118 protein-coding genes, 1 tRNA gene, 1 other RNA gene and 6 pseudogenes (1 of these 126 cut by a window edge) are annotated in these 111922 nt (G+C 68.5%); 102 read left to right on the forward strand and 24 right to left on the reverse strand.

Going from position 1 to position 111922, the window contains the following annotated elements:
• Both N0A24_04925 and N0A24_04930 read left to right on the forward strand, forming a co-directional pair.
• Nucleotides 1-1095: TIGR02710 family CRISPR-associated CARF protein (locus tag N0A24_04925; protein ID MCS7172737.1), on the forward strand; the 1095-nt coding region annotated here is incomplete at its 5' end.
• Nucleotides 1096-1533: 438 nt separating this feature from the next.
• A complete protein-coding gene (locus tag N0A24_04930; protein MCS7172738.1) occupies nucleotides 1534-2061 on the forward strand; it encodes an RDD family protein in 528 nt (175 codons plus the stop codon).
• 264 nt (nucleotides 2062-2325) lie between these two features.
• Here the strand turns inward: N0A24_04930 and N0A24_04935 are convergent, their stop codons facing one another.
• From N0A24_04935 to N0A24_04970, 8 genes are read right to left on the reverse strand one after another with little or no spacing between them, the layout of a single operon-like run.
• Complete coding sequence (locus tag N0A24_04935; GenBank protein MCS7172739.1) at nucleotides 2326-3039, reverse strand: ROK family protein; 714 nt, start codon at nucleotides 3037-3039, stop codon at nucleotides 2326-2328.
• A 3-nt stretch (nucleotides 3040-3042) separates the two neighbouring features.
• Nucleotides 3043-4554 (reverse strand): DUF4127 family protein, encoded by a 1512-nt coding sequence (locus N0A24_04940; protein MCS7172740.1) that lies wholly within the window; start codon nucleotides 4552-4554, stop codon nucleotides 3043-3045.
• Nucleotides 4551-5918: an FAD-dependent oxidoreductase gene (locus tag N0A24_04945; protein ID MCS7172741.1), complete on the reverse strand. Its 1368-nt coding sequence runs from the start codon at nucleotides 5916-5918 to the stop codon at nucleotides 4551-4553. Before N0A24_04945 ends, N0A24_04940 begins: the two co-directional genes overlap by 4 nt.
• Nucleotides 5915-6745 carry a carbohydrate ABC transporter permease gene (locus N0A24_04950; protein ID MCS7172742.1) on the reverse strand — a complete coding sequence of 277 codons (831 nt, stop codon included), beginning with the start codon at nucleotides 6743-6745 and terminating at the stop codon, nucleotides 5915-5917. The genes N0A24_04945 and N0A24_04950 overlap by 4 nt, the downstream gene beginning before the upstream one ends.
• Nucleotides 6739-7662: a sugar ABC transporter permease gene (locus N0A24_04955; GenBank protein MCS7172743.1), complete on the reverse strand. Its 924-nt coding sequence runs from the start codon at nucleotides 7660-7662 to the stop codon at nucleotides 6739-6741. Before N0A24_04955 ends, N0A24_04950 begins: the two co-directional genes overlap by 7 nt.
• Complete coding sequence (locus N0A24_04960) at nucleotides 7649-8890, reverse strand: sugar ABC transporter substrate-binding protein (GenBank protein MCS7172744.1); 1242 nt, start codon at nucleotides 8888-8890, stop codon at nucleotides 7649-7651. The genes N0A24_04955 and N0A24_04960 overlap by 14 nt, the downstream gene beginning before the upstream one ends.
• Nucleotides 8883-9596 carry an N-acetylmannosamine-6-phosphate 2-epimerase gene (locus N0A24_04965; GenBank protein MCS7172745.1) on the reverse strand — a complete coding sequence of 238 codons (714 nt, stop codon included), beginning with the start codon at nucleotides 9594-9596 and terminating at the stop codon, nucleotides 8883-8885. Before N0A24_04965 ends, N0A24_04960 begins: the two co-directional genes overlap by 8 nt.
• Before the next feature lie 16 nt (nucleotides 9597-9612).
• Complete coding sequence (locus N0A24_04970) at nucleotides 9613-10335, reverse strand: dihydrofolate reductase family protein (GenBank protein MCS7172746.1); 723 nt, start codon at nucleotides 10333-10335, stop codon at nucleotides 9613-9615.
• A 125-nt stretch (nucleotides 10336-10460) separates the two neighbouring features.
• On the opposite strand from N0A24_04970, the gene mgtE (N0A24_04975) reads away from it, so the two are divergent.
• The 12 genes and pseudogenes from mgtE (N0A24_04975) (at nucleotide 10461) to N0A24_05030 (ending at nucleotide 24325) form a co-directional block, all read left to right on the forward strand.
• Nucleotides 10461-11801, forward strand: a complete 1341-nt coding sequence (mgtE, locus tag N0A24_04975; protein ID MCS7172747.1) for a magnesium transporter — start codon at nucleotides 10461-10463, stop codon at nucleotides 11799-11801.
• Nucleotides 11798-13129 carry a magnesium transporter gene (mgtE, locus tag N0A24_04980; protein MCS7172748.1) on the forward strand — a complete coding sequence of 444 codons (1332 nt, stop codon included), beginning with the start codon at nucleotides 11798-11800 and terminating at the stop codon, nucleotides 13127-13129. Before mgtE (N0A24_04975) ends, mgtE (N0A24_04980) begins: the two co-directional genes overlap by 4 nt.
• The gene (recO, locus tag N0A24_04985; GenBank protein MCS7172749.1) at nucleotides 13130-13918 is read left to right on the forward strand and encodes a DNA repair protein RecO; all 789 of its coding nucleotides are present in this window, start codon (nucleotides 13130-13132) and stop codon (nucleotides 13916-13918) included.
• Between the two features lie 10 nt (nucleotides 13919-13928).
• A complete protein-coding gene (locus N0A24_04990; protein ID MCS7172750.1) occupies nucleotides 13929-14174 on the forward strand; it encodes a hypothetical protein in 246 nt (81 codons plus the stop codon).
• A gap of 88 nt (nucleotides 14175-14262) precedes the next feature.
• Complete coding sequence (gene glyQ / locus N0A24_04995; protein ID MCS7172751.1) at nucleotides 14263-15153, forward strand: glycine--tRNA ligase subunit alpha; 891 nt, start codon at nucleotides 14263-14265, stop codon at nucleotides 15151-15153.
• The gene (gene glyS / locus N0A24_05000; GenBank protein MCS7172752.1) at nucleotides 15146-17218 is read left to right on the forward strand and encodes a glycine--tRNA ligase subunit beta; all 2073 of its coding nucleotides are present in this window, start codon (nucleotides 15146-15148) and stop codon (nucleotides 17216-17218) included. Before glyQ ends, glyS begins: the two co-directional genes overlap by 8 nt.
• Nucleotides 17218-18285 carry a deoxyguanosinetriphosphate triphosphohydrolase gene (locus N0A24_05005; protein MCS7172753.1) on the forward strand — a complete coding sequence of 356 codons (1068 nt, stop codon included), beginning with the start codon at nucleotides 17218-17220 and terminating at the stop codon, nucleotides 18283-18285. The genes glyS and N0A24_05005 overlap by 1 nt, the downstream gene beginning before the upstream one ends.
• A gap of 227 nt (nucleotides 18286-18512) precedes the next feature.
• A pseudogene (dnaG, locus tag N0A24_05010) lies at nucleotides 18513-19742 on the forward strand (DNA primase).
• Between the two features lie 522 nt (nucleotides 19743-20264).
• Entirely contained in the window at nucleotides 20265-21377 is a 1113-nt protein-coding gene (gene rpoD, locus N0A24_05015; GenBank protein ID MCS7172754.1) for an RNA polymerase sigma factor RpoD, read from the forward strand.
• Nucleotides 21377-22630, forward strand: a complete 1254-nt coding sequence (locus N0A24_05020; GenBank protein MCS7172755.1) for an adenosylhomocysteinase — start codon at nucleotides 21377-21379, stop codon at nucleotides 22628-22630. The genes rpoD and N0A24_05020 overlap by 1 nt, the downstream gene beginning before the upstream one ends.
• A 25-nt stretch (nucleotides 22631-22655) precedes the next feature.
• A pseudogene (locus N0A24_05025) lies at nucleotides 22656-23536 on the forward strand (LLM class F420-dependent oxidoreductase).
• 45 nt (nucleotides 23537-23581) lie between these two features.
• A complete protein-coding gene (locus tag N0A24_05030) occupies nucleotides 23582-24325 on the forward strand; it encodes a ComF family protein (GenBank protein MCS7172756.1) in 744 nt (247 codons plus the stop codon).
• 19 nt (nucleotides 24326-24344) lie between these two features.
• Here N0A24_05030 and N0A24_05035 read toward each other — a convergent pair whose 3' ends face one another.
• A complete protein-coding gene (locus tag N0A24_05035; GenBank protein MCS7172757.1) occupies nucleotides 24345-25046 on the reverse strand; it encodes a nucleotidyltransferase family protein in 702 nt (233 codons plus the stop codon).
• 174 nt (nucleotides 25047-25220) lie between these two features.
• On the opposite strand from N0A24_05035, the gene hisS reads away from it, so the two are divergent.
• From hisS to N0A24_05050, 3 genes are read left to right on the forward strand one after another with little or no spacing between them, the layout of a single operon-like run.
• Nucleotides 25221-26486 carry a histidine--tRNA ligase gene (gene hisS / locus N0A24_05040; protein MCS7172758.1) on the forward strand — a complete coding sequence of 422 codons (1266 nt, stop codon included), beginning with the start codon at nucleotides 25221-25223 and terminating at the stop codon, nucleotides 26484-26486.
• Entirely contained in the window at nucleotides 26483-28255 is a 1773-nt protein-coding gene (gene aspS, locus N0A24_05045) for an aspartate--tRNA ligase (protein MCS7172759.1), read from the forward strand. The genes hisS and aspS overlap by 4 nt, the downstream gene beginning before the upstream one ends.
• Nucleotides 28256-28297: 42 nt before the next feature.
• The gene (locus N0A24_05050) at nucleotides 28298-29647 is read left to right on the forward strand and encodes a replication-associated recombination protein A (GenBank protein ID MCS7172760.1); all 1350 of its coding nucleotides are present in this window, start codon (nucleotides 28298-28300) and stop codon (nucleotides 29645-29647) included.
• 93 nt (nucleotides 29648-29740) lie between these two features.
• Here N0A24_05050 and N0A24_05055 read toward each other — a convergent pair whose 3' ends face one another.
• On the reverse strand, nucleotides 29741-30535 hold the full coding sequence (locus N0A24_05055; protein MCS7172761.1) for a DUF1932 domain-containing protein: 795 nt from the start codon (nucleotides 30533-30535) through the stop codon (nucleotides 29741-29743).
• Between the two features lie 252 nt (nucleotides 30536-30787).
• Between N0A24_05055 and N0A24_05060 the strand changes: the two genes are divergently transcribed.
• The 46 genes and pseudogenes from N0A24_05060 to N0A24_05285 all read left to right on the forward strand — a co-directional run bounded on the left by N0A24_05060 (nucleotide 30788) and on the right by N0A24_05285 (nucleotide 62056).
• Nucleotides 30788-31054, forward strand: a complete 267-nt coding sequence (locus N0A24_05060; protein ID MCS7172762.1) for a ribosomal L7Ae/L30e/S12e/Gadd45 family protein — start codon at nucleotides 30788-30790, stop codon at nucleotides 31052-31054.
• Nucleotides 31055-31311: 257 nt separating this feature from the next.
• Nucleotides 31312-31686, forward strand: a complete 375-nt coding sequence (gene rpsL / locus N0A24_05065) for a 30S ribosomal protein S12 (GenBank protein ID MCS7172763.1) — start codon at nucleotides 31312-31314, stop codon at nucleotides 31684-31686.
• 10 nt (nucleotides 31687-31696) lie between these two features.
• Nucleotides 31697-32167, forward strand: coding sequence for a 30S ribosomal protein S7 (rpsG, locus tag N0A24_05070; GenBank protein ID MCS7172764.1), 471 nt, complete (start codon nucleotides 31697-31699; stop codon nucleotides 32165-32167).
• Between the two features lie 10 nt (nucleotides 32168-32177).
• Nucleotides 32178-34262 (forward strand): elongation factor G, encoded by a 2085-nt coding sequence (gene fusA / locus N0A24_05075; GenBank protein ID MCS7172765.1) that lies wholly within the window; start codon nucleotides 32178-32180, stop codon nucleotides 34260-34262.
• 11 nt (nucleotides 34263-34273) lie between these two features.
• Nucleotides 34274-34579, forward strand: coding sequence for a 30S ribosomal protein S10 (rpsJ, locus tag N0A24_05080; protein ID MCS7172766.1), 306 nt, complete (start codon nucleotides 34274-34276; stop codon nucleotides 34577-34579).
• Nucleotides 34580-34600: 21 nt separating this feature from the next.
• Nucleotides 34601-35233: a 50S ribosomal protein L3 gene (rplC, locus tag N0A24_05085; GenBank protein ID MCS7172767.1), complete on the forward strand. Its 633-nt coding sequence runs from the start codon at nucleotides 34601-34603 to the stop codon at nucleotides 35231-35233.
• A gap of 4 nt (nucleotides 35234-35237) precedes the next feature.
• A complete protein-coding gene (gene rplD, locus N0A24_05090; protein ID MCS7172768.1) occupies nucleotides 35238-35861 on the forward strand; it encodes a 50S ribosomal protein L4 in 624 nt (207 codons plus the stop codon).
• Nucleotides 35858-36145 carry a 50S ribosomal protein L23 gene (gene rplW, locus N0A24_05095; protein MCS7172769.1) on the forward strand — a complete coding sequence of 96 codons (288 nt, stop codon included), beginning with the start codon at nucleotides 35858-35860 and terminating at the stop codon, nucleotides 36143-36145. Before rplD ends, rplW begins: the two co-directional genes overlap by 4 nt.
• A gap of 30 nt (nucleotides 36146-36175) precedes the next feature.
• Complete coding sequence (gene rplB / locus N0A24_05100; GenBank protein ID MCS7172770.1) at nucleotides 36176-37003, forward strand: 50S ribosomal protein L2; 828 nt, start codon at nucleotides 36176-36178, stop codon at nucleotides 37001-37003.
• Between the two features lie 10 nt (nucleotides 37004-37013).
• A complete protein-coding gene (gene rpsS / locus N0A24_05105; GenBank protein MCS7172771.1) occupies nucleotides 37014-37316 on the forward strand; it encodes a 30S ribosomal protein S19 in 303 nt (100 codons plus the stop codon).
• Between the two features lie 3 nt (nucleotides 37317-37319).
• On the forward strand, nucleotides 37320-37664 hold the full coding sequence (rplV, locus tag N0A24_05110; GenBank protein MCS7172772.1) for a 50S ribosomal protein L22: 345 nt from the start codon (nucleotides 37320-37322) through the stop codon (nucleotides 37662-37664).
• A gap of 13 nt (nucleotides 37665-37677) precedes the next feature.
• Complete coding sequence (gene rpsC, locus N0A24_05115) at nucleotides 37678-38346, forward strand: 30S ribosomal protein S3 (GenBank protein ID MCS7172773.1); 669 nt, start codon at nucleotides 37678-37680, stop codon at nucleotides 38344-38346.
• 16 nt (nucleotides 38347-38362) lie between these two features.
• Complete coding sequence (gene rplP / locus N0A24_05120; protein MCS7172774.1) at nucleotides 38363-38794, forward strand: 50S ribosomal protein L16; 432 nt, start codon at nucleotides 38363-38365, stop codon at nucleotides 38792-38794.
• On the forward strand, nucleotides 38791-38985 hold the full coding sequence (gene rpmC, locus N0A24_05125) for a 50S ribosomal protein L29 (GenBank protein ID MCS7172775.1): 195 nt from the start codon (nucleotides 38791-38793) through the stop codon (nucleotides 38983-38985). Before rplP ends, rpmC begins: the two co-directional genes overlap by 4 nt.
• A gap of 13 nt (nucleotides 38986-38998) precedes the next feature.
• Nucleotides 38999-39331, forward strand: a complete 333-nt coding sequence (gene rpsQ / locus N0A24_05130) for a 30S ribosomal protein S17 (protein MCS7172776.1) — start codon at nucleotides 38999-39001, stop codon at nucleotides 39329-39331.
• Between the two features lie 3 nt (nucleotides 39332-39334).
• Entirely contained in the window at nucleotides 39335-39703 is a 369-nt protein-coding gene (gene rplN / locus N0A24_05135) for a 50S ribosomal protein L14 (GenBank protein MCS7172777.1), read from the forward strand.
• Nucleotides 39704-39734: 31 nt separating this feature from the next.
• Nucleotides 39735-40052, forward strand: coding sequence for a 50S ribosomal protein L24 (rplX, locus tag N0A24_05140; GenBank protein ID MCS7172778.1), 318 nt, complete (start codon nucleotides 39735-39737; stop codon nucleotides 40050-40052).
• A gap of 7 nt (nucleotides 40053-40059) precedes the next feature.
• The gene (rplE, locus tag N0A24_05145; GenBank protein MCS7172779.1) at nucleotides 40060-40626 is read left to right on the forward strand and encodes a 50S ribosomal protein L5; all 567 of its coding nucleotides are present in this window, start codon (nucleotides 40060-40062) and stop codon (nucleotides 40624-40626) included.
• Between the two features lie 9 nt (nucleotides 40627-40635).
• Nucleotides 40636-40821, forward strand: coding sequence for a type Z 30S ribosomal protein S14 (locus N0A24_05150; GenBank protein MCS7172780.1), 186 nt, complete (start codon nucleotides 40636-40638; stop codon nucleotides 40819-40821).
• 9 nt (nucleotides 40822-40830) lie between these two features.
• Complete coding sequence (gene rpsH / locus N0A24_05155; GenBank protein ID MCS7172781.1) at nucleotides 40831-41232, forward strand: 30S ribosomal protein S8; 402 nt, start codon at nucleotides 40831-40833, stop codon at nucleotides 41230-41232.
• Nucleotides 41233-41241: 9 nt separating this feature from the next.
• Nucleotides 41242-41793, forward strand: coding sequence for a 50S ribosomal protein L6 (gene rplF / locus N0A24_05160; protein ID MCS7172782.1), 552 nt, complete (start codon nucleotides 41242-41244; stop codon nucleotides 41791-41793).
• 9 nt (nucleotides 41794-41802) lie between these two features.
• A complete protein-coding gene (gene rplR, locus N0A24_05165) occupies nucleotides 41803-42171 on the forward strand; it encodes a 50S ribosomal protein L18 (GenBank protein MCS7172783.1) in 369 nt (122 codons plus the stop codon).
• 9 nt (nucleotides 42172-42180) lie between these two features.
• The gene (gene rpsE / locus N0A24_05170; GenBank protein ID MCS7172784.1) at nucleotides 42181-42705 is read left to right on the forward strand and encodes a 30S ribosomal protein S5; all 525 of its coding nucleotides are present in this window, start codon (nucleotides 42181-42183) and stop codon (nucleotides 42703-42705) included.
• 2 nt (nucleotides 42706-42707) lie between these two features.
• On the forward strand, nucleotides 42708-42920 hold the full coding sequence (gene rpmD / locus N0A24_05175) for a 50S ribosomal protein L30 (GenBank protein ID MCS7172785.1): 213 nt from the start codon (nucleotides 42708-42710) through the stop codon (nucleotides 42918-42920).
• Nucleotides 42901-43374 carry a 50S ribosomal protein L15 gene (rplO, locus tag N0A24_05180; GenBank protein ID MCS7172786.1) on the forward strand — a complete coding sequence of 158 codons (474 nt, stop codon included), beginning with the start codon at nucleotides 42901-42903 and terminating at the stop codon, nucleotides 43372-43374. The genes rpmD and rplO overlap by 20 nt, the downstream gene beginning before the upstream one ends.
• Nucleotides 43371-44654: a preprotein translocase subunit SecY gene (gene secY, locus N0A24_05185; GenBank protein ID MCS7172787.1), complete on the forward strand. Its 1284-nt coding sequence runs from the start codon at nucleotides 43371-43373 to the stop codon at nucleotides 44652-44654. The genes rplO and secY overlap by 4 nt, the downstream gene beginning before the upstream one ends.
• The gene (locus N0A24_05190) at nucleotides 44651-45313 is read left to right on the forward strand and encodes an adenylate kinase (GenBank protein MCS7172788.1); all 663 of its coding nucleotides are present in this window, start codon (nucleotides 44651-44653) and stop codon (nucleotides 45311-45313) included. Before secY ends, N0A24_05190 begins: the two co-directional genes overlap by 4 nt.
• Entirely contained in the window at nucleotides 45310-46098 is a 789-nt protein-coding gene (map, locus tag N0A24_05195) for a type I methionyl aminopeptidase (GenBank protein ID MCS7172789.1), read from the forward strand. Before N0A24_05190 ends, map begins: the two co-directional genes overlap by 4 nt.
• Before the next feature lie 24 nt (nucleotides 46099-46122).
• A complete protein-coding gene (gene infA / locus N0A24_05200) occupies nucleotides 46123-46344 on the forward strand; it encodes a translation initiation factor IF-1 (protein ID MCS7172790.1) in 222 nt (73 codons plus the stop codon).
• A 36-nt stretch (nucleotides 46345-46380) separates the two neighbouring features.
• Entirely contained in the window at nucleotides 46381-46494 is a 114-nt protein-coding gene (gene rpmJ, locus N0A24_05205; GenBank protein ID MCS7172791.1) for a 50S ribosomal protein L36, read from the forward strand.
• A 12-nt stretch (nucleotides 46495-46506) separates the two neighbouring features.
• Nucleotides 46507-46890, forward strand: coding sequence for a 30S ribosomal protein S13 (gene rpsM, locus N0A24_05210; GenBank protein ID MCS7172792.1), 384 nt, complete (start codon nucleotides 46507-46509; stop codon nucleotides 46888-46890).
• A gap of 13 nt (nucleotides 46891-46903) precedes the next feature.
• Nucleotides 46904-47290 (forward strand): 30S ribosomal protein S11, encoded by a 387-nt coding sequence (gene rpsK / locus N0A24_05215; protein MCS7172793.1) that lies wholly within the window; start codon nucleotides 46904-46906, stop codon nucleotides 47288-47290.
• 24 nt (nucleotides 47291-47314) lie between these two features.
• Nucleotides 47315-47941 carry a 30S ribosomal protein S4 gene (rpsD, locus tag N0A24_05220; protein ID MCS7172794.1) on the forward strand — a complete coding sequence of 209 codons (627 nt, stop codon included), beginning with the start codon at nucleotides 47315-47317 and terminating at the stop codon, nucleotides 47939-47941.
• A gap of 28 nt (nucleotides 47942-47969) precedes the next feature.
• A complete protein-coding gene (locus tag N0A24_05225; GenBank protein MCS7172795.1) occupies nucleotides 47970-48920 on the forward strand; it encodes a DNA-directed RNA polymerase subunit alpha in 951 nt (316 codons plus the stop codon).
• A 21-nt stretch (nucleotides 48921-48941) separates the two neighbouring features.
• Nucleotides 48942-49286 carry a 50S ribosomal protein L17 gene (gene rplQ, locus N0A24_05230; GenBank protein MCS7172796.1) on the forward strand — a complete coding sequence of 115 codons (345 nt, stop codon included), beginning with the start codon at nucleotides 48942-48944 and terminating at the stop codon, nucleotides 49284-49286.
• Between the two features lie 6 nt (nucleotides 49287-49292).
• Entirely contained in the window at nucleotides 49293-50153 is an 861-nt protein-coding gene (locus N0A24_05235) for an energy-coupling factor transporter ATPase (protein MCS7172797.1), read from the forward strand.
• Nucleotides 50150-51016, forward strand: coding sequence for an energy-coupling factor transporter ATPase (locus N0A24_05240; GenBank protein MCS7172798.1), 867 nt, complete (start codon nucleotides 50150-50152; stop codon nucleotides 51014-51016). The genes N0A24_05235 and N0A24_05240 overlap by 4 nt, the downstream gene beginning before the upstream one ends.
• A gap of 2 nt (nucleotides 51017-51018) precedes the next feature.
• Nucleotides 51019-51831, forward strand: coding sequence for an energy-coupling factor transporter transmembrane protein EcfT (locus tag N0A24_05245; protein MCS7172799.1), 813 nt, complete (start codon nucleotides 51019-51021; stop codon nucleotides 51829-51831).
• A gap of 113 nt (nucleotides 51832-51944) precedes the next feature.
• Complete coding sequence (locus tag N0A24_05250) at nucleotides 51945-52955, forward strand: hypothetical protein (GenBank protein ID MCS7172800.1); 1011 nt, start codon at nucleotides 51945-51947, stop codon at nucleotides 52953-52955.
• Nucleotides 52918-54606: an ATP-binding protein gene (locus N0A24_05255; protein MCS7172801.1), complete on the forward strand. Its 1689-nt coding sequence runs from the start codon at nucleotides 52918-52920 to the stop codon at nucleotides 54604-54606. Before N0A24_05250 ends, N0A24_05255 begins: the two co-directional genes overlap by 38 nt.
• 2 nt (nucleotides 54607-54608) lie before the next feature.
• Entirely contained in the window at nucleotides 54609-55781 is a 1173-nt protein-coding gene (locus tag N0A24_05260) for an exonuclease SbcCD subunit D (GenBank protein MCS7172802.1), read from the forward strand.
• Nucleotides 55769-56449, forward strand: a pseudogene (locus N0A24_05265) (SMC family ATPase). Before N0A24_05260 ends, N0A24_05265 begins: the two are co-directional and overlap by 13 nt.
• A gap of 1983 nt (nucleotides 56450-58432) precedes the next feature.
• Nucleotides 58433-58834: a hypothetical protein gene (locus N0A24_05270; GenBank protein ID MCS7172803.1), complete on the forward strand. Its 402-nt coding sequence runs from the start codon at nucleotides 58433-58435 to the stop codon at nucleotides 58832-58834.
• 58 nt (nucleotides 58835-58892) lie between these two features.
• On the forward strand, nucleotides 58893-60026 hold the full coding sequence (locus tag N0A24_05275) for a DGQHR domain-containing protein (protein ID MCS7172804.1): 1134 nt from the start codon (nucleotides 58893-58895) through the stop codon (nucleotides 60024-60026).
• 76 nt (nucleotides 60027-60102) lie between these two features.
• A complete protein-coding gene (locus N0A24_05280) occupies nucleotides 60103-61536 on the forward strand; it encodes an aminomethyl transferase family protein (GenBank protein ID MCS7172805.1) in 1434 nt (477 codons plus the stop codon).
• 73 nt (nucleotides 61537-61609) lie between these two features.
• Nucleotides 61610-62056, forward strand: a complete 447-nt coding sequence (locus N0A24_05285; GenBank protein ID MCS7172806.1) for a hypothetical protein — start codon at nucleotides 61610-61612, stop codon at nucleotides 62054-62056.
• A 194-nt stretch (nucleotides 62057-62250) separates the two neighbouring features.
• Here the strand turns inward: N0A24_05285 and N0A24_05290 are convergent, their stop codons facing one another.
• The 4 genes from N0A24_05290 to N0A24_05305 form a co-directional block, all read right to left on the reverse strand.
• A complete protein-coding gene (locus N0A24_05290; protein MCS7172807.1) occupies nucleotides 62251-63342 on the reverse strand; it encodes an alcohol dehydrogenase catalytic domain-containing protein in 1092 nt (363 codons plus the stop codon).
• A gap of 308 nt (nucleotides 63343-63650) precedes the next feature.
• Nucleotides 63651-63727: transfer RNA gene (locus N0A24_05295), tRNA-Ile, on the reverse strand.
• Between the two features lie 13 nt (nucleotides 63728-63740).
• Nucleotides 63741-65552 carry a cell wall metabolism sensor histidine kinase WalK gene (locus N0A24_05300; protein MCS7172808.1) on the reverse strand — a complete coding sequence of 604 codons (1812 nt, stop codon included), beginning with the start codon at nucleotides 65550-65552 and terminating at the stop codon, nucleotides 63741-63743.
• Nucleotides 65549-66277: a response regulator transcription factor gene (locus N0A24_05305; protein ID MCS7172809.1), complete on the reverse strand. Its 729-nt coding sequence runs from the start codon at nucleotides 66275-66277 to the stop codon at nucleotides 65549-65551. The genes N0A24_05300 and N0A24_05305 overlap by 4 nt, the downstream gene beginning before the upstream one ends.
• Before the next feature lie 153 nt (nucleotides 66278-66430).
• On the opposite strand from N0A24_05305, the gene N0A24_05310 reads away from it, so the two are divergent.
• Genes N0A24_05310 through smpB form a run of 5 tightly spaced genes read left to right on the forward strand, consistent with a single transcriptional unit; the run spans nucleotide 66431 to nucleotide 69346 of the window.
• A complete protein-coding gene (locus tag N0A24_05310) occupies nucleotides 66431-66751 on the forward strand; it encodes a hypothetical protein (protein ID MCS7172810.1) in 321 nt (106 codons plus the stop codon).
• Nucleotides 66752-66760: 9 nt separating this feature from the next.
• Nucleotides 66761-67996, forward strand: coding sequence for a molybdopterin molybdotransferase MoeA (locus N0A24_05315; GenBank protein MCS7172811.1), 1236 nt, complete (start codon nucleotides 66761-66763; stop codon nucleotides 67994-67996).
• Between the two features lie 9 nt (nucleotides 67997-68005).
• A complete protein-coding gene (gene moaC / locus N0A24_05320) occupies nucleotides 68006-68500 on the forward strand; it encodes a cyclic pyranopterin monophosphate synthase MoaC (GenBank protein ID MCS7172812.1) in 495 nt (164 codons plus the stop codon).
• Between the two features lie 2 nt (nucleotides 68501-68502).
• Entirely contained in the window at nucleotides 68503-68898 is a 396-nt protein-coding gene (locus tag N0A24_05325) for a PaaI family thioesterase (protein ID MCS7172813.1), read from the forward strand.
• Entirely contained in the window at nucleotides 68891-69346 is a 456-nt protein-coding gene (smpB, locus tag N0A24_05330; protein MCS7172814.1) for an SsrA-binding protein SmpB, read from the forward strand. Before N0A24_05325 ends, smpB begins: the two co-directional genes overlap by 8 nt.
• Before the next feature lie 3 nt (nucleotides 69347-69349).
• Here the strand turns inward: smpB and ppc are convergent, their stop codons facing one another.
• Nucleotides 69350-72121 (reverse strand): phosphoenolpyruvate carboxylase, encoded by a 2772-nt coding sequence (gene ppc, locus N0A24_05335; GenBank protein ID MCS7172815.1) that lies wholly within the window; start codon nucleotides 72119-72121, stop codon nucleotides 69350-69352.
• A 91-nt stretch (nucleotides 72122-72212) separates the two neighbouring features.
• Here ppc and ssrA point away from each other — a divergent pair.
• The 4 genes from ssrA to N0A24_05355 all read left to right on the forward strand — a co-directional run bounded on the left by ssrA (nucleotide 72213) and on the right by N0A24_05355 (nucleotide 75366).
• Nucleotides 72213-72565: a transfer-messenger RNA gene (gene ssrA, locus N0A24_05340) on the forward strand.
• A gap of 28 nt (nucleotides 72566-72593) precedes the next feature.
• Nucleotides 72594-73346, forward strand: a complete 753-nt coding sequence (locus N0A24_05345; protein ID MCS7172816.1) for a (Fe-S)-binding protein — start codon at nucleotides 72594-72596, stop codon at nucleotides 73344-73346.
• The gene (locus N0A24_05350) at nucleotides 73343-74758 is read left to right on the forward strand and encodes a LutB/LldF family L-lactate oxidation iron-sulfur protein (protein MCS7172817.1); all 1416 of its coding nucleotides are present in this window, start codon (nucleotides 73343-73345) and stop codon (nucleotides 74756-74758) included. Before N0A24_05345 ends, N0A24_05350 begins: the two co-directional genes overlap by 4 nt.
• Complete coding sequence (locus N0A24_05355; GenBank protein MCS7172818.1) at nucleotides 74722-75366, forward strand: LUD domain-containing protein; 645 nt, start codon at nucleotides 74722-74724, stop codon at nucleotides 75364-75366. The genes N0A24_05350 and N0A24_05355 overlap by 37 nt, the downstream gene beginning before the upstream one ends.
• On the opposite strand, the gene amrB is transcribed toward N0A24_05355, so the two are convergent.
• Nucleotides 75358-76554, reverse strand: a complete 1197-nt coding sequence (gene amrB, locus N0A24_05360; GenBank protein ID MCS7172819.1) for an AmmeMemoRadiSam system protein B — start codon at nucleotides 76552-76554, stop codon at nucleotides 75358-75360. The two genes, N0A24_05355 and amrB, sit on opposite strands and share 9 nt — an antisense overlap.
• Before the next feature lie 104 nt (nucleotides 76555-76658).
• Here amrB and thiS point away from each other — a divergent pair, with 104 nt between their 5' ends.
• The 9 genes and pseudogenes from thiS (at nucleotide 76659) to N0A24_05405 (ending at nucleotide 85458) form a co-directional block, all read left to right on the forward strand.
• Nucleotides 76659-77651, forward strand: coding sequence for a sulfur carrier protein ThiS (thiS, locus tag N0A24_05365; GenBank protein ID MCS7172820.1), 993 nt, complete (start codon nucleotides 76659-76661; stop codon nucleotides 77649-77651).
• Between the two features lie 59 nt (nucleotides 77652-77710).
• A complete protein-coding gene (locus N0A24_05370; GenBank protein MCS7172821.1) occupies nucleotides 77711-78274 on the forward strand; it encodes a thiamine phosphate synthase in 564 nt (187 codons plus the stop codon).
• A gap of 84 nt (nucleotides 78275-78358) precedes the next feature.
• Nucleotides 78359-79135: an enoyl-CoA hydratase-related protein gene (locus N0A24_05375; GenBank protein ID MCS7172822.1), complete on the forward strand. Its 777-nt coding sequence runs from the start codon at nucleotides 78359-78361 to the stop codon at nucleotides 79133-79135.
• A 5-nt stretch (nucleotides 79136-79140) separates the two neighbouring features.
• Complete coding sequence (locus N0A24_05380; GenBank protein ID MCS7172823.1) at nucleotides 79141-80754, forward strand: 3-hydroxyacyl-CoA dehydrogenase; 1614 nt, start codon at nucleotides 79141-79143, stop codon at nucleotides 80752-80754.
• An 18-nt stretch (nucleotides 80755-80772) separates the two neighbouring features.
• On the forward strand, nucleotides 80773-81963 hold the full coding sequence (locus N0A24_05385) for an acyl-CoA dehydrogenase family protein (GenBank protein ID MCS7172824.1): 1191 nt from the start codon (nucleotides 80773-80775) through the stop codon (nucleotides 81961-81963).
• Between the two features lie 4 nt (nucleotides 81964-81967).
• Nucleotides 81968-82975: an MBL fold metallo-hydrolase gene (locus N0A24_05390; protein MCS7172825.1), complete on the forward strand. Its 1008-nt coding sequence runs from the start codon at nucleotides 81968-81970 to the stop codon at nucleotides 82973-82975.
• The gene (npdG, locus tag N0A24_05395) at nucleotides 82951-83604 is read left to right on the forward strand and encodes an NADPH-dependent F420 reductase (protein ID MCS7172826.1); all 654 of its coding nucleotides are present in this window, start codon (nucleotides 82951-82953) and stop codon (nucleotides 83602-83604) included. Before N0A24_05390 ends, npdG begins: the two co-directional genes overlap by 25 nt.
• Nucleotides 83605-83693: 89 nt before the next feature.
• Nucleotides 83694-85286, forward strand: a complete 1593-nt coding sequence (locus N0A24_05400; GenBank protein MCS7172827.1) for a benzoate-CoA ligase family protein — start codon at nucleotides 83694-83696, stop codon at nucleotides 85284-85286.
• Between the two features lie 37 nt (nucleotides 85287-85323).
• Nucleotides 85324-85458: pseudogene (locus N0A24_05405) on the forward strand (response regulator).
• Here the strand turns inward: N0A24_05405 and N0A24_05410 are convergent.
• Nucleotides 85403-86134 (reverse strand): annotated as a pseudogene (locus tag N0A24_05410) (DUF364 domain-containing protein). The pseudogenes N0A24_05405 and N0A24_05410 sit on opposite strands and share 56 nt — an antisense overlap.
• 121 nt (nucleotides 86135-86255) lie before the next feature.
• On the opposite strand from N0A24_05410, the gene N0A24_05415 reads away from it, so the two are divergent.
• From N0A24_05415 to N0A24_05505, 19 genes and pseudogenes are all read left to right on the forward strand, one after another.
• Nucleotides 86256-87698 (forward strand): CoA-binding protein, encoded by a 1443-nt coding sequence (locus N0A24_05415; GenBank protein ID MCS7172828.1) that lies wholly within the window; start codon nucleotides 86256-86258, stop codon nucleotides 87696-87698.
• A gap of 15 nt (nucleotides 87699-87713) precedes the next feature.
• Nucleotides 87714-88427: an acetate--CoA ligase family protein gene (locus N0A24_05420; GenBank protein ID MCS7172829.1), complete on the forward strand. Its 714-nt coding sequence runs from the start codon at nucleotides 87714-87716 to the stop codon at nucleotides 88425-88427.
• Nucleotides 88428-88549: 122 nt separating this feature from the next.
• A complete protein-coding gene (locus N0A24_05425; GenBank protein ID MCS7172830.1) occupies nucleotides 88550-89044 on the forward strand; it encodes a (2Fe-2S)-binding protein in 495 nt (164 codons plus the stop codon).
• 14 nt (nucleotides 89045-89058) lie between these two features.
• Complete coding sequence (locus N0A24_05430; protein MCS7172831.1) at nucleotides 89059-91467, forward strand: molybdopterin-dependent oxidoreductase; 2409 nt, start codon at nucleotides 89059-89061, stop codon at nucleotides 91465-91467.
• A 9-nt stretch (nucleotides 91468-91476) separates the two neighbouring features.
• Nucleotides 91477-92478 (forward strand): FAD binding domain-containing protein, encoded by a 1002-nt coding sequence (locus N0A24_05435; protein MCS7172832.1) that lies wholly within the window; start codon nucleotides 91477-91479, stop codon nucleotides 92476-92478.
• Nucleotides 92479-92492: 14 nt separating this feature from the next.
• The gene (locus N0A24_05440; GenBank protein MCS7172833.1) at nucleotides 92493-94058 is read left to right on the forward strand and encodes an acyl--CoA ligase; all 1566 of its coding nucleotides are present in this window, start codon (nucleotides 92493-92495) and stop codon (nucleotides 94056-94058) included.
• A 14-nt stretch (nucleotides 94059-94072) separates the two neighbouring features.
• Entirely contained in the window at nucleotides 94073-94882 is an 810-nt protein-coding gene (locus N0A24_05445) for an enoyl-CoA hydratase family protein (protein ID MCS7172834.1), read from the forward strand.
• Complete coding sequence (locus tag N0A24_05450) at nucleotides 94882-96072, forward strand: acyl-CoA dehydrogenase family protein (protein MCS7172835.1); 1191 nt, start codon at nucleotides 94882-94884, stop codon at nucleotides 96070-96072. The genes N0A24_05445 and N0A24_05450 overlap by 1 nt, the downstream gene beginning before the upstream one ends.
• A complete protein-coding gene (locus N0A24_05455) occupies nucleotides 96069-96833 on the forward strand; it encodes an enoyl-CoA hydratase/isomerase family protein (GenBank protein ID MCS7172836.1) in 765 nt (254 codons plus the stop codon). Before N0A24_05450 ends, N0A24_05455 begins: the two co-directional genes overlap by 4 nt.
• 73 nt (nucleotides 96834-96906) lie before the next feature.
• Nucleotides 96907-97257 (forward strand): annotated as a pseudogene (locus tag N0A24_05460) (PAS domain-containing protein).
• Nucleotides 97258-97323: 66 nt separating this feature from the next.
• Entirely contained in the window at nucleotides 97324-97569 is a 246-nt protein-coding gene (locus tag N0A24_05465; protein ID MCS7172837.1) for a LuxR C-terminal-related transcriptional regulator, read from the forward strand.
• Nucleotides 97570-97646: 77 nt separating this feature from the next.
• A complete protein-coding gene (locus N0A24_05470) occupies nucleotides 97647-98807 on the forward strand; it encodes a 2-hydroxyacyl-CoA dehydratase (protein ID MCS7172838.1) in 1161 nt (386 codons plus the stop codon).
• An 11-nt stretch (nucleotides 98808-98818) separates the two neighbouring features.
• Entirely contained in the window at nucleotides 98819-100105 is a 1287-nt protein-coding gene (locus N0A24_05475) for a 2-hydroxyacyl-CoA dehydratase family protein (GenBank protein ID MCS7172839.1), read from the forward strand.
• 7 nt (nucleotides 100106-100112) lie between these two features.
• Nucleotides 100113-100970, forward strand: coding sequence for an acyl-CoA dehydratase activase (locus N0A24_05480; GenBank protein ID MCS7172840.1), 858 nt, complete (start codon nucleotides 100113-100115; stop codon nucleotides 100968-100970).
• Nucleotides 100951-101754: an acyl-CoA dehydratase activase gene (locus tag N0A24_05485; protein ID MCS7172841.1), complete on the forward strand. Its 804-nt coding sequence runs from the start codon at nucleotides 100951-100953 to the stop codon at nucleotides 101752-101754. Before N0A24_05480 ends, N0A24_05485 begins: the two co-directional genes overlap by 20 nt.
• Before the next feature lie 15 nt (nucleotides 101755-101769).
• Complete coding sequence (locus N0A24_05490; GenBank protein ID MCS7172842.1) at nucleotides 101770-102645, forward strand: amidohydrolase family protein; 876 nt, start codon at nucleotides 101770-101772, stop codon at nucleotides 102643-102645.
• A 12-nt stretch (nucleotides 102646-102657) separates the two neighbouring features.
• A complete protein-coding gene (locus tag N0A24_05495) occupies nucleotides 102658-103413 on the forward strand; it encodes an SDR family oxidoreductase (protein ID MCS7172843.1) in 756 nt (251 codons plus the stop codon).
• 2 nt (nucleotides 103414-103415) lie between these two features.
• Nucleotides 103416-103955, forward strand: a complete 540-nt coding sequence (locus tag N0A24_05500) for a hemerythrin domain-containing protein (GenBank protein ID MCS7172844.1) — start codon at nucleotides 103416-103418, stop codon at nucleotides 103953-103955.
• A 2-nt stretch (nucleotides 103956-103957) separates the two neighbouring features.
• Nucleotides 103958-104593: a TetR/AcrR family transcriptional regulator gene (locus N0A24_05505; protein MCS7172845.1), complete on the forward strand. Its 636-nt coding sequence runs from the start codon at nucleotides 103958-103960 to the stop codon at nucleotides 104591-104593.
• A gap of 8 nt (nucleotides 104594-104601) precedes the next feature.
• Here N0A24_05505 and N0A24_05510 read toward each other — a convergent pair whose 3' ends face one another.
• The 7 genes from N0A24_05510 to hisC all read right to left on the reverse strand — a co-directional run bounded on the left by N0A24_05510 (nucleotide 104602) and on the right by hisC (nucleotide 111099).
• Nucleotides 104602-105399, reverse strand: a complete 798-nt coding sequence (locus N0A24_05510) for a creatininase family protein (GenBank protein ID MCS7172846.1) — start codon at nucleotides 105397-105399, stop codon at nucleotides 104602-104604.
• The gene (locus N0A24_05515) at nucleotides 105396-106091 is read right to left on the reverse strand and encodes an ABC transporter ATP-binding protein (protein ID MCS7172847.1); all 696 of its coding nucleotides are present in this window, start codon (nucleotides 106089-106091) and stop codon (nucleotides 105396-105398) included. Before N0A24_05515 ends, N0A24_05510 begins: the two co-directional genes overlap by 4 nt.
• Nucleotides 106084-106833, reverse strand: coding sequence for an ABC transporter ATP-binding protein (locus N0A24_05520; GenBank protein ID MCS7172848.1), 750 nt, complete (start codon nucleotides 106831-106833; stop codon nucleotides 106084-106086). Before N0A24_05520 ends, N0A24_05515 begins: the two co-directional genes overlap by 8 nt.
• Nucleotides 106826-107791 carry a branched-chain amino acid ABC transporter permease gene (locus N0A24_05525; protein ID MCS7172849.1) on the reverse strand — a complete coding sequence of 322 codons (966 nt, stop codon included), beginning with the start codon at nucleotides 107789-107791 and terminating at the stop codon, nucleotides 106826-106828. The genes N0A24_05520 and N0A24_05525 overlap by 8 nt, the downstream gene beginning before the upstream one ends.
• A complete protein-coding gene (locus N0A24_05530; protein MCS7172850.1) occupies nucleotides 107785-108663 on the reverse strand; it encodes a branched-chain amino acid ABC transporter permease in 879 nt (292 codons plus the stop codon). Before N0A24_05530 ends, N0A24_05525 begins: the two co-directional genes overlap by 7 nt.
• 10 nt (nucleotides 108664-108673) lie before the next feature.
• A complete protein-coding gene (locus N0A24_05535) occupies nucleotides 108674-109906 on the reverse strand; it encodes an ABC transporter substrate-binding protein (GenBank protein ID MCS7172851.1) in 1233 nt (410 codons plus the stop codon).
• Nucleotides 109907-109989: 83 nt separating this feature from the next.
• Nucleotides 109990-111099 carry a histidinol-phosphate transaminase gene (hisC, locus tag N0A24_05540; protein MCS7172852.1) on the reverse strand — a complete coding sequence of 370 codons (1110 nt, stop codon included), beginning with the start codon at nucleotides 111097-111099 and terminating at the stop codon, nucleotides 109990-109992.
• 132 nt (nucleotides 111100-111231) lie between these two features.
• Here hisC and N0A24_05545 point away from each other — a divergent pair, with 132 nt between their 5' ends.
• Together N0A24_05545 and N0A24_05550 are read left to right on the forward strand one after the other, a co-directional pair.
• Nucleotides 111232-111672 carry a RidA family protein gene (locus N0A24_05545; protein MCS7172853.1) on the forward strand — a complete coding sequence of 147 codons (441 nt, stop codon included), beginning with the start codon at nucleotides 111232-111234 and terminating at the stop codon, nucleotides 111670-111672.
• A gap of 39 nt (nucleotides 111673-111711) precedes the next feature.
• Nucleotides 111712-111922, forward strand: partial view of a tryptophan 2,3-dioxygenase family protein gene (locus N0A24_05550; protein ID MCS7172854.1) — the 5' portion only. It continues 602 nt past the right edge of the window; the window shows 211 of its 813 coding nt (coding positions 1-211); it begins with the start codon at nucleotides 111712-111714; the stop codon falls past the right edge of the window.

The raw sequence follows: 111922 nt of genomic DNA on the forward strand, positions 1-111922 counted from the left end.
GCGGAAGCTGTGGACGTCCAGCAACTTGTCCTGCACTACGCTGAGACCCTCCGACGCGTGCTCTTCAAGGGCCGCGGGTTCCGCCCCGAGGAGGTCTACGTGGACTACACGCGCGGCACCAAGGCCATGTCGGCCGCCGTGGACTACGTGGCCTTCGACATGGAACTCGCAGGTGTCAGCTACATCCTCGGACAACTCGACGAGCAGGGGCGGGCGATCAGCGGCACCGAGCGGATCTTGAGCTTCCAACCGCTGGAGCTCCTCTTCCGCCGGTCCTGGAGGTCCCTGGTGGAGCTGTTCAACACCGGGCACTTCGCCACCGTCCTCCAGCACGTTTCTCGCGTCCGGGAGCGGACCGTCCGGGACGAGCACCGGAGGCGGCTCGACTTCCTCACCGAGCTGAGCCAGGCCTGCCAGGCATGGGAGCTCCTCGACTACCGGAGGGCGTGCGAGCACTTCCGGGCCTGCCTCAAGGAGTACCGGGACCTCACGGAGAGCCTGGCACCGTCCGGTGAGGTGCCGCGCGCCAGCGAGGTCGTCCACAGACTCTGGAAAAGCCGTTGCACCGGTCCCGCGTGCGGGTGCGGGCTCCCGCTGGACGCGCTGACCTCCATCGACCTGCTAGCCCACGCAGAGCGTCGTGCAGCCGGCCAGCTCTACGACGTGGCCGTGCTCCTCCTGTACCGTCTGCTGGAGTACCTCGCGCAGCACAGGCTCCACAATCGAGGCCTCCGTGCTGACCGAGTCGACCTGGACCGGTTACCCGATGCCGTCCGAGGCCAGTGGGTGAAGCGGACAGATCCGGACGGGTCACTCAAGCTCGGAATGGTGGAGGCGTTCCAGTTGCTGGCCGACCTCGGCGACCCGCTGGGTACCCGATTCATGGACCTCTACGGGGCGACCGACTCCAAGCTACGGGCCTACCTGCAGAGCCGCAACCTGTCGCCCCTGGCCCACGGCTTCCAGCCGGTCGGTCCGGAAGTGTACGAAAAGCTCCGAGCACTGGTCACCGAGCAATTCCTGGCAGAGTCCGTCCCCCAGTGGGAACACCATCTGGGTCAGTTCCGCCTCCCGCTTCTCGACCCACACCCATAGTCCCGTCAAGAACCCGTGGAGAGGGGTGGAACACCTGGAAAGCCCGATCGAACTCAGCGTGACTTTGCTGGCGGATCTCGCGGAGTGCGTGTGCGACTACTAGGCAACCCGACCGCCCCACTCCGGGCCACCTCCGAAGCGGTACCGGGTCCAGCTGAACGCGTGTGCCCTGGTGGCGCAGGCCGTCGGTTTGCGGCCGGTCTCGGGTCTGTCCACGGTGGGCGCGACACCTCCTCTCCACACGGTAGTGCGTGCCCAGCCTCCCTGTCTCGGCTGTCGCCCGGCCCCCGGAGGTGACGCCGGACGGTCCGACGGACACTCGCCAGACCTCGACCGGCCTTCTTCGTGGCGGCCAGCCCGAAACGTCCTCGAACTCCGGGGTACAGCCCGGACGGTGCCCCGGCTGTGCGCCGGCCTTAGAATCGGGATGTGGACTCTGTGGTCCGCCTCCTGGTAGTGCTGCTGGTGGTGGAGCTGGCCGTGCTGGCCTGGGTCCTGACCGGTGCCCGTGCCCGGCTGGAGGCCCGGCGCAAGGCCTACCAAGACTGGTGGGTAGAGCTGCAGGCAGACCCCGTTCGGCGCAGGCTCTACGAGGCGCACCGACGGGCCTTCTGGCGTGCCGGCCTGGCGAGCCTGGTGGACGTATTCCTCTGTCTTGCCGGTACCGCCGCTCTTGTACTCTTGCTGGGACCGGCAGTCGGGTTTGACATCCGTGACGGAGTCTCCGACCCCGAGTCGTTCCTGATCGTGGTTGTGTGGCTGACCTGCTACTTGGTTATCGTGTTCGGCGGCTTCCGCGTATACGGTACCACCCCGGGTCTCCACCTACTCGGGATCGCCGTCATTTCACCGCAGACCGGCCGGCCTGCGGACCGCCGGCAGCTCCGGCCGCCGACCAGGTGGGACTACGCGCGGGACCGGGTGCCCGAGTTCTTCTTCGTCCCGAAGGACGAGCTCCGCCTCTGAGACCAGCAGATCGCGATCACATGGCTCATGCCCTGGCATCACCGTGAGGTAGTAATGAAGTTAGTAATGAAGTAGTGTATAGAAGACCTGATCCCTCCCCTTTCTTTTTCTTGCAGATCCGCAGCACCCAGCAGACCCGCGTCCGGACCCAAGGCAGAGGGGCGCAGACGGGGGCGGAAGGGGGTGTGAAGGTGGACCGTCAGGGCCTCCAGGCACTGCCGGTAGAAAGGATTGAGGCTTAGGCCACCCCCCAATACCACCACCTCAGGATCCACGAGGGCCTAGAGGTCTCCGAGGGAGTGCACGAGGGCTTTTGCGGCCCGGTCCACAAGCCGGATAGCCACCGGATCCCCCCGTGAGGCCAGGTCCAGAACGGAGCAAGTGTTCACGGAGGCCCCGAACACCTGGCGAGCCGCTTCTGTGAGGGCCATCCCCGAGGCCACGGTCTCCAGACACCCCCCTCCGGCCACACCCACACACCTCGCTTTCGGGACCGCAGACCGTGTGCCCCAGGTGGCCCGCGAGGCCCCTCTCCCCGGTGCGCAGCCGGCCCCCGAGCACCAGGCCTGCGCCGATTCCGGTGGAGACGGTCACGAAAGCCATGGAATCCAGACCTCGCCCCGCGCCGTACCGGTACTCTCCCCAGGCCGCGGCCTGGGCGTCGTTCAAGACCTTCACCGGGAGGCCCGTGTGGAGCCGGAACACCGCCCGCAGGTCCAGGCCCGCCCAGTCCGGCAGGATGCGGGGGTTCGCGTGGATCACCCGCCCCCGGTGGATGACCCCGCCGCTCGCCACTCCAAGCCCCAAAGCTCCCCGCCTCCAGTCCTCGAGGAGGCTTAGGGCGGTGCGGATCACCGCCTGAGGCCCTTCCCGGACGGGTGTGGGGGCCTCCCGCCGTTCCACCACCACGCCTTCCACCACCCGGGCCGCCGCGATCTTCGTGCCGCCGATATCCACGGCCAGAACCACCGAGGGCACGGCTCACCCTCCGGGCGTGATCCGGACCCGCACCCGGACCCCGTGCAGCCGGGGCCAGAAGAGCTCCGGGGGCTCCACGGCCAGCACCAGGGAGCCGAGCCGCGGAGCGAAGTGCTCCCGCCATAGGGCCTCGATGCGGGGCATCAGGCGCTCGCGCACCGCCTCCTGTGCCCGGGACCACAGGGGGCCGAGGTCGTAGGGATCGGGATCCCGCAGGATCCCCCGAACCTCCTGCCGGACCTGGGCCTGGTACAGCCAGTCCTCCGCGAGGCGCACCAGGAGCGCTTCCAGCCGATACTCGGGCTGGGTTTCGAAAAGGCTCGCCACGCCAAGCCCGAGCCCGCTGCCCAGGGTGTTGCCCGCGGTGTTCCACCCCGCGTAGGCCGCAAAGCGCGTGGGATCCACCCGCTCCAGGAGTAGCCGCACGAACCGGTCATCCGCACCGTTCGCGTAGGCCACGTCCAGGACCGACACCGGCAAGTTGGCGCGCATGGCTTGCCCGATGTGCTCCACGAACGCCTCCACGTCCCGCTCTGGGGTATCCACGTACTCCCTATCCGGTTGGTGTGCGGCCTCTCCCTGAGCCCGGCCCGGCGCGTTCAGGGCTACCACGAGGTCTGCCTCCTCCGGACGGGATTGCCGGAGTCCCACGGCTTCCAGGTGATGGCGCACCAGTCGCCCCAGGGGTTCGTCCTCGTACCGGGTGGGGATCCCCTCGAGATCCGCCACCGGAGAAATCACCCAGACCCGAGGGCTCCGTCCAGCGTGGTCCAGGAGAAGCCGTGCGAGAAGCGTGCAGGGAACCTCGTCCGCACCCGGGTAGATGTGAACCCGGTCCATCAGTCCGAGGGCTCGAACACGCGCCGAGAGGAACCGACGGTCCATCACGGAGAGACCCTCGGGCGCGGTGTCGTCCAGGGTAAGGTGCAGCCTGCCGATAACCCCTTGGACCACCAGCTCCAGGGCCGTACAGTGCACCGCCCGGCTGCGCTCCCGGATAAACAGGAAGTCTGTGAGGACCTCTGGAGGGATCGCACGCTTTGCCTCTTCCAGGCGCTCCGCCCCCCCCGCCTCTCCCCGCTCGGCCCGGTCGGCCCACACGCTGTACGCCCGCAGCGATGGGCCATACCGCGCGTAGTACGGCCTTTCCTCGAAGGGATCGTCGCCTGCGGCCACACGGGGGACGGTGCCGTGCGCGTAGATTCGCAGGCCTTGAGCCCGCAGAATCTCCAGGGTTCGCAGCCTCCGCATCGCCTCCTCCACCGAAGCATCCCCGCGCCGGGCAGGGACGAGGCCCCCCAGGGCGAGGGTCTCGAGGCTCACCACGGCCGCGAGGGCGTGGGGAGCCTGGTCCACGAGCCATCCGTGGAGAGCGGTCAGGTCTCCGGGCTCGTTGCGCCGGGGGAGGCACGCTTCCGGCGGCGTGCGGAGGTCCAACCCCGCCACGCGCCCAAGCTGCAGGGGGAGGTCTAGGGTATGGGGGCGGGTATCGGGCGGAACGAAGAGCACCGTCACAGGTACGCCCCCTGCTGCCGGAGGAGCTCCCGAAGCCCCTGGCCGTCCACCTCCCGTACGCCCACGCCCCGCAGGGCAGCCAGAGCCGCGGCCACGCCCGCAGCCTGGCCCATAGAGTGGGCGTTCTGCTGGATGCGGATGGAGGCCTGCGCTTCGAAGGTGGCCGAAATGCACCGCCCCGCCACCAGTACGTTCTCCAGGCCCCGGGGGATCAGGCACCGGTATGGGATCTCGTGGTAGGCCTCGGGCCGGAAGTACGGAGCCTCTCCGCGATCCTCGTACCGGAGCCGCTCCCCCCGCACGGAGTGGATGTCCACGGGGTAGTGGTTGCGGCAGATGGCATCCGGGAAGGTGCGGCAATGGAGGATGTCCTCCAGGGTGAGCACGTAGTCGCCCACGATCCTCCTGGTCTCCCGCACGCCCACCATAGGCGCCACCATCACCAGGTAACCGTGCTCGCAGCCGGGGAGGAAGCGACGGCAGAACGCGAGGAGGCGCTCGATGGCCCGACGCCCGTCCACCTGGGCGGCCGAGAGCTGCCAAGGATCCGTGCCGTCGTGGAGGTCCGGCCGGATACGGGGGCAGTTGAAGGAGAGCTCTCCGGGCCGGCCCGGCACGGTGAAGGCCTGAAAGTAGTCGCCGTCCCGCTCCAGCAGCACCCCCTCCTCCACGGCCCGGCGGAAGAGGGGCTCTAGCGGTGAGCCTCGGTCCCACACCATCCACAGGTGCAGGAAATGGGGGCCCAGCTGCGGCATGCCGATTCCCACAAGGAAGTCGTGCAGACGAACGAGGTCCACGTTGCCCAGGTGCCACCGCAGGGTCAGGGCCTGGTGCGTTCCGGTCTCATCCCCACTCCTGTACGGAGCGCCCGCCCGCACCGCGAGGTCCGCATCCCCCGTGGCGTCCACGAACACCCGGGCCCGCAGCCGCCAGAGTCCCCCTTTGTTGTGCACCACGACCCCGCGCACCCACCCCGCTTCCACCTCCGGGTACACGAAGTGGGTGTGGTAGAGGACCTCCCCACCGGCCTTCAGCAGCAGCTCCTCCAGCACGAACTTCAGTCCCTCCGGGTTGAACCAGTTGTCGTTGCCGTCGGGGCTCACATCCGCGTCCCCCCGGGCCCGCAGCCGGGCCTTCAGCTCCTCCGTGAGGCCTCGGTTGAGGTTCCTGCCCCCCGCGGTGTTGCGCATCATGGGGGTGACGAGCCCCCCCGTGGCGGTCCCACCCAGAAACCCCAGGGCCTCTACCACCAGGGTGCGGGCCTGCATGCGCGCGGCCGCAATCCCCGCCACGGCCCCCGCGGTCCCTCCGCCTACCACGATCACGTCCCACGAGCGGCCCACCTCCCGGATGGAGTGCATCATCCCCGGATCGCCCCCTCCAATCCCCGCATGAAGAACCGCTGCGCGAAGCAGAACACCACCAGGATGGGCAACATGGCCAGCACCGCACCCGCGGCGATGAGCCGGGTGTTGTGGGCAAAGAGGCCCTGCAGGTACAGCAGCCCCACCGCGAGCGGATACCGATCCGGATCCTGCAGGACCACGAGGGGCCAGATGAAGGAGTTCCAGTGGGCCACGAACGAGAGGACGCCCAGGGCCGCGAGGGCGGGCCCGCTGAGGGGGACCACGATCCGCGCCCAGATCCGGAACTCCGAAGCCCCGTCCACCCGGGCTGCATCCAAAAGCTCCTGAGGGATGGCGAGGTAAGCCTGGCGCAGAAGGAAGATGCCCACCACGGAGGCCAGAGAGGGCAGGACCACGCCTGTGTAGGTGTTCACAAGCCGCAGGTGGGTCAGGGTGAGGAAGTTCACCACGAACCCCGCCTCGTTCGGCAGGAGCAAGGTGCTCAGCAGGGCCAGGAGAAGGAAGTTACGGCCCGGGAAGTCCATGCGGGCGAGCGGGTACGCGGCCAGACTGCACACGAGCAGGGTTCCGGAAACCCCGTACGCGGTGAGGACCACGGAGTTCAGGAAGTAGCGGCCCACGGGCAGGGTCCGGACCACCTCCGTGAAGTTCCGGAGGCCCGCATTCTCCGGAAAAAAGCGGGGAGGGAAGACAAAGACGCTCCCCGCGGTGCTCAGGGCCGTGCTGAGGGTCCACAGGAAGGGAAACAGGGTAAAGAGGGCGATCCCGCAGAGCAGGGTGTACAGGAGCGCATGGCCCAGGGTGGAACGCAGTTTCCTCACCACGGCCGCAGCCCTCCCTCCCGGAAGACCCAGACGTGCAGCGCGGAAAACAACAGACCGATGACGGCCACCAAGAGCCCCGCGGCGGCCGCGAGCCCCCACCGGAACTCCTGGAAGGCCTTTTGGTATACGTACAGGAGGGCGGTGGCGGTCTGTCCGAAGGGCCCTCCTCCCGTCATCACGTACACCTCCTCGAAGACCTTGAGGGCGGCCAGGGTGGAGAGGAGGGTACATAGGAGGAGGGTAGGCCGCAACAGGGGGAGGGTGACGAAGAGGAACACCTGCAGCCGGCCCGCGCCGTCCACCCGGGCCGCCTCCTCGAGCTCCCGCGGGACCGCTTGCAGGCCCGCCAGGTACAACACCATGTAGTACCCAATCCCCTTCCAGAAGGTCACGAGCATCACCGCGTACAGGGCAAGGGTGGGATGGTTGAGCCATTCGAAGGGCCGCGGGAGAAGACCCAGCCGGAGCCCCACCCAGTTCACCACCCCGTGCTGCGCGTACATCCAGTTCCACATCAACCCGGCCACCGCGAAGGAGGTGATCACGGGGACGTAGTAGGCGGCCCGGAACAGCAGGATGCCCACAAGCCTCCGGTTCACCAGCAGGGCCAGCAGGAGAGCCGCCAGTTGGATGGCGGGCACCACCAGGAGGTAGCGGAGGGAGTTGCGGAGGGCCACCCCGAAGGCTGGATCCTCCACCAGAAAGCGGAAGTTCTCCAGCCCCACCCAGCGGGGCGGGCGGAGGACGTTGTAGTCCGCAAAGGCGAGGAGGGTGCCGAAGGCCAGGGGCGCGAAGGTGAAGGCGGAAAGCAGCACCAGGGCGGGTGCTAAGAACAGGTACGCCACCAGGGCAGCGCGCAGCCGCGGCCTCAGGAGGGGACGGGAGGGGGCGAGGGGAAGCGCCCTAGAGCCGCGCATTCCAGTAGCGTACCGCATCCTCCAGGGCCTGCTGGGGCGTCTTCCGCCCAAAGAAGGCGGCCTCGATGTTGTCCCGGAACGCCTTCATGAGCTCCCCCTGGTGCGGCACCACCACGGTGAGATCCCGGGCGAGGGGCAGCTGGCGCGCGTCGAGGATCCGCGCGCGGTCTTCGGGGGTGGGGTTCGGGGGGATCTGGGTGAAGAAGGGATCCCGGGCCGCGGCCCGGGCGGTGGGGAAGATGGTGACGATGCGGCAGAACGCCAGTTGGTTCCGGTCGTCCGTCACGTACAGGGCGAACCGCACCGCCTCCCGCGGGTGCCGGGTGGTACGGGGAACGCTGAGCCCCATGAGGGGTGCGTGGATCACCTGCCCCCGGTCCAGGGGGTACGGGCCCACCCGCGTGCGATGGTACACTGCAAGGTTGTCGTGCCGGACCCGGAGGAGGAACTGCGGGCCCGTGATGAGCATGCCGAGCTGCCCCGCGGTGTACCGCTCCGTGGCTCCCAGATACCCGCGGCGGAGGGTGTCCTCCGGAAAGTAGTCCTGCTGGAACAACTGCACCCATTTCTGGAGCTCCCGCACATGGTGAGGGGAGTGGAAGACCGCCCGCCCCTTCTCTAGTACGGGAAGTCCCGCCTCCTGGAACCGCTGCAGCAGGTTGGTGCCGTTCACGTTGGGCATGAAGCCATAGAGCCCCGTGCGATCCTTGATCCTTCTGGCGTACGCGATGAGCTCGTCCGTGGTGCGCGGCGGCCGGTCCGGGTCCAACCCCGCCCGCCTCCAGACCTCCACGTTGTAGGCCACCACGGGAGGCGCCACGTACCACGGGAGGCCGTAGATCTGCCCCCGGATCCGGAAGGATCGGAGCATCCCATCGAAGTACCGGGTGCGGTCCTCGGGCCGCAGGAGGCCGTCCAGGGCCCGTAGTCCCTCCTGCTGTGCCAGTTCCGCGGCCATGGGGACGTTGAGGTTCACCACGTCCGGGGGAGTTCCCGCCGCGAGGCTTGCCAGGAGCTTCTGCCCCACGGCGTCCACGGGCTGGTCCACCCACCGCACCCGCACACCGGGGTTCTGGCGTTCGTAGGTGCGGATGAGCTCCGTGATGTAGTCCGTGAAGAAGGGCCTGAGGGAGATGGTCCAGAACTCCAGGGTGATGTCCGAAGTTCCCGCGCGCACCCAGGGCGTCAGGAGGAAAAGGATCAGGGCAATTCCCACACCCCTACGCATGGTTCCCTCCCCGGAGCGCTTCCACGAACCGGCGGGTGATGCGCTGGGGACGGGTGATGGCGCTCCCCACCACCACCGCGAACGCTCCCAGTTCCAGACACCGCCGCGCCTGCGCGGGCTCCCAGATCCGGCCCTCCGCCACCACCGGGATCCCGAACCGCCCCGTTACCGCCTCCACCAGACGCTTGAGCAGTTCAAAGTCCGGAGCATAGGGGTCAAGGGGTCCAGCGGCGTCCGTATATCCCGCGAGGGTGGTGGCTATGACGTCGAATCCCAATCGGGCTGCTTGGATCCCTTCCTCCAGGTTGCTCACGTCCGCCCACAGGGGCGCCTTCCACCGCTCCCGGATCTCCTCCACGAGGCGCGGGAGAGGGATACCGCCGGGCCGGGGTCTAGAGGTGGCATCGAGGGCAAGGACGTGAGCCCCCGCCTCGATGGCCTCCCCGGCCTCCCGGAGGGTAGGGGTGATGATGACGGGGGAATCCGGGTAGGTGCGCTTGATGAGCCCGATCACCGCAAGCGGCACCGCCTCCCGCACGGCCCGGATATCGGGCCCAGAGTTCGCCCGGATCCCGACCGCACCCCCCTCATATGCCGCCACCGCCATCCGGGCCATGAGGTCAGGACCGAACAGGAGCTCCCCGGGAAGGGCCTGGCAGGAGACCACGAGTCCACCTCGCAGGCGCTCGATCGCCTCGTGCCCCATGGCAAGACGGAGTTCGTTACCGCCCGGGCGGTTCCTCTTTCCCCAGCAAGGCGTACCGGAGCAAAAGATCCCCCTCGTGCTCGCGGGCCTCCACTAGGCGCAGCCGCCGGGGGGGATCCAGTACCCCCTCCACGAGCCGACGCTCTCCAGAGCCCACCATCCACGGCGCCACGGTCAGGAAGAGCTCGTCCACGAGGTCCAGGGCCAAAAGCCGGCCAGCCAGCACCGGTCCGCCCTCGCACACCGCCCACCGGATTCCCCGCGCGTGCAGGAGTTGAAGCATCCGCCCCAGGTCCACCTCTCTCCGCCCGCACCGCATCACCTCCGCCACCTGGGCGATTCCGTTCAGGACTTCTGCCTCCGCGTCCTCCGGAATCACCACCAGAGGTCGCCGGTCCGGATCCGAGAACACCCGGTGGGTGGGATCCAGGGCGGCCCGGGCGGTGACGATCACAAGGCGCGGGAGTGGCGCAAGGCCTCGGGCGGTGCGGCGGGCCTGCGCCTCCAGAGGGAGCCGGGGAGGGCCGTACGCTTCCTCCCGCACGGTGCCCGCGCCCACCAGGATGGCATCACACGCCTCCCGCAGCCGGCGGAAGGCCAGGCGGTCTGCGGTCCCCCCCATCCCTCCCGTCCTTCCCTGCAGCGTGGCCCCTCCATCCGCGCTCATCACCAGGTGCAGGGCCACATGGGGTCGATCTGGGCGGTCCGGAAACCGCAGGTCCGCGTACAGGTTCTCCATCGGCTCCTCCCAGTAATCGGGGATCAACCGGCGCATTCGCTCCCTTTCCAACCGGACTCGATGCCACTAGTCTAGTGGGGAGGCGGGTTGGCGCGCCATGGACCGATCATCGCGGTGGGGATCCCATGTCCTCCCTGTTGGAGCGTACGCGGGAGTACCTGGCGGCCCGGCAGCCGGAGGCGCTGCGGGCTCTGACGGCCGAGCTGCACCCCGCTGACCTCGCGGACCTCCTCCTCCAGCTCGAGAGCTCGGAACGCCTGACCCTGCTCTTCCTCCTGGATCTGGACCGCGCGGCCCAGGTCCTGGAGGAGCTGCCGGACGAGGTACGCCTGCGACTTCTGGAGCACCTGGGCGACGAGGAGGCGAGCCGCCTGATCCTCCAGATGGACACGGACGAGGCCGCGGACGTGCTGGGGGAACTCTCCCGGGACCGCCTCCGGCGGCTCCTGGCCCGCATGGGAGGGGAGGCGGCGGCGGTTCAGGAGCTGCTACGGTACCCCGAGGACACCGCGGGCGGCCTCATGACCACGGAGTACGTGGCCGTACGCGACCACCTGCGGGTGCAGGATGCCATCGGGGAGCTGCGCCGGGTGGGGCAAGAGGTGGAGCTCCCTTACTACGTGTACGTGGTGGATCCGGAGGGCCGGCTGCGGGGCGTGGTGAGCCTGCGGGATCTCGTGGTGGCTTCCCCGGATGCCCTCGTACGGGAGATCATGCGCAAGGATCCCGTCACCGTCCGGCCCGAAGCGGATCGGGAAGAAGCGGCACGGCTGCTGGAGAAATACGACCTCCTGGCTCTGCCCGTTTGCGACGCGCAGGGGCGGCTGTTGGGCATCATCACCGCGGATGACCTCCTGCGGGTGACCGCGGAGGAGGGAACCGAGGACGTGCTACGGCTGGCGGGGGCTCCGGCTCCGCTTGTGGGATTGGCGGGAGGGCTTCCCTGGAAGTGGGTGGCGAGACGGGCGGGGTTTTTGGTCTTCAACCTGCTCCTGAACGTGGTGGCCGCGGTGCTCATCAGCCGGTTCGAGTCCATCCTGGAGCGCGCGGTCGCCCTCGCCTTCTTCTTCCCCATGATCGCGGCCACCGCGGGCAACGTGGGCACCCAGTCCCTGGCGGTGGCGGTGCGGGGCATGGCCACGGGATCCCTCGCGGAGAACCGGTGGGAGGGAGCAGTCCGGGAGGTGCGCACGGGTGCGGTGGTGGGGGGAGTGTGTGGACTTCTGGCCTTCCTGTTTGTGGCGCTGTGGCAGGGGAGTCTGGTGCTCGGGCTCGTGGTGGGGAGCGCCATGAGCCTGAGCCTCACCCTCGCGGCGGCAGTCGGCATTCTGGTGCCCTTTGGCTTCGCCGCCCTCCGGGTGGATCCCGCGGTGGCAAGCGGTCCGCTCATCACCACCCTCACGGACAACCTCTCCCTGGGCCTGTACCTGCTTCTAGCTACCCTGGTCCTGGGGAGGATACCGTGAACCCCCGGGTAGGTCGGCTGCGGGAGCTGCTGAGGGACCCGGTCCGCCTGCGGGAGGTCGCCCGTGAGATGCACCCCGCGGACGTGGCGGAGGCCCTGCAACACCTCCCGGACCCAGAGGCGCAGCAGGTGCTGGAAGCCCTAGGTTCCCGCGGCGCGGAGGCCATGGAGTACCTCCCGCCCGACCGCCAGCAGGCCCTCCTCCGGGGAATCCCTCTGGAGGTCCAGGCGGAGCTGCTGGAGGGGATGAGCACGGACGACGCCGCGGACCTCCTGGGGCGCCTGAGTCCGGAGGAGGCGCGCTCCCTCCTGGACCGCATGGCACCCGCGGAAGCCGAGGACGTCCGGAAACTCCTGCACTACGGGCCACAGACCGCGGGCGGCCGCATGACCCCGGAGTTCGTGGCGGTGCGCCAGGACTGGACGGTGGAAGAGGCCCTGGAGCACCTGCGGCGGATGGCTCCCCGCGCGGAGACCGTGTACTACGTGTACGTGGTGGATCCGGAGGGCCGGCTGCGGGGCGTGGTGAGCCTGCGGGATCTCATCGTGGCCCATCCCGGAACCCGCATCGCCGCCGTGATGACCACCCGGGTGATCTCCGTGCAGGCGGAGGACGATCAGGAGACCGTAGCCCGTACCTTCAAGAAGTACGGGCTCCTGGCCCTTCCCGTGGTGGACCGGGAGGGGAGGCTGGTGGGCGTGGTGACCGTGGACGACATCCTGGACGTGGTGGAGGAGGAGGCCACGGAGGACGCGTACCGGCTTACGGGGCTTGTGGAGGTGGTGGAGGCGGAACGTTCCCCGTGGCGGCGGGCTCTGCGGCGGCTTCCGTGGCTGGTGGCCCTGATGGCCCTGGAGTCCGTGGCGGCCCAGGTGGTAGGGCAGTTCGAGCACATCCTACAGGCCTTAGTGGCACTTGCCTTTTTCATCCCCATGTTGAACGACCAGGCGGGGAACATGGGGATTCAGTGCGCCGCCTTCGCGATACGGGCCCTCGCCACGGGCGAGGTGGATCGCCGGACGTATCGAACCTTCCTCGCGCGGGAGGTGGTGGTGGGCCTCATCTCGGCACTATGGAGCGCGGGGGTGGCCGCGGCCATCGGTTGGGTGTGGTGGCGGGATCCTCGCCTGAGCCTCGTTCTGGCCCTCACGATCTTCGTGGTGATGAACGTGGCGGCGCTTTTGGGCTCCGTGATCCCGCTGGGGCTTACCCTGCTGCGTCGGGATCCCGCGGTGGCCTCCGGGCCCTTCATCACCTCCTTGATGGACCTCTTGACCGTCACCGTGTACTTCACCGTGGCGGTGCGGCTGCTGCGACTGGGGGGCTAGGTGCCGGTCTACAAGGTGGAAGGGATCGTGCTGGGCCGCCGCAATCTGGGGGAGGCGGACCGGGTCCTCACCCTCCTCACCCGGGAGTATGGGAAGCTGGCGGTGAAGGCCAAGGCGGTGCGACGGCCCAGCAGCCGCCTGGCAGGAAGGCTGGAACCCTTCACCCACGCGCGGTTCCTTCTCGCCCGCGGCCGCACCCTGGATGTGGTGGCCCAGGTGGAGGTGATCACCAGCTTCGCGTCCCTGCGGGCCGACCTCCTCCGCACCGCCTGGGCCGCGGTGTGCGCGGAGCTCACGGACCGGATGCTCCAGGGGCTGGACCCGCACCCCGAGGTGTTTGAGACGCTCCTGCAGGCCCAGGAGGCCCTGGCGGGCGGAGATCCGGAGATGGCGACGTTGTGGTATGCCCTGCGCCTGGTGCGCCACCTGGGCTACGGGCCCGTGCTCGATCGGTGCGCCCGCTGCGGGCGGTCGGTGCAGGGGAATGGAGCATGGCAGATCCTCGCCGGCGGTCTCCTGTGTGCGACCTGTGCCCTCCAGGATCCCCAGGCGCCCGGGATCCGGGGGGAGACCGTGGGAGCCCTGCGGTTTCTGAGCCGGGCCCGCCCTCGCGAGCTCGCCCGATTGCGGCTTTCCGCTTCTGCCCGGGCGGAGGCTGTGGATGCCCTGGTGACGTACGCGGAAGCTCACTTCGAGGGACGCCTGCGCAGCCTGGGAGTTCTGCGGACCCTGCAGGTCCCCTCCGTAGCGCCGCGTGGAGAGGATATACTCGAGACGAGGACTCCGTGAGGTGCGACCCATGGAGATCGATCTGGATCGGGCGAAGCAGGTCCTGGTGAAGCTGTCCGAGGCCCTGCAGGAGGTACGGGAGGTGGTGCGGGTGGACCAGAGTGGACTGGTCCGGCTGCGGTCGGACGGCCGGACCATCGAGCTCCCGCTCGTCTGGGCCGCCGCGGGGCTTTTGGGGCTGCTGGTGGCCTCCGTGGTCTCGGGGATGCAGGGCCGGGAGCGGGTTCGAGAGGAGGAGCCCCTCGGCATCGGCTAGAGGCGGGGTGGCGCCACCTCGGCGCCACAGCACAGGAGGCCTCCGTCCCGGATCGGGCGGAGGTCCTCCGCGTTTTGGAGGGATGCGGATGCGGTTTCAGGAACTCATCCTTGCCCTGGATCGGTACTGGGCGGACTACGGCTGCGTGATCGCCCAGCCCTACGACGTGGAGGTAGGGGCGGGGACCATGCACCCAGCTACCTTCCTCCGGGCCCTCGGCCCGGAACCTTGGAAGGTGGCGTATGTGCAGTTCAGCCGCCGCCCAGGGGACGCGCGGTACGGCGAGAACCCCAACCGCCTGGGTGCGTACTACCAGTACCAGGTCATCCTCAAACCTTCCCCCGAGGACGTTCAGGAGGTGTACCTGCGCAGCCTGGAGGCGCTCGGGATCGATCTCCGCACGCACGACGTGCGGTTCGTGGAGGATGACTGGGAATCCCCGACCCTGGGTGCCTGGGGCCTGGGGTGGGAGGTGTGGCTCAATGGGATGGAGATCACCCAGTTCACGTACTTCCAGCAGTGCGGGGGAATGGACTGCCGTCCCGTGTGCGCGGAGATCACGTACGGACTGGAGCGGCTGTGCATGTACCTGCAGCGGAAGAGCAGTGTGTTCGAGCTGGAGTGGGCCCCAGGGATCACCTACGGAGAGCTGCGGCACCGGGAGGAGGTGGAGTGGAGCCGGTATGGGTTCGAGCGAGCGGACGTCCAGCGGCTGCGGGCGTGGTTCGATGCCTACGAGCAGGAAGCGGGTGCGGCCCTGGAGGCGGGCCTCGTCCTCCCGGCCTACGACTACGTGCTGAAGTGCTCCCATGTCTTCAACCTCCTGGATGCCCGGGGAGCGATAGGGGTCCAGGAGCGGGCATCCCTCATGGCCCGGTGCCGTCGCCTGGCTCGGCAGGTGGCGGAGCGCTACCTCGCCCAGCGGGAGGCCATGGGGTGGCCCCTCCTGAGAGAGAGCGCGGAGGTGCGGGGTGCCTAGGCTTCTCCTGGAGATCGGTGTGGAGGAGATGCCCGCCCGCTTCGTGCTTCCGGCCCTGGAACAGCTGGAGGTGGGACTCCGGGCGTTGCTGTCCGAGGAGGGGCTTCGGGCCGGCGAGATCCGGACCTTCGGAACCCCCCGGAGGCTGGTGCTCACCGCCCAGGAGGTGCCGGATCGGCAGGCCGACGCGGTACGCGAGGTACGGGGCCCAGCGGTGAAGGTGGCCTACGATGCGGAGGGAAAGCCCACGCGGGCGGCGCTGGGCTTCGCGCGATCGCAGGGTGTGGCCGTGGACAGCCTGGAGCGGAGGAGCACGGAAGCGGGGGAGTACGTGTTCGCGCGGGTACGGATCCCGGGCCGGCCCACTCGGGAGGTCCTGCGGGAGCGGTTGCCCCGTCTCATCACGGATCTCTCGTTCCCCAAGACCATGCGGTGGGGAACGCAGGAGTTGCGGTACGGCCGGCCCATCCGGTGGATCGTGGCCATGCTGGACCACGAGGTGATCCCGTTCGAGGTGGCGGGAGTACGGAGCGGCAGCACCACCCGCGGGCACCGGATCCTCAATCCCGGACCGCACGCCCTCCCGCATGCCGCGGAATACGAGCGGGTGATGGAGGAAGCCCGGGTGGTGGTGGATCACCGGCGACGGGCAACGCAGATCCTGGAGGACGTGCGGCGCCTCGCCGCGGAGGTGGGCGGTCAGGCCCTCGTACCCACCTCACTCCTCGAGGAGGTCACCTTCCTTGTGGAGCATCCCACGCCCTTCCGGGGAGCCTTCGACCCGGACTTTCTTGGCCTTCCCCGGGAGATCCTTGTCACCGTGATGCAGCATCACCAGCGCTACTTCCCCGTGGAGCGGGAAGGGCAGCTGCTGCCCTACTTCCTCGCGGTGCGGGACGGGGACGAGGTGGGGTTGGAGCAGGTGCGGGAAGGGAACGAGTGGGTCCTGCGGGCGCGCCTGGAGGATGCCCGCTTCTTCTACGAGGAGGATCGGAAGGTTCCCCTCGCCGCTCGGTTGGAGCAGCTTCGGGAGATGGTGTTCGTGGAACGGCTGGGCACCGTGTGGGACAAGGTGGAGCGGCTGCGGGGCCTCGCGGGGTGGCTGGCGGAACACCTCCGCCTGTCGGAGGAGGAGCGGACGCACCTCCTACGCGCCGCGGAGCTGTGCAAGGCGGATTTGGCCACCCATGTGGTAGGGGAGTTCCCGGAGCTTGCGGGCACCGTAGGGGGGCTGTACGCACGGCTGGATGGCGAGCCGGAGGCTGTGGCGGAGGCCATCGCGGAGCACCTGCGGCCGCGCACCGCGGAGGACACCCCTCCCCGCAGCTGGCTGGGGGCCCTGCTGGGGATCGCGGATCGTGCGGACACGCTCGCGGGTTGCCTCGGGATCGGGCTTGCGCCGACGGGCTCCGCGGATCCGTACGGACTGCGTCGGGCCGCGGGCAGTCTGTTTGAGATCCTCTCCCTCCACCGGGTGCGGATCCCGCTGCTTGCCTTGGTCCGTCGGGCCCTGGGAGGGTACCCGGACCTGGAGGACCGCCTGGAGGAGATCTGGGCCTTCGTACTGGGGCGGCTGCGGGCGTGGCTGCTGGAGCGGGGATACCCGCACGACACGGTGGAGGCGGTGCTGGACGCTTCCTGGTCCGACGTGGCGGATCTGGTGGATCGGGTGGAGGCCCTCGTCCGGTTTCGGGCTACTCCCGCCTTCGCGGCCCTGTACGAGGCCTTCGATCGGGCCCACCGCATCCTCGACCCCGCGCTCCTCTCCGGAGAAGAACCGGTGGCCGAAGACCAGGCGGAACAGGATTTGCTGGAGGCCATCCGGGCGGTACGCCCCCGGGTGGAAACGTGCGTCTCCTCCTCGCGGTACGAGGCGGCCCTCGTGGAGCTGTCCAGACTGCGGGACCCTGTGGCGCGGTTCTTCGATGCCGTCTTCGTCAACGACCCGGATCCACAGGTCCGCCGCCGCCGCCACACCCTGCTGGGGGAGGTGGTGCGGCTGGTGCGGGAGATCGCGGACCTCTCGCGGCTCGCGGTGGCTCCCGGGGAACGGAAGGCGGAGTGATGGATTCCCTGCACCGTATCCGGGAGCGGATGGAGGCAGAGGAGGCGGAGCGGCTCTCGCCCTACGCCACGTTGAGCCGGAATTCGCGGGGAAGACGCGTCCCGGAACCCGAGGATGACCTGCGCACCTGCTTTCAGCGGGATCGGGACCGGGTGATCCACAGCAAGGCGTTCCGCAGGCTTAAGCACAAAACCCAGGTGTTCCTCGCACCCGAGGGAGACCACTACCGGACCCGGCTCACCCACACCCTGGAGGTGGCCCAGATCGCCCGCACCATCGCCCGGGCCCTGCGGCTCAACGAGGACCTCACGGAGGCCATCGTCCTGGCCCACGACCTCGGGCATCCCCCCTTCGGACACGCGGGAGAAGCCGCCCTGGACGAGGCGATGCGGCCGTGGGGGGGATTCCGACACTCCGAGCAGAGCCTGCGGGTTGTGGACCTGCTGGAACAGCGCCGCCGGTCCGACGGCACCGTGGAGTGGGGGCTCAACCTCACGTGGGAGGTGCGGGACGGAATCCTGGGGCACAGCAAGGGAGCCTCAGACATGCAGTTCGAAGCCGGACTCCCCACCACCCTGGAAGGGCAGGTGGTCCGGGTGGCGGATCGGATCGCCTACGTGCACCACGACGTGGACGACGCGGTCCGGGCTGGTCTCCTGCGGGAGGAGGAGATCCCCGCGGAGGTCCGGGAGGTGCTGGGCCCCACCCGGGGCCGGTGGGTGGACGTCTTGGTACGGGACGTGGTCACGAGCAGCGAGGACCAGCCCCGGATCGTCATGAGTGAACCCGTACGCCAGGCGTTGGACCTCCTCAAGGACTTCCTGTTCGAGCGGGTCTATCTCAACCCCGTGGCGAAGGCGGAGGAACCGCGGGCCCAGCGCCTGCTGCGGATGCTCTTCGAGCACTTCCTGGAACATCCGGAGCAGATCTCCCCAGAGTACCAGCGGCTGGTTGCCCTCGGGGAGCCCCTCCCCCGGGTGGTGTGCGACTTCCTCGCGGGGATGACGGATCGTTACGCGGTACGGATCGCGGAGTCCCTCTTCCTCCCCAGGAGCTGGCCCCGCTAGCGGGAAATCTTTCCGGTCCGGGAGAGGAGGAGTTTCAGGATCGTTCGCGAAAGAACGGACATTAGAGGGGCAGAGGGGGAGCGCGAGCGGGACCCGAGGCGGGCGCTGCGGGTCCCGCCGTTTTTGTCCGGCCGGGGATGGATTCCGAATCGCTTGAGGCCTCAGGGAGGCGGATACCCAGGGATTCTGAACGTTCCGGGAAGGCGAAGGAGGGTGGGCAGTCGGGGATGGTGACGGAGGAGGTCCGGGAGCAGATCCGCTCGCGCATCGACCTGGTGGAGCTCGCCTCCGCGTACGTCTCCTTGCGGAGGAGCGGACGGCGGTACGTGGGCCTGTGCCCGTTCCACACGGAGAAGACCCCCTCCTTTACCGTGGACCGGGAGCGGGGACTGTTTTACTGCTTCGGGTGCGGAGCCGGAGGAGACGTCTTCGACTTCTTCATGCGGGTGGAGGGCGTCTCGTTCCCAGAGGCCCTGCGGGAGCTGGCCCGGCGGGCGGGCGTCCCCCTGGAGGAGCGCCTGCCCGTCCGGGGGGAGGTGGAGGCCCTTCTCCGCGCTCTCGACGCCGCGGCGCGGTTCTACCGGGAAACCTTGCTCCACCCCTCCTCCGGACGGGTGGCCCGGGAGTACCTCGGGCAGCGGGAGATCACGCCACAGGCCGCGGACCGCTTCCGGCTGGGCTACGCTCCCGAGGCCTGGGACCTCCTCCTCCAGCACCTCCGGCGAAGCGGGCATGCGGCGGAGGTACTGGAAAAGGCAGGTCTCGTAGCACCCCGCGGCGGCGGCGGGCACTACGACGTCTTCCGGCACCGGCTCATGTTCCCCATCCTGGACCTTCAGGACCGGCCCGTGGCCTTCGGCGGCCGCGCCCTCCGGGAGGAGGACCAGCCGAAGTATCTCAATTCCCGGGAGAGTCCGGTTTTTCACAAAGGGCGGACCCTGTACGCCCTAAACTTCGCGCGGGAGGCCATCCGGCAGGCCGGCTACGCGGTGGTGGTGGAGGGATACCTGGACGCCGTCACCTGCCATCAGCATGGCATCCAGCACACGGTGGCCTCCCTGGGTACGGCCCTGACCCCGGACCAGGTGGCCTTGCTGCGCCGGTTCACCGCATCGGTGGTGCTGGTCTACGACTCCGACGAGGCGGGGCAGCGGGCCGCGGTTCGGGCCTTGCCCCTCTTCGAGGAAGCGGGCCTGAGCGTGCGGGCTGTCACCCTCCCGGAGGGGATGGATCCGGACCTCTTCCTGCGCCGCCACGGCCGGGATGCCTTCCTGCGGGTGGTGGAAGGGGCCCGACCCGTGTTCCACTTCCGGCTGGACTACCTCCTGCGCACACATTCCCCCCAGACGGTGGAAGGGAAAATCCGGATCGTTGACGAACTGATCCCCCTGCTAGCGAGCTACCGGCACGAACTGGCCCGCGACGAGTATCTGACGCAGCTCGTCAAGCGACTCGGCGTTCCGGAGGAAGTGGTTCGCCACCGCGCCGGTGCCCTGCGGCCCGGGAAGGGAGGGCGCAGGGGGGATGGTGTGTTCGACCCCGCCCGAATCGCGTTGGAGCGGGCCAGCGAACGGCCGGTGGTGGAGCGGTACCTGCTCATGCTGATGTTGGACGATGCGGTAGCCCGGGAACGCCTTCTCCGAGAGCTGAGGGAGGAGGACTTCGCGGGCGAGGTGCACCGGGAGATCTTCCGGGCCCTCGCCCAGGCTGTGGGGGACGTCCATGCGGCCCGGAAGGCCCTGGGGGAGGAAGCCCGGGCGGCCCTCGACCGTTTGATTTTCGGTGAGCGGCCGCCCATTCCCGACCTGGAGGGGGGGCTCCTGCGCCTCCGGGAGGTTCAACGGAAGGAACGGATCGCCGCACTCGTTCGTGAGCTAGAGGAGGCGCAGCGATCCGGGGACCTGGGAGCGGTACGTCGGATCCAGGAGGAACTCCAGCGTCTTCGACAAGACCAGCCTGGGAAGGGGATCTGAGGGACGATGCCTGCGAAGGCGAACAAGAAGAAGGCGGGCGTGCCGGAAATCCGGCCGCTTTCGGACGATCTCTTCCCCGAGCTCCGGGACCTCATCGAGCTCGGTCGGAAGAAGGGGCATCTCCTGTACGAGGAGATCGTGCGGGCCATCCCCGCGGTGGAGACGGACGCGGAGGAGAGCGAGCGGGTCTTCAACCTCCTCCAGGAGATGGACATCGTCGTCAAGGACCGGGAGGACGAGGAGGAAGAGGACCAGGAAAAGGCGGTGGAGGTGGAGACCCTGGAAGGGATCTCCGTGGACGACCCTGTCCGCATGTACCTGAAGGAGATCGGCCGGGTGCCGTTGCTGACCGCGCAGGAGGAGGTGGAGCTTGCCAAGCGCATGGAGAAGGGCGATGAGGAGGCGAAGCGTAAGCTCATCGAGGCCAACCTGCGCTTGGTGGTGGCCATTGCGAAGAAGTACGTGGGTCGGGGCATGCTCTTTCTGGACCTCATCCAGGAGGGGAATCTGGGTCTGATCCGGGCCGTGGAGAAGTTCGACTGGCGCAAGGGCTATAAGTTCAGTACCTACGCCACCTGGTGGATCCGGCAGGCCATCACCCGGGCCCTGGCGGATCAGGCTCGAACCATCCGCATCCCCGTGCACATGGTGGAGACCATCAACAAGCTGGTGCGCGTGAGCCGGCAGCTCCTACAGCAGAAAGGGCGCGAGCCCACCCCGGAGGAGATCGCGGAGGAGATGGGCCTCACGCCGGAGCGGGTACGGGAGATCATGAAGATCGCCCAGGAGCCCATCTCCCTGGAGACCCCCATCGGGGAGGAGGAGGACTCGCATCTCGGAGACTTCATCGAGGACCAGGAGGCCCTGGCGCCCGCGGAGGCCGCCAGCTACACCCTTCTTAAGGAGCAGCTGGAGAGCGTGCTGGAGACCCTGACCCCGCGGGAGCGGAAGGTCTTGAAGCTGCGGTTCGGGCTGGACGACGGCCGGCCCCGCACCCTGGAGGAGGTGGGCCGGGAGTTCGGGGTTACCCGGGAGCGCATTCGCCAGATCGAGGCCAAGGCGCTGCGCAAGCTGCGCCATCCCTCCCGCAGCAAGCGGCTCCGGGACTTCATCGAATAGTGCGGTTCGAGGTCAAAGATCCCACTCTCGCGTCCCATGGGCGCGACCGCATCGCGTGGGCGGAGCGGGAGATGCCCGTGGTGCGGCTTATCCGGGACCGGTTCGCCCGGGAGAAACCCCTCGCGGGGCATCGCATCGCCGCATGTCTGCACGTCACCAGCGAAACCGCGGTCCTGGTGCAGACCCTGGTGGCGGGGGGAGCGGAGGTGGCCCTGTGTGCCAGCAACCCCCTCTCCACCCAGGATGAGGTGGCCGCGGCCCTGGCGGAGGAAGGGGTGCCGGTCTTCGCCATCCGCGGGGAGGACCGCGAGACTTACTACCGCCACATCCAGCAGGCCCTGGAGCTCCAGCCGCACCTCACCCTGGACGACGGTGCGGATCTCGTGACCACCCTCCATACCCGGCGCACGGACCTCCTGGAAGGCGTGGTGGGCGGAACCGAAGAGACCACCACGGGCGTCCTCCGGCTCCGGGCCATGGCCCGGGAGGGGGCCCTGCGGTATCCCATCGTGGCGGTGAACGACGCGAAGACCAAGCACTGGTTCGACAACCGGTATGGAACCGGCCAGTCAGCCCTGGACGGGATCCTGCGGGCCACGAACCTCCTGCTGGCGGGCCGGAGGGTGGTGGTGTGTGGGTACGGGGCCTGTGGCCGAGGGGTAGCGGCTCGGGCACGAGGGCTGGGCGCGCACGTCATCGTCACGGAGGTGGACCCGCTCCCGGCCCTGGAGGCGGTGATGGATGGGTTTGTGGTGATGCCCTCCCTGGAGGCCGCCCGGGTTGGGGAGGTGTTCGTGACGGTGACCGGGAACCGCGGGGTCCTGCGGCGGGAGCACTTCGATCGGATGCGGGACGGGGCGGTGCTGGCGAACGCGGGCCACTTCGATGTGGAGATCGACCTCAGGGCTCTGGAAGCTATGAGCGTGGGGCGGCGACGGGTGCGGGAGCACGTGGACGAGTACATCCTTCCGGACGGCCGACGGCTGTACGTGCTGGCGGAGGGGCGGCTCGTGAACCTCGCGGCCGCGGAGGGACATCCCGCCGCGGTCATGGACATGTCGTTCGCGAACCAGGCCCTGTGCGTGGAGTGGCTCGTGCACGCAGGGCGTGGGCTCGCGCCCCAGGTGTACCCGGTGCCGGAGGCCATCGACCGGCAGGTGGCGGCCCTGAAGCTTCAGAGCATGGGCGTTCGGATCGACGAGCTCACCCCGGAGCAGCGGGCGTATCTGGAGTCCTGGCGGGAGGGGACATAGATCGGTATCCGCGAGGAGGTGGGGCGTGCGCATCGGCGTGGTGTTCCCCCAGACGGAGATCGGGAACGATCCGGGCGCGATCCGGGAGTTCGCGCAGGCGGTGGAGGAGATGGGCTACCACCACCTGCTGGCCTACGAACACGTGGTGGGTGCCCCTCCGGACCGGCTCCGGGAGCTGGGAATCCTCAGACCTCCCTACACCCACGAATCGCCCTTCCACGAACCCTTCGTGCTCTTCGGCTACCTGAGGCGGTAACCTCGAGGCTGGAGCTCACCACGGGCATCCTCATCCTTCCCCAGCGGCAGACGGTGTTGGTCGCCAAACAGGCGGCGGAGGTGGACGTGCTGAGCCGTGGCCGCCTGCGCCTGGGCGTGGGATTGGGCTGGAACCCCGTGGAGTACGAGGCCCTGGGAGAGAATTTCCGGAACCGCGGACGGCGGGTGGAGGAGCAGATCACCCTGTTGCGCTTGCTGTGGACGCGGGAACTGGTGGACTTCGAGGGCCGCTACCACAGGATCCGCCGTGCGGGCATCCTTCCCCTGCCCGTACAGCGTCCCATTCCCGTCTGGATGGGCGGGAGCGCAGATCGGGCCCTGCGCCGCTTGAGCCGGATTGCGGACGGGTGGATCTCGCAGCTGACGCCCAGCCCTCAGGCCGCGGAGCTCATAGATAGGGTGCGCGGGTATGTTCGGGAGGCGGGCCGTGACCCGGACCGGTTCGGGATCGAGGGCCGGATGCACCTTGGGGAGATCCCGCCCGAACGGTGGCCCGAGGCGGTCCGCGGGTGGCAGGCGTGCGGAGGCACGCACCTCAGCGTGAACACCATGCGCAGCGGGTTCCGGACCGTCGAGGAGCACCTCGCTTCCCTCCGACGGTTCCGGGAGGCCCTTGCTGGGCTCCTCTAGTCCTCAACACCCCAAGCGCCCTCCGGGATTCGTTTGTCTCCAGGGATGGGATTCCGGGGGGACGGCCGGCTTTCAGGACTCCTCCGGCCTTGGCTAAGGGTCGTTCTGGATCTCCTGTTTCCTCCCCGCTGCCAGGTGTGCGGAGCGGGAGGGAGTTTCCCCTTGTGTGAGGACTGCCTGGGGCGGTTCTCCCGCATCGGACCGCCCCTTTGCCAGGTGTGCGGCCGACCCCTTCGGGGTCCCCAGGACCTCGCCTTCACGTGTATCCCGTGCCGGGCCTGCAAGGATCCTCTGCGGATGCGGGCCTTCGGGCTCTACGAGGGCCGATTGCGGGACGCCCTGCACGCTTTCAAGTACCGCCGCCGGATCGCGCTCGCAGACCCCCTGGGGCAGGTGCTGGCGGCGGTGGTCCGGGGGGATCCGGTTCTCTCCGCTGCGGACGCCCTCGTCCCAGTACCCCTGCATCCAAGCCGGGAGCGGGAGCGGGGCTTCAACCAGGCCGAGGAACTGGCGAAGGTCCTCGCGAGGCAGACCGGGATTCCTCTCCTCCGGGCCCTCGTGCGGGTCCGGCCCACGGTGCCCCAGGTGGACCTTTCGGAGGCGGAGCGTCGGAGCAACGTCCGGGGTGCCTTCTCCGTACGCGCACCCGTGAGGGGGCTTCGGGCGGTGCTCGTAGACGACGTGCGCACCACGGGCAGCACCCTGGCGGAGTGCGCCCGAACGCTCCGGAAGGGGGGCGGGAAGGTGGTGGGGGCGGTGACGGTGGCCATGGCGCTTCGGGACCCGTAGCCCTCGCGTGGCGGGCTTCTCACCCCAGAAACGCGGAGAGCAGCCGATCCTCCAGGTCCTTGCTGACCTCGGAGAGGTCCTTCATGGTGTCCACCCCCTTCCAGTATGCCCGGGACCGAAACCCGCCCAACCGGCCCTCCGCGGCGAGACGGGGGAAGGTGGTGGTCTCGTGATCCCCCACCTCCGGGAGCAGCGCCTCGACCTCTCGGTTCAGCACGTAGATCCCCGCGTTGATCCAGTACGGCAGCTCCGGCTTCTCCCGGAAGGCCACGATCCGACCGTCCCCTGCCACCTCCACGATGCCGTAGGGGCTGACGAAGGGGGTGAGGACCACGGTCACGAGCCACCCGTTCGCCCGGTGCTGGGCCAGCACCTCCTGGATCCGCACGTTGGTGATGACGTCCCCGTTGGTGGCGATGCACACATCCTCCTCCACAAGACCCATGGCCTGCCGGAGGGCTCCGCCCCGGCCCAAGGGCTCCTCCTCCACGGAGTACCGGATCCGCACTCCCCACTTGCGACCGTCCCCGAAGTAGTCCCGAATCACCTCGTGCCGGTACCCGCAGGCGATCACGATGTCCGTGATCCCCTGCACCCGGAGCCACTGGATCTGGTAGCCCAGGATGGGAATCCCCAGCACCTCCACCATGGGTTTGGGGCGGTCCTGGGTGTAGGGGCGCAGCCGTTCCCCCTTTCCTCCGGCGAGGATGATGGCCTGCATGTCCACCTCCTGCTCTGGAAACGGAACCTTCGCACCGCCATTTTGCCACGCGTGGCACGGGACCCACCACTCTGGTACAATCCCAGAAAGGCGAGCGGGATCGGTGGCCGGAGGCCACACAGCGTCGCTCCGTTCCTCCCACCGGGCGGAGCGCTTTGATTTGGAGGGGTCCCCGTGGTGAAGTACCAGGCACCCCGCGGGATGCGGGACGTGCTCCCCCCGGAGTCCGAGCGGTGGCAACGCGTGCTCGCCCGGTGTCGGGAGTTCGCGCACCGGTACGGGTACCGGGAGATCCGGACCCCCGTGGTGGAGCACACGGAGGTGTTCCTGCGAGGTGTAGGGGAAGGGACGGACATCGTGGAGAAGGAGATGTACACCTTCACGGACCGGGGAGGGCGCAGCCTCACCCTCCGGCCCGAGGGAACAGCCGCGGTGATGCGGGCGTACCTCGAGCACGGCCTCCACACCTGGCCGCAGCCCGTGAAGCTGTACTACGTCGCGGAGATGTTCCGGTACGATCGCCCGCAGGCGGGGCGGTACCGACAGCACACCCAGTTCGGTGCGGAGATCCTGGGCACCTCCTCTCCCGCCGCGGACGTGGAGGTGCTCGCGCTTCCCATCCGAATCCTGCAGAGCCTGGGGTTACGGGAGATCCGGGTGCACCTCAACAGCGTGGGGGATGCGGCCTGTCGGCCGCCCTACCTTCGGCGGCTCCGGGAGTACTTCGAGCGGTTCGTGGACCAGTTGGACGAGGACAGCCGTCGGAGGCTGCAGACGAACCCGCTGCGCATCTTCGATTCCAAGGTGGAGCGCACCCGGGAGATCGCCCGAGATGCGCCCAAGATGCTGGACTACCTCTGTGACGCGTGCCGGATGCACTTCGAGGAGGTGGTGCGGCGGTTCGCGTGGCTCGGGATCCTCACGGAGGTGGACCCCTTCATCGTGCGGGGACTCGACTACTACACCCGGACGGCCGCAGAGGTCTTCAGCGGGAGGCTTGGCGCTCAGAACGCGGTCTTCGGCGGCGGGCGGTACGATGGGCTCGCGGAGGCCCTGGGAGGACCTCCGACGCCCGGCGTGGGCTTCGGCCTGGGGATCGAGCGGTTGCTGCTGGTCCTGGAGCAGGAGGGGGTGGTGCCGGAGGACACCTGGCGGGTGGAGGTGTACGTCGCGAGCCGCGGCCCGCGGGCAGAACAGGAGGCCTTCGGGCTCCTGGATCGGCTGCGGGAAACTGGGTTTCGGGCCGAGGGAGACCTCATGGGCCGGAGCCTCAGCGCCCAGCTGCGGCATGCGGCGCGCCTCGGGGCGCAGTTCGCGGTGATCCTGGAGGACGCGGGTCTGGCGCGAGAAGAGGCGGTGGTCCGGGACCTCCGGGTGGGCACGCAACGGGTGGTCCCCCTGAGCCGGGTGGTAGGGGTTCTGCAGGAGGGGTCGGGATGAGGCCTACCCGGTTCCGCACCCACGGTTGCGGGGAACTGCGGCCCGAGCACGCGGGTCAGCGCGTGCGTCTGTGCGGGTGGGTACACCGCCGTCGGGATCTGGGGAGCCTGATCTTCCTAGATCTGCGGGACCGGTCCGGCATCGTGCAGGTGATCGCGAGCCCGCAGACCCCACAGGCCCATGCGGTCGCGGACCAGGCCCGCTCAGAGTACGTGGTACAGGTCGAGGGGGAAGTGGTCCTCCGCCCGCCCCACACGGTGAACCCGAAGCTGGCGACCGGGGCGGTGGAGGTGCGAGCCCATCGGATGGAAATCCTGAATCCCTCCCGTACGCCCCCCTTTGAGATCTCCGACGAGGAGGACGTGGACGAGGCCGTCCGGCTCCGCTACCGATACCTCGATCTGCGGCGGCCCAGCATGCAGCATAACCTCCTCCTCCGGCACCGGCTCGCACAGGCCACCCGGGAGTTCCTGAGCCAGGAGGGGTTTGTGGAGGTCGAGACCCCTCACCTCATCCGGACCACGCCGGAGGGTGCCCGGGACTTCCTCGTGCCCAGCCGCCTGCATCCGGGCAAGTTCTACGTGCTGCCGCAGTCCCCGCAGCTCCTCAAGCAGATCCTCATGGTGGCGGGTTTCGATCGGTACTTCCAGCTCGCCCGCTGCTTCCGGGACGAGGATCTGCGGGCCGACCGCCAGCCGGAGTTCACCCAGATCGACCTGGAGATGTCCTTCGTGGACCGGGAGGATGTGCTGGAACTCAGCGAGCGCCTCCTCCACCACCTCCTCCGGGAGGTGATGGGGATCGAGGTGCCCCTTCCCTTCCCACGGCTCCCGTACGCGGAGGCCATGGCCCGGTACGGGACGGACAAGCCGGATCTGCGCTACGGCCTGGAGATCGCGGACCTCACCGAAATCTTCGCCCACAGCGAGGTGCGGGTCTTCCGGGAGGTCGTGGCAGCCGGGGGAGTGGTGCGGGGCCTTTGCGTTCCTGGGCAGGCGGATCTGAGCCGGAAAGCCCTCGAGGAGCTGCGGGAGCGGGCGGTGACCGAGGGGCTGAGAGGCCTGGTTCCCCTGGGACTCACCCCCGAGGGCCCGAGGGGGGCGATCGCCAGGAACCTCACCGAGGGGCAGCTGGATGCGTTACGGGAAGCCCTGGGCGCCCGCACGGGGGATCTGGTGCTCCTCGCCGCGGACGATCCGCCGCGGGTCTCCGTGGCCCTGGGGAGGTTACGGCAGGAGCTGGCGCGCCGGCTCGGTCTCATTCCTCCCAACACCTTTCGGTTCGCATGGGTGGTGGACTTCCCGCTGCTGGAGTACGACCCGGAAGGGGGACGGTACGTGGCCGTGCACCACCCCTTCACCGCGCCCATGGACGAGGACCTGCCCCTGCTGGAGACGGATCCCCTCCGGGTGCGAGCGAAGGCCTACGATCTCGTGCTGAACGGTGTGGAGGTGGGAGGAGGGAGCATCCGAATCCACCGGCGGGAGCTGCAGGAGCGGATCTTTACCCTCCTGGGCCTCTCGCCGGAGCAGGCCCAGGCACGGTTCGGGTTCCTCCTGGAGGCTTTCCAGTACGGAGCCCCCCCGCATGGTGGCATCGCCTTCGGGTTCGATCGGCTCGTGATGCTGCTGGCCGGGAGGGACACCATCCGGGACGTGATCGCCTTCCCCAAGACCGCCAGCGCCACGGATCTGATGATGGGGGCACCCAGCGAGGTGGACCCGGAGCAGCTCCGGGAGGTGCACATCGCCGTCATCCCCCCGGGGTAGACGGCTTGCCCATCCTCCCGGGAGGTGCCATCCTGAGCCTGGATGGCACTGTTCGAGCCAGACCAGGCCTCGCTTCCCCTCGCGGCACGGATGCGGCCGCGCACCCTGGAGGAGTTCGTGGGGCAACAGCACCTGGTGGGGCCCGGCAGGTTCCTCCACCGGCTTCTGACCTCCGGGGAGCTCGCTTCCCTGATCCTGTACGGCCCTCCGGGAACCGGCAAGACCTCCCTGGCCAGGGTTTTGAGCAACGTCCTCCGAGCCCACTTCGTCTCCCTCAACGCGGTGACGAGCGGCGTGGCGGATGTGCGGCGGGTGATCCAGGAGGCCAGGGATCGGCTCCGGTACCGGGGGGAGCGGACCGTGCTTTTCATCGACGAGATCCACCGGTTCAACCGAGCTCAGCAGGATCTCCTGCTCCCCGCGGTGGAGGAGGGCACCGTGGTGCTCATCGGCGCCACCACCCAGAATCCCTTCTTCGACGTGAACCCCACCCTGCTCTCCCGCTGTCGCCTCCTGCGCCTGGAGCCCCTGCGGCCGGAGGAGATCCAGGAGATCGTGGAGCGGGCCCTGCGGGATCCCGAGCGAGGGTTGGGCAGGGAACGGGTGGAGCTCAGCCCGGAGGCCCTGGCGCACCTGGTGGATGCCGCGAACGGGGATGCCCGGGTGGCCCTCAACGCCCTGGAGATGGCGGTCCGGACCACGCCGCCGGATGCGGACGGTGTACGACGGGTGGGGCTCGGGGCGGTGGAGGAGGCGTTGCAGCGGCGGGTGATCCGGTACGACAGATCCGGAGACGAGCACTACGACGTGGCGAGCGCCTTCATCAAGAGCCTGCGGGGCTCGGATCCGGACGCCGCGGTGTACTGGCTCGTCCGGATGCTGGAGGCCGGAGAGGATCCCAGGTTCATCGCCCGTCGCCTGGTGGTGCACGCGGCGGAGGACGTGGGGCTCGCGGATCCCCTGGCACTCATCGTGGCCGTTGCGGCCGCGCACGCGGTGGAATTCGTAGGCCTACCCGAGGCCCGGATCCCCCTCGCGGAAGCCGCCCTCTACATCGCGTGCGCGCCGAAGAGCAACGCGGTGGTGCGGGCCTTAGCTCAGGCCCGTTCGGATCTGGAGCGGCTTCCTGCTCTTCCGGTTCCCCCGCACCTGCGGGACGCTTCCTACCCGGGGAGTGCGCAGCTTGGCCACGGCCGGGGCTACCGCTATCCGCACGACTTCCCCGACGGGTTCGTGGAGCAGGACTACCTCCCGGAGAATCTCCAGGGACGCGTGTACTACGAGCCCACGGATCGGGGGCATGAGGCGAAGATCCGCGAGCGCCTGCAGCGCCTCTGGAAGGACCGCCGGCGGCCGCCCAAGGGTGCTTCCCGGAAATCCCCCTCCGGGTGACGCGGCCGCGGTCCTGCTCCCCCGTACGCCGCGAGCCCCTCGCCTGCTCCCGGCCACCAGGCGGTGGGCCGAAAGCCCTCGCGTGCCCTTCCCTCAGCTCCGCCCCGCCAGTTCCTCCAGCCACGCCGCGCACGCCCGGGCAACCCGGCCAGGGATCCCCAGCTCGTCCAGCAGCTCGCAGGCGGCCCGCATCTCGTCCATCCGCCGCGCCGCGTGCCGGTACGTTCCCTCCACGAGGCGGTGCAGCAACGACGCGTCGGCTTCCTCCAGGGTCCTCGAGATGTCCTCGTAGACTTCCGACTCACAGCCCAGCGCCCGACCTGCTGCGAGGGCTTCCAGGACGGAGACCGCAAGGCCCTTCATGAATACGCTGCGCACCAGCTTGCGACCGGCGGCTAGGCCCACCTCCGGCCCCAGAACCCGTACCGGCATCCCCAACGGCGCCAGGCGATCCGCTAGCGCCCCCGCGCCCGGGCCGCTGGCCAGGGCAGGGGTGCGGATGCCCCGTCCGGGTACGGGCGCCATCAGGGCCACGTCCGCGAACAGGGCCCCAGAAGGCTCCACCAGGGCCGCGGCCCGTCGCTTTACAGCTGGAGAGGTGCTGTTGCAGTCCGCATATACCTGGCCAGGCCTTAGCTGCCCGCCCACGGCCGAGGCCACCTCCAGGGCGGCCGCGGGCGGGGTGAGCACCAGGACCACCTCGGCGCCCGCTATCGCGGTGAGGGGATCCCGCGCGAGGATCACCCCTTGGGGAACGCGCTTGGGCTGCGGATCCCAGCTCACCACCCGGGCCCCTGCCCGGGCCAGGTCCTCCGCCATCGCGCTGCCGGCCTCACCCAGGCCGAACACGGCCACTCCCAGGGAAGTCGCGGAGACCCGGGACCGCACGGCCGCATTGTATTTCCCCCGCCGTCCGGCGTCAATTTGCTGGGCTTGCCTCACAGGAGGCGTGGATCACGTCCGGGGCATGCTTGGCGGGCACGCCTTCAGGCCGGGTCATCGGGTGGAGGAGGCAACCGCGGAGGACCTCCAGGCGATGCCCTCCTCCGTTGACAGGTCCAGGTGGATTGTCTATCCTCTGAGAGGCCCGCAGGTCCCTGAGGACAGGAGGCCACGGGCTTCCTGGAGGAGGCTGGGGCCGTGACGCTTGAGGCGCTGCGCCAGGCCGCGTACCGTGCGGTGGGAACGAACCAGACGACCAAGGCCATCCAGAGGGGAAAGGCCTTGGTGGTGTTCGTGGCGAAGGACGCGGACCCGCGGGTCACGGAGTCGGTGGTGCGGGCGGCGCAGCAGCAGGGGCTCCCGCTGGTGCAGGAACATACCAAGCGGGAGCTGGGACGTGCGTGTGGGATCGCGGTGGACGCGGCCGCGGCCGCGATCCTGAAGGGACCCGCTTCGGAGGCGTAACCCCGGGTCCGGCGGATCGCTACTGAACTGCGTCGTCGAGGCAGCCACCGCGCCGCAGGACGTTCGGTGCCATGATCTCCGAGGTCTCCCCCGGGGATCCGCTGGCGGGTAGGCCGGCTGTCCATCGGGCGCGGGATTCGGAATACCCCGTTCCGAGCGCGTGCAGGGGATCTGACGGGATCGCCTGGTGCCCGGCGGGAGCCGGGAGAGGTGGGCTGTGAGACAAATTTGAGGACTCTTGTGGGAGGGGATGTCGGATGCCGACCATCAATCAACTGGTGCGCTACGGGCGGGAGCCCTTGCGGCACAAGAGTAAGTCGCCGGCGCTCCAGGGGAACCCCTTCAAGCGCGGGGTGTGCATCCAGGTCAAGACCATGACCCCGAAGAAGCCGAACTCCGCTTTGCGGAAGATCGCGCGGGTCCGGCTTACGAACGGGGTGGAGGTCACGGCCTACATCCCGGGCATCGGGCACAACCTCCAGGAGCACTCCGTGGTCCTGGTCCGGGGAGGCCGGGTAAAGGACCTGCCCGGCATCCGGTACCACATCGTGCGGGGGGCTCTGGACGCGGCAGGGGTGGTGGGCCGACGGCAGGGACGCAGCAAGTACGGGGCCAAGCGGCCCAAGCAGTAGGGGGAGGAGGATGCCGCGCAAAGGACCGGTCCCGCCCCGGGTGATTCCGCCGGACGTGGTGTACGGGAGTCCCCTCGTCCAGCGGCTCATCAACAAGGTTATGAAGAAGGGGAAGAAGACCGTGGCGGAGTGGATCGTCTACGGCGCCCTCCGCCGGGTGGAGGAGAGAACCGGCCAGCCTGCGGTTCAGGTCCTGGAGAAGGCCATGGGGAACGTGATGCCGATCCTGGAGGTCCGCCCCCGCCGGGTGGGCGGCGCCACGTATCAGGTGCCCATCGAGGTGCGGCCCGAGCGACGGGTATCCCTCGGCATCCGGTGGCTGGTGGAATACGCCCGGCAGCGGTCCGGCCGGAGCATGATCGAGAAGCTGGCCGCGGAGATCCTGGATGCGGCCCAGGGTCAGGGCGGGGCCGTGAAGCGGCGGGACGAGGTGCATCGCATGGCGGAGGCCAACAAGGCCTTTGCCCACTATCGGTGGTGATGAGGACGTGATGACGAAGGTACCGATCGGACGCATCCGCAACATCGGAATCATCGCCCACATCGACGCGGGGAAGACCACGACCACGGAACGCATCCTGTTCTACACGGGTCGGGTTCACCGCCTGGGCGAGGTCGATGAGGGGTCCGCCACCATGGACTGGATGGTCCAGGAGCGGGAACGCGGGATCACCATCACCTCCGCGGCCACCACCTGCTTCTGGCGGGACCATCGCATCAACATCATCGATACCCCGGGGCACGTGGACTTCACCGTGGAGGTAGAGCGTAGCCTGCGGGTCCTGGACGGGGCCATTGTCATCCTGAGTGCGGTGGAAGGCGTTCAACCCCAGTCGGAGACCGTCTGGCGGCAGGCGGACCGCTACCGGGTGCCCCGCATCGTGTACGTGAACAAGATGGATCGCACGGGCGCGGACTTCCTCCGGGTCGTTCAGATGGTTCGGGAGCGGCTCGGGGCGAATGCGGTTCCCGTGCAGCTCCCCATCGGCGCGGAGGATGGCTTTCGGGGTGTGGTGGACCTGGTGCGCATGAAGTCCATCATCTACCTGGACGACCTCGGAACCCGATCCGATGAGACCGCCATCCCGGGGGATCTGCTGGACCGGGCCCGGGAATACCGGGAGAAGCTGGTGGAGGCTGCCGCGGAGGTCTCGGACGAGGTCATGGTGGCCTACCTGGAGGGGCAGCCCATTCCGGAGCCTCTTCTCAAGCGGGCCCTCCGTCAGGGGACGATTTCCGGGGAGCTCGTCCCCGTGCTGGCGGGCTCCTCCTTCCGAAACAAGGGGGTGCAGCCCCTGTTGGATGCCGTGGTGGACTACCTCCCTTCCCCCCTCGACATCGGCCCCGTGCGGGGCTCCAATCCTCTGACGGGGGAAGTGGAGGAGCGTCCTCCGCACGAGCAGGCTCCCTTTGCGGCCCTCGCCTTCAAGATCATGACGGATCCCTACGTGGGGAAGCTCACATATTTCCGGGTCTACTCTGGGACCCTGAAGGCCGGCAGCTACGTCTTCAATGCCACCAAGGGGATTCGGGAGCGGGTGAGCCGCATCCTCCAGATGCACGCCAACCACCGGGAGGACATCCCGGAGGCCACCGCGGGGAACGTGGTGGCCGCGGTGGGGCTGCGGGTCACCACCACGGGAGACACCCTGTGCGATGAGGCGGCCCCTATTCTGCTCGAGGCCATGCAGTTCCCGGAGCCCGTGATCTCCGTGGCCATCGAGCCGAAGACCAAGGCGGACGCAGACAAGCTTGCCGTCTCCCTCGCCAAACTGGCGGAGGAGGATCCTACCTTCAAGGTGCGGTACGACCCGGAAACCGGACAGACCATCGTCTCGGGCATGGGCGAGCTGCACCTGGAGATCATCACGGACCGCCTGCTGCGGGAGTTCAAGGTGGAAGCCCGGGTGGGCCGGCCCCAGGTGGCCTACAAGGAGACCGTCCGGGTTTCCGCCCGGGGGGAGGGGAAGTTCATCCGGCAGACCGGCGGTCGTGGGCAGTATGGACACGTGATCCTGGACATCGAACCGCTACCGCGCGGAGGGGGGTTCGAGTTCGTGGACCGTACCACGGGCGGGGTGGTGCCCAAGGAGTTCCACAAGGCCATCGAGCAGGGGATCCGGGAGGCCATGGAAACGGGGGTGCTGGCGGGATACCCCGTGGTGGACGTGCGGGCCATCCTCGTGGACGGGTCGTACCATGAGGTGGACTCCTCGGAGCTGGCCTTCAAGATCGCGGGTTCCCTGGCCTTCAAGGACGCCGCCACCAAGGCGGGGTTGGTGCTGCTGGAGCCCATCATGAAGGTGGAGGTGACAACCCCAGAGGCCTACCTGGGGGACGTCCTCAGCGATCTCAACGCCCGCCGCGGCCGCATCCAGTCCATGGAAGAGCGGGCGGGAATGCGGGTCATCACGGCCCTGGTGCCCCTGGCGGAGATGTTCGGATATGCCACGGACCTTCGGTCCATGACCCAGGGGAGGGGCTCGTACACCATGGAGTTCTCCCACTATGAGGAGGTGCCGCCGAACGTGGCGGAGGGCATCGTCCGGGGACGGCCCGTGACCGCGAGAGCCTAGGGAGGAGTCCCATGGCACAGCGCATTCGCATCAAGCTGCGCGCTTTCGATCACCGGTTGCTGGATCAGTCCGCGGCCATGATCGTGGAGACGGTGCGACGGACCGGGGCCCGGGTGAGCGGCCCGGTGCCGCTTCCCACGGACCGGAACGTGTACTGCGTGATCCGATCCCCCCATACGGACAAGGAGTCTATGGAGCACTTCCAGATCCTCACACACAAGCGGCTCATCGACATTCTGGAGCCCACCCAGAAGACCGTGGACGCCCTGATGACGCTGGACCTCCCCGCGGGCGTGGACATCGAGATCAAGCTGTAGGAGGTGGGAGGGGGTGGTCCCATGGTGGCGATCTTAGGACGAAAGCTCGGGATGACACAGATCTTTGACGAGCGCACGGGCGCGGTGGTGCCCGTGACCGTGGTGGGGGCCACTCCGAACGTGGTCGTGGGGCTGCGCACCCTGGAGCGGGATGGCTACCGCGCGGTGCAGCTGGGGTTCGAGCCAGTACCGGAGCACCGGGTGAACAAACCCATGCGGGGCGTGTTCCGCAAGGCCGGGGTGCGGCCCCATCGGGTCCTCCGGGAATTTCGGATGGAGGATGGAGAGGAGTACCGGGTGGGGCAGGAGATCACGGTGGCGGTGTTCTCCGAAGGGGACAAGGTGGATGTGACGGGCACCAGTAAGGGCAAGGGGTTTGCGGGAGCCATCAAGCGGCACGGGTTCGGGGGACAACGGGACTCCCACGGGGTCTCCCTCATGCATCGGGCCGTAGGATCCATCGGCACGAGCGGCGTGGGCAGGGTGTGGAAGGGCAAGCGTATGCCGGGCCGGATGGGGGGCGAGCGCGTCACCGTCCGAGGGCTTTCGGTGGTGAAGGTGGATCCCGAACATCACCTCCTCCTCCTCAAGGGCGCGGTGCCGGGGCCTCGAGGGGGGCTTGTGATGGTTCGGAAGGCGAAGGCGCGGGGGTGATGGGATGCCGGTGGTCACCAGGTACGATGCGCAGGGCAGTGCGGTGGGTCAGATGGAGCTTCCTGCGAGGATCTTCGGCATCAAGCCCCACAAGGCCGTGGTCCACCAAGCCCTGGTGGCCCAGTGGGCGGCGGCCCGGGCCGGTACCGCCTCCACGAAGACCCGGGGGGAGGTAGCGGGGAGCACCCGGAAGATCTGGCGCCAGAAGGGCACGGGCCGCGCCCGCCATGGGGACGTCCGGGCTCCCATCTTCGTGGGCGGAGGGGTGGTGTTCGGGCCCAAACCCCGGGACTACACCCAGCGGCTCCCGAAGGCCATGCGGCGACTCGCGGTGCGCTCCGTGCTTTCGGACGCGGTGGCCACCTCCCGGCTCCGGGTAGTGGAGGGGTTCGGGGTCGCGGAGGGACGGACCCGGGAGGTAGTGGCCTTTCTCGAACGCATGGGGCTAGAGGGCCGGATTCTCCTCATCGCCCGGGACGAGGACAAACTCGTGCGCCGGGCCGCCCGCAACCTGCCCCAGGTCCGGGTCCTGGGCCCAGGAACCCTGAACGTGGCGGACCTCCTGTGGGCGGACCACATCCTGCTGGAGCAGGCCGTGATTCCCCGGATCGAAGAGGTGCTTGCGTGAGGGACTTCCGGGAGATCCTGCGCCGTCCCATCCTTACGGAGAAGAGCATGCGGGGCATCGAGTCGGGGAAGTACACGTTCGAGGTGGCCCGGGACGCCACCAAGCCCGAAATCCGGGAGGCGGTGGAGCGGATCTTTGGGGTGAAGGTGGCCAAGGTGAACACCGTCCGGATTCCCGGGAAGGTCCGGCGGAGGGGAGTGCACACGTACCGGACACCGGATCGGAAGAAGGCCATCGTGACCCTCCGACCCGGTTACAAGATCGATCTGGAGCAGTTCGCGTAGGAGGGGAAATGGGCATTAATAGGAGGGGAAATGGGCATTAAGAAGTACGGACCGACCACCCCAGGCCGACGGATCGCCACGGGCTACACCTTCGAGGAGATCACCAAGGACTCCCCGGAGCGCTCCCTGGTGGTCTCCCTCCACCGGCACGCGGGCCGGAACAACCAGGGCCGCATCACGGTGCGGCATCGGGGTGGGGGGCACAAGCGCCGGTACCGCCTCGTGGACTTCCGGAGGGACAAGGACGGCGTCCCGGCCCGGGTGGCCGCCATCGAGTACGATCCGAACCGCTCCGCCCGGATCGCCCTCCTGCAGTACGCGGACGGCGAGAAGCGCTACATCCTGGCGCCCGTGGGGCTGCAGGTGGGGGATGTGGTGATGAGCGGGGAGAACGTGGAGATCAAGCCCGGAAACACGCTCCCTCTCGCGAACATCCCCACGGGTACCCTCGTGCACAACGTGGAGCTGGTGCCTGGGAGAGGGGGACAGCTGGTGCGGGCCGCGGGGGCCGCGGCCCAGGTTATGGCCAAGGAAGGAGAATACGCCCTGCTGCGCCTGCCGAGCGGCGAGCTCCGGAAGATCCACATCCGTTGCCGGGCCACCGTGGGGCAGGTGGGCAACGTGGAGCACGAGGCCATCAAGTACGGCAAGGCGGGACGTCGGCGGTGGCTGGGGTGGCGGCCCGCGGTGCGCGGGGTGGCCATGGACCCCCGCAGCCACCCGCACGGGGGCGGTGAGGGACGCTCCCCCATCGGCATGCCGAGCCCCGTTTCCCCCTGGGGAAAGCCCACCCTGGGGAAGAAGACGCGCAAGCCCCGCAAGCCCAGCACCCGCTTCATCGTGAAGCGCCGGAAGTGAGGGGAGGAGCATGGGGCGATCCAAGAAGAAAGGACCGTTCGTGGACGCGCACCTGCTGGAGAAGATCCGCGCCCTCAACGAGCGGCGGGAGAAGCGGGTGATCCGTACCTGGTCGCGCCGCTCCACCATCACTCCGGAGTTCGTGGGGCACACCATCGCGGTGTACGATGGTCGCAAGCACGTGCCCATCTACATTACGGAACAGATGGTGGGCCACAAGCTGGGAGAGTTCGCGCCGACCCGCACCTTCCGGGGACATGGAGGGGGAGGTGGGGAGCGCACCACCACCGTGCGGCGGAGGGAGGAGAAGTAGCCTATGGAGGCCCAGGCCGTCGCCAAGTACATCCGGATGTCGCCGAAGAAGGTCCGCCGGGTTGCGGACTTGGTGCGGGGACGCTCCGTGCAGGAGGCCCTGGCCCTCCTCCGGGTCCTCCCGCAGCGGGGCGCCCGGGTGATCGAGAAGGCCATCCGATCCGCGGTGGCCAACGCGGAGCACAACCTGGAGCTGGATCGGGATGCCCTCGTGGTGGCCCGGATCTCCGTGGACCGGGGACCCGGGGGCAGCGTGTGGAAGCGGCTGTGGCCGCGGGCACGGGGAAGGGCGGACATCATCCGCCGCCACACCTGCCATGTGACCGTGGTGGTGGCGGAGCGGGAGTGAGGAGGGAGCAACGGTGGGCCAGAAGGTACACCCCGTGGGGCTGCGGATCGGGATCATCCGAGATTGGGAGTCCCGATGGTTCGGTACCAACAGGAACTTTGCGCTTCAGCTCCACGAGGATCTCCGGATCAGGAGGTACATCAAGGAGAAGATGTTCCGGGCGGGGATCTCCCGCATCGAGATCGAGCGCCAGGGGAACCGCATCCGGATAACGGTACACACCGCCCGCCCGGGCATCCTCATCGGGCGTGGTGGGGTGGGGATCGACGCCCTTCGCCAGGAGCTGAGTGCCCTCACGGGCAAGGATGTTCAGGTGAGCGTCCAGGAGATCCGCCGGCCGGAGCTGGAGGCGCAGCTGGTGGCGGAGACGGTGGCCCAGCAGCTGGAGCGTCGGGTGGCCCACCGGCGGGCTATGAAGCAGGCGGTGCAACGGGCCCTGCGGGCGGGTGCTAAGGGCATTAAAATTGAGGTCTCGGGACGCATCGCGGGCGCGGAGATCGCCCGGTCCGAGTGGTACCGGGAGGGCCGAGTGCCGCTTCACACGCTTCGGGCGGACATCGACTTCGGGGTGGCGGAGGCCCTCACCAAGTATGGCCGGATCGGGGTCAAGGTGTGGGTGTACCGGGGAGACGTGTTCCCGGAGTCCCGCCGGGAAGCAGGCGCCCTGCGGGCCCGGGCCTAGGGGAGGGAGACGCGGCATGTTGATGCCCAGACGGGTGAAGTTCCGCAAGCAGCACCGGGGCCGGCGCACCGGCATGGCCTACAGCGGGAACACTGTGGTCTTCGGGGAGTACGGCCTGCAGTGTATGGAGCCGGGGTGGATCACCGCCCAGCAGCTGGAGGCCGCCCGCCGCACCATCACCCGCCACATCAAGCGGGGCGGGAAGCTGTGGATCCGGATCTTCCCGGACAAGCCTGTGACCCGGAAGCCCGCGGAGACCCGCATGGGCGGGGGCAAGGGCAACCCGGAGTACTGGGTAGCGGTGGTGCGCCCGGGGCGCATCCTCTTTGAGCTCGGTGGGGTGGGGGAAGAGGTGGCTCGGGAGGCGCTGGAGCTCGCGGGGTACAAGCTCCCCGTTCGGGTACGGTTCGTCCGACGGGAGGAGCGCGCGGGAGGGATGGTCCATTGAAGGCGCAGCAGATGCGGGAGCTCAGCATGGAGGAGCTGCAGCGGCGGCTGGACGAGGCCCTGCAGGAGGCCTTCCGCCTGCGGGTCCAGATCCGCGCGGGGAAGGCTCAGAATCCCTCGCGGCTGCGGGAGGTCCGCCGGGACATCGCCCGGCTGAAGACCGTGCTCGCGGAGCGGGGGGTCCGGGTGTAGGGGAGGGATGGCGGTGGGCGCGACACTCCAGCGGGGCAAGCGGAAGGTGCTGGTCGGGGAAGTGGTGAGCGACAGGATGGACAAGACGGTGGTGGTGCGGGTGGAGACGGTGACCCGCCATCCCCTCTACCAGAAGCCCGTGCGCCGGCACAAGAAGGTGAAGGCGCATGACGAGCACAACGCCTGCCGGGTCGGAGACGTGGTGCGCATCATGGAGACCCGCCCCCTCTCCAAGGAGAAGCGGTGGTGGGTGGTGGAGATCCTGCAGCGGGCCCACCCCGCCGCGGTGGAGGCCGGGGAGGAGGCAGGCGAAAGCCCGGAAGGTGTGGAGGTCGGGGAGGGATAGGCCATGCTGCAGAACCTGTCGCGGGTGAAGGTAACGGACAACACGGGGGTCCGGGAGATCGGCATCATCCGGGTCCTGGGTGGAAGCAACCGTCGGTACGCCCGGGTGGGGGACATCGTGGTGGCCTCCGTGAAGGAGGCGGTGCCCAACAGCCCCATCAAGAAAGGGGAGGTGGTCCGGGCGGTCATCGTGCGCACCCGTAAGGAGATCCGGCGCCCAGACGGGTCGTACATCCGCTTCGACGACAACGCCGCGGTGCTCATCAACGAACAGCTCAACCCCCGGGGCACCCGGATCTTCGGACCCGTGGCCCGGGAGCTGCGGGACAGGCAGTTCCTGAAGATCATTTCCCTGGCGCCGGAGGTGCTCTGAGATGCCCGTCATCGGGGCCGGCCGTACGAAGATGCACGTGAAGAAAGGGGACCTGGTGGTGGTCATTTCGGGGAAGTACAAGGGCAAGCGGGGCAAGGTCCTGCGGGTGTTCCCCGAGAGGGGACGGATCGTGGTAGAAGGCGTGAACCTGGTGAAGCGCCACCTGAAGCCCTCCCCCGCCAACCCGCAGGGCGGCATCGTGGAAAAGGAAGCCCCCATCCCGGCCTCCAAGGTGATGCTGGTGGATCCCGAGACCAAGGGCCGCACCCGGGTGGGCGTGCGGGTGCTGCCCGACGGGCGGCGCGTCCGGTACGCGAAGAAATCCGGGGAGCTGATCGACAAGGTGTGAGGGAGCCATGGTTCCGAGGTTGAAGGAGAAGTATCTGCGGGAGGTCCGGCCAGCCCTGCAGCAGCGGTTCGGGTACCGCAACCCCATGGAGATCCCGCGCCTGGAGAAGATCGTGTTGAACATGCGGGTGGGGGAAGGAGCACAGGATCCCCGTCAGGCGGACCGGGCGGCGGAGCAGCTGGCCATCATCGCGGGCCAGAAGCCCGTGATCACCCGGGCTCGGAAGTCCATCGCGGCCTTCAAGCTGCGCAAGGGGGCCCCCATTGGGGTCATGGTCACCCTGCGGGGCAACCGCATGTGGGAGTTTTTGGACAAGTTCCTCCACGTGGCCCTGCCCCGCATCAAGGACTTCCGGGGGCTGAGCGAGCGGCAGCTGGATGGCCGGGGGAATCTGAACCTGGGGATCCGGGAGCAGCTGATCTTTCCGGAGCTGGACTACGACAAGATCGACAAGATCCGCGGGATGGACATCGCCATCGTCACCACGGCCTGCACGGACGAGGAGGCCCGGGAGCTGCTGCGGCTGTTGGGCCTCCCGTTCCGTGAACGGGAGCCGGCATCCGCGGCGTCCTAGGGAGGAGCCATGGCGCGCAAGGCCTTGATCGAAAAGTGGAAGCGACCGCCCAAGTTCCGGGTGCGGGCCTACAGCCGCTGTGAGCGATGCGGGCGACCCCGGGCGGTGTTCCGGAAGTTCCGACTGTGCCGGATCTGCCTGCGGGAGCTCGCTTACCGGGGCGAGATCCCCGGGATGACCAAGGCCAGCTGGTAGGAAAGGACCATGGGCAAGGTCACGGATCCCATCGCGGACATGCTTACTCGGATCCGCAACGCGAACGCCGCGGGCCATGAAGAGGTCGAGATATCCGCGAGCAAGATGAAGGCGGAGATCGCCCGCATCCTCCGGGAGGAGGGATTCATCGCGGACTACCGGGTGGAGCCGGATGGCAAGCAGGGGGTCCTGCGGATTCGGCTCCGGTACGGCCCCAAGAAGCAGCGGATCCTCCTGGGGCTTAGACGGGTGAGCAAGCCTGGCCGCCGGATCTACGTACGCCGGGACCGGATCCCCCGGGTACAGGGAGGACTCGGCATTGCCATCCTCTCTACCTCCAAGGGGGTGATGACGGACAAGCAGGCCCGGGCGGCGGGGGTGGGCGGCGAGGTGATCTGCTTTGTGTGGTGAGGGAGAAGCATGAGTCGCATCGGACGGATGCCGGTTTCCATCCCTCCGGGTGTGGAGGTTCGGGTGGAGGGTTCCCAAGTATGGGTGCGGGGACCGAAGGGGGAGCTGGAGCGGACCTTCCATCCGGACATACGCATCCGGGTGGAGGACGGGAAGGTCCTGGTGCACCGCCCCACGGATCTCCGACACCACCGGGCCCTGCACGGCCTCACCCGAGCCCTGTTGGCGAACATGGTGCGGGGCGTGGTGGAGGGGTATACCCGGGAGCTGGAGCTGGTGGGCACCGGCTACCGGGCCGCCCTGCAGGGAGGAAAACTCGTGCTCCAGCTGGGGTTTTCCCACCCGGTGGAGTTCACGCCTCCTCCGGGTATCACCCTGGAGGTGCCGGTGCCAACCCGCATCGTGGTCCGAGGGATCGACAAGGAGTTGGTGGGGCAGGTGGCCGCCCAGTTGCGGGCCCTCCGACCGCCGGATCCCTATAAGGGGAAGGGGATCCGGTATGCGGGGGAGGTCTTAAAGCTCAAGCCCGGGAAGGCGGGCCGTGCGGGTGGGAGGAAGTAGGTGAGGGGCATGATCTTGAAGGAGGACCGGAACCAGCGGCGGAAGATCCGGCATGCCCGCATCCGGAAAAAAGTGTTTGGGACCGCGGAGCGTCCCCGCCTCAGCGTGTTCCGCAGCCTCAAGCACATCTACGCTCAGGTGATCGACGACGAGCGGGGGTGTACCCTCGTCGCGGCCAGTACCCTGGATCCGGAGATCCGGGACCAACTGCAAGGCCTTACGAAGACCGAGCAGAGCAGGATCGTGGGGCAGCTGGTGGCCCGACGGGCGAAGGCGAGAGGGATCGAGCGGGTGGTCTTCGACCGGGGGGGCTACAAGTACCACGGCCGGGTGCGGGCCTTGGCGGAAGGGGCCCGCAGCGAGGGGCTAGAGTTCTAGGAGGCGCAGATGGCGGAGCCCGTAAGCCCCAACGAGGTCACCCTGACCTTTGAGAAGACGGTGTCCATCACCCGGGTGGCGAAAGTCACCCAGGGGGCCAAGCGGTTCAACTTCCGGGTGATGGTGGTGGTGGGAAACCAGGACGGCGTGGTGGGCGTGGGCGTAGGGAAGGCCGCGGAGGTCCCCGACGCCATCCGCAAAGCCGTGGAGGACGCCAAGAAGAACCTCGTGCGGATTCCCCGACGGGGTACCACCATTCCCCATGAGGTCATCTCGAAGTTCGGAGCCTCCCGGGTTCTGCTCAAGCCCGCGAGCGAGGGAACCGGGGTCATCGCGGCCGGCGCGGTCCGGGCAGTGATGGACGCGGCAGGAATCCGGGATGTGCTCACCAAGGCCCTGGGCAGCACCAACCCCATCAACCTCACTCGGGCGGCATTTCGGGGACTGCTGATGCTCCGTACCCCGGAGGAGGTGGCCGCCGCCCGGGGCAAGCGGGTGGAGGAAGTGTTGGGACGGGCCGCGGCGGGAGGGTAAGAATGGGAGAACGGGTGCGCATCGTCCTCCAGCGGTCCCTCATCGGTACCACGGAGGACCAGCGGGCCACAGTGCGGACCCTGGGGCTACGCCGAAGGGGGCAGTCCGTGGTGCGGGAGTGGTCCCCGGAACTCGAGGGCGTGATCCGGAAGGTGCGTCACTTGGTGGCGGTGGAACCCGTGGAGGAGGGAGAACATGCCTCTCAGGCTCGATAACCTGGCACCCCCGCCCGGTGCCAAACGCCGGCGTAAACGGGTGGGGCGGGGCTTGGGCAGCGGGCATGGGACGTACTCGGGCCGGGGGATCAAGGGGCAGAAGGCCCGCAGCGGCAAGGGTCCCCGTCCCGGGTTCGAGGGCGGACAGACGCCCCTCTCCAAACGGCTGCCGTTCCAGCGGGGCGTGCGGGCATATGGGGCCTCCCACACGGGCGGAGTGCCTCGCCCCCCGTATGTAGAGGTGACCCTCCGGCAGCTGGAGCGGTTTGAGCCGGGCAGTGAGGTCACCCCGGAGCGGCTACGGGAGATGGGGTTGGTTTCCCGAAAGGGCCGCATCAAGATCCTGGGAACCGGGACCCTCACCCGTCCCCTCCTCGTCCGGGCGCACGCCTTCACCGCCTCCGCCCGGGCGGCCATTGAGGCCGCAGGGGGGCGTGCGGAGGTCCTCCCGTGATCAGCGGGCTTGCCAATCCCCTCCGGATCCCGGACCTCCGGCGCCGGCTCCTCTTCACCGCCCTCATGCTGGCCCTGTTCCGGCTGGGGGCTCACATCCCCGTACCGGGCGTGAATGTGGAGGCCGTGCGGCAGCAGTTCCAGCAGGCGGCGCAGGGCACGGCCTTCGGCTTTCTCAACCTGCTGGTAGGCGGGGCACTGGAGAACTTCAGCATCTTTGCTTTAGGCGTCATCCCCTACATCACCGCCTCCATCATCATGAGCCTGCTGCAGGTGGCCTTTCCTCGCCTCAAGGAGATGGCCCGGGAGGAGGGGGAGGCAGGCCGCCGCCGCATCGGGTGGTACACCCTCTACCTTACCATCCCGCTCGCGGCCTTGCAGGCATGGGGACAGACAGGACTCATCCAGGCCTTCAGCCAGGGTCGGGCCATCACGGATTTCAGCCCCCTCAACTGGGCCCTCATCCTCTCCACCCTGGTGGCGGGCACCATGGTCCTCACCTGGATGGGGGAGGTGATGACGGAGCACGGAGTCGGCAACGGCGTGTCGCTGCTGATCTTCGGCGGAATCGTGGCCCGCATTCCCCAGCAGATCGCGGCCACCCTGGCCACCATCCAGGTGGGATCCGCCTCCTTTCTCCTGTTCCTTCTGGACGTGGTGCTGGTGCTCGCCAGCATCGTGGCCGTGATCTTCATCACCCAGGCCACCCGGCGCATCCCGGTCCAGTACGCCCGTCGGGTGGTGGGCCGTCGGGTGCTGGGCGGGCAGACCACGCACCTGCCCATGAAGATCGTGCAGGCGGGCGTGATCCCCATCATCTTCGCCATCTCCGTGCTGCAGTTCCCCAGCACCGTGGCCAGTTTCGTGCGCTGGCAGCCGCTGGTGGACTGGGGGCAGCGGCTGCAGCCTGGACAGCACTGGCTCGGGACCGTGCTCTACGCGGTGCTCATCATCGTCTTTACGTACTTCTACACCGCGGTGCAGTTCGATCCCGACGACATCGCAGAGAACATCAAGAAGTACGGAGGATTCATCCCTGGCATCCGGCCGGGTCGGCCCACCAGCGAGTTCCTCATGCGGGTCACGGAGCGCCTCACCTTCGTGGGGGCGCTTTTCCTGAGCGCCATCGCGGTCCTGCCGCTCCTCTTCCGGGCTGCCAGCAGCCTCACCCTCTACCTGGCGGGCACCTCCGTGCTCATCGTGGTGGGGGTGGCCCTGGAGACCATGCGGCAGCTGGAAGCGTACGTCCTCATGCGGCACTACGAAGGTTTTCTGCGATGAACGTGGTGTTCCTGGGGCCTCCGGGGGCGGGCAAGGGGACCCAGGCCGTTCGCATCTCCACCTGTTACCGGATTCCCCACATCGCCACGGGCGACATGCTGCGGGAGGCCATCGCACGGGGTACGGAGCTGGGCCTGCTCGCGAGGTCCTATGTGGACCGGGGAGAGCTCGTGCCGGATGAGGTGATGCTGCGCCTGGTGGAGGGGCGGCTCCAGGAGCCCGATGCGCAGGAGGGGTTTCTGCTGGACGGATTCCCCCGAACCCTCCCTCAGGCGGAGGGCCTCGATGCCCTCCTGGACCGGATGCACCGGCGGCTGGAAGTGGTGGTGTTCTTCCGGGTCCCCCCCGAAACCCTCCTGCGCCGTCTGAGCGGACGGTGGGTCTGCCGGGCCGCGGGGCACGTGTACCACGAGGCCCACCACCCACCCCGCGTCCCGGGCCGGTGTGACCTGGACGGGAGCGAGCTCTACCAACGGCCGGACGACCGACCGGAGGCCGTGGCGCGGCGCCTGGAGGTCTACGAGCGGCAAACGGCCCCTCTCGTGGAATATTACCGGGCGCGGGGTGTGTTCCGGGAGGTGGACGGTGTCGGGGGGCTAGAGGAGGTCACCCGCCGGCTGTGCGCGATCCTGGGCGAAGCAGGAACGGGACGAACGTGAGCGGCGTGCGAACCCGAGGGATTTACATCAAGACGCGGGAGGAGATCGATCGGATGCGCCGGGCAGGCCGGGCTGCGGCCCGGGCCCTGCGGGCAGTGGCCGCGGCGGTACGGCCGGGGATTCCCACCGCGTACCTGGACCGGGTGGCGGAGGAGGCCATCCGGCAGGAGGGGGGAATCCCCTCCTTCAAGGGCTACCGGGGCTTTCCCGCCAACATCTGTGTCTCCGTCAACGACCAGATCGTGCATGGAATCCCCGGCCGCCGTATCCTGCGGGAGGGGGATCTCGTGAAGATCGACCTGGGAGCGTATGTGGACGGGTTCCATGGGGACGTGGCCACCACGGTTCCCGTGGGCCGCATTCCACCGAAATTGGCGCGACTCGTGTGGGTGACGGAGGAGGCCCTGTACCGGGCCATCGCCCTGGTACGCCCCGGGGCGCACCTGGGGGATATCGGCCACGCCATCCAGTCCTTCGCGGAGGCCCACGGGTTCTCCGTGGTCCGACAGTTCGGAGGCCACGGGGTGGGCCGGGAACTCCACGAGGATCCCCAGGTGCCGAACTTCGGCAACCCCGGGAAGGGGCTTTTGCTGCGGCCCGGCATGACCCTCGCCATCGAGCCCATGGTGAACCTCGGGACGTGGCGGGTGGTGGTGGATGGGGACGGATGGACGGTGCGCACCGCGGACGGAAAGCCCTCCGCCCACTTCGAGCATACGGTGGCGGTGACGGAGCAGGGGTGCGAGATCCTCACCCTGCTGGACGAGGACGGGCAGAACCGGTAAGATTAACCTTTGCGCGGAAGGGGGATGTCCGCGAAGAAGGACGTCATCGAGGTTGAGGGAACCGTGGTGGAAGTCCTCCCGAACGCCATGTTTCGGGTGGAGCTGGACACGGGCCACCGGGTCCTCGCCCACATCTCCGGGAAGATGCGGATCCACTTTATCCGCATCTCGCCCGGGGATCGGGTGAAGGTGGAGCTGAGCCCCTACGACCCCACCCGGGGCCGGATCACGTACCGGTACCGGTAAGCGGCCTTTCCGCGGAGGTTCCCGGAGGGAGGAGGTATGAAGGTTCGGAGCTCGGTGCGCCGGATGTGTGAGAAGTGCAAGATCATCCGCCGCCACGGACGGGTCCGGGTGATCTGCGAGAACCCTAAGCACCGGCAGAAGCAGAGCTAGGGAGGGGAGGAGATGGCACGGATCGCGGGGGTGGATCTTCCGCGGGAGAAGCCCGTGGAGATCGCCCTGACCCATATCTACGGCATCGGTCGGTCGCGGGCCTACGAGGTCCTGGTGCACACGGGGATCCGTCCGGGCGTGCGGGTGCGGGATCTCACGGAGGAGGAGATCTCCCGGATCCGGGACTTCATCGAGCGCAGCTACCGGGTGGAGGGGGACCTCCGCCGGGAGGTGGCCATGAGCATCCGGCGCCTCATCGAGATCGGGTCCTATCGCGGCCTGCGCCACAAGCTGGGGCTTCCCGTGCGGGGCCAGCGCACCCGCACCAACGCCCGCACCCGCAAGGGCCCCCGAAAGACGGTAGGGACCGGGCGGCGGGCAAAGGCCAAGAAGTGAGGGAGGAGGCGGTATGGCGCGGAAGGGAACCCGACGGCGGCGGGAGCGGAAGAACGTACCCCTTGCGCATGCCCACATCCAGTCCACCTTCAACAACACCATCGTGACCATTACGGATCCCCACGGCAACGTGCTGGCGTGGGCGAGTGCAGGTACCCAGGGGTTCAAAGGATCCCGAAAGGGAACCCCGTATGCCGCAGGGCTTGCCGCGGAGGCTGCGGCCCGGAAGGCCATGGAGCACGGAGTGCGGACCGTGGAGGTGTACGTGAAGGGACCCGGACCTGGACGGGAGGCGGCCATCCGGTCGCTGCAGAGCGCGGGATTGGACATCAGCCTCATCAAGGACGTGACCCCGGTCCCCCACAACGGGTGCCGGCCCCCCAAGCGCCGGCGGGTCTAGGGTCCGGAAAGGAGGAGTGCCCGGATGGGACGCTATACGGGTTCGGTATGTCGGCTGTGCCGCCGGGAGGGCGTGAAACTCTACCTCAAGGGTGAGAAGTGCTACACGGATAAGTGCCCTCTGGTCAAGCGGCCGTACCCGCCCGGGATGCACGCGGGGAGCGTGCGGCGGAAGGCCTCGGAGTACGGGCTGCGGCTGCGCGAGAAGCAGAAGCTGCGCCGCATCTACGGGGTATACGAACGGCAGTTCCGACGGTACTTCGAGGAGGCCGCGAAGGCGAAGGGCGTCACCGGTACCCGGCTGCTGCAGCTGCTGGAGACACGTCTCGACAACGTGGTCTACCGCCTGGGACTGGCGGGCTCCCGGAAGGAGGCCCGGCAGACGATCGCCCACGGCCACATCGCGGTGGACGGCCGCAAGGTCACCATTCCCTCCTACCAGGTGAGGCCGGGACAGACCATCAGCCTTACGGAACGGGGCAGGCGCAACGAGCGCATCCAGGTGCTCCTGGAATCCCGATCCGCCCGTCCCCCCTCCTGGCTGGAGTTCGATCCGGAGGCGGCCACGGGCCGGGTCCTAGCTCTGCCCAGCCGGGAGGAGATCGATGTCCCGGTCCAGGAGCAGCTGGTGGTGGAGTTCTACTCGCGATAGGGGAGGTGGTGGTGTGAGCGTGTTCGGTCTGTGGGAACTCACAAAGCCGCGGGTGGAGTACGTGGAGCTCTCCGACACGTACGCCCGGCTGGTGGTGGAGCCCCTCGAGCGGGGGTTCGGCACCACCCTGGGCAACGCCCTCCGCCGGGTTCTCTTGAGCTCCATCCCGGGAGCCGCGGTCACCTCCGTGAAGATCGAGGGCGTGCTGCACGAGTTCAGCACCATTCCCGGCGTGGTGGAGGATGTTACCCAGATCATCCTGAACCTCAAGGAGCTGGCCGTGCGGCTGCACACGGACAAGCCGAAGCTCCTGCGTCTGGAAGTCCGTGGCAAGCGCGAGGTGACGGCCCGGGACTTCCAACCGGACGCGGAGGTGGAGATCCTGAACCCGGACCTCCTCATCGCCACCATCGACCGGAAGGACGCCCGGCTCGCCATGGAGGTGGTGGTGGAGCGGGGCAAGGGCTATGCACCTGCGGAGAAGCACCGTCGGAGCGAGCATGTGATCGGCGTCATTCCCGTGGACTCCGTCTTCTCTCCCGTGCAGAAGGCGAACTTCGTGGTGGAGGATGCGCGGGTGTCCCACGGCGGGGAGATGGAACGGCTGGTGCTGGAGGTGTGGACCAACGGGGCCGTGCGCCCGGACGAGGCCATCACGGAGGCCACCCGCATCCTCATCGACCACTTCCGCCTCATCGGCGGTATGACGGAGCAGGGGGCGGTGCAGGAGGGTGCGGTGCGGGATCCTGAACTCCAGAAGCTCCTCAACACGCCCATCGAGGAGCTGGACCTCTCTGTCCGGCCCTACAACTGCCTCAAGCGGGCCAACATCCATACCATCGGGGATCTCATCCAGCGTACGGAAGAGGAGATCATGAGCGTGAAGAACTTCGGAAAGAAGTCCCTGGACGAGGTGGTGGAGAAGCTGGCGAGGCTGGGCCTGTCCCTGCGCAGGAAGGGCGAGGAGGCCCGGGCGTAGGAGGAAGCCGTGGGCACGGGCGTGAAGGGACGCAAACTGGGACGGGACACGGGGGAACGGCGGGCGCTGTTCCGGGATCTCGTGACCGCCCTGTTCAAGCACGGACGCATCCATACCACGGAGGCGAAGGCGAAGGAGGCGAAGAAGATCGCGGACAAGCTCATCGCCCTCGCCCAGGAGGGCACCCTCCACAGCCGGCGACAGGTGGCTCGTCTCATCCTGGACAAAGAGGCCTTGCGCAAGCTCTTCCGGGAGATCGCTCCCCGGTACGAGCGAGGGCGAGGGGGGTATACCCGCATCATCAAGGATCTGCCCCGCCGGGGGGACGCTGCTCCCATGGCGTATCTGGAGCTCCTGGAGAAGTAGCTTGCGGTGGGGAATTCCGGGGACGTCCTCATCCAGCTGCGCGACGTCTCCTACGTCTACCGAAAGGGAACACCCGAGGAAGTCCGCGCCCTCGACCGCGTCAACCTCACCATCCGGGCCGGGGAGTTCGTGGCCCTGGTGGGTGCGAACGGCTCCGGGAAGTCCACCCTAGCGCGACTGCTCAACGCACTCCAGCTGCCCACGGAGGGAGAGGTGTGGGTGGCGGGGATGGATACCCGGGACCCCCGCCATCTCTGGGAGATCCGGCGGCGGGTGGGTATGGTTTTCCAGAACCCCGACAACCAGATCGTGGCCACGGCGGTGGAGGAAGATGTGGCCTTCGGCCCTGAGAACCTGGGGCTTCCCCCCGAGGAGATCGCCCGTCGGGTGGAGTGGGCGCTGCAGGTGGTGGGCATGGTGGAGCACCGCCACCGGGAGCCGCATCTCCTCTCCGGAGGCCAGAAGCAGCGGGTGGCCATCGCGGGGGTGCTGGCCATGCGGCCCGAGGTCCTGGTCCTCGACGAGGCCACCACCATGCTGGATCCTCAGGGCCGCCGGGAGGTGCTGGAGACCGTGCAGCGGCTGCGGGGAGAGCGCATCACCGTCCTTCTCATCACCCACGACATGGACGAGGCCGCCTTGGCCGAGCGGGTGGTGGTGCTCTCCCGGGGGAGGGTCGCACTGGACGGGCCTCCGACGGAGGTGTTCCGTAGGCCCGATCAACTGCGGGCCCTGAGCCTGGACCTCCCGGAGGTCGCCTCCCTCGCCTACTGCCTGCAACGCCGGGGGGTGCGGTTTCCCTCCCTGCCCCTCACCCCCGAAGCCCTGAGTCAGGAGATCCTCCGGGTCCGGGAGGGGGTGCGGTGAACGAGGGAGCCCTCCTCGCGTGCCAGGAGCTCACCCACGTCTACCTTGCGGGTACGCCGCTTGCCTCCGTGGCTCTGCGAGGCATCAGCCTCGCCATTCACCGGGGGGAATCCGTAGGAATCCTGGGACCTACAGGTTCAGGCAAATCCACCCTGGTGCAGATCTTCGCGGGCCTGGTGCGACCCACAGGCGGACGGGTGTGGGTGGGGGGGGTGGAGCTCTGGACCCGGGGGGTGAACCTGAAACAGGTCCGACGGCGCATCGGACTCGTCTTCCAGTACCCCGAGCACCAGCTCTTCGAGGAAACCGTGTTCGAGGACGTGGCCTTCGGCCCCCGCAACCTGGGTCTGGGACCCGAGGAGGTGGCGGAGCGGGTGGAGGAGGCCCTGGCGTTGGTGGGTCTCCCGCCGGAGGATTTCCGAAACCGGTCGCCCTTCTCCCTCTCCGGGGGCGAGATGCGAAGGGTGGCCATCGCGGGGGTGCTGGCCATGCGGCCCGAGGTCCTGATCCTCGACGAGCCCACCGCGGGCCTGGATCCGCAGGGGCGGCGGACGCTGTTGGAGCTCATCCGGAAGCTGCGCGCGGATCGCCCGGACCTCACCGTGGTGCTCGTCTCCCACCGCATGGACGACGTGGCCCGGGTGTGTGAGCGGGGGGTGGTACTCCACCAGGGCCGGGTCTACCTGGACGCGCCCGTGCGGGACGCCTTTCGCGAAGCCGCGCGCCTGCGGGAGATCGGCCTGGATGTGCCCCGGGTCACGGATGTGCTCCTGCGCTTGCGGGCCGCGGGCTTGCCCGTGCGCACAGACCGCCTCACCGTGGAGGAGGCCTGCGCGGAAATCGTGCGGGCCCTGCGGAGCTAATCGTGGAGCTCCTGCGCTCCCTCTCCATCGGTCAGTACATCCCCCGGGACTCCCCCGTGCACCGGCTCGATCCCCGCACCAAGCTCCTGGCCACCACCGTCTTCATGGTGGCGCTCTTCCTCGTCCGGGGCTTCTGGGGGTTCGCGGTGTTCGCGGCCTTTCTCGGTGCCACGCTCGCCCTCGCCCAGATCCCGATCGGGTTCGCGCTCCGGAGCCTGCGCCCGGTCCTCCTCCTGCTCCTCCTCGCCCTCGTGCTCCAGCTGTTCTTCGGAACCCCCGAGGGCGGAACGGTGTTGGTGCGGCTGGGACCGCTGGTGGCCACCCGCGAGGGCTTGGTCCAGGGACTGTTTGTGACCGCGCGCCTGGTCCTCCTCATCGTGGGTACCTCCCTGCTCACCTACACCACCTCCCCGGTCGCCATCGCGGACGGATTGGAGCGCCTGCTGAACCCCTTCCGGCGGGTCGGGGTTCCCGCACACGAACTCGCCATGATGATGACCATCGCCCTCCGGTTCATCCCCACCCTGGTGGAGGAGACGGAGAAGATCATCAAGGCCCAGACAAGCCGGGGTGCGGACTTCGAATCCGGAGGGCCCCTCCGGCGGGCCCGCGCCCTCCTGCCGGTGCTGATTCCGCTTTTCGTGAGTGCCTTCCGACGGGCGGAGGAGCTGGCACTCGCCATGGAGGCCCGGTGCTACCGGGGTGGGGAAGGCCGCACCCGCATGAAGCAGCTGCGCTACACCTCCCGCGATGCCGTGGCCGCCGCCGCGGTGGCCGCGGTGAGTACCCTGGGTTTCGTGTTCGGCCGCCTCTAGGATCTTCCGGCAGGAGAGCGCCTCTCCGGACCGAACACCGATGAGAGGAGGCCCACGGAAAAATCTTGCGATTCGAACACGGGTTCGATATGATCTCGTCTACGGGGGGCCGGATGTTCGGGGAACTGAGGATTCGCCTAGATCCGTGGGATGTGGACTACGGTCCGGAACTTTCCGCGGAGGAGGAGCCGGAGGGGCAGAAATCCGATGTGTTCCCGGACGTAGAGCTGCCGGAGCACGCGTGGCAGCCTGTCTACCCCGCGGAGCCCTTTCTCCTGGATCGCATCTACTTCGTGGACGGGGTGCGGCGCATTGACGCCCGGGTGGTGGTGGAAGGGGAGCCGATCGCGTACGGAGCTTTCGGGAGCTTCGCGGCGGGAAGCGTGTGCGTGCAGGACGGCGTCGCCCAGTTCGGCCCCTGCATCCTGGATCGGCTCCTCGTGATAGGGGGAGGCAGGTCCTTGGATCATCCGATCCCCGTGATGCCCAGGGCCGCCTACCGTCCCGTGAGCACGGAGGGACGGGATTCGGAAGCACCCCTGCAGAAACTGCAGGAGGAGATGCGGCTGGCGGAGGAGCGTCTCGCCCGTGAACTCGCGGACGCCGACCGCACCCTGGTGGTGGTGGACGGTCCCCTCACCTTCGCGGATCCCGTGCGGGGGGCTGCGGTGGGCTTCATCAAGCACATCTCCCGCTTCTACCTCTCCTCCCCGAAAAGCCTGGAGGTCCTGCGTGGGCTTCCCACGGGCGCCCGCACACCCCTGTTTGGCCTCCACGGCGCCCGCCGGTTTGCCCGCTATTCTTGGTTTCTGCGGCTGATCCCTCCGGCAGCGGGCGATCCCCCGTTCTCCGGCATCGTGCGGCTGGAGGTCTCGGAGACCGTGGGCCGGGAAGCTGCACGGCGGCTTGCGGACGCCACGGCCTGGGCTCTGCCGCGGTTCGTACGGCCCCGGGGTATGGATCCGCGGGCACCACAGAACCTGGCCCCCATCGGTGCCCTGGAGGCGCACCTGCGCCGGCGGCTTGGGGATCGCCTCCTGCTCCGGCGGCACATCCAAACCCTCATCGTCCGGGAGGTGCGTTCCCGTGGAGATTCGGATTCAGCCGGAAGCTCGATCCCCTGAGGTGGGTATCCCGGACGGCGGCGTGGTCCTGGGGACCCTGGATGCCACCCCGTTAGAGTTCTGGATCGGCGTGCAGGAAGGGGGGGTGGTGCAGCTGGACGACCTGGTGGTGGCGGAGACCCGGCTCCCCGACGGGCAACGGGTTCGGTTCTATGGGGTGGTGGACCAGGTCCGCAAGCGCTACGAGGGCACTTACTACGACAACGACGCCTTCCGGGTTACGGACGGGATGTTGCCCGCAGACGTCTCCTATGCGGCCCACGTGCAGGTCACCCGCATCGATCCCGAGGTGTTCATTCCGCCCTCCCCCGGAGATCGGGCTCGGGTGGTGCGGGGGGAGGAGTTCCAGCGGGCCCTGTACTTCGACACCTTCTCCCGCAGGATTCCCATCGGCCTCACCCGCACGGGGGAACCCGTCTATGCAAACCTGGAGTTCCTGGACGGCACTCGGGGGGCTCACGTCTCCATCAGCGGGGTCTCGGGCGTGGCCACGAAGACCAGTTATGCCACCTTCCTCCTCTATGCCCTCTTCCACTCCGGTGCTCTCGGGATGGACGCCACCAATGCGAAGGCCCTGGTCTTCAACGTCAAAGGCGAGGACCTCCTGTGGTTGGACCACCCCAACGCCCGGATGGACGAGGCGGCCCGCGCGGAATACGCCCGTCTGGACCTCCCCGTGGGCCCCTTCCGCAGCGTGGCCTTCTACGCTCCTGCCAGACGCCACTCCCACATCCCCATCCCGGACGTGGGAAGCCGCAGCACCGGTGTGCGGCCGTATCTCTGGACCCTCCGGGAGTTCTGCCGGGAGGGACTGCTGCGGTTCTGCTTCGCGGAGGCGGAAGATGCCCGGGCCCAGGTGTCCTTCGTGGTGGCCCGGGTGGAGAATCATTTGCGCCGTCTGGCGGAGCAGGGCGATCCCGACGATCCCGGCCTCTCGGTGGAGGAGCGACGGCTCCGCACCTTTCGGGACCTCGTGGACTACCTGGATACCCCAGTTCTGGACAGCTGGGTTTCTGTGGCACCCGGAACTCTGGATGCCTTTCGCCGGCGCCTCCATGCCGCCGCGGACCGCATGGGACACCTCGTGCGGGGAGACCGGGAGGCAATGGGGTGGCGCATCGACTGGCAGGCGCAGCAGGTCACCGTGGTGGATCTGCACACCCTTCCCGCCCAGGCCCAGATGTTCGTGGTGGGGGTGCTCCTCAAGCGCATGATGGAGGAAAAGGAACGGCAGGGGACGGCGCGGCCCCTCGTGTTCGTGGTCCTGGATGAGCTCAACAAGTACGCGCCCCGGGAGGGCACCAGCCCCATCCGGGATGTGCTGCTGGACATCGCGGAGCGGGGCCGGTCGTTGGGGGTTTCCCTATTCGGCTGCCAGCAGACCGCGAGCGAGGTGGAGCGACGTGTCCTCGCGAACGCGGCCCTCAAGGTGGTGGGCCGCCTGGATCCCGCGGAGGCGGAGCGGGGCGAGTACGGTTGGCTCACCCGCACCGCCCGGCTGCGGGCGCAGCTGCTACAGCCCGGAACCATGATCGTCTCTCAGCCCGACATCCCCACCCCGTTGCTGGTGCGCTTCCCCTTCCCCGCCTGGGCCACCCGGCAGAGCGAGGCGGCGCTGCCGGAGGACGAGGATCCCTTCGCGCGCCTGTAGCGATGCGCATCGTCCACACCAGCGACTGGCACGCGGGCCGGCTGTGGCGACAGGTGAACCGGCTCCCGGAGCTCGCCACCGCCCTGGAGGATCTCGCGGACTTCCTCGAGCGGGAGCAGGTGGATGTCCTCCTCATGTCCGGGGACGTTTTCGATTCTCCCCTTCCACCCGCGGAGGCGGAGAAGGTGGTCTTCGAGTTCTTCAAGCGCATCGGGATCGCTGGGGTGCAGAGCGTGGTGGTGGCAGGGAACCACGACAGCCCCGTGCGGCTTCAGGCGTGGGGGACCCTCGCGGAACTCGTCCACGTGCGGGCCGTGGGCCGGCCCCTGCGGGCGGAGGAGGGCGGGGTGTTGGAGCTCGTGACCCGATCCGGGGAGCGGGCGGTGGTGGCCGCGGTGCCCTTTGCCCCCCCGGGGGCCTTCGTGCGGGCCCTGGATCTCGCGGGGACCGACACCCAGGTCCACCAGCGGTACGCACACCACCTCCAACGCATCGTGGAACACCTCTGCGGGCGCTTCCGGCCGGACGCGGTGAACCTCCTCGTGGCCCACGCCTTCGTGGAGGGCGCGGTGCTCTCGGGGTCCGAGCGGGAGGTGCACGTGGGCGAGGCATGGGCTGCCACGCCCCAGACCCTCCCTCCCCAGGCCCACTACGTGGCCCTGGGCCATGTGCACCGCCCCCAGCGGATCCCCGCCTCCCCTGCGCCTGCGGAGTACGCGGGAAGTGTGCTGCAGCTGGACTTCAACGAGAGGGGGGAGGAGAAGTCCTTCGTCTTCCTCCCGGAGGTGGTTCCGGGTCGGCCCGTGCGTCCTGAACGCATCCCCTACCGGGGAGGAAAACCTCTCCTGGAGGTGCGGGGCAGCTTGGAGGAACTGGAGCGCCGGGCCTCAGACCTCCGGGGGAGGGGGTGGATCCGGGTGACCGTGCCCCTTCGCGCTCCGGATCCCGACATCGGGGCCAAGGTGCGCCGGATCCTTCCGGAGGCCGTGGTGGTGCGGGTGGAGCTCCCGGAGACAGGGCACACGCCCTCAGCTCCGGAGCGCCGCCACCTGAGCCCGCTGGAGCTCTACCGGTGGTTCCATCGCGCCCGGTACGGCACGGAACCCTCGGAGGCCCTGATGGCTGCCTTCGAGCGGTTTCGGGAGCGGGCGGAGGAGGCCACGTGCGGCCGCTGAGGCTGCTGCTGGAGGGCTTTACCTGCTTTAAGGAGGGGCAATCCCTGGACTTCGCCCATCTGGATCTCTTCGCCATCACGGGGCCCACCGGCGCGGGCAAGACCAGCTTGCTGGACGCCATGATCTTCGCCCTCTACGGACGGATCCCACGGGTGGGCCGCCGGTATGCGGAACTCATCTCCCTGGGCCGGGACCGGATGTCCGTGGTCCTGGAGTTTCAGCTGTTAGATCGCCGCTTCCGGGTAGGGCGGACGGGCCGCCGGAGCGGACCTGCCCAAGCCGTCCTGGAGGAGATCCTGGACGGCGGTACCAAAGCGCTGGCGAGCGGGGTGCGGGAGGTGGATCGGGCCGTTCAGGACCTCCTGGGCCTCCCGTATGAGGCCTTCACCCAGGCCGTGGTGCTGCCCCAGGGGGAGTTCGCGACGTTCCTCAAAAGTCCCCCGGGAGAGCGCCGGGAGATCCTCCGCGACCTCCTGCGTCTGCAGATCTACGAGCGGATGCGGCAGCTGGCCCAGGAGGAACGTCAGGCTCTGGAGGCAAGCCGCAGTGGACTGGAGCGCCTGTGCGAGGAGTACGCGGACGCCACCCCGCAGGCCCTGCGGGCCGCGGAGGAGGAGGTGGAGGGACTCAGGAGGGCACGGGAGGAGCTGGACCAGCGCCTGCGCGAGCTGCGGCAGCGGCTGGAGATCCTGACAGAACTCCGCCGGAAGACCGCGGAACTCGAGGCCCTCCAGGAGCGGGAACGGGCCCTGATCACCCAAGAGAAGGACGTGCGGGCCGCTGCCGAGCGCCTGAAGCAGGCCGAGCGGGCGCGGGAGATCCTGCCACGGCTCAGAGGCGCACAGTGGGCGGGGGAGCAGGCCCTTCTGGCCGCGAAGCGCGTGGAGACGATCCGGGAGGAACTGGAGCGGGCGCGCCAGCGGCACAACCTGGCCCAGACGGACCTGGAGCGGGCGGAGGAGGAGGCCCGGCGCATCCCGGCGCTGCGGGAGCGGATCCGTGCCCTCGACGAACTCCGGGGGATCGTGGAGGCGCTCGAGGCCGCCCGCGGTCGGGTCGAGGCATTCCGCCGACGGGTGGATGGTCTGGAGACCGAGGTGGCGCAGGCGCGATCCGAGCGGGAGCGCCTGGAGGCGGCGGTTACTGGGCTTCGGGCGGAGGTGGAAGCGGCGGAGCGAGAGTTGGCGGCCATCGGGTACGAGGAGGCGGTGGACCGGCTGCTGGAGGAGGTGGCCGAGCGAGCCGCGGAGCTGGGTCAGGCCCGCTCGGAGCTGGAGCGCCTGAACCAGGAGGTAGAGACCCTGGAGCACGAAGTCCGGCGGGCCCGGAAGGCGAGCGCCAGGGCGGAGCAGGCGCTCGCACGTGCCCAGGAGGCGCTCGCCCAAGCCACGGAGCAGGCGGAGGCCGCATCCCAGGCCCTCCAGCAGGCCCGCTTGCACAACGCGGCCCACGTGCTGCGGACGCAGCTCCGCCCCGGTGATCTGTGCCCCGTGTGCGCTCAGCCCGTGGCCCGCCCTCCCGCAGGCGTTTCGCCTCCGGAGCTGGCCGGATTGGAGGCACAGTTCCAGAAGGCCCAGGAGGTGCTGAGGCAGGCGCGGCAGGCCGCGGATCAGGCCGCGGCGGATCACGCGAAAGCCCAGGCCACCGCCCAGCAGACGGAGCTACGAGCCCGGGACGCGCGGGCGCGCCAAACCCTCCTGAGCGAGCAGGTCCGTGCGTGGACGGAGGAGCTGGAAGGACGGGTGGGAGCGCACGTGGCCGTCGAGCCCGGGCAGGCCATCGAGGAGCGGATCCGCACCACCCTGAGGCACATGCGGAACAGGCGGCAGCGGCACGCGCGGGTGGCGGAGCACCTGGAGGCGAAGCGAAGGGAACTGGTGGTCGCTCAGGAGCGAGAGCGCCACATGGAGGAGCGGCTGAGCCGGCTACAGGAGGAACGTGAGGAGGTGCAGGCTCAGCTCGCCGCGGAGGAGGAGGTGGTGCACGGGTACGAGTGCCGTATCCGGGAGGTGACGGACGCGGAGGATCCGGTGGCGGAACGGGACGCCCTGGAACAGGAGCTCAGGGGGCTAGAGGATGCGCTCACACGGGCCCGCGAGGCGGCGGCCCGCACCGAGGCGGAGGTGGCCCAACTGGCCCTGCGGCTCCAGGAGGCGGAGGAGACCGCGCAGCGGGCCCAACGGGAGGCGGCAGAGCAGAGGGTACAGGCAGAGGATGCGGCCCGGAAGGCGGGCTTTGGGGATCTTCGGGCGGTGGAGGAGGCGGCGCTTGCGGAGGCGGAGGAAGATCGGCTGCGCCAGCTGGTGGAGCGCTACGAGCTGGAGCGCTGCCACGTGCGCCAGCAGCTCCAGCGGTTGGAACGGGAGTTAAAGGGGGAGAGGGTGACGGAGGAGGCCCTGCAACGGGCCCGCCAGGAGCGGGACTCCCTGGAGGCCACTTACCGGCAGGCGGTGGAGCGCGTGGCCGCGGCGGAGCAGAAAGTCGCCCAGCTGCGGGAACGGGTGGACCGGGCGGAGCGGTGGCGCGTGGAGCGGGCCCGGCTGGAGGCCGAGTACGCCCTCATCCGGCAGCTGGCGGATGACCTGCGCAGCGAGCACTTCCAGGAGTTCGTCCTGGAGGAGACCTTCCGGGAGCTGGTGGCGGGGGCCTCCGTGCGTCTTCTGCGGTTCAGCCATCGCTACACCCTCGAATACGACGAGGACGGGTCGTTCGCGGTGGTGGACCACGACAACGCGGGAGAGCGGCGCAGCGCGGACACCCTGAGCGGCGGGGAGACCTTCCTGGCCTCCCTGAGCCTCGCCCTGGAGCTCAGCGAGCAGGTGCAGCGCAGCAGCGGGGCCGTGGCCCTCCACAGCCTCTTCATCGACGAGGGATTCGGAACGCTGGATCCCGAGACCCTGGATCACGTGGCCTGCGCCATCGAGGCCCTCCAGACCGGCGGCCGCATGGTGGGCATCATCACCCACCTCCAGGAGCTCTCCGCGCGACTTCCCACCCGGGTGGTGGTGGAGAAGCGGCCCGAAGGTTCCCGCATCCGGGTGGTCACGGACTAGGGGCGTGGTGGATCCTTGGCCCGCGGCTGTGTAATGGAACTGAGGGAGGAGAGGGGATATGCTGGCGACCCAGATCCGTCAGAAGGACGGGGTCTTCTACTTCGTGGCGTACCCCGCGGAGGACCTGCTGAGCAGGGTTCGGTTCATGAGCCGGTACTACGGGGAAGGGGAGCAGATCGCGCCGGAGCCCCCGGGGGAGGAGGACGAGATCGCCCAGTTCATCGCCCGCATCGAGCGCAGCGACCGTGCCTTCCAGCGGGAGCTGTCGCGCCGCAAGGTCCGGGACATCAAGAACTTCTACGAGACCGCGGGCGAGCAACCGCCCATTCCAGGGACCATCCTCCTGTTCACCCCGGAGCACCTGCGCTTTGAGCCCCTGGACCGCTACGAGACCGTGGGGGACCTGCAGGAGCCGCTCGGAAAGTATCTCATCATCGACGGCCAGCACCGGCTCGCGGCCCTGGAGTTCTACCGACGGGAGCGGCCGGAGGAGGCCAAGACCATCTACGTGCCCTGCGTCATCTTCGACGGCCGCAGCGAGGACTTCGCCGCGGAGATGTTCGTCATCATCAACGCCACCCCCACCCGCATCAACAAGAGCCACCTGGTGGAGCTGTACGAGCGGGTGCACTGGTGGCAGGCCACCCCGGAGAAGAAGTTCGCGGCCCGCATCGTCCGTATGCTGTACGAGGAGCCCTCGAGCCCCCTCCGCTACCGGATCAACCGCCCGGGCGGCCGGAGCCGGCAGGAGAAGTGGATCCTGCAGGCGGAGCTGTTCAACGAGCTGCACCGGTGGGTCCGGCGCATCTGGTCGCAGATCCAGGCGCGCGGCCTCCGGGCGGAGGACTACTACGGGATCCTGCGGGACTTCCTGAAGGCGGCGGAGCGGGTGTGGGGAGAGGCGTGGGGCAACCCCAACTACATGGTGACCCGTCCCGTAACCCTCAAGGCCATGATCCGGGCCTGCGCGGATCTGGCCGCACAGGATGCGGAGCCGGAGGAAGGACGGGTGGATCGGTGGGAGGAGCGCCTGGCCCCCTGGGCCGATCTGCGGCGGATGTTCCGGGCGGACGGCTTCTACGAGCGCTTCCCCGCCAAGGGGCAGGTGGAGCGCACCGGCCGCATCCACCGGGAGCTGTGTCGGGTGGCGGAAATTGCTCTCACCATCCACGACCGCCGGGGACGGGGATAGGGCCCTCCACTTCCCCGCGGGCGGACCTCCGCGTTAGAATTTTGCAGATTCATCCGGTCCGGTTGGGAGGGAACCAATGGCAGAACCACGGAAACCGCGGAACCTGCAGGAACTCATCGACTCGGCGCCGAACCTCGTGGACTACCTCTTCCGCAACCCCAAGGGGGCTCTCTTCCGGTTCATCTCCTACGCGATGCCGTCCCCCTATGTTTCTCCGGAGTTCACGAACTGGCGGGACGAACAACGGTCCTGGTGGGAGTCCGTGGGGCTCTCGGACCAATCCTTCCACATGACGAACCTCTGGGTGCGGGGCCCGGACGCCTTCCGGTTTCTCGAGCATCTGGCGGTGAACAGCTTCCAAGGATATGCGCCCGGGCGGGCCAAGCAGTTCATCGCGTGCTCTCCGGATGGGTACTTCGTGGGCGATGCCGTGCTGTACTACCTGGCACCGGAGACCTTCGTACTGGTGGGGGTGGACACCACCATGAACTGGGTCCAGTATCACGCGGAGGTAGGGGGATATGAGGTACGGATCGAACGGGATCCGCTGTTCTCGGATAACCCCACGGGGCGCCGCACGCTGTACCGCTTCGAGCTGGAGGGGCCCAAGGCCACGCCGCTGATGGAGAAGCTGGTGGGCGGACCGCTGCCAGAGATCCGGTTCTTCCACTTCACGGACCTCTCCATTGCGGGATGTCGGGTGTGGGTGCTGCGGCACAGCATGACAGGCTCCCCGGGGTTTGAACTCAGTGGCCCGTGGGAGGACCGGGAGCGGGTGCTGCAGGCCATCCTCGAGGCGGGAAAGGAATTCGGGCTCCGGCGGGTGGGATCCCTGGCGTATTTCACCAACGCCCTGGAATCCGGATGGATCGCGGGACCCCTTCCGGCCATCTACACGGGGGATGCGCTGCGTCCGTACCGGGAGTGGCTTCCGGTGACCGCTCCGGAGGCCACGGGGGCCATCGGCGGGAGTTTCTACTCGCCCAACATCGAGGACTATTACCTCACGCCGTACGATCTCGGCTACGGGCACATTGTAAAGTTCGACCACGACTTCGTCGGTCGCAAGAGCCTGGAGCGCCTGGCGGAGCGTCCGCACCTACAGAAGGTGACCCTGGTGTGGGAGGCGGAGGACGTCCTGGAGCTGGTGCGGCGGAGTCTGTTGTTGGAGGAGGGAACACCGGCGAAGCACTTGGATCTGCCGGTGGGCATGTATGCCCGGTGGAAGTACGACCGGGTGGAGAACGGTCGAGGGGAACGCATCGGGATCTCGCAGTGGACGGGGTACGTAGCGAACGAGCGGGCAGTGCTCTCGCTGGCCATGGTGGACCCGGCCTATGCGGAGCCGGGCACGGAGGTGGTGGTGGTGTGGGGGGAGGATGGAGGGGGTGCCCGGAGCGGGCCATGGATCGAACGGCACGAGCCCATGCCTGTACGGGCCACGGTGGCCCCGGTGCCCATCAGCCGGGTGGCCCGGGAGTACTGGGCGGTGGTGAAAGCAAGGCGCTGAAGGGGATCGCACCGTGAGCCCTGCGGGCCGGGCGGTCGAGAATCTGCGAATACACGGTGAATACACGGTGGGGGTGAGAACCGTGCAAAGGGGGTTGGGGCCGATCCTCGCCGTCGCGCTGGTGGGCGCTCTCCTGAGCGGGGGATACCCGTGGCCCTCGCGGGTCCCGCGACGCAGCCGCAGCGAGGTGGCTCCGGATCGGAAGGCTTTGATCTTCTGGCTGGAGATGCGGTTCATCCGGGACGTGCAGACGTTAAAGGCAGCCTTGCTCGCGGGACAGCTGGATGTGGCTGGATTCGGAGATCCACAGGTGATCGCGGAGCTGCGGGGTACAGGGAGGTTCCGGACCATCACGGGGCCTCCGGGAAGCGGCATCCTCATGATCGTTCCAGGGGACCAGATCGCGCATCCGGCAAGCCCCGCGGCCCTTCAGGACCACCGGGCTACGGGGTACGACTCTGGCCGGGCGAAGGAGCTGCTGGCGCAGGCGGGTATCCCGGTGGGTTCGACACGCGTCTGATACCCGACCCGGGGCCTCCGCATGAGATGGGCGTTGCGATTCAACCCTGGCATGGCCGGAGGTACGGGACACGGGCCACCTCACCAAAGCGGCCTGGCCGTGCTGGGAACCTGCAAACGCCTGGAAGGCACGGCGGTAGGCTGGCCTCATCAAAGGGGAACCGGGTTTGCATGGTGCTGTCGTTACCCTCTGGCCTATCTGCTCGGGTCAATGCTTACGTGCACCGCCTGCTCTCTAGGAACATCGCCTGCAAGGACGTCGATCGCCCGCCTGGCTTCCTCTAACCCGAAGGTGTGCGTGTGCAATCTCTCTAGCGGGAATCGACGTGACTCGATGATCTTAATGGCCTCTATGTACGCGCGGGCATCCACCCCGTAAGCGCCGATCACGGTCGCCCCTTTCCCGATGATCGCGTCTGTGACGATAGAGAGGGGCTTGCGTCCTTTCAGTCCGGCCAGTACCACACGTCCCCCATGGCGCACACACTCGATGGCGTCCTGCACGGGCTGGTGCGCCATAGGGGTCACGTCCAGGACGACGTCCGCGCCCATACCGTTCGTGATCTCGCGCACACGCTCGACGGTATCCTCTGTCTCCACATTGATCACGTAATCAGCGCCCAGCTCCTTTGCGAGTTCCAGCTTATGGGCGTCCCGCGCCAGCCCCGTCACGATGATGGTGCCGGCACCAGCCATCTTCGCCGCGATGACGGACATCAACCCTCTCTGTCCCGGACCCAGGATCAATACCGTATCGCCCGCCGTGACGCCACCTAAGTGGAGCACCCAGCGTACTCCCGCGCCCAATGGGTTGAACATGACCGCAACGTCCGCGGGCAGGGTCCGATCAACTTTGTGGAGGATTGCGTTTGGGTGCAGGTACAGGTACTCCGCGTACCCTCCCCACAGCGGCGGCTCCCGTGTGATCGGGGTGTTGCCTCCGTAGCTGCCCGGCCGGTTCCGGCAGAACATATAGCGTCCCGTGAGGCACAGCTCGCAGAAACGGCAGGGGACGATGATCTCCACCGCGACCCGGTCACCGACCTGCACCCCCCAGCGCTGGGCCGCGCGCTCGCCCACCTCCTCGACGATACCGAGCACCTCATGCCCGGGGATGCAGGGGGGGCGTTGGTGTTCCCCACGGATCATCTCCACGTCGCTGCCGCAGATGCCACAGCGCTCGATTCGCAGAAGCCCCTCGTCCGGCCCGATCTTCGGACGGGGAAATCTGCGGATCTCAAGCGCCCCAGGGCTTACCAGTACCGCCGCGCGCACGAGATCTGCCATCTAACCTCCCTCCCGAGCTGGCCTCATGACAGGTCAACGGGTTCGCCTCGGTCCATCTCCCTCGCCTTCCAACCCGGTTCTCCGATTCCGTGCCCTTGCCCTTTTTCAGCCCTCTAAAGCGCCTCCGTCCGTAATCCCATACTAACGCTTCCACCAGATTCGTGTAACCTCCAGCCAGAGCGGGCAGCCGGTCCGGGCGATCGGATCGAGACCCCTTCTAGCGGGCGGCCACGTCTCTGTGCAGGCCGCTGCGAAGAGCCGGTCAGGGAGTTTTGGCAACCGCTGGGAGCCTTGTGCAATGGAGGCGTTGGTGGGCCGTGGTGGACTCGAACCACCGACCTCAGTCTTATCAGGACTGCGCTCTGACCACCTGAGCTAACGGCCCCCGCACTCCGATTCTAGGAAGGGGTATCCGGGGTGTCAACGCATTCGCGGTTAGGGAGGTGAGGGCGCCCCTCCGGGGCGTCCTCCGGCACCAGGGGCAACGAGAAGCAAAAGGCACTCCCCTGTTCGGGCTGGCTGGTGGCCCAGATGCGGCCGCCCTGCATTTCCACCAGGTGCTTGGCGATGGCAAGCCCGAGCCCCGACCCTCCTTCCCGCCGGGTGCGGGAGCGCTCCGCCCGGTAAAACCGCTCGAAGATGTGCGGGAGGTCGTCTGGGGGAATGCCCCGGCCCGTGTCCTGCACGGTGACCACTCCCTCCGCGCCCTCCCGCCGGGCCTGCACGCGGATCTCGCCCCCCTCGGGGGTGAACTTCAGCGCGTTGTCCACCAGGTTCGTGAGGATCTGCTCCACCCGGTCGGGGTCTGCCAGCACCATGAGCGGACCCTCCCCCGTATAGCACATCTGGATCCCCGCCTCCTCTGCCCGGGGCAGGGTCCGCTCCACGACTCCCCGGCAGACCCTGTCCAGGTCCACGGGCCGCAGCTCGAACGTGACGCCTTTGGTCTCGAGCCGAGAGAGCTCCAGCAGGTCGTCCACCAGCTTCATGAGTCGGTTCGCCTCAAGCTCGATGATCTCCAGGAACTTCCGGGCGTGCCTCGCATCGTGCAGGGCCCCGGCCAGCAGGGTCTCCGCAAATCCCTTGATGCTGGTGAGGGGGGTGCGGAGCTCGTGACTCACGTTGGCGATGAGCTCCCGGCGCATCCGCTCCGTGCGCCGCAGCTCCGTGACGTCCCGCACCACCGCCACCGCTCCCTCAAACTGCCCCGCCCCGCCCCGGATGGGGCTCGTGCTGACCTCTGCCACCCGGCTCCCCTGTCCGGGGAGGACCAGCTCCTCGCTGAGCACCCTCCCGACCGCGGCCTCCCTGAGCATGACCGCGAGGGGAGAGCCGCCTAGGACCTCCTCCACGGGCCGGCCCAGGGCCTCCGGACGCAGTCCCAGTAGCTCCTCCGCGGCGCGGTTGTAGAGCTGGATCTCCCCCCGGGGGCCGATGGCCACCACCGCATCCCGGATGGCTGCCAAGACCGCCTCCAGGCGGTTACGCTCCGCGCGGATGTCCTCGATGGTTTGCCGGAGCCGCTGTCCCAGCCGGTTGAAGGCCAGCCCCAGTCGCCCCACCTCATCCCGGTCCGTGGCGGGCACGGTGCGGGTGTACTCCCCCCGGCTTAGGGCTTCCGCGGCCCGCTCCAGCTCCTTGAGGGGCCGAGCGATGCTCCGGGCGATCCGGAACCCAAAGAAACCGCTCACGAACAGGGCCAGCGCGCCCGCGGTGGCAAAAGCCCACCAAATGGGCAGGAGTTGCCGGTCCACCCACCGCCGCGGCGCGGAGACATGCACCACCCCCAGCACCCGGTCCTGCTCCACCACGGGATAGGCGGCGAAGAGGCGGACCTCCCCGGCGGAGGGATCCCACCGCTGGCCCGAGGTGGGCTCCCTCCGCCGCAGGGCGTCCAGGACCTCCCGGGGCGGAGGGGGTTGGGAAGGACCGAGGTGCGGCTTTCGACCGGAGGGATCCCGGACTCCGATATACACTCCCCGCCGCCAGGTGAACTGCTGGGCCCGCTCCTCCACCACCCGAAAGTCCGCGCCTGCCCGGAGCTGTGGGCGGATGCCTTCCGCCACAAGCCGGGCCTGCACCTGGAGGGCGTAGGTGTAGCTGTCCGTGTACCGGCGCTCCACCGCCCGGACCACGTAGGCCCCCGCGCTCAGGAGCGCCACCACCACCACCACGAGGTAGCTGAGCAGCAGACGGCCGCGCAGGCTCATCGGGTGCCCTTTCGGGCCCGGCGCACTCCCCCCTCCGGCGGCCGGAACTTGTACCCTACTCCCCGCACGGTGACGATATAGGTGGGGGAGGCGGGATCGTCCTCGATTTTATCCCGCAGGCGGCTGATGTGCATGTCCACGGTTCGGCTGCTCCCGAAGTAGTCGTAGCCCCAGATGTGCTCCAGGAGCGCATCTCGGCTGAACACCCGGTTCGGGTGGGCCATCATGAGGCGCAGCAGCTCGAACTCCTTCGTGGTAAGCTCCACGGGCCGTCCCCGGAGGGTGACCTCCCGGGTGTTGGGATCCAGTACCAAGTCCCCGGCCACGAGGGGTGGGGAGAGCTTCGGAAGCGCGGGATCCGGCCGCGTGCGCCGGAGGATGGCCCGTACCCGGGCCACCAGTTCCCGGGGGCTAAAGGGCTTGGTGACGTAGTCGTCTGCTCCGGACTCCAGTCCCACCACCCGATCCATCTCCGCGTCCTTTGCGGTGAGGACCAGGATGGGTACCGTGCTCTCCCGTCGCAGGATGCGGCAGACCTCCAGCCCATCCACGTAGGGGAGCATGAGATCCAGGATGAGAAGGTCCGGAGGATCCGCGCGGGCGAGCTGGAGGGCCTCCTGGCCATCGTAGGCCGCCTGAACCTCGAACCCCTCCTGCTCGAGGTTGTACCGGACGAGCTCCACGATGTGGGGCTCGTCGTCCACCACCAGGATCCTGGAGGCCATCCCGTCTCACGAAGGCACGGGTTCGTCACGCCCGTGTCACGCGGTCCTATGCCCAGCATAGCACGGTGGGGAAGCGACCACGGGCCGGACGGGTGGGCGGCTCGGGGAGGACGTAGTAGGCTTGTAGGGGACCCTTCTGCTGGAGGAGGTGGTATGGGACTCAAGGCGATCGTGGGAGTCGTGGTGGCGGCGACGGTCTTCGCCCAGGTTCTCCCCTCCTGCGAGGAGCAGGGGAAGGTGGTGCTGGGGTGGGTAGACGAGAAGTACGAGGAGCCTCCCCACTACGTCATCGTGGTGGACCGCAAGCCCTACTCGGTTCCGTACTCCTTCTTCGTCACCGTACAGGTGGGGGACAAGGTGCGCTACGACCCCCAGCGGCGTGCTTGGCAGATCGTCCGGCGGGCAGGGGAGCCCTCGGAGATCGTGCCCATCACCCTCCTCTCCCCTTCCCCTTCCCCCACGCCCACCCGCTAGGGAGGAGAGATGCGGACGTTCACGCAGCTCGTCACGGTCGAGGAGGCCCTGGAACGGTTCCTAGAGACCCTGCGTCCTCAACCGCGGGGGAGGGAAGTGGTGCCCCTGGAGCAGTCCCTGGACCGAGTGGTGGCCACAGATCTCGCGGCGACCCAGGACCTCCCGCCCTTCGACCGGTCCACGGTGGACGGATTCGCGGTCCGGGCCGGGGACGTGGAGGAGGCTACAGAGGATCATCCCGCCCACCTGCGGGTGGTGGGGGAGGTCCGCATGGGCGAGGTGGTGACTTTCGAGATCGGGCCGCGGGAGGCCGCCCGGATCCCCACGGGCGGGATGTTGCCGGGAGGGGCGGACGCGGTGGTGATGCAGGAGCACTGCCGGCTAGCGGCCGATCAGGTAGAGGTCCTGCGCCCCGTGGCGAGTGGGGAGAATGTGATCCGGCAGGGCCAGGACGTCCGGCGGGGAGAGGTGGTGGTCCCCGCGGGCACCCGGCTCCGGCCCCAGGAGCTCGCGCTTCTCGCGGGTCTGGGGATCGTGGAGGTGCCCGTGTGGCTTGCGCCTCGGGTGGCGATCTTCAGCACAGGGGATGAGGTGGTGCCCCCGGATCACCTCCCGCGTCCGGGGCAGGTGCGGGATATGAACACCTACGCTTTGACCGGGCTGGTGGCCCGGCTGGGCGGTGTCCCGCTTCCGGGAAGGATCCTTCCCGATGAGGAGGAGGCGATCGGGGCAGCCCTCCAGGATGCCCTGCGTACGAGCGAGGTGGTGCTCGTCTCCGGGGGGAGCTCCGTGGGTGCCCGCGACGTCCTGGCTTCCGTGATCCCGCGGCTGGGAGCGCCCGGAATCCTGGTACACGGGGTGGCCATCAAGCCTGGAAAACCCACCCTCTTGGCGGTATGCCGGGGACGGGCGGTAGTGGGACTGCCGGGCCATCCGGTTTCCGCTCAGGTGGCCTTCCAGGTGTTCGTGCGTCCTGCGCTGGAAGCCATGCTGGGGCTGCGTCCGGATCTCCGGGGCCCGCGGGAGGTGCCCGCGCGCCTGCACGAGGCCCTCCGGGCGCCCCGGGAGCGGGATGAGTTCGTGCGGGTGGCCGTGCGGTGGGAGAACGGGGAGCTCGTCGCGGAACCCATCCGGGGGCTTTCTGGGATGATCACCACCCTGACCCGGGCGGATGGATACGTGCGGGTGCCGCGCGGGGCCACGCTCCCCCAGGGGAGCGTGGTGCGGGTGCGACTCTTGGATTAGGAGCGGGACGTGGAAGAGCTGACCCACTTGGACGCCGCGGGCAGGCCCCGGATGGTGGACGTGGCGGAGAAACCCGAGACCCTGCGGGAGGCCACGGCCCGGGGGGAGATCCGCATGCGTCCGGAAACCCTGCGCCGCATCCGGGAGGGGACCGTGGCGAAGGGGGACGTGCTCGCGGTGGCGCAGCTGGCAGGGATCCAGGCGGCGAAGCGCACCTGGGAACTGATACCCCTCTGCCACGCCATCCCACTCGCGGGGGTGGAGCTCTCCTTCCAGCTGGACGAGGCACGGTCGTGCGTGGAGATCCGGGCCACGGCCCGGGCCGTGGCCCGCACGGGGGTGGAGATGGAGGCGCTGGTGGCCGTGATGGGAGCGGCGCTTGCCATCTACGACATGTGCAAGGCCCTGGACCGGGAGATGGTCATCACGGATGTGTGGCTGGAACGCAAGACGGGCGGGCTGTCAGGGACCTTCGTGCGCGGGCTGAGGAGCGGGGAGGGGTAGGGATGCGTGCGGATCGATGCTTCGTGTGCGGTCCCCTGAACCCCATCGGCCTGCGGCTCTCCTTTACGGAGCAGGATGGGGTGCTCACCGCGGCGTTTCGGCCCACGGACCTGCACGTGGGCTACGAGGGCATCGTGCACGGCGGCATCCTGGCCGCGGTGCTGGACGATGTCATGGCCAACCTGCTGTACCGCCGAGGGCACTACGCCCTCACCGCCCGCATGGAGCTGCGCTTCCACGCACCCGCCCATCCCGGGGACATCCTGTGCGTGCGGGGGTGGCTTGAGGAGGAGGGTCCCCGGGTGGTGGCGGCACGGGGGGAGATTCTCCGGGAAGGGGAGCGCGTGTGCTCCGCCCGAGCCCTCTTCGTACGCCCACGGGAGAGGGGCTGTGTCTGAACGCACGGTAGCAACCAACCGCCGGGCCCGCCACGAGTACCACATCGAGGAGACCTACGAAGCCGGGCTCGTGCTCACCGGGAGTGAGGTGAAGGCCCTGCGGGCAGGCCGGGTCTCCCTGCAGGATGCCTATGCCCGGTTTCAGGGCGGGGAGGCGTGGCTGGTGAACATGCACATCAGTCCCTACGAGAAGGCCGGTCCCTTCGGCCACGATCCCACCCGGCCCCGCAAGCTCCTGCTGCACCGAAGCGAGCTGCGGCGCCTGGTGGGCAAGGTCCAACAGCGGGGGTACACCCTCATTCCCCTCCGGGTGTACTTCAACGAGCGGGGCTACGCGAAGGTGGAGCTGGGTCTGGCGCGAGGCAAGCGGCTCGTGGATCGCCGGGCGGAGATCGCCCGGCGGGAGGCGGAGCGGGAGATCGCCCGGGCCCTGCGGGGGCGCCGGTAAGCGCTATCCCGTGGTCTGGATTCCCGCCGCGATGCCGTTGATGGCGTGGAGCACGATCCACCGCCACTGTTCCGCCCGCTCGATGTCCCCACTCTCCAGGGCCTGGCGCAGACTTCGGAGCAGGTGCGCCTGGATGTAGTGCATGGGGTCCACGTAGGGGTTCCGGAGGGCCACCAGGCGCTGCAGGGTGGGCGCGTTGTCCAGCAACCGGCGCTGCCCGGTGATCCGGAGTACGGCCTCCACGGACCGCTCGTACTCCGCCCGGATGCGGTGGAAGATCTCCTCCCCGAGTCGCCGGTCCGTGACGTTCTCCGCGTACAGACGCGCGATGCGAAGGTCCGCGGTCCCCAGGCTGATCTGTGCGTTATCGAGCACGCTCCGGAAAAAGGGCCACCCTCGGTACATCTCCTGGAGCTCGGCGAGGTGCGCGGGAGAGCGGTCCGCGAAGCCCGCGAGGGCGCTTCCGAGCCCGTACCATCCGGGGAGGTTCGTCCGAGTCTGGGTCCAGCTGAAGACCCAGGGGATGGCCCGCAGGTCCTCGATGCGCCGGGCGTCCCGGCGGCTTGGAGGACGCGAGGCCGTGTGGAGCCGACCGATCTCCTCGATGGGCGTGGCCTCAAAGAAATACCGTGCAAACCCCGGGGTTTCGTACACCAGGGACCGGTAGGCGTGCAGGGCCACCTCGGCCAGCTCCTCCATCACCGCCTCCCACCGCTCTAGCCGCTCGGGATCCCGCGTCCCGGAGCCCAGGAGGTGCGCCCGCAGGAGGGCGTGGAGGAGCTGCTCCAGGTGGCGGCGGGCGATGAGGGGGTTGGCATAGCGGGCGAAGAGGACCTCTCCCTGCTCTGTGAGCTTCAGCCTGCCGTTGAGTGCCTCCGGGGGCATGGCAAGGATGGCCCGCTCCGCGGGCCCCCCTCCCCGGCCGATGGCCCCGCCCCGGCCGTGGAAAAGCCGTACCTCGCACCCGTACCGTCGGCACACCCCGGGCAGCACCCGCTGCGCCCGGTACAGGGCCCACTCCGCCGCCAGGTACCCCCCGTCCTTGTTGCTGTCGGAATACCCCAGCATGATCTCCTGGAGATCCCCCCGGGCCCGCACCTGGGCCCGATAGCAGGGGAACTGGAGGAGCGTTTCCAGGATCTGCCCGCACGCCCGCAGCTCCGCGATCCGCTCGAAGAGGGGGACGATGTCCAGCCGGCTGGTGGCACGGCCTTCCGGATCGTACCCCACGAGCCCCGCCTCCCTGGCCAGGAACAAGACCTCGAGGACGTCGCTGGGGCCCGCGGTGAGGCTGATGATGTACGCGTCGCACGCCTCCGGCCCATAGCGGTCCTGCCAGTCTCCCAGCCGCTGGAACACCTCCCAGGTGCTCCGCTCCGGCTCGGTGGCGATCACCAGGTGCCCCGGGGCCAGGAGGGGACCGGAGAGCAGCTGCACCAGCAGCGCCACCTTTTCCCCCTCTGGCAGGCCCTCGTAATCCTCTACCACGCCCGCCTGCCGCAGTATCTGGGCCACCAGCCGCCCATGCACCCCGCTCTCCTGCCGCAGATCCAGTTTCGCCAGGTGGAACCCGAAGGTCTGGACCCGCGCGAGGAAGTCCGCGAGCCGCCCCCGGGCGATGCGTCCGCCTCCGTGGGCCTCGAGGCTGTGCTGGACGCACCGGAGGTCTTCGAGGAGTTCCTCCGGATCCCGGTAGGCAAGGGGGCTTCGGGGATCCTCGTAGGTACGGTGGAGACGTTCTGCGACGCACCCCATCTTTTGCCGGTAGGGCTCGTCCGGGTACCGTCGCTGCACCTCCGCAAGCTCCGGGAACCGCTTCAGGTCCGCTTCTAAAGAGGCCCGCAGGGCTTCCGAGATCCCCACCCGGCGGGTGGAGGGGGTGAGCTCGTCCCGCAGGGCTTCCGCCTCCTCCCGGTAGCAGTGGAGGATGAGGGAGCGGTGCAGCTCCAGCGTGCGGGCCGTGGTCTGTGCATCCACGTGGGGATTTCCGTCCCGATCCCCGCCCATCCAGGATCCGAAATGGAGCACGGGCCAGGGTGGGGGGCCTGGAATCCCGTGAGCCTCCAGAGCTTCTGCGAGGTCCCGGTACAGGATGGGCACCGCCCGGTAGACGCTGTGCGCGAAGTAGTACAGCCCCGTCTGGACCTCCTCGAGCGGGTGTGGACGGAGGGTGCGCACCTCGTCCGTCTGCCACAGGACCGTGGTCTCCGCGCGGAGGGCCTCAAGCACCCGTCCGCGGTCCGTGGGGGAGAGGCGCGTCTCCTCCAGCTGTGCGATGCACTCCGCGATGTGCTGGAGATGCCGGAGCACCGCGCGTCGGCGCACCTCCGTGGGGTGGGCGGTGAACACGGGGCGCAGCTCCAGGGAGGCGAACGCCTCCCGGATACGCTCCCGGGGAATTCCTCGGGAGGTGAGCTCCGCCACCGCGGCACCCACGGACTCCCGGCGGGGCGCAGGGGAGATCTCCTGCTCCTGTTCCCGCAGTCTGCGCAGCCGGTGGTTCTGTTCCGCGAGGTTGATGAGGTGGAAGTACACGGTGAAGGCCCGCACCACCTGGAGGGCGCTACCTGGGTCCAGGCTCTCCACGGTGGCCCGGAGGAGCCGCTCCTTCTCCTCGGAGTAGGCGGTGCGCAGTTCGATGGCCAGTCGCCGGATCCCCTCCACGAGGTCGAACAGGGAGGATCCCCCCTGTTCAGTGAGCACCTGCCCCAGGATCGTCCCGAGCAGCCGGACGTCATCCCGCAGCCGATCGATGGGAGTCCGCTCCTGGACCATCCCTGGATCGCATTTCCCTCGGTCGCTCTCCCCATGGTACAATGGCACCGCGAGGGAAGCGCAGGCGGTCCTGCGGTGGTTTCCCTCCGTTGGGGGCGAATGGGCTCGACGGGGTGGGAAGAAGCAGGGCTGCGAGCCGAGGTCCCAGGGTCCTCGTCAAAAACCTGGGCGACGCAATACGCGTCACGCAACCTGCTCTCGCCGCCGCGGCTTAATCCCCGCGGCCGTCCCCCCGGCAGGGCCGACGGGCCGGGATGGGGCGTCATGAGTCGGCTGCGTTGTGCCGCCCTGCCCCCGGCGGCGCAGCTAAGAAGGTCGGGGCTGGCGCTCGGAGGATCCCGCCTGCGGGAGCCTTCGGGCGTGAGAGGAAAACGCAGGCTACGCTCGTAGACGCTCTGCCCTCGCCCACCTCGGACGCGGGTTCGATTCCCGCCGCCTCCACCAGGTTTAGGGTGTTCTCAGGTGCCATCCGATGGCTCAGATCCAGCCTCTTAGAAGACCTACCGGTGTGGCCCTGTTCGTGACGTGTCTGGTGGATCAGTTCTTCCCGGAGGTGGGGGAGGCTGCGGTGGAGGTTCTGGAGCGGGCGGGGGTGCGGGTTACGTTTCCGGAGGCCCAGACGTGTTGCGGCCAGGTGCTGCTCAACGATGGGTTCCCCGGGGAGGCCCTCGAACTCGCCCGCCGGTTTGTGGAGGTCTTCGCGCCCTATGAAGCCGTGGTGTCCCCCAGCGGGAGCTGTGTGGCGTTCGTCCGGGAGTTCTACCCGTACCTCCTCCAGCACACATCCCTGGAGGCCCAGGCGCGGGAGGTGGCGCACCGCACCTATGAGCTCAGCGAGTTCCTGGTGCGGGTGCTGGGGATAACCCGACTCGGAGCGCGGTTCCGGGTCCGCCTGACCTACCACCCCTCCTGCCACCTCCTGCGGGGGCTCGGAGCGGCGGCGTGTGCGGAGCAGCTCGTCCGGAGCGTAGAGGGAGCGGAGTACGTGCCGCTGCCGCGGGCGGAGGCCTGCTGTGGGTTCGGCGGGATCTTCTCCGTGAAGTTCGCGCCCATATCCGAAGCCATGCTGCTGGACAAGCTGGCGGACCTCGAGGCGACCGGGGCGGAGGCGGTGGTGGGCACGGACATGGGGTGCCTGATGCACCTCCGCGGGGCCCTTCAGCGGCGCAGGAGCCCCATTCGGACCCTGCACCTAGCGGAACTCCTGAACGCGAGGGAACCGTGAGCGGGCGCATCCGGTTTCGGGAGTGCAGCGTACGGGCCCTGCAGGACGTGCGACTGCGGGAGGCGCTGCGTCGGGCCACGGAGGACCTGCGGGGGAAGTGGACCCGGGCCACTCAGGAGTTGCCGCACTTCGAAGCGCTCCGGGACCGGGCCAAGCAGATCAAGATGCACACCCTCCTCCACCTGGACCGCTACCTGGAGCAGCTGGAAGCGCAAGTGCAGGCCCGAGGTGGAGTAGTGCACTGGGCCCGGGACGCACCGGAGGCGTGCGCGGTGGTGGTGGAGATCTGCCGGAGCGCGGGTGCCCGTACCGCGGTGAAGAGCAAATCCATGCTCACGGAGGAGATCGGGCTGAACCGGGCCCTGATGCAGGCTGGAATTCGCGTGGTGGAGACCGACCTGGGCGAGTTCGTGGTGCAGCTGGATGAGGACCGCCCCTCCCACCTCATTGCCCCCATCATCCACAAACGACGGGAGGATGTGGCGGAGCTGTTCAGCCGGCACCTGGGGACTCCCGCCCATGCGCCCGTGGAGGTCCTCACCCGGGCCGCGCGGGCCCACCTACGGCAGGTCTTCCTCACCGCGGATGTGGGGATTACGGGTGCCAACTTCCTCGTGGCGGAGACCGGGAGCGTGGTGCTGGTGGAGAACGAGGGGAACGCGCGGATGGTGACCACCCTCCCCCGGGTCCACATCGCGGTGGCGGGCATCGAAAAGGTGATCCCGCGCCTGCGGGATCTGGCGGTGTTCTTGCCGCTGCTGGTGCGCAGCGCCACGGGCCAGAAGCTGAGCAGCTACATCTCCGTGATCAGCGGCCCGCGACGGCCCACGGAGGCGGACGGCCCCGGCGAGTTCCACCTGGTGCTGGTGGACAACCGCCGCACCGCGGTGCTCGCGGACCCGGACCTGCGGGAGGTCCTGCAGTGCCTGCGGTGCGGAGCCTGCCTGAATGCCTGCCCCGTGTACGAGCGGGTGGGCGGGCACACCTACGGTTGGGTGTACGGAGGGCCCATCGGGGCCGTGCTCACCCCGCAGCTGGTGGGGATCTCCCGGGCTCCCGAGCTCCCATACGCCTCCACACTCTGTGGGGCGTGCCGGGAGGTGTGTCCGGTGCGGATCGACATCCCCCGGATGCTGGTACACCTGCGGGCCCGGGTGGTATCCTCCGGCGGGGTGGGGCTGGCGGAGCGCTTGGCCATGCGGACGCTGGGGTGGGTCCTCCGATCCCCCGGGCGTTACCGGCTGGGGTCCAGGCTCGCGCGGGCCGTGTGGCGGGTGTGGGGGGATCGGCCCATCCGGGCTCTTGGGGGCTTGCGCCAGGCATGGACCCACGCGCGCGACTTCCCGCCTCCAGCCTCCAGAACTTTCCGGGAGCGGTGGAGGAAGTGGCGGAAGCCCGATCGGCGATCCTGAGCCGCATCCGCCAGGCCCTGCGGGGGGCTCCGGAGGTTCCCCGCCCGCCCGAAGGTCCTTTGCCCACCTCCGCCCGCTACCGGGCGGAGGTGGAGGGGGATCTCGTGGGGCGGTTTGTGCGGGAAGCGGAGGCGGTGGGCGTTCGGGTCCACCGGAGTTCCGGAGGGGAGCTCGTGCAAACCGTGGCGGAGATCCTGCGGGCTACGGGCGTAAGGCGGGTAGGGGTGGCGGGGAACGTCCAGGCTCTCATCCCCCCACTGCGGGCGGTGGGGTTTGCCGTGGGAGGAGTGGAGGTGGCCCGGGATGCGGACGCGGGCGTGACAGCCGCGGACTGGGGGCTTGCGGAGACCGGAAGCCTTGTGCTGCTTTCGGGTCCTGCTCAGGAGCGTCTCCTCTCGCTTCTCCCGCCCGTGCACGTCGCGGTTCTCGGAGAGGACCGCATCCTCACGGATCTCGACGCCCTCTTCGACCGCCTGGACGACGTTCCCGCTGCCCTCACGTTCATCACCGGGCCGAGCCGTACCGCGGACATCGAGCAGACCCTCACCCCGGGGGTGCACGGCCCCGGAGTGGTGCACGTGGTGGTGGTCCGCGGCCTCCTACCCTAGGGCGAGACTCGCGAAGGAGACAATGCCGCCTGCGGGATCCGGGGCCTGTCCGTAACGCAGGAGCCTCCCACGCGCGGGCTCCAGCACCCGCAGGGCGGTGTACACCGCGGAAAGCGCGTCGATGCGCTGCCGGTTCCCGTCCGCCATCCCCTCCCGCCAGAAGGCCTCCGGGTCTCCCCGTACGATGGCCTCCAGGACCACCCGATCCCGCAGGGAGGTGCGGGAGGCAAGGCGGGCGTCCGGAGGGTCCGGGTCCCCGAACCGGGGACCCACGTGGCTCAGGTCCACCCCCACCACCACCCCCACATCCTTCCGATCTACGGTCAGGTCCCGCAGGGCCCGGATGACCTGCTCGATCTCCGGCACCTCCCGGGGGGAGCCCGGGCCACACCACTGCTCGAACCCGGAGCAGAGGAGGGGAACGATGGAAAACGCACGGCCCTCCAGGGCCACCTGCAGGAAGAGCACCTGGAACTCCAGGGAGTGCTCGGTGCGGTGCACCAGCTCGTGCTCCGTCAGATCCTCGGTCCGGGCCTGTAGGGCCTCCACGAAGGCGGAGTCCACGGGGACCACACCGAGCGGCGTCTGGAAGGCCTTGGTCGTAAGCACAAACGGCGCGGGCGGAGCCGCGTGGGCCACGCCGAGGAGGAGGAACGTGCGGGCGGGGCTCTGGCGGAGGGCCGCGTATGCCCACCCGTAGCACCACCCGCCCCGGTGGAAGTCGATGTGGGGGGCGATGATGCCCCGCGGCCGGATCCCCTCCAGTTCCGCGGGGCGCACCGCCTCCAGGTGTCGGCGGAGCATCGCCCGGAGGGGTTCCGCTTCCGCGGGGTACGAGCGGCCCGCGAGGTAAGGAGGGCGTACCTCCGATCGCCGGTAGGCCTCCAGTTGGTCTCGCCTCCGGGCCTCGAAGGACTCCGTGAGCAGCAGCCCTGCCCGATCCAGCTCCGCCACGATGCGCTCCAGCTCCTCACGGAACAGGATCTCCCCGCCGGAACGGCGCGCGTACTCCGTCTGCACATCCACCACATCCCGGTTCCCGTCCAGCAGGGACGCCACCAGCGCTACCGCGGGCGGGAGAAGCACCGCGTCCTCCACAATGCCCTCCGGGTCCCGCACCCCGATCATCTCCCGGCCGTGGACGCGCACCGGAAAGAACTCCACGGGTCTCAGCCTCGGGAGCGGCACCCCGTCTCCCTCCGGTGCCCCATTGTACCCGGTTCCGATCCGGTAGGCGCAGGTGTGCTAAGCTGGGGACTTGAGGAGGCGAGAGGGTGAGCGAGCGCGGGTGGATCGTGGTGAACGGGGAGCGTCGGCCCCTCCCGGAGAACGGCCTGTTGGGCCTCCTGGAGGAACTGGGGGTGCGTCCCGAGGGGGTCGCCATCGCGGTGAACGCCCAGGTGATCCCACGGGCGCAATGGGCGACGTACGTGCTGCGAGCAGGAGACGAGGTGGAGATCGTGCGGCCCGTGGCCGGCGGTTCGGAGGAGGACGGTTGGGAGTTGGCGGGCATCCGTCTGCGTTCCCGGTTGATTCTGGGAACCGCCCGCTATCCCAACCTGCAGGTGATGCTGGACGCCCTGCGGGCCACGGGCACGGAGATGGTAACGGTGGCCATCCGCAGGGTGGGGTTCGGGGAGGGACCCGAGAACCTGTACCGGATCCTCCAGGAGGAGGGCTACCGCATTCTGCCCAACACCGCGGGTTGCCACACGGCGCGGGAGGCGGTGCTCACCGCGCAGCTCGCGCGGGAGGCCCTGGGCACGGACCTCGTCAAGCTGGAAGTGATCGCAGACGAGGAGACCCTGTTGCCGGATGTGGAAGGGCTATTGGAGGCTGCCCGGATCCTGGTGCGGGAGGGGTTTAAGGTCCTCCCGTACACCAACGACGATCCCATCACCGCCCGCAAGCTGGAGGACCTGGGGTGCGCGGCGGTGATGCCCCTGGCGGCCCCGATCGGGAGCGGACTCGGCATTCGCAACCCCCACAACATTCTCCTCATCCGACAGACCGTGCGGGTTCCCGTGATCGTGGACGCGGGCGTGGGCACCGCTTCGGACGTGGCCATCGCCTTCGAGCTGGGATGTGATGGGGTGCTGCTGAACTCCGCGGTGGCCCGGGCCCGGGATCCCGTACGCATGGCCCGGGCCATCCGACACGCGGCCATCGCAGGTCGGATGGCGTATCTCGCGGGTCGCATGCCCGCGAAGTTCCTCGCGGAGCCCACGAGCCCCATGACGGGCCGCATCCTGGAGCCCGTGCTGCGAGCCGGACAGAATCCGTGAAATCCGTCCCACGCTTCCTCCTCGTCACGGACCGGCACCTGGTAGGGGAGAAGGATCTCGTGAGGGTGATCCAGGCAGCGGTGCGGGGCGGGGTGGAGGCGGTCCAGGTGCGGGAAAAGGATCTTGGGGACGAGGCGCTGGAGGAGCTCGTCCAGCGCATCCGGGAGGCAGTGGGGGAGGGAGTGATCCTCCTCCTCAACGATCGGCCCCACCTTGCGCGTCGCCTGGGAGTGGGACTGCACCTTCCCGAAGGAAGCCCATCCCCAGGGGGGAACTGGCCCCTCTGGGGACGATCCGTGCACTCGCCGGAGGCAGCGGTGCGCGCGAGCCGGGAGCGCCCCGATTACCTGATCGCGGGCCCCGTGTACCCCACGGATTCCAAACCCGGCGGCTCTCCCCTTGGGCCGCGGGGGCTGGGGCAGGTGGTGCGGGCGGCCGGAGGGATTCCCGTACTCGCCATCGGCGGCATCGGAGCGGAGCAGGTCCCGGAGGCCATGGAGGCGGGGGCGTGGGGCGTGGCCGTGCGAGGGGCCATCCTGCGGGCGCAGGATCCCGAGCGGGCCGCGCGGGAGATCCGGCGGATGCTGAAAGATACGCGAAAAATTGTTTGCTCCTCCGAGTGAAGCAGATTTTTGGTGAAGACGCCCGTAGGCGTCTGTGGCCGTGGATGTCGTAAGGTTGGGGTGAACCTGAAGGAGGAGGTGAACATGCCGTACGAGGACATCCTGGTGGAGATCCCGGAGGCGCATGTAGGGCTCATCCGGCTGAACCGTCCCGAGAAGCTGAACGCGCTGAGGACGCAGCTGCTGGACGAACTGGTGCGGGCCTTGGACGACTTCGAGGCAGATCCGGAGATCCGGGTGGTGGTGATCACGGGGAACGACCGGGCCTTCGCCGCAGGCGCGGACATCCAGGAGTTCCGGGACATGACGGCCCTGAAGATGCTCGGCGGGCATCGGCCCCTGGCTTGGGAGCGGATCCGGCGGTTCCCGAAACCCCTCGTGGCCGCGGTGAGCGGGTACTGTTTGGGGGGCGGGTGCGAGCTCGCCATGCTGTGCGACCTCATCGTGGCTTCCGAGACTGCCCGGTTCGGGCAACCAGAGGTTAATATCGGCATCATCCCCGGCGCCGGGGGTACCCAGCGGCTGCCGCGCCTAGTGGGCAAGCACCGGGCCATGGAGATGATCCTCACGGGCCGACCCATCACCGCGCAGGAGGCCCACGCGTGGGGCCTGGTAAACCGGGTGGCCCCTGTGGAGCGCTACCTGGAGGAGGCGATTGCCCTGGCGCGCGAGATCGCCTCGAAAGCCCCGATCGCGGTGCGGCTCGCGAAGGAGGCCATCCTCCGGTCCATGGACACCACGGTGGAGGTGGGGCTGGAATACGAGCGGCGATTGAGTGCCCTCGTGTTCGGCACGGAGGATCGGGAGGAGGGCGTGCGGGCGTTCCTGGAGAAGCGCAAACCCGTCTTTCACGGAAGGTAGGCCGGATGACCCACGGGGTTCAAACGGTGGGCGTGTGTGGGGCCGGAACCATGGGATCGGGGATCGCGCAGGTGTGCGCCCTGGCGGGCTTCCGGGTGGTGCTGTACGATGCGATTCCGCAGGCTCTGCCGCGGGCCCTGGAGCGCATCCGCCGGGAGCTGGAGCGGGCGGTGGAACGGGGGCGGCTCGGGCAGGACGCGCCCGCGCAAACCCTGGGCCGGATCACCCCCACGGAGATCCTGGAGGCCCTGAGCCCGTGCGACCTGGTGATCGAGGCCGCCCCGGAGGACCTGGGATTGAAACAGGACCTGTTCCACCGGCTTGGAGAGGTGTGCCCCGCTGCTCTCCTTGCCACCAACACCAGCGCCCTCTCGGTGGCGGAGATCGCGGCCGCTACCCCCCATCCGGAGCGGGTGGCGGGGCTGCACTTCTTCAACCCCGCGCCCGTAATGCGCCTGGTGGAGGTGGTCCAGGCTCCGCAGACCGCACCGGAGACCGTGGAACGGCTGGTGGCCTTTGCCCGGGACCTCGGGAAGACCCCGATCGTGGTGCGGGATCGCCCGGGCTTCGTGGTGAACCGGGTGAATCGGCCCTTCTACGGCGAGGCCCTCCGGATGGTAGCGGAAGGCCTTGTAGATGTGGCCACCGTGGACCGTGCCCTTCGGGAGGCGGGCGGATTCCGTATGGGGCCCTTCGAGCTCATGGACCTGGTGGGCGTGGACGTGGGATATGCGGTCTCCCAAGCCCTTTACCACGCCTTCTTCGGCGAAAGCCGCTTCCGGCCGCATCCCCTCCAGCGGGAGATGGTCCTCTCGGGGCGGCTGGGGCGCAAGACGGGCCGCGGGTTCTACGCGTACGAAGAAGCGGACAAGACCCCACCGCCTCCCCTGCCGCTCCCTGAGCCGGATGCCGGTCCCTACGCGGTGGCAGGCCAGTCGGGGCTGGCGGAGGAGCTACGGCGTAGGCTACGGGACCGAGGGTACGACGTGGTGGAGGTTCCCGATCCTCCCAGGCGGCCGCTTGCGGTCCGGGCCGCATGGGAGGCGGAGGTGGAGGACCGGAGCCGCAAGCGGGAAATGCTGCGGGCCCTGGACGGCGCGCTTCCGGAGAAGGCGGTGCTGCTGGTGGCGTGCGCGAACGCCGCGAGCGCGGAGTGCGCCGTGTGGGTGGAGAGAGCGGAGCGGCTCGCGGGGTACGTCACCCTTCCGCCCCTTGCGGACCGCAAGGTCCTCGAGTGGACCGTCCACGAGGGCACCCAGGTGGACCCTGCGCCGTTCCTGGCTTCCCTGGGGCTTCCCCTGCTCCGGGTGGGGGATGCCCCGGGTGGGGTGTTTCCGCGGGTTCTGGCGACCCTGGTGAACGAGGCCGCATTCGCATGCGGGGAGGGCGTGGCGACTCCGGAGGACGTGGACGCTGCCATGCAGCTAGGTGCCAACCACCCCTTCGGTCCCTTTGCGTGGGCGGAGCGGGTGGGAATCCGGGCACTGGTGGGTATCCTGGAGGGGCTGCGGGCTTACTACGGGGAGGAGCGGTACCGCACCGCACCCCTGCTGCAGCGGGCGGCGTGGTTAGGGTACTGGCCGGGCAGGCGCGGGCGGAGGGATGGATCGGGGGACTGAACGCAGGAGGAGAGAGCCATGGCGCAAGAGGTGGCGTACCGGGTGGCTTCGGACTTCTACGCGGTGGAGGACCTCCTCACGGATGTCCAGCGATCCGTGCGGGAAACGGTGCGGCGGTTCGTGGACCGGGAGGTGCTGCCGCACATCGGGCGGTGGTGGCTGGAGGGACGCTTCCCCGTGGAGCTGGTCCCCCGGCTGGCGGAGCTCGGGGTGCTGGGCGCCAACCTGCCCGAGGCGTACGGATGCGCGGGGCTCGACAGCATTTCCTACGGGGTCATCATGCAGGAATTGGAGCGGGGCGACAGCGGCCTGCGCTCCTTCGTGAGCGTGCAGGGTTCGCTGGTCATGTATCCCATCTATGCCTTTGGAAGCGAGGAGCAGCGACGGCATTACCTGCCCAAGCTGGCGAGGGGCGAACTCATCGGGTGCTTCGGGCTCACGGAGCCCACCGCGGGAAGCGATCCCGCGGCTATGAACACCCGGGCCCGCCGCACCGCCCGCGGCTGGGTGATCACGGGTACCAAGATGTGGATCACCAACGGCTCCATCGCCCACCTGGCCATCGTGTGGGCCAGGGACGAATCCGATGCCGTGCGGGGGTTCATCGTACCCACGGACCTCCCGGGATTCTCCGCCCACGACATCCACACGAAGATCTCCATGCGGGCATCGGTCACGAGCGAGCTGGTGCTGGAGGAGGTGGAGGTTCCAGAGGAGTTGGCGCTTCCCGGCGGCGTGGGGCTCAGCAAGGCCCTGAGTTGCCTCACCCAGGCCCGGTACGGGATCGCGTGGGGAGCGGTGGGTGCCGCGGTGGCCTGCTTCGAGGAGGCCCTTAGCTATGCGCAGGGCCGCATCGCCTTCGGGCGGCCCATCGCGGCCACCCAGATCATCCAGGAACGGCTCGTGGACATGCTCACCAAGATCACCACGAGCCAGCTGCTGGCCTACCGGCTGGGGCAGCTCAAGGATGCGGGCCGGATGCACTACGCCCAGGTGTCCCTGGCGAAGCGGCACAACGTGCGGGCCGCCCTGGAGGTGGCCCGGGATGCCCGCCTGATCCTGGGCGCCTACGGGATCACCGCGGAGTACCACGCCATGCGGCACGCGGCGAACCTGGAGTCCGTGGACACCTACGAGGGCACCTACGACGTCCACACCCTCATCGTGGGCCGCCAGATCACGGGACAGTCCGCCTTCGGCCGGGATTAGCCCCGTGGAGGACTTCGCCCCGCATTTCGAGGAGGTCGCTCCGGGTGTCCGGCGGCTCCGGGTCCCGGTTCCCTTCCCCACCCGGTGGGTCAACGTGTACCTGGTGGGAGACGGTGCGGACGCGGTGCTGGTGGATACAGGGTATCCCTTCCCTCCAGGACGACGCGTGCTCCAGGAGGCGCTGCGGCGGACTGGTTCCCGGCCCCGGGTGATCCTCATCACCCACGCCCACCCGGACCACTTCGGCATGGCCCTGGAGCTGCAGGAGCGGTTCGGTTGCTCCGTGTGGATGGAGGCCCGGGAGTGGGAGGTGACCTGGGCGTACCGCCCCGGGACGGAAGTCTGGGAGGAAGTGGCCCGGCAGTTCCTCCGGGCCGGGATGCCCGCGGAAAGGGTCCGTCAGACCGTGGAGAGTGGACAGAAGGTCTGGGAGCCTGCGAAGCCCCCGCGGGTGGGCCGCCTCCTGCGCGAGGGGGAGGTTCTGAACCTAGGGGGAGGGCGGTGGGAGGTCTTCCTCACCCCCGGGCATGCGCCGGCCCACGTATGCCTCTACGAGACACGCACGGGCACGCTCCTCGCGGGGGATCACCTCCTTCCCCGCATCACCCCGAACATCGGACTGTGGCCGCTGGCGGGCCCCGATCCCCTTGCGGATTTCCTCCGCAGTCTGCACGGACTGCGGGATCTGCCCGTGCGGCAGGTGCTTCCCGGGCACGGGGACCCCTACGAGGGATGTGCGGAGCGCACCGAGGAACTGCTGGCCCACCATGCGTCCCGCCTGGAGGCCGTGGAGGCCGTGTTGCGGGGAGGGGCCCGCACCGCCTACGAGGTGCATCTGGCGCTTTTCGGGGCAGACCTGGATCCCCACAACGAGCGGTTCGGCCTCACAGAGGCCATGGCCCACCTGGTGTACCTGGAGCAGCGGGGGAAGGTTCGGACCCAGGATGGGGATCCCGTCCGCTACATCCTGAGCCGCGGAGGAGACGGATGGCAAACGAGATCATCGCGGTGATCGGGGGAACGGGCAAAGAGGGGTTCGGGCTCGGGCTCCGGTGGGCCACCGCGGGCCTTGCGGTAATCCTCGGGTCCCGCAGCCGTGAGCGGGCGGAGGATGCGGTGCTCCGGGCCCGGAGCCTCCGACCTGAAGCACAGCTTTCCGGGGCCCTCAACCGGGAGGCCGCGGAGGCCGCCACGGTGGTGGTGCTGACCATCCCCTTTGCGGCCCAGGAGGCCATCCTTTCGGACATCCGGGAAGCGGTGCGTGGAAAGGTCGTGGTGGACGCCACCGTACCCCTCCGCCGGCTGCGGCCACCGGAGCTGGACATCCCTCCGGCAGGCTCCGCAGCCCAGCAGGCACAGCGTCTCCTGCCGGAAGCCCGGGTGGTGGCCGCCTTCCACACCCTCTCCGCACACCGGCTCCAACGGCTGGAAGTCCCCCTGGAGGAGGACACCCTGGTCTGCGGGGACGACCCGGAGGCGAAGGAGACGGTGATCCGGTTGAGCCGGAGGATCGGCCTGCGCGGGCTAGATGCGGGAGGACTCGAGCAGGCCGCCACCCTGGAGCGCCTCGCGGTCCTGATCCTTCAACTCAACCAGCGCTACGGCAAGAAGGACATCGGGGTGCGGTTCGTGGGAGTATAGCTGATGCAGTACGGGGAAGGAAACTTAGTGCAGCCGGAGGATTGACGGACATTCCTCCCCCTCGCTGCCATGGGTGTGGTTGGAGGGGGATGGACGCACCCAGAGCGTGGGACGTGGGCGGCGAGGAATTCAACCTCGCCGCGTTCCTGTTGGACCGGCATGTGCAGGAAGGGCGGGGAGACCGGCCCGCCCTACACTTTGCGGACAGGACTGTCTCGTTTCGGACCCTGTTCGAGCAGGCGAACCGAGCCGCTTTCGCTTTCCGACGGCTCGGGGTGGAGCCTGAGAACCGGGTGCTCCTGTGCTTGGCGGATCGCCCCGAGTTCTACGCCGCCTACTTCGGCGCGTTGAAGATCGGAGCGGTTCCCGTACTGGTCAGCACCCTCGCGACCCCCCCTGAGTATGCGTATTTCCTCCGGCACAGCCGGGCGAAGGTGGCGGTGGTGGATGAAGCGGTGGCAGCCCGTCTACGGTGCCTGCAGGATCCCCCTCCCGCCCTGCGGCACGTGGTGGTGGTGGGAGAGCCTGTAGGCCCGGAGATCGGGTGGGAGGATCTCCTGAGCGGGGTTCTACCGCAGCCACAACCCGTCTGCACCGCTCCGGACGACATGGCTTTCTGGATGTACAGCTCCGGAACCACGGGCCGGCCCAAGGCGGTGGTGCACCTGCACCGCGACCTCCTGCACTTCATGCCCCCCCACTGCCGGGAGGTGGTGGAACTCGGACCTGAGGACAAGGTATACTCCACCTCCAAGCTGTACTTCTCCTACGGCCGCAACAACTCCCTGGACAGCCCCTTCCTGTGCGGGGCCCAGGTGGTGCTGAATCCGGATCGACCCGAGCCCGGAGCGGTGCTGGATCTGCTGGAGGCACACCGGCCCACGGTCTTCTACAGCGTTCCCACCTTTTATGCAGCCCTCTTGGACCACCTCCACCGCACGGGCCGGCGCCTGTCCCTCTCCTTCCTGCGGTGTTGCGTCTCCGCGGGCGAGCCCCTGCCGAAGCCGGTGTTCGATCGGTGGTGGGAGCGGTTTCGCATTCCCATCTTCGACGGGGTGGGGTCCACGGAGGTGGGAGCTATCTACCTCTCCAATACCCCCCGCAGACTCAAACCCCCCAGCAGTGGGGTGCTGCTTTCGGGGTTTGAGGGGAGAGTGATGGACGAGGAAGGCCGGGAGGTCTCCAGGGGAGCCGTGGGCATCCTGTGGGTGAAGAACGAGGGGATCTTCGCAGGGTACTGGAGGGATCACCGGAGGACCCGACAGGTCCTGCAGGGGGAGTGGTTCGTCACGGGGGATCTGTTCTCCGTGGACGACGAGGGGTTCTACTGGTACCGGGGGCGGATGGACGATCTGCTTAAGCCCGGAGGTCTGTGGGTCTCCCCCCTGGAGGTGGAGGGAATTTTGCTGGAGCACCCCGCGGTGGCGGAGTGTGCGGTGGTGGGGGCGCCGGACGAGATGGGACTGGAAAAGCCTATAGCCTTTGTGGTGCTCCGGGAAGGATACACGCCCTCGCCGAGCCTGGAACAGGGGTTGCGGGAGTTCGTGCGCGCGCGACTTGCCGGCTACAAGCACCCCCGGTGGTTTCGGTTCGTACGGGAGCTCCCCCGGACGGCCACGGGGAAGCTGCAGCGCTACCGCCTGCGGGAGGCCCTCTGTCAGGAGCGAGGGGCTGCGTCCTGAGCACAGGCCTCGCGGACACCCGGGAGGGACGGAGCCACGTCCTCCCGGACCAGGCAGACCTTCTCCGCGGCCTCCTGGAAGAAGTACCCGCTGCCGCCCTCGCCCACAATGCGCACCAGGCGAGGCCCGTCCAGGACCAGGATCCCACCCAGGATGTGCACGCCCCTCTGGAAGAACGGTTCGGGCCAGGGGGAAGCCGTGGGACCTGCCAGTACCACCCGGCGCGCCCCGCGGCAGGAATCGAGGAGCTCGTCCAAGCCGCCTTCCACCAGAGAAGAACCCGTGATGACCACCACCGTGGCCTCCCGCAGCACCTCCGCGGCGCCCTCCGGCGGCCGCCACAGGACGCGTTCCTCCTCCCGCAAAGCTTCTGGATGACGGTCTATGACCCACAGGGCCGATACCGTGCCCTTCAGGCTCTTGATGAAAGGGGAGAACGCACCCACCAGGACCACCCGGTCCTCACCGGAGACTCCCGCGGCCTCGAGGGCATCAAGGCCGGGAATCCGTACGCCCCCGGGAACGCCGAACCGATCCATGGCGAGGGCAGATAGGGCGTTCAGGGTGGCCACTCCTACCGCCCGCCGCAGCGCTACGGGCGAGCGGACCTCCGCGACCAGTTTCCACGCGTCCTGCCCCCCTAAGCGTCCCGCGGGCGGGGCAGCGGCCGCGGAGCGGGGGCAGCAGACGGTGTCCGAAAGCCCACGGGGGGTAAACGCCACCCCCACGTGGCCCGTGATGAGGGCCACCGCGGTGTAGAAGACGCCCACCCGGACGTCCTGAACGACCAGCGGATCCTCCCCCAGCCGTGCCGAAAGGGCCTTCAGGCAGGCCTCAAGAAGCCGCATGCGCCACCTCCCGCGGGATCTCTGCTTTTTTTGTACTCCATGGGGGCGGCGATGGGCGAGGGCGGAGGGAGGGTGTGTTGTAAAATAGGCGCGACGATGCGCTTGCAGGAGCATTCCTCCGATGCCTGAGCTACCCAAAGCACCGCGAACCTGGCGGGGAATCGATGCGTTGTTCCAGCCCCGTGGGGTGGCCATCGTGGGAGCCTCTCCGGACCCGGGTTCCCCTGGACACCAGATCCTCCGGTTCGCCACCCAGACCCACTTCGCGGGTGCCGTCTACCCGGTGCACCCCTCCGCATCGGAAGTGGCAGGCTTCCGAGCCTATCCCTCCGTCCTGGAGATTCCGGGTCCCGTGGATCTCGTGGTCCTCGCGGTGCCCGCCCGGGTGTGCGTGGAGGTGGCCAGACAGATCGCGCGGCGTCACGACGAGCGCGGGGACGCAGCCGCGGTGGTGGTGGTCTCTGGGGGGTTCGCGGAGACGGAGACTCCAGAGGGGCGTCTCCTCCAGGAGGCCCTCCTGGAGCCCCTCCGGCCTCGGGGCATCCGGGTGGTGGGCCCCAACTGCATGGGGGTACTGGACACCCGTACGGGCGTGACCACCACCTTTGACCTCGGGACCTACCCAGGAGGGGGTCTAGCCCTGGTGACGCAGAGCGGGGCGTTTGCCATCTCGTTCCTTCAGTGGGCCCGTCCCCTCGGCATGGTGGGGCTCTCGAAGCTGGTGTCCGTGGGGAACATGGCGGATGTGGACATGACCGAGCTGGTGCGCTACCTGGGCGCCGACCCCCACACCCGGGTGATCGGAGTGTACCTGGAGGGGCTCCGGGATGCCCGCGGGTTCGTCCTGGCGGCCGCGGAGGTAGCCTGCGCCAAGCCCGTGGTGGTCTACAAGGCCGGACGCACGGAGCTGGGAGCCCGGGCCGCCAGCAGCCACACGGGTTCCCTCGCGGGACAGGACGAGATCTACGAGGGAGCTTTCCGGCAGGCAGGAATCCTACGGGCGCGCAGCATGTCGGAATTCTACGACCTCGTGCGGGTCCTGGAGAAGCTGCCGCTCCCTAGGGGCAACCGGGTGTGCGTGTGCAGTGCCATCGGGGGCCCGGGCACCATCTGCGTGGACGAGGTGGCCGCCAGCGGTGTCCTACAGCTGGCCCGTTTCTCGGATCCCGTGCGGGAGGTGCTGCGAGGGATCCTGGCACCCACCGCCACCATCGGTAGGCCCGACGGCTATCTGGACATGACGGGATCCATCCGTGCCCGGACCCACGGAGAGGTCCTGCGGGTGGTTCTGGAGGCCCCGGAGGTGGACGCGGCCCTCCTCCTCACCACCCCGCCCGCGTTCCTGGACGAGGAGGAGGTGGCCGAGGCCATTCTGGAGGCTTACTGGGCTCAGCCCGAGCCCCGCAAGCCCGTGCTGCCCGTGCTCACCTTCGGGGATGCGGTGGCCCGGGCCCGCAGGAGGCTGGAGGCTGGAGGCCTCCCCACCTTCGAATTCCCAGATGCCGCGGTCCGAGCTCTGGCCCAGGTGGTGCGGTACGTCCACGATCGGATGCGCAAGCGCTAACCGGAGGTTCCACCCATGCCTCACCCCGTGATCACACAGGCTCTGGAGCAGGGTCGCGGCTTCCTCCTGGAGCCGGAAAGCTATGCCCTGTGTGAGGCATACGGAATCCCGCACGCGCCCTTCGCCGTGTGTCGCACCGCGGAGGAAGCGGTGGAGGCCGCGGATCGCGTGGGCTATCCCGTGGTGCTCAAGGTGATCTCCTCTCAGATCCTGCACAAGTCCGACGTGGGCGGGGTGGTGGTGGACCTGCGGTCGGGCGAGGAGGTGCGGAGGGCATATCCCCAGCTGCTGGAAACGGTGTCCCGACACGCCCCGCAAGCCTCCGTGGACGGCATCCTCGTGCAGCGCATGGAGAAAGGGAGCGCGGAGCTGGTGGTGGGGGGCGTGGTGGATCCCCAGTTCGGCCCCGTGGTCATGGTGGGCGGAGGCGGGATCCTCGTGGAGCTCCTGCGGGACGTCTCCTTCCGGCTCGCGCCCCTTGACCTGGAGGAAGCCCTCCAGCAGCTGGCGGAGACCCGGGCGTACCGGCTCCTGCAGGGCCTGCGGGGTCGCCCGCCCGCGGACATCCGGGCCGTGGGGGAGATGTTGGTGCGGGTGGGAGAGCTGCTGGTGGCAGAACGGGCCATCCGGGAGCTGGATCTGAACCCCGTGGTGGCGGGACCGGAAGGGTGCGTGGCGGTGGACGCCCGCATGGTGCTACAAACGGATCCCCCGGAAGACCGCCCTTGATCTAGCGCATCGGTTCTCCGCAGTATTCCCCCTCCGTTCTCCGCCGGATTGTCCAGGGAACTGCCCCGGGGCGTATACTGCGGTCGAGACTGACCATCCGGTCAAAAACCGGGGGTGCCCTCATGGACCAGCCGGTACGCCTCCGGGTGAACGGACAGGAGTATCGCCTGCTCGTGCCCGTTCACCGGACCCTCCTGGAGGTTCTGCGGGAAGATCTGGGGCTGGTGGGGACCAAGCACGGATGCGAGCTGGGGGAGTGCGGGGTGTGCACGGTGCTGGTGGACGGCAAACCCACGCTGAGCTGCCTCCTGCTGGCGGTGGACGCGGAGGGCCATGAGGTCACCACCATCGAGGGGCTGAGCCGGGACGGCGAGCTGCATCCCCTGCAGCGGGCGTTTGTGGAGCTCGGTGCCCTCCAGTGTGGGTACTGCACGCCTGCCATGATCCTTACCGCGAAGGCCCTCCTGGAGGAGGTCCCCGCACCTACCGAGCAGCAGATTCGGGATGCCCTGTCCGGGGTGTTCTGCCGGTGCACGGGATATCTGAAGATCCTCGAGGCGGTTCGGGCCGCGGCAAGGCACCTGTCCGTAGGTTCCACGGCGTCCGAGTCAAGGTAAAAGGAGGAGCGCCCATGGCGGTGGTGAAGGAGCGGGAGGAAGTCTTCACGGTGGTGGGCCAGCGCCTTCCGCGGGTGGACGGTTGGGCCAAGGTGATGGGGCGGGCCCAGTACACGGACGACCTTTCCCTGCCGGGAATGCTCTTCGGCAAGCTCGCCCGCAGCACCCAGGCCCATGCCCGGATCCGGGAGATCCGGGTGCAGCGGGCCCTGGCACTGCCGGGGGTGGTGGCGGTTATCACCGGGAGAGATCTGCCCGTCCGCTACGGGGTGTTCCCCGTGGGCCAGGATGAAACCGCGCTCGCGGTGGACAAGGTGCGGTATGTGGGAGAGCCCGTGGCCGCGGTGGCCGCGGTGGACCCCTACACCGCAGAGGAGGCGGTCCGCCTCATCGAGGTGGACTACGAGCCGCTTCCCGCCCGCATGACCGTCGAGGAGGCCTTGGCGCACCCGGAGCCCCGCATCCACGACTACGGCCCCTTCGGGAACGTGCACCGGCTGGCGTCGCTGGAGTTCGGGGATGTGGAGCGGGGATTCGCGGAAGCGGACTACGTCCGGGAGGACCTGTTCTTCTATGAGGGCAGCACCCACGCGCCCATGGAGCCCCACAGCGCCCTCGCATGGTGGGATCCCGGGGCGAAGAAGCTCACCCTGTGGACCTCCCACCAGGGGCCCCATTACCTGCACAAGGGGCTCGCCAAGGCCCTGCAGCTGGAGGAGCATCAGGTACGGGTCATCGTGCCCGCGGTAGGGGGCGGGTTCGGGGGGAAGCTGGACATCTTCCACCACGAGGTGTGCGCGGCCAAACTCAGCATGCTCACGGGCCGGCCCGTGAAGATCACCCTGACCCGGGAGGAGGTGTTCTACGCCCACCGGGGGCGGCATCCGGAACTTTTGCGCATCCGCACCGGCGTCACGCGGGACGGCCGGATTGTGGCCATGCACGTGGAGGCCTACCTGGACGGAGGCGCGTACTGTTCCTTCGGGCCGGCGACCATGCTGTACGCGGGCACCCAGCAGCCCGTGAGCTACCGCATCCCGCACTACCGGTTCCAAGGGGTGCGGGTGTTCACCAATAAACCCCCCTGCGGGCCCAAGCGGGGACACGGGACCCCGCAGGCCCGGTGCGCCCTGGAGGTCCACCTGGACAAGCTGAGCGAGGACCTCGGGCTGGACCCTGTGGAGCTGCGGCTGCGCAACCTCACGGGGCCCAATGAGCTCACGGTGAACTGGCTGGAGATCACCAGCAACGGACTGCGGGCGTGCATCGAGAAGGTGGTGGAAGCGAGCGGCTGGTACCGCAAGCGCGGGCGGCTTCCGTACGGACGCGGCATCGGGTTCGCCTGCAGCGCCTACCTCACGGGAGCTGGGGGCTCCATCTACTTCAGCGACATGCCCCACTCCGAGGTGCACCTCCGGGTGGATCGCACGGGAGTGGTCACCGTGTACACCCTGGCCACGGAGATCGGACAGGGATCCGCCACCGCGGTGGCCACCATCGTGGCAGAGGTCCTGGGGCTGAGCCCGCAGGAGATCTGCCTCGTCACCTCTGACACAGATCTCACCCCCATCGACCTCGGCAGCTACAGCAGTCGCGTGACCCTCATGGTGGGCAATGCGGCCTACGAAGCCGCCTGCCGGGTGCGGAACCTCTTGCTGGAGGCGGTGGCGGAGCGACTCCAGGTTCCCCGGCATCGTTTGATCTGCCGGAACCGGCGCATCTACGACGCGGAGAACCCGGAGGTGGGAGCTTCCTTCGCCCAGGCGGCGCAGTGGGCGGAGGCGAAGTTCGGATGCCTGTCCACCTCTGGGAGCTACCGGCCGCCGGAGAAACTGGGCACCTACAAGGGATCGGGCGTGGGACCTTCTCCCACCTACACCTTCTCCGCCTGCGTGGCGGAGGTGCGGTGCGATCCAGAAACGGGGGAGGTGAAGGTGGAGCGGGTGTGGGTGGCCCACGACATCGGCCGTGCCCTCAACCCTACCCTGGCGGAAGGTCAGGTGGAGGGCAGCGTGTACATGGCCCTGGGCGAAGCCCTGCTGGAGGAGCAGGCCTTTCGCAAGCACCTGCACCGGGGCCCCTCCCTCCTGGACTACAAGATCCCCACCATCCACGAGATGCCGGAGGTGATCACCCTCTTCGTAGATACCGAAGACCCCCGGGCGCCCTTCAGCGCTAAGGAGGTGGGGCAGGGGCCGCTGCTGTGCGTCGTACCTGCAATCCTCAACGCCATCGTGGACGCCCTCAAGATCCGGGTGGACGAGGTCCCCGTGACCCCGGAGAAGATCCTCAAGGCCCTGGAGGAACGCCGAAAGGGACGGCCCGCCCGGGTGGGGCCCACCAAGCTTCCCCCCTTCTCCTTCCCTGCCCCCGAACGGGTGGCGCGGCCCCCGCAGTGGGAACTGGAGGCGAAACCCGCATAGGAGGCGACCATGCTGCGGCTACCCGGTTTCCAGCTCCACCGTCCTGCGAGTTTGTCGGAGGCTACGCGGATCCTCGCGGATCTGGGGCCGGAGGCGGTTCCCGTGGCCGGTGGGACGGATCTGTATCCCAAGATGAAGCGCCGTCAGATCCTTCCGAAGCACCTGGTAAGCCTGCGAAGGATCCCGGAGCTGCGCGGCTTTCGGGGGGACCCTCAAGCGGGGCTGGTGATCGGGGCAGGATGCACCCTCGCGGAGATCGCGGCGCACCCCATGGTCCGCGTGGGCTACCCGGGACTCGCACAGGCGGTGGCCGTCTGCTCGAACCCCCTCCTCCACCAGATGGGCACCCTCGGTGGGAACCTCTGCCTCGACACCCGGTGCACCTACTACGACCAGACGGACCTGTGGCGGGAGGCCCTGGGGTGGTGCATGAAGGCCCCCGGCAGCTCGGACCCTACGGAAGTGCCCTGTCGGGTGGCCCCTGGAGGGGGGAGGTGCTGGGCGGTTTCCAGCGGCGATGGGGCCCCCATCCTCATCGCCCTGGGCGCGCGGGTCCGGCTCGTGGGATCCAGGGGGGAGCGGATCGTTCCCCTGGAAGAGCTGTACCGGGACGATGGCATCCGGTACCTGAACAAGGCCCATGACGAGCTGGTGGCGGAGGTGCTGCTGCCTCCCGTGAACGGGGTGCGCAGCACGTACCGGAAGGTGCGCCGCCGGGGGAGTCTGGACTTCGCGGCCCTGGGCGTGGCGGTGGCATTGCAGCTGGGAACGGACGGAACCGTGCAGAGGTGCCGCATCGTCCTGGGCGGGGTGGCCTCACGCCCCCTGGTGTTGGAGGAGGCCGCAAACCTACTGGTGGGACAAAAGGTGGAGCCCGAGGTGCTGGAACGGGTGTCCGAGGCCGTGTACCGGGCCGTGCATCCCATGGACAACGTGGACTTCACCGTGTACTATCGCCGGCGCATCGCCCCGGTGCAGGTCCGTCGGGCTCTTGAAGCCCTCGCGGCGTAGAAGAGGGCCGGGAAATGTTCCGCAACCCCTTTGTGGCCCCCTTCCCCACTCCCGAGGTCCCATGCTTCGAGCCCGTGGAACGGTGGGCCCGGACAGATCCGGACCGCCCCGTCCTCGTGTGGGCGCCCACGGGTCAGGTGGTGACCTACGGTCGCCTCTGGCATGCCTCCGGAAAGGTGGCGCGGGCTCTGCAGGAGCTGGGGGTAGGCAAGGGCGACCGGGTAGCCTTGCTCGCGCCGAATGCCCTGGAGCACCCCGTGGCCTTTTACGGGATCTTACGGGCAGGGGGCGTGGTAGTCCCCCTGAACCCCCTCCTGAAGCCTGCGGAAGTGGAGCGGTGCCTGAGTGAGACAGAGGCACGCGTGGTAATGGCTTCCCCGGAGTGGTGTCGGGAGCTGCAGGCACTTCCTCCAGCCTTGCCATTCCTTCGCTGTGTCCTGAACCTGGCGGAGCTGCTGGCAACCACGGAACCGTTTGGGAGCCCGGACCCCATCCCGATCCAGCCCGACCGGGATCTCGCCTGCATCCTGTTCTCGAGCGGGACCACGGGGCTCCCGAAGGGAACGCAGCTCACCCACCGGAACGTGCTCGCGAACATCCTGGCAGGCCATGCCCTGGGATTTGTGAAGGAAGGCACGGTGTACGTACACTTCCTTCCCTTCAGCCACTGCTTTGGCCTGCTGACCCTGCTGAATGCGGGGATCTGCGTGGGAGCCCGGCAGATCCTCCTACCGCAGTTCGACGCGCAGGAGGTCCTGTACTGGGTCGCGCACCATGGGGCCACGCAGCTGTACGCGGTTCCCCCTGCCCTGAGGGCCCTCGTGGAGGCCGCGGAGGCCCAGGGTTTTGCGTACCGGGGCCTCCGGTTCGTGAACACCGCGGCCCTCCCTCTGGATCCAGAACTGCAGCAACGGGCGGAGCGGGTGTTCGGGTGTCCCGTGACGGAGCACATAGGGATGACGGAGTGCGCGGGGCTCGCCAACCTCCTCCTCCCCCCCATGCCCCGAAAACCCCGGTCTGTGGGGCCGCCGGTGCCGAATCTGGAAGAGCGGGTGGTGGATCCGGACACAGGACGGGACCTGGGCCCCGGGGAGGTGGGAGAGCTCCTGGTGCGCGGCCCTATGGTCACCGTCGGGTACTGGCGGAACCCGGAGGCGAACGAGGAAGCCTACCTGGAAGAGGGGTGGTTTCGCACGGGAGATCTCGTGCGCTTCGACGAGGCAGGATACATGTGGTGGGTGGACCGCCGCAAGGAGATGATCAAGTACAAGGGCTACTCCATCGCCCCCGCGGAGCTGGAGGAGATCCTGCGCCAGCACCCCGCGGTCCGCGAGGCGTGCGTGATCCCAAAGCCCGACCCGGAGGTGGGGCAGATTCCCAAGGCCTTCGTGGTGCCTCACGGAGAGGTCACCGCGGAGGAGCTGCTGCGGTTCGTGGAGGAACGGGTGGCCCCCTACAAGAAGGTACGGGAGGTGGAGTTCGTGTCCGGGCTTCCGAAGTCCGCGGTGGGCAAGGTGCTCCGAAAGGTGCTCGCGGAGCGGGAACGCCGTCGGGCCGTGGGAGCCACCACCCGATCCTGATGTGGGAGGGAAGCATGCGCGGAGCGGACCTGAAACCCCAGCACTTCCTGTGGGAGGTACAGGAGGAGGTCGCCACCATTACCCTGAACCGGCCGGAACGGAAAAATCCTCTTACCTTCGAGAGCTACGCGGAGCTGCGGGATACGTTCCGCATCCTGAACCGGATGGAGGATGTGAAAGCGGTGGTGATCACCGGAGCGGGGGGCAACTTCTGCTCCGGAGGGGATGTCCACGAGATCATCCGGCCTCTCCTGGACATGGACGTGCGTGGGAAGCTGGAGTTCACCCGGATGACGGGGGATCTGGTGATCGCCATGCGGCACTGCCCGCAGCCCCTCATTGCTGCGGTGGACGGGGTCTGCGTGGGAGCGGGTGCCGTGATCGCCGCCGCGTGCGACCTGCGCCTGGGAACCCCCCGCAGCCGGGTGGCCTTCCTCTTCGTGCGGGTGGGGCTTGCGGGTTCGGATATGGGCGCGTGCGCCCTGCTTCCCCGCCTTGTGGGCCTGGGGCGGGCCGCGGAGCTTCTCTACACGGGTCGTGAAATGCGCGGGGAGGAGGCGGAACGGTGGGGCTTCTTCAACCGCCTGTGCCCGCCGGAGACCCTCCTGCAGGAGGCCCAGCAGCTGGCGCGGGAGATCGCGCAGGGCCCTACCTTCGCGCACGCCATGACCAAGCGCATGCTGCACAAGGAGTGGGACATGTCCCTGGACGAGGCCATCGAATCCGAGGCGCAAGCCCAGGCCCTGTGCATGTTCACCCGGGATTTCGCCCGCGGATACCAGGCCTTTGTGGAGCGCCGTAAACCCACCTTCGGGGGCGACTAGTGGACCGCGACCACCTACTCTGGCCCTTCTTCGGGGAAGCCCACCGCCGCCTGGCGCGGGAGCTGGAGACGTGGGCCCGGCGGGAGGTGGGACCGCTCGCGGCCCGGGAGGAGGAGGATCCGGAGGGGATGAGCCGGGAGCTCGTGCGCCGGCTGGGGGAGGCGAGTTGGCTGAGGTACTGCGTTCCCCGGGCCTACGGGGGGATGTTCGATAGCCTGGATGTGCGCAGCCTGTGTCTGGCCCGCGAGATTCTCGCGGGATACTCCGGACTGGCGGACTTCGCCTTCGCCATGCAGGGGCTGGGGAGTGCGCCCATCACCCTCTTCGGGAGCGATGCCCTGCGGACCCGCTACCTCCCGGAGGTAGCAAGCGGTCGCCGCATCGCGGCCTTCGCCCTCTCGGAGCCCCAGGCGGGTTCGGACGTCGCCGGGATCACCACCTCCGCCCGGCGCACGCAGGAGGGGTATGTGCTGGAGGGGGTGAAGACCTGGATCTCTAACGCGGGAGTGGCGGACTTCTACGTGGTATTCGCCCGCACGGGAGGTCCCGGAAAGGAAGGGCTTAGTGCTTTCGTGGTGGACGCGGATACCCCGGGGCTAGAGGTGAGCGAGCGGATCCAGGTCCTTGCCCCGCATCCCCTCGGGACCCTTAACCTCCGCGGCTGCCATGTTCCGGCGAGCCACCGGCTAGGGGAGGAAGGACAGGGGTTTGAGGTAGCCATGCGGACCCTGGACGTTTTCCGCCCGACGGTGGGAGCTGCGGCCCTGGGGTTCGCCCGCCGGGCTTTTCACGAGGCGTTGGAGTTCGTGCAGCGGCGGGTGGCGTTCGGGCAGGTCCTGAGCCGGTTCCAGATGGTGCGGGAGAAGCTGGCTTGGATGGCCCTGGAGGTGGACGCGGCGGCCCTGCTGGTGTACCGGGCCGCGTGGGTGAAGGACGAGCTGGGCCAGCGGGCCACCCGGGAGGCCTCCATGGCCAAGCTGTACGCCACGGAGGCCGCACAGCGGGTGGTGGACAGCGCGGTGCAGCTGTGGGGGGCGCGGGGGGTGGTGCACGGGAGCCCCGTGGAGCGACTGTACCGGGAGGTACGGGCGTTGCGCATCTACGAGGGGACCTCGGAGATCCAGGCCCTGGTGGTGGCTCAGGAGGTCCTCCGGTCCGCACCGTCGGAGCGCGTGGAGGAGGCTCCATGACGGAGCGCGCGGTGGAGGTCCGGTACGAGGAGGGCACCTGCTGGGTCACCCTGAACCGGCCGCCCCACAACATCCTCACCATTGCGGTGATGCGGGAGCTCGCGCGTATCCTGCGCTCGGCCGCGGAGGACCGTACGGTGCGGGCCGTGGTTCTGGGGGCCCGGGGGCGGTCCTTCTCCGCAGGGGTGGACGTGGCGGAGCACACCGCGGAAAAGGTGCACGGGATGCTGGAGGCCTTCCACGACCTGTGCCATACCCTGGTTTCGCTCGACGTGCCCACGGTGGCCTCAGTCCAGGGGCCTGCGTTGGGGGGTGGGTGCGAGGTGGTGGCCCTATGCGACGTAGTGGTGGCCGCGGAGGAGGCCACCTTCGGGCAGCCCGAGATCCGGGTGGGGGTGTTTCCGCCCGTCGCTGCGGCCACCTTTCCCTTCCTCTTCGGCAAACGCGGGATCTCCCTCCTCCTCACCGGCGAACTCCTCCCCGCCCGGCGGGCCCAGGAGCTGGGGCTGGTGACGGAGGTGGTCCCCCAGGAGCAGCTGGAGGAGGCGGTGCGACGGGTGGTGGGGCAGCTCCAGGCCCACAGCGGAGCGGTCCTTCGCCTGGCGAAGCGGACGGCCGTCGCTACGTTCCGGCGGTGGTTTGCGGAGGCATTGCAGGAAGCGGAGCACCTCTACCTGGGGGAGCTCATGGCCACGGAGGACGCCCACGAAGGGCTCCGGGCCTTCCTGGAGAAGCGCGGGGCCAGCTGGAAACATCGATGAGGGGAGGGTGACGGGGGTGAAGCGGGCGGAGGCGGTGCACGGTGCGCGGCAGGTGTACGAGAGCCTGCGGGTGGTGTTGGAGGCCCTGGAACGGGCAGGGGAGCCAGCCATGGTGGTGGACAGCCGCCAGCGGGTCCTCCTGTGGAACCGGGCGGCAGAGAAGCTGCTGGGATGGTCTCAGGAGGAGGTGGTGGGTCGCCCATGCTACCGGGTGGTGGCCGGCTACGACCGGAGCGGGCACCTGGTGTGCTGCCCGGGGTGCCCGGAGTTCGCCATGGCCCGCGCGGAGGGAGCCATCCCTCCCCGGGACGTGTGCTACCGCACGCGGGACGGCCGGTACGTGTGGGTGAACACCAGCACCCTGGTGCTCCGTCCCGACCCCAAGGGCGGGGACGTGTTCCTGGTACATCTCTTCCGGGACGTGACCCACCAACGGACCGTGGAGGAGCTGGTGGAGCTGCTCGCGACCCGGGAGGGACTCCTTGCCACGGTGGGCGCGGTCAAGCACCCGCTCACCCGGCGGGAGCGGGAGGTCTTGGCCCTGCTGGCCCAGGGGATGGACACGGAGGCCATCGCCCGCACCCTGGTCCTCTCCACCGCCACCGTCCGCAACCACGTGCAGAACCTCCTGCGCAAACTGGGGGCTCACACCCGGGCAGAGGCTGTGGCTCGGGCCCTCCAACAGGGGCTGTTTCCTCGGGACGGCAAGGGCCTACAGATGCATCAAGAAAAATGATGCATTCCTCGCATTGTCAACACATCCTGCTGTGGGCTAGGGTTTGACTGACCGGTTGGATAAAACTGAGGGATGCCGTGGACGAGCTGGAACGGATCTTTGACGACCTGAGGGCCCTGGTGGAGGATCCCACCTTCCCCGAGGTCCGGCGGTGGCTGGCGGCAAACCCGGACGGCAAGGTGGTGGGTTCCTTCCAGGTGTTCTTTCCAGAGGAGATCGCGCATGCCGCGGGCATGCTCCCCATCAAGATCGCGGGCGCGGGGGGGACCATCCAGGTACGCCAGGCGGATGCCCGCATCGCAGCCTTTGTGTGCTCCATCGTGCGGAGCTCCCTGGAGCTGGCCCTCTCCGGGCGGCTGGACTTCCTGAGCGTAATGGTGGTTCCCAACATCTGCGACGCGGCCCGGAATGCGTGCGGGGTGTGGGTCCGCAGCTTCCCGCACCTGCGGGTGGAGACCCTCTACCATCCCCACAACGCGGCGAGCGCACACGCGGTGGACTATCTGGTGGGGGAATACCGACGCATCGGCCGGATCCTGGAGGAGCTGGGTGGCCGCCCCATCACGGACGAAGCCCTGCGGGCCAGCATCGCGCTGTTCAATGAGAACCGCAGGCTCCTCCGGGAGCTCTACCGGATCAAGCGGGAGACCCCTTGGCTGGTGAGCGCGGTGGAGAGCTACCTCCTGGTGCGCTCCGCGGGCCTCATGCCTCGGGAGGAGCACAACGCGCTCCTACGCAGGGTACTGGAGCTGCTCCCGCATCGGCCCACCAAGAAGCAGGATCGCATCCGGGTGGTGTTCGAGGGCGGATTCTGCGAGCAACCCCCCCTGGACATGCTGGCGGTCATCCAGAACGCCTGCTACATCGTGGACGATGACCTCATGATCGGCCTGCGGTGGATCACGGAGGACGTACCGCTGAAAGGCGACCCCTGGCGGAACCTGGCGGACAGCTACCTGAACCGCTCCAGCTACAGTCCCGTGCAGCGGGATCCCCGCAAGCCCAAGGCGGAGATGCTCCTGCGCCGCATCCGGGCTTCCGGGGCGGAGGCGGCCATCGTGGCCGCGGCGAAGATGTGCGAGCCGGGGCTGGAGGAACAGGTTCACTACAGCCGCGCTCTGGAGGCTGCGGGCATTCCCCACCTGGTCATGGAGTTCGAGGAGACCATGACGGTCTTCGAACAGGTGGGGATGGAGGTGGAGACCTTCGCGGAATCCCTGCTGTTCCAGTTCACCTGACGGAGGCCACGATGAGTGCACCCACCGAGGGGATCCTGGGAGCGACCCGACGGGAAGGCAAGCGGCTCATGGACCTATGGTGGCAGGAGATGACGGAAGCCGCCCAGACGGGGCGGCCCACCGCATACGTGTTCGCCATGGGGTCCATGGCGGAGTTGCTCCGCACCTTCGACTTCGTGCTGAACTTCCCGGAGATCACCTCCCTGCAGATCGCGGTCCGCGGGCAGTCCCAGGCGTACATCCAGGCCGCGGAGGACTACGGGTTCTCCCCGGACGTATGCGGTTACGTGAAGGCGGACGTGGGGCTCCAGCTCCGGCAAGGGGAACATCCATATGGAAGGGTCCCCCGTCCCTCCCTGGTGGTGACCTCCAATGTCTGCAACACCTACATTAAGTGGTCCGAGATCTGGGAGCACCTCTACGGCTGCCCCGTGTTCGTGGTAGACCTGCCCGGGTGGCGGGGCCGGGAATCCGCGGCTCTGGACGGGGAGACCTTCCGCAACGACGCCCGCTACGTCCAGGGGCAGCTGCAGGAGCTGATCGGGCTGTGCGAGCAGATTACGGGCAGGCGCTTCGACGTAGACCGATTCCGGGAGCACCTGGCGGAAGCGAACCGAATGGCAGAGCTCTACAACGCGGTCTGCGAGACGAATCGTCACATCCCCGCTCCCTTCAACGCCGTCGTGGAGGGGGTGACCTATCAGGGGATCGCGCACCTGTACCGGGGAAGCCAGGAGGGAAGCCGGTACTTCCAACAGGTGCTCCAGGAGATGCAGGAGCGCATTCGGCTCGGCATGGCCGCGGTGCCGGACGAGCGGTTCCGGTTGGTCCTCGTGGGGACCACCTGCTACAGCCACTTTCGTCGCTTCGTGGAGCTCTTCGCCTCCTGGGGGGGTGTATTTGTGCACAGCACCTACATGGTCTTCGCGGGAGGCGGCTTCCTTCCGGGCTTCGCGTACGATCTGAGTCGGCCCCTGGAGAGCTTCGCGGAGCGCATGGTGGCCGCCGCATACTGGGGCTACACGGGATCCATGTTCTACCAGCAGGATTGGCTAGATGAGGTGGTGCGGCGGTGGCACGTGGACGGAATCTGCTTTCACGGCGTGAAGTCCTGCCGTACGGTCTCCACGGGTTTACCGGATGTGCGGGAGTGGATGCGGATTCAGCGAAACGTCCCCGGGCTCTTCATTCAGTCAGACCTCGTGGATCCGCGTCTGTGGTCCGACGCGCAGGTCAAGAACCGGGTGGATGCCTTCTTCGAGGCTCTGGCAGCCCACAAGGCGGCGACAAGGAGGTGAGGAACACGTGGTCATCGCAACCCGTACGCTGGTGGCTGGAGTAGACGTGGGGAGCACGCAGACCAAGGCGGTGATCATGAACCTGAACCGGATCATCGTGGGTCGGGCCTTGGTGGACACGGGTGCCCGGCTGAACGAGGCGGCCCGGACGGCCTTCGAGGCCGCTCTGCAGGACGCGGGGGCCTCGGAGGACGAGGTGGCCTACACCGTGGGCACCGGATATGGCCGGTTCAAGGTGGAGTTCGGGAACACCCAGGTTACGGAGATCAGCTGCCACGCCCGGGGTGCAGTGTTCCTCTTTCCGAACACGCGCACGGTGCTGGACGTGGGTGGGCAGGACACCAAGGCCATTCGGGTCGGACCCAACGGCGAGGTCCTGGACTTCTGCATGAACGATAAATGCTCCGCGGGCACGGGACGGTTCCTGGGCGCCGCGAGTGCAGCCCTGGAGCTGCCCCTGGGAGAGCTGGGGCCCCTTGCCCTCACCGCCCGCAACCCCGTTACCATCACCACCACCTGCACGGTGTTCGCGGAGTCGGAGATCCTGGGATGGCTCGCCCGAGGCCGGAAGGTGGAGGACATTCTCATGGGGGTGCATGCGGCCATCGCGGCCCGTAGCCTCTCCCTGCTGCGCCGGGTTGGGATCGAGCCGGAGCTGACCTTCACGGGCGGGGTCTCCCGGAATGTGGCCATGGTGCACCTCATTCGCCAGCTCAGCGGGGTACCCGTGAACGTGAGCGAGGAATCCCATTACTGCGGCGCCATCGGGGCCGCCCTCTTTGCCCTGGACCACGTCCTGGTGGGGGAACGGGTGCCCGTGGCGGCCGGAGCAGGAGGGGGAGAGGATGCTGGTCGCGGGCATTGACGTGGGCGCCACGTACACAAAGGCGGTTCTTCTGGTGGACGGGAACGTGGTGGGTCGGGCCATGCTGCCCACAGGCTTTAACTTCGCCCGGGCCGCGGAACGGACTCTGCAGGCGGCCCTGGAGGAGGTGGGCTTGCGCCGGGAGGAGGTGGGCTATGTGGCCACCACGGGCTACGGCCGGCACATGGTGCCCTTCCGGGACCTGGCCGTCACGGACCTTACGGCCCAGGCCTGGGCCGTCCACCGCATGTATCCCGAAGCCCGCACCATCCTGGACATCGGGGGACAGAACGTGAAGGCCATCCGGGTGGACGAGCGTGGGCGGGTTCGGGCCTTTCGCCTCAACGACAAGTGTGCGGCGGGCAGCGGGGCCTTCCTGGAAAAGACCATGCGGTACATGGGCTACACCCCCGCGGACATCGCGCGGCTGGCGGAGGCGGCGAGGGAACCCGCGGTGGTGAGCAGTGTGTGTGCGGTCTTCGCGGAGAGCGAGGTCATCAACCACCTGGTGGCAGGCCGCAGCCCGGAGGACGTGTGCGCGGGAGCCATCGTGGCCCTGGCGGAGCGTGCGGGGCAGCTGATCAAGCGGCTGCGCGGGGAACCCGCGTACGTGCTTACGGGTGGGCTCGTCCGGGTTCCCCTCATGCGCCGGCAGCTGGAGCAGAACCTCAAGGTCCAGTTCCTGGTGCCCCCCGAGGAGGAGGGTGTATATGTGGCGGCCCTAGGAGCGGGCCAACTGGCGCAGGAGCGGCTGCACAGACTCGGAGAGCGGGCCACGGCCTAGCGGGAGGTGAGACGGGTGCCGGAAGATGTGAAGGCCATCGACTTCATGTACTACGTGGCCACCCCGGAGTTCATCGCCCGATGGAACCAGGCCAAGGAGGGGGAGTTGGTGTGCCGCATGGAGCGGGCCCTCGGCGGCAGCCTCCCCAGCTTCCCCAGCATCGAGGCCATGCTGCGTGCCATGGATGAGGCGGGCGTGGAGAAGGTCTTCATCACCCAGTGCAAGATGTGGTCCTACCGCAACCACTGGATGTACATGGACACGCAGCTGGAGGAGGTCCTCCAGTACACCACCCGCTACCCGGACCGGTTCGTGGGGCTCGCGGGATACAACCCCTACCGGATCCCGGAGAGCCTGAAGGAGATCGAGCGGGCCGTGAAGGAGTACGGCTTTCGGGGTGTGTACGTGCACATCTACGGCTTCGATATCCCCCTCCATGACCGGCGCATGTACCCCCTCTACGCCAAGTGCGTGGAGCTGGACGTCCCGGTCTCCATGCAGGTGGGGCACGTGCTAGAGGGTCAGCCCTCGGAGCACGGCCGGCCCATCTACCTGGATTGGATCCTGTGCGACTTCCCCACCCTGAAGGTCATCGGCGCGCACACGGGCTGGCCGTGGGTGGAGGAGCTCATCTCCGTGTGCTACAAGTGGGACACGGTGTGGATCGGCATCGATGCCTGGATGCCCAAGTACCTGAAGCCGGAACTCGTGCGCTTCATGAACAGCCGTCTGGGGCAGGACCGGTGCCTGTGGGGCACGAATGGCCTTCCCTGGAAGGAGAGCCTGCAGCAGCTGCGGGAGCTGGGCCTGAAGCCGGAGGTGTACCGGAAAGTGGTGCGGGACAACGCGGTGGCCCTGTTCCGGTTGGGAACGCCGGTCGGTGTGGGATAGGGAGGAGGGGCCATGGAGTTTCGGGATCAGGTGGCGCTCGTCACAGGTGGGGCCAGCGGCATCGGTCGGGCCACGTGCCTGGGATTCGCCGCCCGGGGGGCCCGGGTGGGGGTAGCGGACGTCAACCGGGAGGGCGCGGAGGCCGTGGCGGAGGAGATCCGCCGCGCGGACGGCCAAGCCCTGGCGGTCCCTATGGACGTCGCGGATCGGGCCAGCGTGGTGGCCGGATTACAGGGGGTTCTGGAGGCGTGGGGACGTGTGGATATCCTGGTGAACGCCGCAGGTTGGGATCGCATCGTGCCCTTCCTGGAGAGCACGGAGGATCTGTGGGATCGGATCATCGCCATCAACTTCCGGGGGGTGCTCAACACCTGCCATGTGGTCCTCCCCCACATGGTGGCCCAGGGCGGGGGCGTGGTGGTGAACATCAGCTCCGATGCGGGTCGGGTGGGGTCCAGCGGGGAGACGGTGTACTCGGGGGCGAAGGGGGCGGTGATCGCCTTCAGCAAGGCCCTGGCCCGGGAGGTGGCCCGGTACAACATCCGGGTCAACGTGGTGGCTCCGGGAATCACGGACACGCCCCTCCTGCGGCAGATCATCGAGGCAGGCAACGAGAAGCTCATCGAGGCCATCGTCCGCTCCACGCCCATGCGACGCATGGCCCGCCCGGAGGAGGTGGCGGAGGCGGTGCTGTTTCTGGCCTCCGATCGTGCCTCCTTCATCACGGGCCAGACCCTCAGCGTCTCGGGCGGACTCACCATGGTGTAGCCGTGCGGTCCACGGAAGAGCTCATTCGGGAACACGAGGTCATCTTGGGAGCCCTGGAGGGGCTGGAACGCCACCTCCGGCAGGCGCAGGGAGGCGGTGCCCTCCAGCCCGGGTATGTGCGGGACCTGGTGGCCTTCTGCCAGGGGTTTGTGGACCGGTGTCACCATGGGAAGGAGGAGCACTGCCTGTTCCCCTGTCTGGAGCGGCGGGGGATTCCCCGGGAGGGTGGGCCCATCGGGGTGATGTTGATGGAGCACGAGATGGGCCGGCAGCTGGTGCGCCGGATCGCGGAGGCCGTGGAACGCTACGAGGGGGGGCAGTCCACAGTCGAGGCGGTGGTAGAGCTGGGGTGGCAGTACCTGGAACTGCTACGCGCCCACATCGCCAAGGAGAACGAGATCCTCTTCCCCATGGGGGAGGCGGTGCTGCAGGTGGAGGATGACGGACAGGTGGGGCGCTGCTACGATGGAGTCGAGCACGTACAGGGGGAAGGAGAACACCAACGGCTGACGCAGCTGGCCGAGCGCCTGCGCGGAGGATGAGGATGAGCCCCAGTTCCGCGGCTATCCGCCCGCACGTAGCGGCCCTGGAGGCGTCGCTTTCCCCCAAGCAGGCGCAACTGCTCCGCAGCACCTACCAGGTTCTGGCCGAGTATGGCCTCAAGCACATGACCCTACGAAGGGTGGCGGAGCGGGCGGGGGTCAACAAAGGCCTGTTGCTCTACTACTTCGGCACCAAAGAGGACCTCATTCTCTCCACCATGCGGTGGGTCCTGGCTCGGGTAGGCCGGCGGATCTACGCCGCGGTAAGTCAGGCGGGGAGTGCGGAAGACAAGGTGCGGGCTACCATCGACGCCATCTTCGTGGATCCCCGGGCGAACCGCGACTTCTACCTGGTGTACCTGGATCTGGTGGGCACCGCGGCCCGACAGCATCGCTTTCAGGAGCTCAGCGTGACCTTTCGGAACATCGTGGACGCGGTGTACGCGCACATCATTGAGGAGGGCATAAGGGAAGGCACCTTCCGGGTGCGGGATGTCCAGGAGGCGGCCTCCGTGGTACGGGCGGTGGTGGACGGATTCTTCCTCCAGTGGCTCCACGAGCCCGATCTGGAGGCCACCCACCCCCTGGTCCGGGAACGGTGCAAGCAGGCCATCTTCACCTACCTCAGGGCCGGATAGGAGTCCCCTTACCGGCCAAGCCTTCCCGGCCGATCCCGCCCGCCTGCTCCCCGCACCAGGTCCCGGATGACTCCTACCAGCATGTCCGTGAGGATCTCGAAGGTCGCCTCCCCCTCCTCCCGGGTGGCCTCCGCGGGTGCCCCGCAGTACGCCTGCTCCAGCCCCATCGCTCGGAAGTCCCGAAGCCCCCTCTGGATGGCCTCCACGAGGCTGATGGGGATCGGAGGCAGCGCCCGCATGCGCTCTCCGTGCACCCACTCCGGCCGCTCCGCCAGCACGAGGGAGGTCTCGTACCGGCCCGCGTGGCAGGCGCCGCTGCGGAACTCCTCCGGAAGGCGCACCGCGCGTTCCCTCCGGGTGAGGTCGAGATACCCCACCGCCCTACCCGTCCGGGCCTCCACCGTGTCCAAGGCCCGGTGGATGGCGCGCAGGTGCTCGGGCTCGAAGTGGTTGTTGACCACCACCAGGTGCCGGAAACCCTGCCGGAGTAGGTCCGTACATAGGTCCACGAGGAGGGCAACCAGGGTCTCCTCCGAGAGGCTCACCGCACCGGGGAACGCACCCGCGTAGCGGGTGACGCCGTAGGGGAGGGGTGGGAGCACCAGGGGCCGCACCTCGGGATCGTCCTGGAGGCGCGCCGCGGCCCGCCGGCACATTCCCAGGGAGATGAGGAGATCGGTTCCCAGAGGCGCATGCGGGCCATGCGGCTCCACCGCTCCCAAGGGCAGGAGCAGGACCGGAATCCGCGGATCCCGCAGCAGGGCCTCCGCCTGTGGCCAGGTCAGGGCCGCGAACTCCGTGCTCAGATCAGGAGGTACCGTCGCCGCACCTCCTCGTTGCGCTGCAGCTCCTCCACCGTCCCCTCGAACCGGATGCGGCCGTCGTCGATGATGTAGCCTCGGTCCGCAATCCGGAGCACCGCAGGCACATTCTGCTCCGCCACCAGAACCGTGAGACCGCTGCCCTTGAGCACCCGGATCCGCTCCTCCAGCGCCCGCACCAAGAGGGGAGCCAATCCCTCCATGGGCTCGTCCAGCAGCAAGAGATCCGGATTTCCCACGAGGGCCCGGGCGATGGCGAGCATCTTCTGCTCCCCACCGCTGAGGGCGTTTCCCCGATGGTGACGCTTCTCCCGCAGCACGGGGAAGAGCTCGAACACCCGATCCAGCGTCCAGTACCCGGATCCGCGGGGGCGGAAGGCGATCTCCAGGTTTTCCCCGACCGTAAGGTCGGGGAAGATGCGGCGGTCGTCGGGCACGTACGCCATCCCCCGTTGCGCGATGCGATGGGGCGCTAGCCCCGTGATGTCCTCCCCCCGGTACCGGATCCGACCCCGCCGGGGCGGGGTGAGGCCTACGATGCTCCGAAGGGTGGTGGTCTTGCCCGCCCCGTTTCGGCCCAGCAGGAACACCACCTCCCCTTCCAGGACCCGTAGGGAGACGTCGAAGAGCACGTGGCTCTGCCCGTGATAGGTGTGGATGCCCTCCACCTCAAGCATGGGCGCTTCCCAGGTATGCGGCCTGCACCGCGGGATGCCGGCGCACCTCCTCGGGACTTCCCTGCACCACGGTCCGGCCGTGGTGCATCACCGCGATGCGGTGGGCTGTCGCGAACACCACCTCCATGTCGTGCTCACAGAAGAGCACCGTGAGCCCTTCCTCCCGGTTGAGCCGAGCCAGGAGCCGCAGGGTGGCCGCCGTCTCCTCCGGCGACATCCCCGCGGTGGGCTCGTCCAGCACCAGGAGCTTCGGGCGGCCGGCGAGGGCGATGGCGATCTCCAGGATGCGCTGGTCCCCATGGGAGAGGGCCCCCGCGAGGTGGTGGGCTTTATCCGCCAGCCCCACGTGCTCCAGGATGGCCCACACCTCCCGTGTGGCAAACCGGGAGGCGGGGAGCGCCAGATGGAGGGTTTTCCCGTGGTGGCTCAGCACCGCCACGTGCACGTTGTCGAAGACCCGTAGCCGGGGGAAGACGTTGGCGATCTGGAAGGTGCGGCCGATGCCGAGCGCGCAGCGCCGATACGCGGGCCACCGGGTGATCTCCCGGCCCCGGAAGACCACGCGCCCGCGATCGGGCTGGAGTACCCCGGTGATGAGGTGGAACAGGGTGGTCTTCCCCGCGCCGTTGGGGCCGATCACCGCCACCACCTCCGCCTCCCGCACTTCCACGGTGGCTCCCCGTAGAGCGGGGAACCCATCGAAGGATTTGTGCAGCCCTTCCGCCAGGAGCAGGTTACCCATGGACATCCCCCGCGGGTGCGGGCCGGGGTGTTGGCTCGGGGGTTTTCTGGGCGCGCTGGGCTCCCAGGGTCCCCAGGATCCCCTCCGGGAGGAAGAAGATGAGCAGGATGAGAAGAACCCCGAGGATCAGGGTCCAGTACTCGGTGTATCGCCCCGCGAAGGTCCGAAGGGCCACCACCAGGGCGGCGCCGAGGAGCGGTCCCGGAAACGTGAACCATCCGCCCAATAGGCACATCACGAGGATCTCCAGAGAGAGCACCCAGAAGAGCATGTTCGGGAACACAGACCGCTCGAGGACCACGTACAGGACCCCCGCGACCCCCGCGAAGAAGGCGGCCAGGACCATGGCCGCTAGCTGGTGCGCCCGCACGTGGATCCCCACCACCTGGCACCGCTGCGGGTTGTCCCGGATGGCCTGGAGGGTGAGGCCAAAGGGGGAGCGCACCACCGCCCACAGCACGAACAGGGAAGCCGCCACCGCGGCCAGGATGAACAGGTACGCGTTTCCCAAGGGCTTGAGCACCGCGGGGAGGGGAATCCCGTGGAGGCCGTTGTCCCCACCGGTCACGGGGTACCACCGGAGGGCCACGATCCATACGAAGGAACCCAGGGAGAGCTGCAGCATGCCGAAGTATAGGCGCTCTAGTCGCACGCACACGAGCCCCATCAGAAGCCCCGCGAGGGCGGCCGCCACGGGGCCGGCCACCAGGCCCACCCATGCGGGCCAGTGGAGCTTCGTGATGGCGATGGCCAAGGTGTAAGCACCGATTCCGTAGAACACCGCGTGGTGGAACTGGTACAACCCCCCGAACCCCAGCACGAGGTTGAGGCTGGCCGCGAGGAGCCCCGTCACCAGGATGAGGGCCAGCAGGTACACGTAGAAGGGCGGCAGAAAGGCGGGGACGCCGAGGAGGGCCACGAGGAGCACGCCCAAACCCAGCCGGGTGCCGTTCACCATACGGATCGCAACAGCCCCCGAGGCCGCACGAGAAGCACTCCCGCGGTGATGGCGTAGGGGAAGGCGACGGCGAACTGCGGCCAGATCAACAGCCCTACGGAGTGGGCCACACCGAAGAGCAGGGATCCCACCAGGGCCCCCCAGAGATTCCCGAGTCCCCCGATGATCACGATGAGGAAGCTTTCGATGAGCAGGGTGTGGTCCATGCCCAGGGTGATGCTGGTGGTGGGTGCCACCAGGGCTCCTCCCAGTCCCGCCAGGAGGCAGCCCATCCCGAAGGCCACGGCGAACACCCGGCTCACGTCGATCCCCAGGACGGCCACCATTTCCCGGTCCGTAGCCGCGGCCCGCGCGATCTTCCCGATCCGCGTGCGGTGCGCAAAGAGCCACAGGCCTCCCGCCACCAAAGGCCCTGCCCCCAGCAGCACCAGGTTGTACCGGGGCAGGGCCACGCCCAGGATGGAGACAGCACCCTGGAGTTCCTCCGGCGGCACGAGGGAGCGGTACGTCGGACCCCAGCCCAGCTTCACGAGGTCGTTGAGGATGAGCATGACGCCGAAGGTGAAGAGGATCAGCATGAGGTGCTCCCGCTGGTAGAGGCGGCACAGAAGCGTCCGCTCCACCGCGAGCCCCACCGCCGCGGTGGCCAGCGGAGCCGCCGCGAGGGCCACCCACAGCCGGGCCGGGTGCCCTTCCAAGGCCTCCGCCACCGTCCAGGCCACGAAGGCGCCGATCATGTACAGGGATCCGTGGAAGACGTTCGGCACCCGCAGCACGCCCAGTACGAGGCTGAGGCCCGCGGCCACGATGAACAGGATCATGGCCCGGCTCAGGCCTACGAGGATCTGGCCCAGGACGGCCATGGAATCCATGCCCTGCTCCTTACCGCCCCTGTGCCCTCGCCCTCTGGATGTCCTCGCAGGTAGGCATGACCTCCCGGACCGGAAGGGTCAGGAGGTCCCCCGCTACCAGGAAGGGGAACTGGGGGTCCCGCTTCGTACGGCCGAAGAACAGGGGCAGGGCCGCCTGATGGTCGCAGGCCCGCATCTCCACCTCCCCCACGGGCGTGCGGATCCTCAGCCCCTCCAGGGCCTCGATGAACCGCTCCCGGTCGAGGGACCGGGCCTTGCGGTAGGCCTCCGCGATGAAGTGGGCGGTGATGTAGCCGTGGAAAGCGGGGAAGCCCGGCGGATCCCGGTAGACGGTCTGGAACCGCCGCACGAACTCCCGATTCGCGGGGCTCTCGGGATAGTAGAAGAGATAGTCCGTGGTCCCCCACACGCCTTCCGGAGCTGCAGCTCCCAGGGGCCGCAGCACCGTGACGTCGATGGCGGTGTGGATGGCGGAGGGAACGCGCTCCGCGAACCCGATGACCTTCATGGTGCGCAGCACGTTGGCCATGCCCGCCCCGCCCGTACCGAAGAAGGCCGCGTCGGGCCTGGCCTGCAGGATCTGGGTGAGGTACGGAACGAGATCCGGCTCCCCTGTCCGCCACCAGGTCTGCCCCAGGAGGGTGACCTCGGGCTTCGCGCGCTTCATGAACCGCCAGAAGGAGTTGGTGACCGCGTGCCCGTACTCATAGTCCTCCGCACCGATCCAGAACCGGGTGTAGCCCCGCCGGGCGAGGGCGTAGGCCAGGGCCTTGCCCGCCATGGCGGTGTTCTCCGAGGTGCTGAACACGTACCGGTGGCCCTTGGCTCCGGTGATCTGCTCGCTCTTGCTGATCCACACGATAAAGGGCACCCGCTGCTCCCGGGCGAAGGCGGAGATGGCCAGGGCCGTGGCGCTGTTGATGGTGCCCACCAGAAGATCCACCCGTTCCTGCAGCACCAGCTCCCGGGCCATACTAAGCCCGATCTCCGGGCTGAACTTCTCGTCCCGGGTCACGAACTCGATGCGGGCGCCGTATACGCCGTCCCGGTTGATCTCCTCCAGGGCCAGTCGGAACCCGTTGAGGGCATCGTTCCCGAAGACCGCGGGCGGTCCGCTGTAGGTGTCTACGATCCCCACCTTGATGTTCCGCTCGAACCGGGGAGAGGGACCCGCCCCCGCACGGGACACGGTTGCCGCCACCGTCCCCAGGATGGCCAGCACCGCAAGCCTCCGCATGCGCATGCTACTTCCTCCTCTCCGAGGATCCCCGCCCCTGCCCGGGGCGGACCGGTAGTTTGGTTCTCTAGGCTTGGGTGGGATTCCTGTTAGCTCGCCTGCAGGGATCGGAGCACGGACCAGAGAGCCTGTGCAAACCGACCCAGCTCCTCAGGGGTGCCCACGCTGACCCGGATCCAGGTGGCGTCCCCAGGCCCCGGTCGCACCAGCACCCCATGTTGGAGCAGACCCTCGTAGACCTGACGGGCGGGGAGATCCAGGTCGAACCACACGAAGTTCGCCACGCTGGGGTAGGACCGGAGCTTCCCTTCCGCCCCCAGCTCCTCCAGGTACCGTCGGCCCGTGGCCACCACCGCTAGGGTCCGGCTCAGGTGCGTCTCGTCCTCTAGGGCCGCCAGGGCCGCCGCCTGAGCCGCGGTGCTCACCTGGAAGGGCTCCCTTACCCGCCGCACCGCCTCCAGAACCTCCGGCGGGGCCACCAGGTACCCCACGCGCAGACCCGCAAGCCCGTACACCTTGGAAAACGTGCGCAGCACCGCGATCCGATAGCCTTCCCGCACCCACCGTACCCCGTCCGGGTAGTCCGCTGCCGCCTCCCGCGCGAATTCCCCGTAAGCCTCGTCCAGGACCACGAGGACCCCTTCCGGCAGGCGTTCCAGGAAACCCCGGAGGTCCCGTTCCGGTACATAGGTCCCCGTGGGATTGTTGGGGTTGCACAGGATCAGCAGCCGCGCACCCTCCCCCGCCTCCAGGAGCCTTTCCAGGTCGGGGCGCCCGAGGTCGTCCAGGGGGACCGTCACCTCCCGAGCCTCCCGCATCCGCGCGAACACCGCGTACAGGGGGAAGGTAGGCCAGGGATAGACCACGGAATCCCCGGGGTCGAGGTACGCCTCCGCCAGGAGTCTCAAGAGGGCAGTACTCCCCGCGCCCACCTCCACCCACTCCGCGGGAACCCCCAGCTTCCTCGCTAGAGCTGAGCGCAGCTCCCAGCCCTCGTCGTCCGGATAGCGCCCCAGGGAAGGCCCTGCAGCCGTCAGGGCCTCCAGCGCCCGGGGGGAAGGGCCAAGGGGATTTTCGTTGCTCGCCAGCTTCACGAGGTTCGGTGTCCTGAGGGTGCGGCGCAGCCGCTCGAGCGAGCCGCCCGCCAGATAGGTGGGGATGCGGCGCAGGGCCGCGCGGGCCCGGGGATCCACCTCCATGGAAGCACCTCCGGTAGGGAATTCGCACATTTTCCGAAGATTTCCTGTGCGGGGGAGGAGGGAAGAGGGTCCAAGTATCGAACGGTTAGGGGTGATATCTGCACCGGTGCACCGAGGACCCAGAGCGTTAGGATGGGGGAGCGCCGGATCATCAACCCGCCCTCGCTTCCCGCCCCCAGAGGGTACAGCCATGGAGTCCTCGTGCGGGGCGGTGACCTGTTGTTCCTGGGAGGTCAGGACGGCAGCGATCCCGAGGGCCGGCTTGCCCCGGATCTCGTGGGACAGTTCCGGCAGGCCCTGGCCAACCTGCAGGCGGTGGTGGAGGCGGCAGGGGGAACCCTCCAGGACGTGGTGAAGCTCAACATCTTCGTGCGGGATCGTGCGGCCTACCTGGAGCATCGGAGATCCCTCGGGGAGGTGTTCCGGGCGTTCTTCGGCGGATACTACCCCGCCATGGCCCTCTTCGAGGTCACCGGCTTCTTCCGGGAGGAGGCCTTGGTGGAGATCGAGGGGATCGCGGTGATCCCGCAGAAGGAGAGGGGGACGTGCGGGAGGAGACGACGAGGCGCGTAGCCGCCGGGAATGGACCACGCCGGGAAAGGGGGGGTGAGCATGGAAGCGCGGATCAAGCCGCTCACCTACGGTTCGTACATTCGGACGGACGACCTGCTCTCCCTCCAGACACGCCTCAGTGGCGCGCACGATGAGCTGCAGTTCATCATCGTCCACCAAGTATTCGAGCTGTGGTTCAAGCTCCTGCTCTTCGAGCTGGAGTCCGTACGGGAGGCCCTGAACCGGGATGAGCCGCGGGGGGCCGTGCGCC

The organism is Armatimonadota bacterium, assembly GCA_025059775.1.
Classification (GTDB): Bacteria; Sysuimicrobiota; Sysuimicrobiia; order Sysuimicrobiales; family Sysuimicrobiaceae; genus Sysuimicrobium.

What these genes read in the sequence shown, in the direction of transcription:
- rplN (MCS7172777.1), top strand. Translation starts at nt 39,335, where the DNA reads ATGCTGCAGAACCTGTCGCGGGTGAAGGTAACGGACAACACGGGGGTC.
- rplV (MCS7172772.1), top strand. Translation starts at nt 37,320, where the DNA reads ATGGAGGCCCAGGCCGTCGCCAAGTACATCCGGATGTCGCCGAAGAAG.
- rpmD (MCS7172785.1), top strand. Translation starts at nt 42,708, where the DNA reads ATGGGAGAACGGGTGCGCATCGTCCTCCAGCGGTCCCTCATCGGTACC.
- rplO (MCS7172786.1), top strand. Translation starts at nt 42,901, where the DNA reads ATGCCTCTCAGGCTCGATAACCTGGCACCCCCGCCCGGTGCCAAACGC.
- rplD (MCS7172768.1), top strand. Translation starts at nt 35,238, where the DNA reads ATGCCGGTGGTCACCAGGTACGATGCGCAGGGCAGTGCGGTGGGTCAG.
- rpsD (MCS7172794.1), top strand. Translation starts at nt 47,315, where the DNA reads ATGGGACGCTATACGGGTTCGGTATGTCGGCTGTGCCGCCGGGAGGGC.
- N0A24_04970 (MCS7172746.1), bottom strand. Translation starts at nt 10,335, where the DNA reads ATGGAGAACCTGTACGCGGACCTGCGGTTTCCGGACCGCCCAGATCGA.
- ppc (MCS7172815.1), bottom strand. Translation starts at nt 72,121, where the DNA reads ATGGTCCAGGAGCGGACTCCCATCGATCGGCTGCGGGATGACGTCCGG.
- N0A24_05345 (MCS7172816.1), top strand. Translation starts at nt 72,594, where the DNA reads ATGGCTCAGATCCAGCCTCTTAGAAGACCTACCGGTGTGGCCCTGTTC.
- N0A24_05440 (MCS7172833.1), top strand. Translation starts at nt 92,493, where the DNA reads ATGTTCCGCAACCCCTTTGTGGCCCCCTTCCCCACTCCCGAGGTCCCA.
- rpsS (MCS7172771.1), top strand. Translation starts at nt 37,014, where the DNA reads ATGGGGCGATCCAAGAAGAAAGGACCGTTCGTGGACGCGCACCTGCTG.
- N0A24_05275 (MCS7172804.1), top strand. Translation starts at nt 58,893, where the DNA reads ATGCTGGCGACCCAGATCCGTCAGAAGGACGGGGTCTTCTACTTCGTG.
- N0A24_05425 (MCS7172830.1), top strand. Translation starts at nt 88,550, where the DNA reads ATGGACCAGCCGGTACGCCTCCGGGTGAACGGACAGGAGTATCGCCTG.
- N0A24_04990 (MCS7172750.1), top strand. Translation starts at nt 13,929, where the DNA reads ATGGAGATCGATCTGGATCGGGCGAAGCAGGTCCTGGTGAAGCTGTCC.
- N0A24_05430 (MCS7172831.1), top strand. Translation starts at nt 89,059, where the DNA reads ATGGCGGTGGTGAAGGAGCGGGAGGAAGTCTTCACGGTGGTGGGCCAG.
- N0A24_05520 (MCS7172848.1), bottom strand. Translation starts at nt 106,833, where the DNA reads ATGGGTAACCTGCTCCTGGCGGAAGGGCTGCACAAATCCTTCGATGGG.
- N0A24_05050 (MCS7172760.1), top strand. Translation starts at nt 28,298, where the DNA reads ATGGCACTGTTCGAGCCAGACCAGGCCTCGCTTCCCCTCGCGGCACGG.
- N0A24_04955 (MCS7172743.1), bottom strand. Translation starts at nt 7,662, where the DNA reads ATGCGCGGCTCTAGGGCGCTTCCCCTCGCCCCCTCCCGTCCCCTCCTG.
- rpsL (MCS7172763.1), top strand. Translation starts at nt 31,312, where the DNA reads ATGCCGACCATCAATCAACTGGTGCGCTACGGGCGGGAGCCCTTGCGG.
- aspS (MCS7172759.1), top strand. Translation starts at nt 26,483, where the DNA reads ATGAGGCCTACCCGGTTCCGCACCCACGGTTGCGGGGAACTGCGGCCC.
- rpsK (MCS7172793.1), top strand. Translation starts at nt 46,904, where the DNA reads ATGGCGCGGAAGGGAACCCGACGGCGGCGGGAGCGGAAGAACGTACCC.
- rpoD (MCS7172754.1), top strand. Translation starts at nt 20,265, where the DNA reads ATGCCTGCGAAGGCGAACAAGAAGAAGGCGGGCGTGCCGGAAATCCGG.
- N0A24_05250 (MCS7172800.1), top strand. Translation starts at nt 51,945, where the DNA reads ATGTTCGGGGAACTGAGGATTCGCCTAGATCCGTGGGATGTGGACTAC.
- N0A24_05260 (MCS7172802.1), top strand. Translation starts at nt 54,609, where the DNA reads ATGCGCATCGTCCACACCAGCGACTGGCACGCGGGCCGGCTGTGGCGA.
- npdG (MCS7172826.1), top strand. Translation starts at nt 82,951, where the DNA reads ATGGCAAACGAGATCATCGCGGTGATCGGGGGAACGGGCAAAGAGGGG.
- N0A24_05310 (MCS7172810.1), top strand. Translation starts at nt 66,431, where the DNA reads ATGGGACTCAAGGCGATCGTGGGAGTCGTGGTGGCGGCGACGGTCTTC.
- rpsH (MCS7172781.1), top strand. Translation starts at nt 40,831, where the DNA reads ATGGGCAAGGTCACGGATCCCATCGCGGACATGCTTACTCGGATCCGC.
- N0A24_05445 (MCS7172834.1), top strand. Translation starts at nt 94,073, where the DNA reads ATGCGCGGAGCGGACCTGAAACCCCAGCACTTCCTGTGGGAGGTACAG.
- N0A24_04960 (MCS7172744.1), bottom strand. Translation starts at nt 8,890, where the DNA reads ATGCGTAGGGGTGTGGGAATTGCCCTGATCCTTTTCCTCCTGACGCCC.
- N0A24_05525 (MCS7172849.1), bottom strand. Translation starts at nt 107,791, where the DNA reads ATGGTGAACGGCACCCGGCTGGGTTTGGGCGTGCTCCTCGTGGCCCTC.
- N0A24_05420 (MCS7172829.1), top strand. Translation starts at nt 87,714, where the DNA reads ATGCCTCACCCCGTGATCACACAGGCTCTGGAGCAGGGTCGCGGCTTC.
- fusA (MCS7172765.1), top strand. Translation starts at nt 32,178, where the DNA reads ATGACGAAGGTACCGATCGGACGCATCCGCAACATCGGAATCATCGCC.
- rplE (MCS7172779.1), top strand. Translation starts at nt 40,060, where the DNA reads ATGGTTCCGAGGTTGAAGGAGAAGTATCTGCGGGAGGTCCGGCCAGCC.
- rpsJ (MCS7172766.1), top strand. Translation starts at nt 34,274, where the DNA reads ATGGCACAGCGCATTCGCATCAAGCTGCGCGCTTTCGATCACCGGTTG.
- N0A24_05435 (MCS7172832.1), top strand. Translation starts at nt 91,477, where the DNA reads ATGCTGCGGCTACCCGGTTTCCAGCTCCACCGTCCTGCGAGTTTGTCG.
- N0A24_05380 (MCS7172823.1), top strand. Translation starts at nt 79,141, where the DNA reads ATGACCCACGGGGTTCAAACGGTGGGCGTGTGTGGGGCCGGAACCATG.
- rpsE (MCS7172784.1), top strand. Translation starts at nt 42,181, where the DNA reads ATGGCGGAGCCCGTAAGCCCCAACGAGGTCACCCTGACCTTTGAGAAG.
- N0A24_05400 (MCS7172827.1), top strand. Translation starts at nt 83,694, where the DNA reads ATGGACGCACCCAGAGCGTGGGACGTGGGCGGCGAGGAATTCAACCTC.
- N0A24_05035 (MCS7172757.1), bottom strand. Translation starts at nt 25,046, where the DNA reads ATGCAGGCCATCATCCTCGCCGGAGGAAAGGGGGAACGGCTGCGCCCC.
- rplR (MCS7172783.1), top strand. Translation starts at nt 41,803, where the DNA reads ATGATCTTGAAGGAGGACCGGAACCAGCGGCGGAAGATCCGGCATGCC.
- N0A24_04965 (MCS7172745.1), bottom strand. Translation starts at nt 9,596, where the DNA reads ATGGGGCACGAGGCGATCGAGCGCCTGCGAGGTGGACTCGTGGTCTCC.
- N0A24_05005 (MCS7172753.1), top strand. Translation starts at nt 17,218, where the DNA reads ATGGATTCCCTGCACCGTATCCGGGAGCGGATGGAGGCAGAGGAGGCG.
- N0A24_05515 (MCS7172847.1), bottom strand. Translation starts at nt 106,091, where the DNA reads ATGCTTGAGGTGGAGGGCATCCACACCTATCACGGGCAGAGCCACGTG.
- N0A24_05325 (MCS7172813.1), top strand. Translation starts at nt 68,503, where the DNA reads ATGCGTGCGGATCGATGCTTCGTGTGCGGTCCCCTGAACCCCATCGGC.
- rpsG (MCS7172764.1), top strand. Translation starts at nt 31,697, where the DNA reads ATGCCGCGCAAAGGACCGGTCCCGCCCCGGGTGATTCCGCCGGACGTG.
- N0A24_04945 (MCS7172741.1), bottom strand. Translation starts at nt 5,918, where the DNA reads ATGATGCACTCCATCCGGGAGGTGGGCCGCTCGTGGGACGTGATCGTG.
- N0A24_05150 (MCS7172780.1), top strand. Translation starts at nt 40,636, where the DNA reads ATGGCGCGCAAGGCCTTGATCGAAAAGTGGAAGCGACCGCCCAAGTTC.
- N0A24_05415 (MCS7172828.1), top strand. Translation starts at nt 86,256, where the DNA reads ATGCCTGAGCTACCCAAAGCACCGCGAACCTGGCGGGGAATCGATGCG.
- N0A24_05190 (MCS7172788.1), top strand. Translation starts at nt 44,651, where the DNA reads ATGAACGTGGTGTTCCTGGGGCCTCCGGGGGCGGGCAAGGGGACCCAG.
- N0A24_05485 (MCS7172841.1), top strand. Translation starts at nt 100,951, where the DNA reads ATGCTGGTCGCGGGCATTGACGTGGGCGCCACGTACACAAAGGCGGTT.
- N0A24_05290 (MCS7172807.1), bottom strand. Translation starts at nt 63,342, where the DNA reads ATGGCAGATCTCGTGCGCGCGGCGGTACTGGTAAGCCCTGGGGCGCTT.
- infA (MCS7172790.1), top strand. Translation starts at nt 46,123, where the DNA reads ATGTCCGCGAAGAAGGACGTCATCGAGGTTGAGGGAACCGTGGTGGAA.
- rplF (MCS7172782.1), top strand. Translation starts at nt 41,242, where the DNA reads ATGAGTCGCATCGGACGGATGCCGGTTTCCATCCCTCCGGGTGTGGAG.
- rpsM (MCS7172792.1), top strand. Translation starts at nt 46,507, where the DNA reads ATGGCACGGATCGCGGGGGTGGATCTTCCGCGGGAGAAGCCCGTGGAG.
- rpmJ (MCS7172791.1), top strand. Translation starts at nt 46,381, where the DNA reads ATGAAGGTTCGGAGCTCGGTGCGCCGGATGTGTGAGAAGTGCAAGATC.
- N0A24_05530 (MCS7172850.1), bottom strand. Translation starts at nt 108,663, where the DNA reads ATGGATTCCATGGCCGTCCTGGGCCAGATCCTCGTAGGCCTGAGCCGG.
- N0A24_05280 (MCS7172805.1), top strand. Translation starts at nt 60,103, where the DNA reads ATGGCAGAACCACGGAAACCGCGGAACCTGCAGGAACTCATCGACTCG.
- N0A24_05305 (MCS7172809.1), bottom strand. Translation starts at nt 66,277, where the DNA reads ATGGCCTCCAGGATCCTGGTGGTGGACGACGAGCCCCACATCGTGGAG.
- rplB (MCS7172770.1), top strand. Translation starts at nt 36,176, where the DNA reads ATGGGCATTAAGAAGTACGGACCGACCACCCCAGGCCGACGGATCGCC.
- N0A24_05375 (MCS7172822.1), top strand. Translation starts at nt 78,359, where the DNA reads ATGCCGTACGAGGACATCCTGGTGGAGATCCCGGAGGCGCATGTAGGG.
- N0A24_05385 (MCS7172824.1), top strand. Translation starts at nt 80,773, where the DNA reads ATGGCGCAAGAGGTGGCGTACCGGGTGGCTTCGGACTTCTACGCGGTG.
- N0A24_05475 (MCS7172839.1), top strand. Translation starts at nt 98,819, where the DNA reads ATGAGTGCACCCACCGAGGGGATCCTGGGAGCGACCCGACGGGAAGGC.
- N0A24_05505 (MCS7172845.1), top strand. Translation starts at nt 103,958, where the DNA reads ATGAGCCCCAGTTCCGCGGCTATCCGCCCGCACGTAGCGGCCCTGGAG.
- N0A24_05455 (MCS7172836.1), top strand. Translation starts at nt 96,069, where the DNA reads ATGACGGAGCGCGCGGTGGAGGTCCGGTACGAGGAGGGCACCTGCTGG.
- N0A24_05315 (MCS7172811.1), top strand. Translation starts at nt 66,761, where the DNA reads ATGCGGACGTTCACGCAGCTCGTCACGGTCGAGGAGGCCCTGGAACGG.
- hisC (MCS7172852.1), bottom strand. Translation starts at nt 111,099, where the DNA reads ATGGAGGTGGATCCCCGGGCCCGCGCGGCCCTGCGCCGCATCCCCACC.
- rplP (MCS7172774.1), top strand. Translation starts at nt 38,363, where the DNA reads ATGTTGATGCCCAGACGGGTGAAGTTCCGCAAGCAGCACCGGGGCCGG.
- N0A24_05300 (MCS7172808.1), bottom strand. Translation starts at nt 65,552, where the DNA reads ATGAGCCTGCGCGGCCGTCTGCTGCTCAGCTACCTCGTGGTGGTGGTG.
- N0A24_05545 (MCS7172853.1), top strand. Translation starts at nt 111,232, where the DNA reads ATGGGGGAGCGCCGGATCATCAACCCGCCCTCGCTTCCCGCCCCCAGA.
- N0A24_05535 (MCS7172851.1), bottom strand. Translation starts at nt 109,906, where the DNA reads ATGCGCATGCGGAGGCTTGCGGTGCTGGCCATCCTGGGGACGGTGGCG.
- rplX (MCS7172778.1), top strand. Translation starts at nt 39,735, where the DNA reads ATGCACGTGAAGAAAGGGGACCTGGTGGTGGTCATTTCGGGGAAGTAC.
- mgtE (MCS7172747.1), top strand. Translation starts at nt 10,461, where the DNA reads ATGTCCTCCCTGTTGGAGCGTACGCGGGAGTACCTGGCGGCCCGGCAG.
- glyQ (MCS7172751.1), top strand. Translation starts at nt 14,263, where the DNA reads ATGCGGTTTCAGGAACTCATCCTTGCCCTGGATCGGTACTGGGCGGAC.
- N0A24_05495 (MCS7172843.1), top strand. Translation starts at nt 102,658, where the DNA reads ATGGAGTTTCGGGATCAGGTGGCGCTCGTCACAGGTGGGGCCAGCGGC.
- N0A24_05030 (MCS7172756.1), top strand. Translation starts at nt 23,582, where the DNA reads ATGGGATTCCGGGGGGACGGCCGGCTTTCAGGACTCCTCCGGCCTTGG.
- rplC (MCS7172767.1), top strand. Translation starts at nt 34,601, where the DNA reads ATGGTGGCGATCTTAGGACGAAAGCTCGGGATGACACAGATCTTTGAC.